Source organism: Sideroxyarcus sp. TK5, assembly GCF_054601595.1.
In genome coordinates this window covers 1-109,741 of record NZ_BAAHSJ010000002.1, presented here as the reverse complement: position 1 = coordinate 109,741, position 109,741 = coordinate 1, and the positions used below count along the sequence as shown (strand labels likewise).

The following is a 109,741-nucleotide window of genomic DNA, read 5'->3' as shown; positions in this document are numbered from 1 at the left end:
TATCCGAGAAGGATGAGATGTAGTTGATGACCTCGCCCTTGGCGTTCTTCACGGCCGCGATGGACAGCCACTCCGGATAGATCTCGCCGTTCTTGCGCCGGTTCCAGATCTCGCCCGACCACTTGCCGGTGATCCCTATCGTCCCCCACATCAGCGCATAGAATTCGTGCGTCTGCTTGCCGGAGCTGAGTATCTTGGGATTCTTGCCGAGCACCTCGGCCTGCGAATACTGGGTGATATGCTCGAACGCCGGGTTGACGGTCAGGATGTTGCGATCCGCGTCGGTGATAAGGATGGCCTCGCCGCTGTTCTCGAACATCTTGGCGAACAGTTGCAAACGATCGGTTGCATCTTCCAGCTTTTCAACCAGCAGGTTGAAGCTCTTTGCCATCTCGCCGATATCTGGATTCTCCGCATCCACCGCTGCCCGGCGCGACAGATCCATGTCGCGCTCTATCCCGGCCATCGCCTGCTGCAGCTTCTTCACCGGCCGCGTGATGTTGCGCACGATCACATGGCGCACGAACAGCGTGATCAGCACCAGCAACAGCAATTGCACTGCAAGATGCCCCACCCACAGCCTGTCCTTGATGTCTTCCAGACGTCGCTCGGCGGCCGACAGGTCGATCACCACGCTGGCTGCACCGTTCACGCCGCCCTGCCTTGTGTGGTGGCAGGAAAGGCAGTTGGTACCACGGAAATTCTCGCTGGCGATGAAAGGCATCACCACGCGCATCAGCGGCCGACCGTCCTCGCCCTGCATGCGCCGGAACAGCAGCTTGCCGGTCGCCAGCACTTGCCGGTCCATCTCGTCACGCGGCTGTTCTTCCGGCAGGCCGGGGCCGTATTGTTCGATCACCGCCTGACCGCGGATCATGCGCACCTCGACGATGCCGCGCGACTTGGACATCTTCTCCACGAACAGGCGCCGGTTATCCGGGTTGGATATCTCCCCGGTCAGCATCATCATGTTCATGCCGTTGATGAGACCGTCCGCCGCCTCTTCGGCGCGGGACTCGGCCGAGCGCTCGATCTGCATCTCGAACTGGTCGACCACCCATTCCATCAGTACGAAGAAAAGGATGAGCAGAGCACCCTGGATGAGGATGTGCAGTTTTTCCTGCACACCGATGGCACGCCAGATCTTTCTTGCAGCCTGCATGGAGTCCCCCTCCCTTGATACGCCTGACTTGATGGAACGCTAAAAGTCCGTTGGCTCCGAATCGCCCAATGGAGCCTCAGTCGGTCGTTCGCTTATAGTTTTATGAAATGCTCGCGGTAGTGCTTCATCTCTTCGATGGATTCGTAGATGTCCGCCAGCGCTTCATGCTTGCCGTGCTTCTTGATACCGTTGGCCACTTCCGGTTTCCAGCGGCGCGCCAGTTCCTTGAGCGTGCTCACATCCAGATTGCGGTAGTGGAAATAATCTTCCAGCTTGGGCATCCAGCGCGCCATGAAACGGCGATCCTGGCAGATGGAATTGCCGCACATCGGCGAGGTGCGCGCCGGCACATACTCTTTCAGGAAATCCAGCATCTGCGCTTCCACCGCCGCCTCGTCCAGCGTCGAGGCTTTGACCTTGTCGATCAGGCCGGATTTGCCGTGCGTGGATTTGTTCCAGTTGTCCATGCCGTCCAGCACCAGATCAGACTGGTGCACCACCAGCACCGGCCCTTCCGCGACCGTGTTCAGCTCGCCGTCGGTGACCACCATGGCGATCTCGATGATGCGGTCTGTGTCGGGAAAAAGCCCCGTCATCTCCATGTCCAGCCAGACGAGGTTGTTTTGGTTTTGTGCCATAATCCACCGCAGATTCGTTATTGAAATTGCGGCGATTGTCGCACAGCCCGGCCTTCCTAACCATGCTCCCCAGTCAATTCTCCGCCATCTTCGTTTCCCTGCTGTTGACCAATGTCGTCGTCAAGGCTTGGCTGGCCTGGCGTCAGCTCTACCATGTCGCTTCGCACCGCGCCGAAGTGCCCCTCGTTTTCCGCGAACAGATCGGCATCGCCGCCCATCACAAGGCCGCCGACTACACCCGCACCCTGGTGCGTTTCGGCCTGCTCGGCGTGCTGTTCGATGCCGCGCTGCTGCTGGTCTTCACGGTAGGCGGCGGCATCCAGACCCTGCACGACCTGATCGCGCCGCTGTTCGACAGCCAACTGCTGCAAGGCGCGTTGCTCATCATCGCGGTGCTGATGCTGCAATCCCTGCTGGAAACGCCGCTCAACCTTTACCGCACCTTCAACATCGAAGCGCGCTTCGGCTTCAACAAGATGACGCTCAAGCTCTACCTCAGCGACATGCTCAAACAATTGCTGCTCGGTGCCGCACTCGGCCTGCCGCTGCTGTTCGCGGTGTTGTGGCTGATGGACGGCATGGGGGAATACTGGTGGCTGTATGTATGGAGCGTGTGGGTGGTGTTCAACCTGTTCCTGCTGTTCATCTACCCCAGCTACATCGCGCCGCTGTTCAACAAGTTCGAACCGCTGACGGACGAAGAGACCAGAACGCGCATCGAAGCGCTGCTGCAGCGTTGCGGCTTCTCGGCCAGCGGCCTGTTCGTGATGGACGGCAGCAAGCGCAGCACGCACGGCAACGCCTACTTCACCGGCTTCGGCAAGACCAAGCGCATCGTATTCTTCGACACCCTGCTGCAGCGCCTCACACCGGGCGAGATGGATGCCGTACTGGCGCACGAACTCGGCCACTTCAAGCGCCGCCATGTGCTGCAGCGCATCGTCGCCACCTTCGCCGTCAGCCTCGCCTTCCTGTGGGGACTGGCGCAACTCATGCAGACCGAATGGTTCTACGCCGGGCTGGGCGTCACCACGCAATCGACCGCCACCGCCCTGCTGCTGTTCTTCATGGCCTTGCCGGTGTTCACCTTCATCCTGCACCCGCTCACCTCGTTCTGGTCGCGCAAGCATGAATACCAAGCCGATACCTACGCCGCCGCGCAGACCGACGCAAAAGACCTCGTGAGCGCACTGGTCAAGCTGTATCAGGACAACGCCAAGACCCTGACGCCCGATCCGGTGTACGCTGCGTTCTACGAATCGCATCCGCCCGCGCCGATGCGCATCGCCCACTTGCAAAGAATAGGAGGCAACAAATGAAGAAGACTCTGTTCCTGCTCACATTCCTCTCGCTGGGCGCGCACGCGACCCCGTTCGCGGCCGGCGATGCCGACCGGGGCGGCAAACTGTTCACGAAGTACGAATGCAGCAACTGCCACGAAGCGCGCGTCGGCGGCGACGGCAGCGCCATCTTCACGCGCGCAGACCGCACCGTGCGCTCGGCAGACGACCTCATCGTGCAGATGGAGCGTTGCTCGGGTGCCATCGGCAAACAGCTCACCGCGCAGGAGAAGCAGGATCTCGCCGCCTGGCTCAACCAGCGTTATTACCGCTTCAAGTGAGTTCGACATGACCGGCGACCTGCGGCTCCGACACTGCCAGGCCTGCAAGACAGGCGACCCCGCGCTGAGCGCGAGCGCCGCAGGCGAACTGCTCAAACAGCTGGACGGCTGGACGCTGGAAGGAAAAAGCATCCGCAGGACTTACGCGTTCAAGGACTATTACCAGACCATCGCCTTCGTCAATGCGATCGCCTGGATGACGCATCGCGAAGACCATCACCCCGACCTGCAGGTCGGCTATAACCGCTGCACGGTGGAATATTCCACGCATTCCGTCGGCGGACTGTCCGAAAACGATTTCATCTGCGCTGCGAAAGTCGACGCGCTGTATCTATCTTGAGCGCAAGTTTGCACGGACGCATCATCGCCGCATACGGCAGACACTATCTGGCCGAGACGCCGGAAGGCGAAGTCGTCGAATGCGTGCCGCGCGGCAAGAAGAGCGAGATCGCCTGCGGCGACATGATCGAATTCCAGCGCACCGGCACCGATCAGGGCGTGGTCGAACGCATCACCCCGCGCAGCAGCCTGCTCTACCGCTCCGACGCCTACAAACAGAAACTCATCGCCGCCAACGTCACGCAACTCATCATCGTCGTCGCCAGCGAACCCTCCTTCAACGACGAACTGCTGGCGCGCTGCCTGCTCGCCGGACACGAACAGCATCTGAACATGCTCATCGTGCTCAACAAGAGCGACCTGCCGCAGGTCAGCGCCGCGCGCGCGCAACTCGCGCCGTATGAAAAGATCGGTTACCGCATGCTGGAACTCTCGGCCAAGCAGAACGTAGAGCCGCTATTGCCCTACCTGCAAGGACACATCAGCGTGCTGGTCGGCCAATCCGGCATGGGCAAATCCACCCTCATCAACGCCCTCATCCCCGAAGCCCAAGCCGCCACCCGTGAGATCTCCACCGTGCTCGACTCCGGCAAGCACACCACCACCCACGCGCGGCTATATCACCTCAACAAAGACAGCGACCTGATCGACTGCCCCGGCGTGCAACTGTTCGGCCTGCACCACTTGGACTTCGCCACACTGGAACGCAACTTCCCCGAATTCCTCCCCTACCTCGGCGAATGCCGCTTCGCCAATTGCAGCCACTCGCACGAACCGGACTGCGCGATACGCAAAGCGATAGCCGAGGGCAAGATAGACGCAAGACGGCTCAGCCTCTTCCACGCCATCGCAGGCAGATAGCTAGCCACGCAACATCGTTCGATTAAGCCCGCCTGTGGCTATAGTTGCGGCAATGCCTTGGCGTCTTATAATGCCCGCAACCACCCAAAGGAGAAATCACATGCAATACGCTGACATCATCGCGAGGGAAGCTGATTCACTCCCCTTGGCGAAGCAGGCAGAGGTGCTCGATTTCATCGAATTCCTAAAGACCAGACAAGGCGGAGCGGAAGACACCGCGACACCCAGAACAGCCGAGGAGATCGAAGCGTTCTTTCGCAGCTTCAACGTAGACACAAACGGCTACAAGTTCGACAGGGAAGAAGCCAATGTCCGCTAAGGCGTTCATTGATACGAACGTCGTCATTTATTCCCTCGGGGCAAGCTCCGACAAAGCTGCGCAGGCCGCGCCGCTGTTTGCGCGTCACCCGATCATTTCCACCCAAGTGCTTTCCGAAACAGCGAATGTGGCGCTGAAGAAACTGGCAATGCCGTTATCTGAAACCAGCAAGCTTCTCGCAATGCTTGAATCAACTTGCAAGATCGAGATCGTCACGCCCGCAACCATGCAACGCGCGCTCGACATTGCAGGGCGCTATAGATTCTCCTGGTTTGACAGCCTGATCGTTGCCACCGCGCTCGACGCAGGGTGCGATACGCTTTACACAGAAGACTTGCAGCACGGCCAGATGATCGAAGGCACGCTCACTGTCACCAATCCTTTCATCAATTAGCCATTCATGGGGATGGTCGATTCAGAATCCCTCCCCTACCTCGGCGAAGGCCGCTTCGCCAATTGCAGCCACTCGCACGAACCGGGCTGCGCGATATGCAAAGCGACCGACGCGGGCATCATCGACAGAAGATGGTTGGAACTGTTCCAGCAGATTGCTGGGCACTGAGCTGTTGCGCAGATTGATGCATGGATGATTGCTTGGGCTAATTATCGGACAGAACTGTCATTCGCCTCCACTGCTTTGACTGACAACTTCCGAGTGGTAAGCTGCCGCAGGAAATCGACAAATTCAAGCGGATCGACCTTCGTGTTCATCCCAAATGCGAGAGATGGATCAAACTCCCTAAATTGATGAAAAGCAAACGTCTAGAGGAATTTTAGTGATGAGCAATGAATACGAGAATCCTTTCCGAGGAATAAAGCCCGGGCTTATTAATACGACTACGAAGAACTGGTGGGAATCAAATGCCAGCGATGGCTTGTTTGGTCGCCCACAAGTAAATGGTTTGTATTATCTTAGGAAAAAGATTTCGCTTGATGGATATACTTTCATCGGCTGTCGATTCGATGGATGCAATCTTGAAGTTTCGTCAACTAACTTTGATTTGATAAATTGCGTTATTGACGCCTCCACTACGATTACTTATGCGCCATCGGTCTTGAAAATCATCAAGCTTTTCAATAGTAGATTTCCTTGGGCAGCACAACATTTCCCGGGATTTGTTCCAACTGCAAATGCAGACGGCACCATTACGATTTCGGATCGATAAAAATGGATAACATTAACGCATCAGCACAAGTAAAAGCAGATGTTCAGGTGCTTCCAACACACAGTCAGGTGTTTCTGGTCGCCGTTACGGTACTTGTTGTGATTATGGTCATTTGTGCAGCAGCCCTTCTTGCGAAGGAGAATCAAAGTGGGTGGGGATTTCTAGTTCTTGCGAGTGTGCTTATGGCTACTGCCTTTTGGGCATGGAATAAATCGCAACCAGATACCGACATGCATCAAGCTCATGCGACTCAAATTGCAATGCAGAACGGCACCAGCATTACGACCGATAGCCGCTTATTGAAGTCTGCGGAAGGATTGCGCGGGCTATCAAATTTAATTCAAGAGATGCTTAGCCGCCAACCTCTCCCAAAGCCCGACGGGCTTGTTGATGCTGAGGCGAAGGTAATTCCTAATAGCGCCAGTCAGGCAGCCATCCTGGCAGACAAAATCAACAGTGAAACACAAGCTGCAACGAATTCCTTGATTGACGCACTAGGTTTGGCTGAAGTAAATCAAAATCTCACTCCAAATCAGAATGTGACGCAAAGTTCTGACGCCTCAAATATCGTCCCTGATGAAGTAGTAACGCAAGAATTGAACAAGGCTATGCCCTTAACCGGAGCATCACCCGCAGCCTAAATTCGATTGCTTGCTGAAAATCTTAGCAATCGGGGACAGATTACAGTTTTTGACTGACCGATTAGCACTCAGTAGCAGAAATACATTACTAGAAGCGCCCTCACACGATCTGCCTCACTTTCACTTGCCTTTCCGTAACTGCACCCGATAGGTGCGACTCACCCCTCGCCAGCCCCTCTCAGCTTGCGATACAAAGTCCGTTCACTTACACCCAGCCTTTGCGCCAGCGTCTTGCGGTCGCCGGGGAATTGCGTCAACGCCCAATTCAGATAGCGTTTCTCCAGACTGGCAAGCGGTGCGATCTCGGTCAGCGGTTCGCCTTGTGGCATGGCGTGAGATGCGCTTTGCAGGCTGTTCAGGTTGAGGTGTTGCGGCAGCAGGGTGTTGCCGTCCAGCATGATCAGCGCGCGCTCCAGGATGTTGCGCAGTTCGCGCACGTTGCCGGGGAAGTCGTGTTGCATCAGCAGTGCCATCGCTTCCGCACTGATGCTGACTTTTTTGTCGGGCGAGAGTTGCGCCAGCAGCGATTCTGCCAACACCGGCAGGTCTTCACTGCGCTCGCGCAGGGGCGGCAGTTTGATGGGGAATACGTTGATGCGGAAGAACAGATCCTGACGGAAGGTGCCTTCGCGCACCATCTGCGCCAGATCGCGGTGGGTCGCGGCGACCAGCCTGAAGTCGGCGCGCAAGGGCTCCACGCCGCCGATGCGGCGATAGGTGCCCGCTTCCATCAGGCGCAACAGCTTGACCTGTAGCGACAGCGGGATGTCGCCCACCTCATCGAGGAACAACGTGCCGCCGCGCACGGCTTCCACCAGTCCGATCTTGCGGCCGACCGCGCCGGTGAACGCGCCTTTCTCGTAGCCGAACATCTCGCTCTCGAACAGCGTCTCGGTCAGCCCCGAACATTCCAGCGCGACGAACGGCGCGGCCGCGCGCGGGCTCATGTCGTGGATGGCGTGTGCGACCAGTTCCTTGCCGGTGCCCGATTCGCCCAGCAGCAGCACCGAACTCTCGTGTGCGGCCACGCGCTTGGCCAGTTCCAGCATGCGGTTGAACGGGCGCGAGTAGCCTACCATCCTGCGTCCGTCTCCCGCTTCGCGTTCCTGACGCAGGAAGTGCATGGTCTCCATGTAATAGCGCGTGCCGCCGCGTGCATTCTTGACCGGCACCATCTCTACTTCGACATGTTCGCGTCCGGCCGAGGTGTGGTGCACATGCAGCACACGGCTGGGTTCGCCGCTGGTCATGGTTTCGCGCAAGGGGCAATTCTCTCCGGCCTGGTCGCAGGGTTTGTCGTAGTGATGGGAGAGCTGGTAGCAGTAGCGCCCCTCGACCTGTTTGCCCGCAGAGAACGCCTGACGATAGGCCGCATTGGCCGCGACGATGCGGTACTGCGCATCGAGCAATATCTTCGGTTCGGGGAAGCTGTCCAGCAGTTGCAAGGTCTCTGCGGAGAGCTTCGCTTTCATGTCAATTGAGGCAGTCATGGCAGGCATGCTATGCCACAAACGACGGTCCAAGCAAGCGAGCGATCCGCCATCGCCCCCGCAAAACACCCGTATCTATATGAAGTGATTGAGGAATACCAGATGCCCCTGCATGTGGCACGGCGATTGCATTGTTGCTGACGCCGGCCTGCAGTATTCCCCTGTGCTGCGGGCACTCCCTGACCGGACGGTCTCGTCCGGCGGCCCTGACCTGTGGCGCGGTGCGCCACAGGATTTTTTTGGCCAAAAACGGGCGGCAATGGATAAGAAATCGAGGAGCAAAAGATGGCACTGATGATCACCGAGGAATGTATCAACTGCGATGTGTGCGAGCCGGAATGTCCGAACGGCGCACTCACCCAGGGCGACGATCTCTACGTCGTCGATCCTGCGCTGTGCACCGAATGCGTGGGCCATTACGCCTCGCCGCAATGCATCGAAGTCTGCCCCGTCGATTGCATCGTGCAGGATCCCGCCCACGTAGAGAGTCGCGATCAATTGCAGACCAAATTCGAGAGCCTTCTGGGTAGCGCAGCATGAACGACCTCAGCGAACAGAAACAGATGGGGGCGGTCACCACCCTCTATCACGATCTCAAGACCTGGGAGTTGAACCCCGGCGACCGAACCACGCATGCCAAGCGCATGCCCGGTTTCTTCCGCACGCTGAAGAACTACACGCAATGGGGGCTGTGGCTGCCCTTCTTCACACTGCCCTATCTGCGCTGGAACGGCCAGCAGGCCATCCTGTTCGACATCCAGAACCGCCAGTTCCGCTGTTACGACATCACGGTGCTGCCACAGGACATCTGGATGCTGTCGCTGGTATTGCTGATCGCGGCCATGACATTGTTCGCGGTTACCTCGGTGGCCTCGCGCGTGTGGTGCGGCTATTTCTGTTTCCAGACCGCCTGGACCGACTGGTTCACCTGGCTGGAAGAGAAGATCGAGGGCAATCCGGCGGCGCGGCGCAAGCTGGATGCAGCGCCGCTGAGTCTGGACAAGCTCAAAAAGAAGGTCGTCAAACATGCGCTGTGGTTGCTGATCGCGCTGCTAACCGGCATCAGCTATTCCATCTGGTTCGTCGATGCTTACGCCTACTGGGATGACCTGCTGCATTTCAACCTGCCCATGGTCGGCTGGGTGGTGCTCGTGCTGTTCATCGCGGGCACTTACATCCTCGCCGGACTGATGCGCGAGCAGACCTGCTTCTGGCTTTGCCCTTATGCCCGCCTGCAGGGTGTGATGACCGATGCGCAAACCATCCTGCCCGCCTACGACGCCGCACGCGGCGAACCGCGCGGCAAACTGCGCCGCAACGGCGAGGTGGTCGCGCCGCAGGGTGATTGCATCGACTGCTTCCAGTGCGTGCAAGTGTGCCCCACCGGCGTGGATATCCGCGAAGGCCAGCAGTTCGGCTGCATCACCTGCGGCCTGTGCATCGACGCCTGCGATGCGGTGATGGACAAGATCGACAAGCCGCGCGGCCTGATCCGCTACGCCTCGCTGGACGAACTATCCGGCAAGCCGGTCAAGCCGCTGTACCAGCATCCGCGCACGCTGGTCTACCTGGCCATCATCCTGCTCGCCATGGGCGGCATCGTGTACGGCCTGACGCATCTGGGTGCCATGACATTGAAAGTGTTGCCGGAGCGGCAACCCTTGTTCGTGCAGATGAGCGACGGATCGATCCAGAACAAATACGCCTTCAAGGTGCTCAACAAGACCGGCCAGGACTTGCATGTGAAAGTCAGCGCCGAGAGCGACATCCCCGGTCTGGTGCTCATCGATGCCGAGCGCCAGCCGCTGACCCACCAGCGTCGCGGCACCACCTTCACTGTCTTCGTCAAAGCCCCCGCCTCCGGCATCACGCAGGAGGTGACACCGATCAGGTTCCGTGTGGAAGGTGTGGAAGATCCCGGCGTCTTCGCAGAGTACACGAGCAAGTTCAACGCGCCACCGCGACGATAGGGCGACCGCAACTCACCAGAGGGATCATTCGGGCATCACCCGCGCAAGCAGGTGATGCCCGAATCACTTTCCGGAGCGCTTCGCCACATCGCGCAGCAAAGGCAGATACTGCTCCCAGTGCGCGACCGGGCCGTGATTGGCGAACACCACGATGCCGTGCTTGTCCAGCACATAGGTGGTAGGGAAGACGGGCGCGATGTAACGGTCATGCACGGTCTTGCCGTCGGCGAGCAGCAAGCTGTCCGTGCTGGCGTCCTGCGCGCCTGAATCATAGAAGGACATGCGCAGTTTCTGCTGTTGCAGCCAGCGTTGCGCGACCGCATGACTTTCCCGCACTTGCAGCATCACCAGCCGGATGTCGGCGGTCTTGTCCAACGAGCGCTGCAATCGTTGCAACTCCGGCATCTCGTGCCGGCAGGGCGGACACCATGAGCCCCAGAGATGCAGCACCACCACCTTGCCGCGCAGTGCGGCAAGATTCAGTTTCTTGCCGGCAGCATCACTGAACGCCAGATCGAAGAAGCGTTGCCCGAGTTCATTACCGATCGGCGCGCGGTCTGCCGCCGCACGATCAAGATACGGCCCCCACATGCGCGACCAAGCCTGCACGTCGAACACCACCTTGTCGTCCAGCGCATACAACAGACAAGCGCGGCCGCTGTCGTTCTCGCAAAGTTGCAGTGCATCTTCGGCCACGGTATCCGCCGCACTACCCTCGCCCATCCAGAACCAGGTGCCGCCCGGTGCGATGGCGAAAGCACGATGCGGTCGCGCCGCCAGGAACGCGCGGTAGCCTTCCTGACCGCCACGGTCCAGATGCGGAACCGCCTCGACATCCCGCACATCCGCCGCATGGCTCGACAATGGGAACGACAGCAGAAGCGCAAGGCAGCTTGCGAATAACGATCCAAAGCGGGGAGGTTTGTGTCTCACGATCCCTGGACGGCTCAACCGAGCAGATTCGCCCCGGTCAGCAGCAGCATCATCAACAGCCAGAACACCAGCGTGCGCCATGCCAGGCCGATGGCGCTCTGCATGTGTTCGGCATCGACTTCTTCACCGTTGCCAAGATCGGGGCGGAACACTGGTTGGTCGTCCAGCACGAGTGTCTTGCCGAGTTTGATGCCGAGTGCGCCGGCCCCGCTGGCCAGCACGATGCCCTCGTCCGGCTCAGGCCATTCTGCGGCCTGCGTGCGCCAGCTGTAGATGGTGTCCTCGAAATTTCCGACGATGGCGAAGCTGCCGGCGGTCAGGCGCAGGGGAAGCCAGTCGAGCATATGGCACATCCGCCGTGCGAAGGTGCCGAAGTCGCTGCCTTCTTCCTGATCCTTATTCCAGCGTGCGCCGATGAATGTCGCCAGGCGATAGAGCATGGCACCGACCGGGCCCATACCCAGCATCATGAAGATGACGAACCAGACGATGACGCCGAACACATGGCGGTACGAGGCAAGCAGCGCCTGCTCGATGGAGAGGCGCGCCACTTCCTGCGGGTCGAGTTCGTTGCAGGATCTTCCCGTCCATTCTCCCAGCAGCGCGCGCGCCTGAAGCAGGTCGTTATCCCGCAGGGCGAGATTGATGTCGGTGAAGTAATGGCTGAACTGGCGGAAGCCCATGGTGAGGTAGAGCACCAGCACACTGAAGGCCCAGGCGAACACCGCATGTTTGGACAGCAGGATGCAGTACAGCGCCCAGATCAGCAACAGCGGCAACATCACGGCGAGCAGCCATGCGATGCGCCCGTGCGAATGCTCGCCAGCATCGAAACGGCTGCGGAAATACTGCGCATAGTCTCCCAGCCAGGCATGCAGGTACTTGCGCGACGAGAGCGGATGGAGCTGTTCCAGCAACAGGGCGGCGATCAGTGACAGCAGGCTCATGGCTCAGAGGGGCATCCGTTTCGAATGTGGGCAAAGATACCACAGCCGTGGAGCAAGTTGGAATGGCCTGAAACACAGGGATACGGCCCGCTCCATTGCATGGACCGGGCCGTATGGGTTGAACAACAGCCGGTCTGATCAGGCGATCATGCCGGCCGCCACCGTGTTGTTGCTGGCCTCGTCGATGACGATGAAACTGCCGGTCGAACGGTCGATGTCGTAGCGGTCGAACACCAGCGGCGACTGCACTTTGATCGCCACGCGCGCGATGTCGTTCATGTTCAGCTTCTCGACGGCATGCTGCTCCAGCGTGTTCACATCCACACGGTAGTCGAGGCGCGAGAACAGGCACTTGGCGCTGCGCGTGGTGTGCTTGACCAGATACTTGCGGTTCCGGTCCAGCGGCGCTTCCGCCAGCCAGCACAGCGTGGCTTCGAATTCCTTCTCCACCTTGGGAGCATGCGCGCTGGTCTTGACGAACATGTCGCCGCGCGAGATGTCGATCTCGTCGTTCAGAGTCAGCGTCACGGATTGCGGCGCGAACGCGGTGGCGAGATTGCCGTCATAAGTGACGATCTCTTTCACGGTCGTGGTGCGGCCGGAGGGCAGGATGGTGACCGCATCGCCCACCGATATCTCTCCGCCTTCGATGCGCCCGGCGAAACCTCTGAAGTCGTGATACTCGTTGGTCTGTGGGCGGCACACCCACTGCACCGGGAAGCGGAAATCGCTGGTGTTCACATCGTGGTCGATCGCCACCTCTTCCAGGAATTCCAGCAAGGCCGGGCCTTTGTACCAGTCCAGATTGCCGCCGCGGTCCACCACCATGTCGCCGTTCAGGGCGGACAGCGGGATGCAGTGCACATCATGCAGATCGAGCTGCGCGGCGAATGCCTTGTACTCGCTCACGATCTCGTCGAAGCGCGCCTGCGAGTAATCGACCATGTCCATCTTGTTCACGGCCAGCACCACATGCGGCACGTTCAGCAGGCTGGCCAGATAGGAATGGCGCTTGGTCTGCGTCAGCACGCCCTTGCGCGCGTCGATCAGGATGATGGCGAGGTTGGCGGTCGAAGCGGCCGTCACCATATTGCGCGTGTACTGCTCATGCCCCGGTGTGTCGCCGATGATGAACTTGCGCTTGGGCGTCGCGAAATAACGGTAGGCCACGTCGATGGTGATGCCCTGCTCGCGCTCGGCCTGCAGGCCGTCGGTCAGCAAGGATAGATCGACCGCGGCCATGCCGCGCTTCTCGCTGGTCTTGGCGATGGCCGAGAACTGGTCTTCGAAGATGGACTTCGAGTCGTGCAGCAGGCGGCCGATCAAGGTGCTCTTTCCGTCGTCGACGGAACCGGCGGTGATGAAACGTAACAGTTGTGTGTTGGTATCCATTATTCAATCCTCAAATTTCCGGCTTCGTCATTCCGGCGCAGGCCGGAATCCAGCGGTTTTATGCAACATGCCTTCAGGCTTTGTCCCGCGTTGCGGGAATTCTCGTTCTGACTGGATCCCGGCCTGCGCCGGGATGACGGCCTAGAAGTAACCTTCCTTCTTGCGCAACTCCATCGACGCTTCCGAAGTCTGGTCGTCCATGCGTGTCGCGCCGCGTTCGGTGATGCGTGTCGAAGCGGTCTCGGCGATGATCTCTTCCACCGTGCGCGCGGTGGATTCCACCGGCGCGGTACAAGTCATATCGCCCACGGTACGGAAACGCACGGTGGCGATCTCCACCTTCTCGCCCGGCTTGGGCTGCACCAGATGCGATACCGGGATCACGTTGCCGCCGCGGCGCATCACTTCGCGTTCATGTGCGAAGTAGATGTCCGGGATGTACAGCTTCTCGCGGCCGATGTATTCCCAGATGTCCATCTCTGTCCAGTTCGAGATCGGGAACACGCGGATGTTCTCGCCGGCATTCACGCGGGTGTTGTAGGTGTCCCACAGCTCCGGGCGCTGGTTCTTCGGGTCCCATTGGCCGAACTCGTCGCGGAAGGAGAAGATGCGTTCCTTGGCGCGCGCCTTCTCTTCGTCGCGGCGTGCACCGCCCAGGCAGGCATCGAATCCGAATTCCGCGATGGTCTCCAGCAGCGTCACCGACTGGTACGGATTGCGCGGCTTGCTCTCATCCTTAATCACGATGCTGCCGCGCTTGATCGAGTCCTCCAGCGAACGCACGATGAGCCGCTCGCCCAAGTCGCTCGCCAGCTTGTCGCGGCACGCGATCACTTCCGGGAAGTTGTGCTCGGTGTCGATGTGCACCAGCGGGAACGGGAACTTCGCCGGACGGAACGCCTTCTCCGCCAGACGCAGCATCACGATGGAATCCTTGCCGCCGGAGAACAGCAGCGCGGGATTCTTACATTCCGCCGCGACCTCGCGCATGATGTGGATGGATTCGCTCTCCAGTGCGTCCAGATGCGTGAAAGTGTGTTTCGTCATATTCTTCTCTACCAGTTTCATGATGATCCCTTGTCGGCGTTCAAGCCGTTTGTTTCTGCGACACGGCGGGACGTGCCGCGATCTCGATGATGCGTTCGCGGCTGGCCTGCAGCGAGGTGCGGCTCACTTTCTCCGGTTCGCGGAGGTTTTGGCTACGGCTAACGTCGTGAGCTTCGCTCCCGACATTACCCTGCGCCGAAACCCTGCTCGCATCCGGGCCTTGCCCGGACCGGAGTGCGGATTGCACGTGCAATCCGCATTCCTTGCTCGCCGGGTTTTCCCACCACCAGCGCCCGGCGCGGATGTCTTCGCCCAGCGAGATGGAGCGTGTGCACGGCGCGCAGCCGATGCTGGGGTAGAACTGGTCGTGCAATGCGTTGTAGGGCACGTCGTGCTCACGGATGTAGCTCCACACGTCGTTGTTGCTCCACTCCAGCAGCGGGTTGATCTTCTGCAGGCCGTTGTCGGCGTCGAAGCTGGAGACCTCCAGCGTGCCGCGCGTCACCGCCTGGTCGCGGCGCAGGCCGGTGATCCATGCGTCGTTGCCTTTCAGTGCACGGCGCAGCGGTTCCACCTTGCGCGCGAAGCAGCAGGCCTTGCGGCTTTCCACGCTGTCATAGAAACCGTTGATACCGTGCTGGCTGACATATCCCTCGGTCAGCTTGCTGTCCGGGAAATACACCTTGAGCGGGATGGCGTAGTGCTTCTCCACCTTGGCGATCAGGTCGTAGGTCTCTTTCGGCAGACGTCCCGTGTCCAGGCTGAACAGTTTGATGCTCGGCGCGTGTTTGGCGATGAGGTCGGTCAGCACCATGTCTTCCGCGCCCAGGCTGTTGGCGAACACCACGGCGGGGTATTGCTTGGCCGTTTGCTGCAATACCGCGATGGTGGCGGCGATCTTTTCTTTCAGGGCACTCATCATGCGACTCCTCTCACTACACGATTGAACAATGGCGCTTCGATATCCACCGACGCCTGATATTTCACAGTGAACGTTTCGAAACCCGACCGCGCCTGCTGCATATCCTGGTCCGCGCGCATGGCAAAACTGTCGAAGCCCACGCGTTTCAGGTAGAACAACTGGTCGTACAACACATCGCCCATCGCGCGCAGTTCGCCGCGGTAGCCGTATTGCTTGCGCAGGCGGTAGGCCAGCGTGTAACCGCGCCCGTCGGTGTACTTGTGGATATCGATAGCGATCACCGGGAAGCGGTTCACGTCGTCGGGGATATCCTCGGCACGCTCCAGCCCGCCCAGCCACAGCCCCAGCTCTTTACGCTCGCGCAAGGCTTCCCATTGGCAGTTCCACACCGGTAACGGCACGATGTATTCACCTTGCGGCACCACGATGCTGTCGGCCGCATCGCCTTCGTGCAGACGCAAGACCTGCCAGCTATCGTTCACCACTTGCTTGTCTTTGATGATGTTCATTCAGAACCTCTTCGAAAAATAGGGCAGCTCATAGGGCACAGCAGCCTGCAATGCTTCGTAGTCCGGCAACAGCAGCTTCTCTTCTTCCGCTATCTGCTCGGCATAGACGAAGGTCTTGAACGGTTCGTGACCGATGCGTTGCAGCGTGTCGATGAAACGCTCGCCGTCGAAACGCTCACTCACATACACGTGCAGCAAGCGGGCGATCACCGTGGGGATCTGCGCGAACGAGAACGAGCGACCGATGATCTTGCCGATAGCGGCGGGCGTGCCTTTGTTGCCACCTATGGTCACCTGGTACCACTCATCGCCCGACTTATCCACGCCGAGGATGCCGATGTGCGCCACATGGTGGTGGCCGCAGGCATTCACACAACCCGAGATGTTCAGGTCGATGTCGCCGACGTCGTGCAGATAGTCGTAATCCTCGAAACGCTCGGTGATGGCTTTGGCCAGCGAGATGGAGCGCGCGTTGGCCAGAGTGCAGAAATCCGCACCGGGGCAGCACACGATGTCGGTCAGCAGGCCGATGTTGGGCGTTGCCAGACCGGCCGCTTTCGCTTCCTGCCACAACGCGTACAGGTCGGACTGTTTCACGTCGGCCAGCACCAGATTCTGCAAGTGCGAGACACGCAGTTCCCCGAAGCTGTAGTGGTCGGCCAGTGCCGCCACCACGTCGAGCTGGTCGGCGCTGATGTCGCCGGGTGCACGGCCGGGATGCTTGAGCGACAGCCACACGGCGGCGTAACCGTTCACCTTGTGTGCGGTCACGTTGCGCTGCACCCAGTTGGCGAATGCCCGGTCGTCGCGCTGCGCGGCTTCGAAGGAAGCGTCGAGCTGTGGCAAGGTCTCGTAAGCGGGTGCGCTGAACGCTACGCTCACGCGCGCCACTTCCGCTTCGGTCAATGTCGAAGGGCCGTCCTTGTGCAACTGCCATTCCGTTTCCACATGACGGCGGAACTCGCCGATGCCGATGGCCTGCACCAGTATCTTGATGCGCGCCTTGTACAGGTTGTCGCGGCGGCCGAACTCGTTATAGACGCGCACGATGGACTCCATGTAGGTCAGCAGGTGCTGCCATGGCAGGAAGGCAATCAGCTCCTGACCGATGATGGGCGTACGGCCCAAGCCGCCGCCGACCAGGATGCGGAAGCCCAGCTCGCCTTGTACGTTCTTCACCAGTTGCACGCCGACGTCGTTGATCTCGGTGGCAGCCCGGTCCTGGCTCGCGCCGCTCACCGACACCTTGAACTTGCGCGGCAGGAAGGCGAACTCCGGATGGAAGGTGCTCCACTGGCGCAATATCTCGGCGAACGGGCGCGGATCGGCAAGCTCGTCGCGTGCCACACCGGCCAGCTCGTCCGAGGTGATGCTGCGGATGCAACTGCCCGACGTCTGGTTGGCATGCATCTCGACCTGGGCCAGTTCGGCCAGGATCTTCGGCGTGTCTTCCAGCTTGAGCCAGTTGAACTGGATGTTCTGGCGCGTGCTCAGATGGCCGTAACCGCGGTCATAGGTGCGCGCGATGTGCGCCAGCGTGTGCATCTGTGCGCTGCTCGCCAAACCATACGGGATGGCGATGCGCATCATGTAACCGTGCACCTGCATGTAGATGCCATTCTGCAAACGCAGCACGCGGAAGTCGTCTTCCTTCAGCTCGCCCGTCAGACGGCGACGCACCTGGTCGCTGTACTGTGCGACGCGCTCGGCGGTCAACTGGTGATCGAAATCATCGTAGCGGTACATCACTGTGCCTCGTCTGAATAATGTTTGGACACCGGCAGTTTCAGCGCGGCTTCCAGCGGGAACTTCGCACCGAAGGCGAGGATGTGCGCGACATCGTCATCTTCGTCGTGGCGCAGGGCCTGACCGATATAGGCATGCTCGCCCTCGTAGCCCACCACCACACCGACGCGTCCGCCGCAGCCGTTGAACCAGCTCACTTGTTTGGGTTTGTTGGGTGCGTTCTTGCTCATGTCTTTTCCTTCACTCGAATCAATTCAAAGCCAGTCGCGTGCCGATGATCAGCAACATCGTCGCCAATATCGGGCGCAACACTTTCTCGGGGACTTTCGCGGACAGGTGGCTGCCGATCCAGATGCCCGGCAAGGAACCCAGCAGCAGGCTGCCCAGCAAAACGAAGTCCACCGTGCCCAGCGTCATGTGACCCAGACCGGCGACTGCGGTGAGCGGCACGGCATGGGCGATGTCGGTGCCCACCACTTTCACGGTGGTCAGGCGCGGGTAGAGGAACAACAAGGCGACCGTGCCCAGCACACCGGCACCGATGGAGGAGATGGTGACCAGCACGCCGACAATGGCACCGGTGACGATGGTGGCGGCCGGCAGATGACGGTGATGAAGTTCAGCCACTGTGCCGTCTTCACGCTGCGCCAGCTTACGGATGCGGTCCTTGAACAACAGCGCGGCGGCTGTCAGCACGAGGGCGACGCTGAGTACGCCGGTCACCAGGCCTGTGAGTGACTTCTCGTCCATATCCAGCAGTTTGAAAGCCAGGATGGTGAGCAGCGCGGCGGGCAGGCTACCCAGACTGAGCAGCCCGACGATGCGCCACTCCACGCTGCCATTGAGGCTGTGCACCCAGCCGCCCAGTGATTTGGTGATGGAGGCATATAACAGGTCGGTGCCGACGGCCGTGGCGGGCGAGACGCCGAAGAACAGCACCAGCAGCGGCGTCATCAGCGAACCGCCGCCGACGCCGGTCACCCCGACGATCAGCCCGACCAGAAAACCCGAGATCGTATACAGCCAGTCCATTGCGTCACACCCTGTTGATTGAATATGGAGCGCATTCTAGGTTCGCCGCTTTATATCGTTAAATACTTTTATGTTAGTATCTTATAACCCAATCACATATAAGAACCTGCCATGAACCTGCAGCAACTGCGTTACCTGAACGAGATCGTGCGTTGCGAACTGAACATCTCGGATGCGGCCAATGCGCTGTACACCTCGCAGCCCGGCGTGAGCAAACAGATCAAACAGCTGGAAGAGGAACTCGGCGTCGACATCTTCGTGCGCAACGGCAAACGCATCGTCGCCATCACCGATCCAGGCAAGGAAGTGCTGGAGATCGCGCGGCGCGTGCTGCACGAGACGGACAACCTGAAACAGGTGGGGCAGGAGTTCAAAAGGCAAGACAGCGGTGCACTCACCATCGCCACCACCCACACGCAGGCGCGCTATGCGCTGCCGCCGGTGGTCAAGGCGTTCACGCAGGCCTACCCGGAAGTCAAACTCGGCTTGCACCAGGGCAGCCCGACGCAGATCGCCGAGCAGGTGTTGAGCGGCGAGGTGGACATCGGCATCGCCACCGAGAGTCTGGCCCTATACGACGAGCTGGTCACCCTGCCCTGCTACGAATGGCACCACTGCGTGGTCGTACCGCCCAAGCACCCGCTGCTGGATGAGAAGCGCCTGACGCTGAAGAAGCTGGCGCAATATCCCATCATCACTTACGACTTCGCTTTCACCGGACGCAACAATATCAATCAGGCATTCAGCGAGGCGGGACTGGAGCCAAACATCGCACTCACCGCCATCGACGCCGACGTGATCAAGACCTATGTGGAATTGGGACTGGGCGTGGGCATCGTGGCGCAGATGGCCTTCATCCCGGATCGCGACCGTCACTTGCGCATGATCGATGCGGGCCACCTGTTCCAGCCCAGCACCACGCGCATCGCCATCCGCCAGAACCAGTACCTGCGCGGCTTCGGCTACCATTTCATCGAACTGTTCGCCCCGCACCTGACGCGCGACGTGGTTGCACAGGCGCTGCATCAGACAAAATAGAGTCAGGCGACGTAAAGCAGGATGGCGCAGTAATGCAGCGCGCTGCCGGCCAGCACGAACAGATGCCAGATGCCGTGACCGTGTTTGAAGCGCTGCTCGTAGAGATAGAACAGGATACCGACGGTGTAGGCGATGCCGCCCGCCAGCAGCCAGGAGAATCCCGCCCATGTCAAAGCGGATACCAGCGGTTTGACGGCGACCAGCGCGACCCATCCCATGAGAATGTAGATCACCATCGACATCCAGCGCGCCTTGCCGGCCCGCCACAACTCCTGGAATATCCCCAACAACGCCAGCCCCCACACCACGCCGAACAGCGACCATCCCCACGGCCCGCGCAGGCTGACCAGGGCGAACGGCGTGTAACTTCCGGCGATCAACAGGTAGATGGAATTGTGATCCAGCTTGCGCAGGATCAGCTTGAACTTCCCCTTGCGCGCGTTGTGGTACAGCGTGGAAGAGCTGTACAACAACACCAGCGTCGCGCCATAGATGGAAAAACTGACGACCTTCCATGCATCGCCGCTGAGCGCACCCAGCACGATGAGCACCACACCGCCGATCAGGGCGAGGATCGTGCCAAGCAGATGACTGATAGTATTGAATCGTTCACCGCGCTCCATCGTGATCGATTCCGTTTCCGCCTAGGCGCTGGCAGGGCCTGCCTGATGACGCTCGATCACGCTGTCGATGAACTTGCGCAGGAAGCCCTCGGTCTGCGAGCTGTGGAAGCGGTCGATCTCGACGCCGTGGCTGTAGGCGACCACGGTGGGGAAGCCGCGCACCTTGTGCTTGCCGGCGATGCGCATGTTCTCGTCGGCATCGACCACGCCGAGGTAGAACTTGCCGTCGTAGTCGAACACCATCTTGTGCAGCAGCGGTGCCAGTACCTTGCATGGCGCGCACCATTCGGCACTGATATCCATCAACACCGGCAGTTGGTGCGAGCGCGCCACCACCAGTTCTTCGAAGCTGTCTTCTTCCACGTTGTATGAATAGTCGCTCATTTCATTCCTTTCCAATTTCCACTCAGTTCGCGCCGCGCTTGTAAAAGTCGCGCGGGCGGAATCCCAATACGAACAGCACTACGAAATACACCGCCGCCCCGCCCACGACCAATGCACCCAGATGCAGGATGCGCGCCCAGCCCTGCGCTTGCAGCCAGTGTGCTTCGCTGCCCATGCCGAACCACAGGCTCGCGCCCAATGCAGTCACGGCCAGCAGCAGCTTGAGCATGAATTTGAGCCAGCCCGGCTCGGGCTGGTAGATGCCGCGCTTGCGCAGGAAGTAGAACAGGATGGCGGAGTTGAGGCAGGCGGCCAGACCGATGGACAGCGCCAGCCCGGTATGCGCCAGATCGAGGCCGAACACGAACCACACGTTCATCGCCTGCGTCGCCAGCAAGGTCACGATGCCGATCTTGACCGGCGTCTTGATGTCCTGTTTGGCATAGAAGCCGGGGGCCAATATCTTCACCAGGATCAGGCCGAGCAGGCCGATGCTGTAGCCGACCAGGGCATCGCGCGACATCAGCACATCGTGCGCGCTGAATTCGCCGTGCTGAAAGAAGGTCGCCAGCAGCGGCGTGGCGATCATGCCCAGCGCCAGCGCGGCGGGTAGCGCCAGCAGCAGGGTCAGGCGCAGGCCCCAGTCCAGCAGTTTGGAATATTCGGCGAGATTACCGTCGGCATGGCAGCGCGACAGCGACGGCAACAGGATGGTGCCCAGCGCCACGCCCAGCAAGCCGGTGGGGAACTCCATCAAACGGTCCGCGTAATACAGCCATGACACGCTGCCCGCCACCAGGAAGGAGGCGAAGATGGTGTTGAGGATGAGGCTGATCTGCGCGATGGAGACGCCGAACACCGCCGGGCCCATCTGCTTGATGACGCGCCACATGCCCGCATCCTTCAGGCTGAAGCGGATGTTGGGCAGCATGCCGATCTTTTTCAGGAACGGCAGTTGGAACGCGAGTTGCACGATGCCCGCCACGAACACCGCCCAGGCCAGCGCGAGGATGGGCGGGTCGAAATACGGGGCCGCCCACAGCGCGCCGCCGATGAAGCACACGTTGAGCAGGATGGGCGCGAAGGCCGGCACCCAGAATTTGTTGTAGGTGTTGAGGATGCCCGCCGCCACGGCGACCAGCGAGATGAAGAAGATGTAGGGTGAGGTGATGCGCAGCAACTGCACGGTCAGGTCGAACTTCTGCGGGTCGCTGGCGAAACCCGGCGCACTTATATATACGAGGATGGGCGCGGCGATGATGCCGACCAGCGTGACCACGAAAAGGATCAGGGCCAGCATGGTGGTCACATGGTCGACCAGCAGCTTGGTCTCCTCCTGCCCGCGCCGGCTCTTGTATTCGCCGAAGATGGGCACGAAGGCCTGCGAGAACGCGCCCTCAGCGAACAGGCGGCGCAGCAGGTTGGGCAGTTTGAAGGCGACGAAGAAGGCATCCGTCGCTGCCCCTGCACCGAACACCCGTGCGATCAACACATCGCGCACGAAGGCGAGGATGCGCGAGACCAGCGTGAGGCTGCTGACTGCGGCGAGTGCCTTCAGCAGGTTCATGCTTTACCAGCCATTCTTCTTGGGATCCCTGCGTTCCATGCCGAGCGTCGGGTAGAGTCCGGTGGCGCCTGCGACATCGCGACTACGCCCCGCCCGCACCTGCAACTGGTTGCTGACCACGAACTGGCGCACCTGCTCGAATCCTTTGGGATCGGCGCTTTCCAGCGAAAAACGCACCACCACGGAAGGCACGCCCTGGATCGTGGCAGGGTGCACATATGAGGAATAGACGGTGCGACCATCCTTGCCGGTCGTCGACAGCATATCGCTCAAGCGCTCATTCCAGTTGGACGGACGGAACGCCGCCCCTTCCTTGTCGACACCCTGGATGACGAACTCGGCCAGATCGGGCGAACGTTTGATGTTTTCCAGCAATTCGGGGCGCTTCCGTGTGAATATGACGGCGCGCATTGTAGCACCGCCCCCGGCACCCCCCACTGCCTGCGGGCTTCCGGGCGGCCGAAACAATATCTTGCAAAAGGCCGGGGCCGTACCTATAATGCGCGCCTTTTTACGCAAGCCGAATCCCTAGGAGTCATTACATGGCCAATACTGCACAAGCGAGAAAACGCGCACGCCAAGCTGAGAAACAGCACGCACACAATTCAACACTGCGCTCCGAGATGCGCACTGCGATCAAGAAAGTGATCAAGGCTGTCGCCGCTGGCGACAAGGCTGCAGCCCAAGCTGTCTATCAGGCTTCAACCAGCGTGGTCGACTCCATCGCCGACAAGAAGATCATCCATAAGAACAAGGCAGCCCGCCATAAGAGCCGCCTGTCCGCTGCCATCAAGGCAATGGCCTGATCTATCGCGGATAAGTTCTGCGACCAATCAAGGCCGACAGCGCTGTCGGCCTTTTTTGTTTATAGTTCCAGCATCAGAGAAGCAACAAGACCGGAGAGCTTGTCATGTCACATTTGATGAACACCTACGCACGGCAACCCGTCGCTTTCACCCACGGTGAAGGCGTATGGCTCTTCGACAGCAGCGGCAAGCGCTATCTGGATGCGCTGTCCGGCATCGCCGTCAATACCCTGGGCCACGCCCATCCCGAATTCACCGCAGCGCTGTCGGCACAGGTCGGCAAGCTGATCCACGTCTCCAACGTCTACCAGATCCCCGAGCAGGAACGCATCGCCGACAAGCTGTGTGCGCTGTCCGGCATGGACGAAGCCTTCCTGTGCAACTCCGGCTGCGAGGCGAACGAGGCCGCCATCAAGCTGGCGCGCATGTACGGCCACAGCAAGGGCATCGACATCCCCCACATCATCGTGATGGAGAAATCCTTCCACGGACGGACACTGGCCACGCTCTCCGCCACCGGCAACCGCAAGGTGCAGGCAGGCTTCGAGCCGCTGGTGAAGGGTTTCGTGCGCGTACCGTACGATGATCTGACCGCTGTCGAGCAGGTCGCCGCCAACAATCCTGATGTCGTCGCCATCCTGGTCGAACCGATCCAGGGCGAAGGCGGCATCCGTATCCCGGACGCGGCTTATCTGCAAGGCCTGCGCAAGCTATGCGACGCCAATGGCTGGCTGTTGATGCTGGACGAGGTGCAGAGCGGCATCGGCCGCACCGGCAAGTGGTTCGCCCACCAGCACACCGGCATCACCCCGGACGTGATGACACTGGCCAAGGGCCTCGGCTCGGGCGTGCCGGTCGGTGCCTGCCTGACTGCGGGCAAGGCGACCGGCACATTCAAGCCGGGCAACCACGGTTCCACCTTCGGCGGCAATCCGCTGGCCTGCACCGCCGCACTGGCCACTTTGAGCATCATGGAAAAGCAGAACCTGCCAGCCCATGCCGCCACACTGGGCGCATGGATCAAGCAGCAGTTGCAAGCACGGCTGGGCGGCGTAAAAGGCGTGGTCGCCGTGCGCGGATCGGGCCTGATGCTCGGCATCGAACTGGACAAGCCCTGCGGCGAACTGGTCGGCAAGGCGCTGGCTAGCGGCCTGCTCATCAACGTCACCGCCGACAGCGTGGTGCGTCTGCTACCGTCGCTGATCTACACTCAGGCCGAAGCCCAACAGCTGGTGGACCGGCTGTGTCCGCTGATCGAATCCTTCCTGATGCAGGAGTGAACATGGGCGAGCTCAAGCACTTCCTGCAATTCAAGGATCTGACCCGCGAAGAGTTCGAATACCTGTTCGAGCGTACCCGCATCATCAAGGAACGCTTCAAGGGCTACCAGAAATACTGGCCGCTGGAAGACCGCACGCTGGTGATGATCTTCGAGAAGGCCAGCACCCGCACCCGCCTGTCGTTCGAGGCCGGCATGCACCAGCTCGGCGGTTCGGCCATCTACCTGAACACGCGCGACTCGCAACTGGGTCGCGGCGAGCCGGTGGAAGACGCCGGCCAGGTAATCTCGCGCATGAGCGACATCGTGATGATCCGCACCTTCGAGCAGGACATCATCGAACGCTTCGCGCGCAACTCTCGCGTGCCGGTGATCAACGGCCTGACCAACGAATACCACCCCTGCCAGATCCTGGCTGACATCTATACCTACATCGAGCATCGCGGCTCGATCAAGGGCAAGACCGTGGCGTGGATCGGCGACTCCAACAACATGTGCAACACCTGGTTGCAGGCGGCCGAGATCCTCGAATTCAACGTGCACGTCTCCACCCCGCCGGGCTACGAAGTCGAACCCGAGCGCGCCGGTTTGTACGGCACCGACCATTTCGAGGAATTCAAGGACCCGATGGAAGCCGCGCGCGGTGCCGATCTGGTCACCACCGACGTGTGGACCTCGATGGGCTGGGAAGCCGAGAACGAAGAACGCATGAAAGACTTCGCCGACTGGCAGGTCGATGAAGACATGATGCGCGTCGCCGCCAAAGATGCGCTGTTCATGCACTGCCTGCCCGCACATCGCGGCGAGGAAGTCAGCGCCGGCGTCATAGATGGTGTTCAGTCCGTAGTATGGGATGAGGCTGAAAATCGTTTGCATGTGCAAAAAGCATTAATGGAATACCTATTGCTGGGTAAAGTGAAATGAAACGCTACTCTCCGGTGCAAACGATTTCGGCGCAGGCTAATGCCTGCGTAGCAGGCGTTAAGCTCGCGACAGCGAGCGGCCGCAGCCAAAACAGACTGCATGTGCAAAAGGCGCTGATGGAATACCTGTTGTTGGGGAAGCTCGACAAATAAGGTGGCACCGTGAAAGACACCCTGAAGCCCGGCATCCGTTACGAACACCGCTTCGTCATTCCGCCGACGAAGACGGTTCCCGCGCTTTACCCCGAATCACCCGAGTTCCAGGCCATGCCGGAAGTGTTCGCCACCGGCTTCATGGTCGGCTTCCTGGAATGGGCCTGCATCATGTGCCTGATGCCACATCTGGACTGGCCGACCGAACAGTCGCTGGGCACCCACATCAACGTCAGCCACGAGGCCGCGACACCGCCCGGAATGGAAGTCACCGCCACCGTCGAACTGACCGCCGTGGAAGGCAGACGTCTGACGTTCGCCGTCTCGGCGCATGACGGCGTGGACCTGATCGCGCGCGGCACCCACGAGCGCTTCGTGATCGACCGGGCGCGCTTCGACAACAAGTTGCAAAGCAAACGCAAAGATACACAAACGAAATAACCAACATCGACAGGAACATCATGAGCGACATCAAAAAAGCAGTACTGGCTTATTCCGGCGGACTCGATACCTCGGTCATCCTCAAGTGGCTGCAGGACACTTACCAGTGCGAAGTGGTCACCTTCACCGCCGACCTCGGTCAGGGCGAAGAACTGGAGCCCGCACGCCAGAAAGCATTGAAGTTCGGCATCAAACCGGAACAGATCTTCATCGACGACCTGCGCGAAGAATTCGTGCGCGACTTCGTGTTCCCGATGTTCCGCGCGAACACCGTGTACGAGGGCGAATACCTGCTGGGCACCTCCATCGCGCGCCCGCTGATCGCCAAACGCCTGATCGAGATCGCCAACATGACCGGCGCACAAGCCATCTCGCACGGCGCAACCGGCAAGGGCAACGACCAGGTGCGCTTCGAACTGGGCGCCTACGCGCTGAACCCGAACATCAAGATCATCGCCCCGTGGCGCGAGTGGGACCTGCTGAGCCGCGAGAAGCTGATGGCCTACGCCGAGAAGCACGGCATCCCGGTCGACATGAAGCACAAGCAGGGCGGCTCGCCCTACTCCATGGACGCGAACCTGCTGCACATCAGCTATGAAGGCCGCCATCTGGAAAACCCGGCAGCCGAGGCGGAAGAGAGCATGTGGCGCTGGACCGTGCCGCCGGAGAAGGCGCCGGATGCTGCCGAATACCTGGACATCGAATTCGAGCGCGGCGACATCGTCGGCCTGAACGGCGCGAAGATGACGCCGGCCGCGGTGCTCGCGAAGCTGAACGAACTGGGCGGCAAACACGGCGTGGGCCGCCTCGACCTGGTGGAGAACCGCTATGTCGGCATGAAGTCGCGCGGCTGCTACGAGACCCCGGGCGGCACCATCATGCTCAAGGCGCACCGCGCCATCGAATCGATCACGCTGGACCGCGAAGTCGCCCACCTGAAGGACGATCTGATGCCGCGCTACGCTTCCATGATCTACAACGGCTACTGGTGGAGCCCGGAGCGCAAGGCGCTGCAAACCCTGATCGACCACACGCAGCAGACCGTCAATGGCTGGGTGCGCGTGAAGCTGTACAAGGGCAATGTTATCGTGGTCGGCCGCGATTCCAAGACCGATTCGCTGTTCGATCCGACCATCGCTACTTTCGAAGATGACAAGGGCGCATACGATCAAAAGGACGCAGCCGGCTTCATCAAGCTGAACGCCTTGCGCATGCGCATCGCTGCAAACCTGCAGAAGAGGAAGTAAAACGACAGCGGGAGGGGATCATGCTGTACGAGCTGACTGGAGACATCTTGCTGAGCGAAGCCAAGGCCATCGTGCACGGCGTCGCGCCCAACGACGATTTCCATCAGGGGCTGGCACTGCAGCTGCGTGAACGCATGCCGGCCTTGTACAAGGATTTCCGCCACTATTGCCAGACGCAACACCCCAAGTCAGGCGAGAAATGGAGCTGGATGAGCGCCGACGGCCGCTATATCGTCAACCTGTTCACGCAGGACGGCGCTTATGCACACGGCAGCAAACCCGGCCATGCCTCCCTCTCCCACGTCAACCATGCTTTGCACGCGCTACGCGGTTTCGTCCAGAAAGAAAAGCTGCCCAGCATGGCGCTGCCGCGTCTCGCATGCGGCGAGGGCGGTCTGGACTGGAACGATGTGAAGCCGCTGATCGAGAATCAGCTTGGCGACCTGAACATCCCCATTTACCTGTATGTGACCTATCAGCAGAGCATCAAAGCCAACGAACCCAAATAAAAAGGAACTGCAATGTCGGACAAGATCGAGAACATCTCCGTAATCACCAAGGCCAACGTGTATTTCGACGGCAAGTGCATCTCGCACACCGTGCAATATCCGGACGGCACAAAAAAATCAGTGGGCGTGATCCTGCCCGCCACCTTGACCTTCAACACCGGCGTCCCGGAGATCATGCAGACGGTGGCCGGCAGCTGCCGCTACAGGATCAAGGGTGAAGACTGGAAGACCTGCCGGTCGGGCGAGTCCTTCAATGTGCCCGGAAATTCCAGCTTCGATATCGAAGTGACGAACGAACCCTATCATTACATCTGTCACTTCAATTAATTCGCGCCCCGGGGAGAGACCATGCCAACCTTCGATATCGTTTCCGAAGTAGAGAAGACCGAAGTCAAGAACGCGGTCGAGCAGACCAACAAGGAAGTCAGCACGCGTTTCGATTTCAAGGGTAGCGACGCGCGTGTGGAACAGGCGGAACTGGTGCTCACCGTACATGCCGACAACGAGTTCCAGCTCAACCAGGTGCAGGACATCCTGAATGGCAAGCTGACCAAGCGCGGCGTGGACATCAAATGCCTGGACATCAGCGACAAGATCGAGAAGGTCAGCGGCAACAAGGTCAAGCGTACCTGCACCGTGAAGGTCGGCGTGGAGATCGAACTGGCGAAGAAGATCGTCAAACTGATCAAGGACAGCAAGATGAAAGTGCAGGCCAGCATCCAGGGCGACACCGTGCGCGTGACCGGCAAGAACCGCGACGATCTGCAGGCTGCCATCGCCTTCATCAAGAAATCCATCACCGACTTCCCGCTGCAATACCAGAACTTCCGCGACTGACACGCATGGCGAATACCATCGACGCCTTCATCGAGTTTTCGTTCAAGGGCGAGGATTTCGAGTTGCATTCCACGCTCGATCTGGACCGGCAGCTGGAGCGACACATGTCGCTCGAATCCATGCACCACGTGCTGGCAGTGGAGCACGGCATCGACACCTACTCCTACCTGTTCGAGGTGATGCAGATGGCGGACATCCGCTATGACAACCCGCAAGGCCGGGCCGCGCACTATCTCCGCGACGGCGAGTTCGATTTCGATGCCTACGCCGAGGAGAACATGACCGACGCCTTGCTCGCGCCGCTACAGGCCATCGCCCTGCGCGAGATGGGCGTGGAGGATCTGGAACTGCAACCGCAGCTCAAACAGGCACTACTGCGCGCCTATCGTCTTGGCCTGGAGCAGAACAGCCACAAACACTGAGTCATGTGCCAGGCTTTCGCGGGGCACACTGACTTGCGGCAACATCTCATCGGAGGACTGGCATGCATTCAGTATTGGTTCTATTCGCCAACGGCAGTGAAGAACTGGAAGCCATCACCATCGTCAACATCCTGCGCCGCGCGGGCGTGAGCGTGACGCTGGCCGGTCTGGAAGCCGGCCCTCTGCGCGGCAGCCGCCAGACCGTGTTGCTACCCGACACCACGCTGGATGCAGCCATGTCACAGTCCTACGACATGCTGGTGCTGCCCGGCGGACAGCCCGGCACCAACCACCTCAAAGCCGATGCACGCGTGCTGAAGTTGGCAAAGGAGATGTATCGCGATGGCCGGTATGTCTGCGCCATCTGCGCCGCGCCCTCGGTGCTCGCCACCGCCGGTTTGCTGGACGGCAAGCATGCCACCAGTTTCCCCGGCGCGCTCGATCCATTCCCGCGAGTGCAGCGCCAGCCGCAGGCTGTCGTCGAGGACGGCAAACTGATCACCTCGCGCGGCCCCGGTACCGCGATGGATTTCGCCCTGACACTGGTCGAACGCCTGTGCGGCCATGCCAAACGGACGGAAGTGGAAACCGGACTGGTGCGCTGATGTCGGAGAACAGCATTCAGCCGCGACGGATGCGCAAGCTGCCGCCGGTCTTCCTGGCCCTGTTGTTGCAACTCGCGGCATTCGTGCTGCTGACGTTCGGTGTGCGCCTGCTCGGACACGCCCTGTCCCCCATCGTCTTTGCCCTGGCCTGCGGTGTGCTCGCCGCAATATTCAGCCATCTGGCGCGGCAGGCGCGCTGGTGGCTGCCCATCCAGCTGCTGTTCGTTCCCGCGCTGGTGATAACGCTTTCCGCAGGCATCCCTTCCTATGTCTTCCTGCTGGCCTTCCTGTTGATGCTCGTGTCGTACTGGAGCACCTTCCGCACGCAGGTACCGCTCTACCTTTCCAGTGACAAAGTGTGGCAAGCGCTGGGAACGCAACTGCCTGCCGACCAGCCTTTCAGTTTCATCGATCTCGGCTCCGGCATCGGCGGCGTGCTGACGCATCTGTCGCGCACCCATCCGCAGGGGACATTCCACGGTGTAGAGACGGCACCACTGCCGTTCGCATGGAGCTGGCTGCGCATCAAGCTCGGCGGCTATCATAACTGCCGCGTGTACTGGCGCAGCCTGTGGGATTGCGACCTGTCGAGATACGACGTGGCCTTCGCCTATCTGTCGCCCGTGCCGATGGCCGCGCTCTGGGAAAAAGTGCAGAAAGAGATGCGCCCGGACAGCCTGTTCATCAGCAACACCTTTGCAGTCGCGGAACATCCGCCGCAACGAATCCTGAAAACTGATGACCTGCATCACTCCGAACTCCATGTCTGGCGCAAATGAACCGCTTTATTTCAGGCGCTTACAAGCCATCCGGCAAAACGCTTCCCAAGCCGGATTTTTTTCGCTAGGATGCCTTCCGTCCCAGTTGCACTTCAAAGCGCTATGGCGCGCCCAGACATAAAAACCCTTCAATAACGACGAGAATGAACATGAGCGAGCACATCCGTTACATCACCGACGACACTTTCACCGCCGAGGTCCTGCAATCTCCGTTGCCCGTATTGGTGGACTACTGGGCAGAATGGTGCGGCCCCTGCCGCATGATCGCCCCCATCCTGGATGAAGTCTCCCAGGAATATGCGGGCCGCCTGAACGTCGCCAAGCTGAATGTGGACGAGAACCAGCAGACACCCCAGAAGTATGGCGTGCGCGGCATCCCCACCCTGATGCTGTTCAAGAACGGCAACATCGAAGCCACCAAGGTCGGCGCACTGTCCAAGTCGCAATTGACCGCTTTCATTGACAGCCATATCTAAACGCTTTAGTCTCCCGCCCGCACTTGCCTGTTTCGTCCTGAAACACTGATACAAAACCAAGAAAAGACAGACACGGCAACTCGGCGCGGGAACATCCGCAACCTGTGATCCACCTCCTGCAAGACTCCTAAAACTTTGCGTTCATTCGCAACATCCTGATCATGCATCTATCCGATATCAAGACCAAACACATCACCGAACTGGTGGAAATGGCCGTTGCCAACCAGATCGACAATGCCAACCGCATGCGCAAGCAGGACCTGATCTTCGCCCTGCTGAAGAACCAGGCAAAGAAGGGCGAGAGCATATACGGCGAAGGTACGCTGGAAGTGCTGCCGGACGGCTTCGGCTTCCTGCGCTCACCCGACACCTCCTACCTCGCCGGCCCGGACGACATCTACGTCAGTCCCAGCCAGGTAAGACGCTTCAACCTGCACACAGGTGATTCCATCGAGGGCGAGATCCGCACCCCCAAGGAAGGTGAGCGCTATGTGGCACTGGTCAAGGTGGACAAGGTCAACGGTGAGCCGCCCGAGAACGCCAAGAACAAGATCCTGTTCGAGAACCTCACCCCCCTGTTCCCTACCCAGCAGATCAATCTGGAACGCGACATCCGCTCCGACGAGAACCTGACCGGCCGCATCATCGACATCGTGGCCCCCATCGGCAAAGGCCAGCGCGGCCTGCTGGTGGCCTCGCCCAAGTCCGGCAAGACCGTGATGCTGCAGCACATCGCACACTCCATAGCCTCCAACAACCCAGAAGCGGTGCTGATCGTGCTGCTGATCGACGAGCGCCCCGAGGAAGTGACCGAGATGAGCCGCACCGTGCGCGGCGAAGTGGTCGCTTCCACCTTCGACGAGCCGGCTACCCGCCACGTGCAGGTCGCCGAGATGGTGCTGGAGAAAGCAAAACGCCTGGTCGAACACAAGAAGGATGTGGTCATCCTGCTCGACTCCATCACCCGCCTGGCGCGCGCCTACAACACCGTGATCCCCTCTTCCGGCAAGGTATTGACCGGCGGTGTGGATGCCAACGCGCTGCAGCGCCCCAAGCGCTTCTTCGGCGCGGCGCGCAACATCGAGGAAGGCGGCTCGCTGACCATCATCGCCACCGCGCTGGTCGACACCGGCAGCCGTATGGACGATGTGATCTACGAGGAATTCAAGGGCACCGGCAACATGGAGATCCACCTGGACCGCCGCATGGCCGAGAAGCGCATCTACCCGGCCATCAACGTCAACCGCTCCGGCACCCGCAAGGAAGAACTGCTGATCAAGCCTGACCTGCTGCAGCGCATCTGGCTGCTGCGCAAGCTGATCTACCCCATGGACGAGCTGGAAGCGATGGAATTCCTGCTGGACAAGGTCAAGGCGACCAAGAACAACGCGGAATTCTTCGATTCCATGAAGCGTTGATCCATTAAAGAAAAGGTTTTGACGCGAAAGACGATTTGGGTATAATGCGCGCCTTTCGGAAAAACTAGGTTTCAGGCGAAGGCCTCCCTTCGGGTTTTCCGTAGCCGAATAACCGCAGCTAGCGAGGTAGTCATGTACGCAGTAATCAAGACCGGTGGCAAGCAGTACCGTGTTGTCCAAGGTGAAACACTCAAGATCGAAACCGTTGCCGGTGATGTCGGCGGAGAAATCGTGCTGGACAAAGTGCTGGCAGTCGGCGACGGCGCAGGCATCAAGATCGGCAAGCCGATGCTGGAGGGCGCCACAGTCAAGGCGACCATCATCTCCAACGGCCGTCACGACAAAGTGACCATCTTCAAGATGCGCCGCCGCAAGCACTACCAGAAGCATCAGGGACATCGTCAAAACTACACCGAGATCCGCATCGACGGCATCTCCGCTTAATAAAGGAGCTATAACATGGCATCGAAAAAAGGCGGCGGCAGTACCAGTAACGGCCGCGACTCGCACTCGAAACGACTCGGCTGCAAAAGCTACGGCGGCGAACTGATCAGCGCAGGCAGCATCATCATCCGTCAGCGCGGCACACAGGTTCACGCGGGCGACAACGTCGGCATGGGCAAGGACCACACACTGTTCGCAAAGATCACCGGTACGGTGCAATTCGCGACCAAGGGCGCTCTGAAGCGCAAGACGGTCAGCATCGTTCCCGCTTGATACCGGCGAACAGCTAGAATGAGCCCTATCGCGAGATAGGGCTTTTTTATTTGCCCTCCGGCATCACAGAACGAATAGCGCAGGACATACATGAAATTCATCGACGAATCGAAGATCGAAGTCATCGCGGGCAACGGCGGCAACGGTGCGGCCAGCTTTCGTCGCGAGAAATACATCACCAAGGGCGGCCCGGATGGTGGCGACGGCGGTCGCGGCGGTAGCGTGATCGCCGTCGCCGATCGCAACATCAATACGCTGGTGGACTACCGTTTCGCGCGCATGCACCGCGCCAGGAACGGCGAATCGGGACGCGGCGCCGACTGTTATGGCAAGGGCGCCGACGACATCATCCTGCGCATGCCGGTCGGCACCGTCATCACCGACATCAACACCGGCCAGGTCATCGCCGATCTGGCGCTGGACGGCGAGCGGACCATCCTCGCCCGCGGCGGCGCGGGCGGCCTCGGCAACCTGCATTTCAAATCCAGCACCAACCGCACACCGCGCCAATGCACGCCCGGCGAAGAAGGCGAACGGCGCGAACTGCAACTGGAGCTGAAGGTGCTGGCCGACGTCGGCCTGCTGGGCATGCCCAATGCCGGAAAATCCACATTCATCCGCGCCGTGTCGGCGGCACGCCCGAAAGTGGCAGACTATCCGTTCACCACGCTGCACCCCAACCTGGGTGTGGTGCGCGTCTCGGAAGAGCGCAGCTTCGTCATCGCCGATATTCCCGGCCTGATCGAAGGCGCGGCGGAAGGTGCCGGACTCGGCCACCAGTTCCTGCGCCATCTGGCGCGCACGCGCTTGTTGCTGCATCTGGTGGATATCGCCCCGCTGCACGAGGGAACTGACCCGGTGCAGGAGGCGCACGCCATCCTCAACGAGTTGCGCAAGTATGACGAGGCGCTGTATGAAAAACCGCGCTGGCTGGTACTGAACAAACTCGATCTGCTGCAGAACAAGGAAGAGGCGGTACAGGCCTTCCTCAAGGAATTCGGCGAGGACACACGCTGGTTCGCCATCTCCGCCATCAATGGCGAAGGCTGCAAGGAACTGACCTACGCCATCATGGAGCATCTGGAGCAGGTGGCGCGCGCCGAGCAGGATGCGGTCACCGAAAGTGCTCAGGAAACCGAGATCGATATCCACGACCCACTGGTATGAGACACACACTCACCCAAGCAAAACGAATCGTCGTCAAAGTCGGCAGCAGTCTGGTCACCAACAGCGGTGCCGGACTGGATCTGACTGCGCTGAACAATTGGGCCAGGCAGATCGCCGCCTTGCGCGCGAGCGGTTGTGAAGTCGTGCTGGTCTCTTCCGGTGCCATTGCCGAGGGCATGCAGCGCCTGGGCTGGAAGCAGCGCCCCAGTGCCGTGCACGAACTGCAGGCCGCCGCCGCCGTCGGCCAGATGGGGCTGGTACAAGCCTACGAGAGCTGTTTCCGCCAGCATGGTTTGCATGCCGCGCAAGTGCTGCTGACCCATGCCGACCTCGCTGATCGCGAGCGTTATCTGAACGCCCGCTCCACCCTGCGCAGCCTGCTCAACCTGCGCGTCATCCCCATCATCAACGAGAACGACACCGTGGTCACCGACGAGATCAAGTTCGGCGACAACGACACGCTGGGCGCACTGGTGGCCAACCTGATCGAAGCCGATGCGCTGATCATCCTCACCGACCAGACCGGCATGTACACCGCCGATCCGCGCAAGGATGCAAGCGCAACGCTGATCAGTGAAGCGACGGCAGGGACCCCCGAGCTGGAAGTGATGGCGGGCGGCGCGGGTAGCCACATTGGACGCGGCGGCATGCTCACCAAGATACTCGCCGCCAAACGCGCGGCGCGCAGCGGCGCACATACCGTCATCGCTTCCGGACACGAGACGGATGTGTTGTCGCGCCTGCTGCAGGGGGAATCCATCGGCACCCTGCTTACCGCCAGTGCGCTTGCGCTCGATGCGCGCAAACAATGGCTGGCGGACCACCTGCAAGTCAGCGGCAAGGTCATGCTGGATCCCGGTGCGGTACGCGCCCTGTGCCAGGACAAGAAGAGCCTGTTGCCCATCGGCGTCACGCAGGTCAGCGGCGATTTCCAGCGCGGTGCCGTCGTCGCCGTGCTGGATGCAGAAGGCAGGGACATCGCCAGAGGCCTGGTCAACTACAGCGCCGATGAAGCACGCCTCATCGCCAGAAAAGCTAGCAGTGAGATCGAAAAGATACTGGGCTACGTGGACGAGCCGGAGTTGATACATCGGGACAACCTGGTTCTGCTTTGAAAAGCAGAACCAGGTTGCGGTGCAGGCAAACATGAACGCAGTGAATGTTTAGCCACGAAGTGGCGGCCGTCACCACAATCCAGTATTGCCGCGACGGCAGCCCGTGGCATCACTCGTGATGCGTCAAAACACAGGACTCGCTGTCAGACTCGATCTGTATCGTGGCATGTTCGATGCCAAAGTCATCATGCAAGGTCTGCATCACGCTGCACAAAAACGCGTCCCCGGCATGCCCCTGTGGCATGACCAGGTGCGCAGTCAGTGCCACCTCTGAAGTACTCATCGCCCACACGTGCAAATCGTGCACCGCCGCGACGCCCGGCAAACCAGACAGGTAGGTCCGCACTTGCTCCAACTCCACCGATATGGGCACACCGTCCAGCGACAGGTGCAACGCCTGCCGCAACAATCCCCAGGTGCCCAGCAGGATCACCAGCGCGATGAGCAGACTGATGAACGGATCCAGCCAGAACCAGCCCGTCCACAGGAACAAGGCGCCCGCAGCCACCACGCCGACCGAGACCAGCGCATCTGCCGCCATATGCAGGAAAGCCCCACGCAGGTTCAGGTCCTGATGGTCGCCAGACATGAACAACCATGCGGTCACGCCGTTGACCAGCACACCCATCGCTGCGACGACGATGACCGTCATGCCCTGTATCGCCACCGGGTGCGCTAACCGGTCGAATGCTTCCCATGCGATAGCGCCGACGGCGACCAGCAGGAGCAGCGCGTTGAACAGCGCCGCCATGATGGTTGCGCGACCGAAACCGTAGGTGTGGCTGTGACTAGGACGCAGACGGGCCAGATAGTAGCCCCCCCAGGCCAGCAGCAGCCCCAGCACATCGCTCAAGTTGTGACCGGCATCGGACAGTAGCGCCAGCGAATCCACCATCCAGCCGTAGAACGCCTCGACCAGCACGAACAACACATTGAGTGCGATGCCTATTGCAAAGGCACGGTCGTAATTCGCGGCATGGGCGTGCGAGTGGCTCATGTCTGCTTTCATTGGTGCCGCACGGCCCTCTATTCCAGCCAGCCTTCTATCTTGCGGCGATCCGGCACCCCGCCTGCATGCACCACCTTGCCATCAATGACCACGCCCGGCGTGGACATGACGCCATAGCCCATGATGGCCGCGATGTCTTCCACTTTTTCCAGCGCCACCTCCAGCCCTTTCGCCTTGGCGACCTCGTCGATCAGTTTCAGTGTGGTCTTGCAATTGGCGCAGCCTGTGCCGAGTACCTTGATGTTTTTCATGTCACGCTCCTCCTGTAGTACCGACAACTAACAGCATGACTGGCCGGATGCGGTCGGGCTGCAACATGCAGCTTGCTCCGGCTGCGCCTTGGCGGGCCTTGTATCGCCCAGACGCTCGGCCAGTGCCAGATCGAAACTGGCATCGAGCTTCTGCGCTGCCTCGTCGCGGATATGTCGTGCGATCTCGATCACTGTCTCGATATGTTGGTGCGGCACACCATATTGCTTGAGCCGGTCTATCTTGCACAGCCCCTGTTTGGGGTGATTGGATGCAATATCCGCCGCCAGCGACACCAGCGCGACGATGGATGGATGCAACTCCGCTTCATTCATAATAATCCTCCAGTTTGAAACTACTGTTCACAGCAAGCCGTCAAGATTATTGAACAGCATGCCGGTCACCACAAAAGCCGTCGCAAGGTAGGCCGCAAACAGCGCCAGCAGCGGCCACTTCACCACTTTGCGCAGTATCAGCATCTCCGGCAACGAGAGCGCGACCACGGCCATCATGAACGCCAGCACTGTGCCCAGCGGCACGCCCTTCTGCAGCAACACCTCGGCGACAGGGATGATGCCGACCGCATCCGAATACAGCGGCACGCCCACCAGCACCGCGACGATGACCGAAAGCAGACCGCCATCACCCGCTATGCCCACGATGAACTCCTTCGGCACATAACCGTGCATCAGCGCACCGACACCCACGCCGATTAGCACATATTTCCAGATACGGCCGACGATCTCCTTGACCTGTGCCCAGGCATACTCATGACGCAGCTTGAGCGTCATCACTTCCGTTTCAAGTTGTGCATCGCCCATCTTGATCTGCCACACATACTCCTCCACCCAGCGCTCCGGTTTGAAACGCTCCAGCACGAAGCCGCCGATCAACGCCACGCTCAATCCGCTGACCACATAGATCAGCGTCATCTTCCAGCCGATGACGGTGGCCAGCACGACGATCGCCACTTCATTCACCATCGGACTGGCGATCAGGAAAGACAGCGTGACACCCAGCGGGATGCCCGCCTCGACGAAGCCGATGAACAACGGCACCGAAGAACAGGAGCAGAACGGCGTGACCGCGCCCAGCCCGACTGCCATGAAACGCGAGCTGATATTGCCGCGCTTGCGGATGAATTCGCGCACCCGTTCCGGCTTGAGCAGCGCGCGCAGCAGCCCCATCACGTAGATGACCAGCGTGAGCAGCACCATGATCTTGCTCACATCCATCACGAAGAAATGCGCGGCATCGCCAAGCTGGCTACCGCGCATGCCTGCCATATCGTGGATCAGCCAGTCGGCCATCATCTCGAACATATCAATGTTTTCCTGAAGCTTCGTACCAACCCTGACTACGATTCACGATATACACCACGCTCAGCATCACCGGCACCTCGATCAGCACACCGACCACCGTCGCCAGCGCAGCACCAGACTGGAAACCGAACAGGCTGATGGCGGCCGCGACAGCCAACTCGAAAAAGTTGCTGGCGCCGATCAGTGCCGAGGGACCGGCCACACAATGCGCCTCACCCGCCCGCTTGTTCAACCAGTAAGCCAACGCGGAGTTGAAATACACCTGGATGGTGATCGGCACCGCCAGCATGGCGATGATCAGCGGCTGCTCGACGATGGCCTCGCCCTGGAAAGCGAACAGCAACACCAGCGTCAGCAACAAGGCAGAGATGGAGAGCGGCCCGAGTGCCTCCAGCGTGCGCTGCAACGCGGCTTCACCGCGCGCCAGCAGCCAGCGACGCCACAGCTGCGCCAGCACCACCGGGATCACGATGTACAGCAGCACCGAGGTCAGCAAGGTGTCCCACGGCACGATGATGGACGATATCCCCAGCAACAGAGCCACCAACGGCGCGAAAGCGAAGATCATGATGGTGTCGTTGAGTGCGACTTGCGACAGCGTGAACAGCGGCTCGCCGTTCACCAACCGACTCCACACGAACACCATCGCGGTGCAGGGTGCGGCGGCCAGCAGGATCAGTCCGGCGATATAGCTATCCAGCTGTTCCGCTGGCAGGTACGGCGCGAACAGCTGGCGGATGAACAGCCAGCCAAGCAAGGCCATCGAGAACGGCTTGACCGCCCAGTTAACGAACAGGGTCACGCCGATACCGCGCCAGTGCTTCTTCACCTCGTGCAGCGCGCCAAAGTCGATGCGTAGCAACATGGGGATGATCATCACCCATATCAGCAGGCCGACCGGGATGTTGACCTTGGCGATCTCCAGCCCGCCCAGCCACTGGAAAGGCGCGGGCATGAACTGCCCCAGCAGCACACCGACCACGATGCACAGGAACACCCATACGGTCAGATAACGCTCGAAGATGCTCATGACATCAGTCCTTGGTTCGCCCGATCTCGTTCATCTTCTCTTTCAGGGTCAGCTTGTCCAGCTTGTCGATGGGCAGGCTCAGGAACAACTGGATGCGGCGCGTCAGCTGGTCGGCCGCTTTGTTGAAGGCTGCGCGGCGCGCTTCGTCTCCTTCGACATGCGCCGGGTCAGGGATGCCCCAGTGCGCGGTCATCGGCGAGCCGTACCAGACCGGGCAAACTTCGCCCGCCGCGTTGTCGCACACGGTGAACACAAAATCGAATTCCGGCGCGCCGGGCGCGGCGAACTCGTCCCAGCTCTTGCTGCGCAAGCCTTCGGTACTGAAGTCATTGGCGCGCATCCATTCCAGCGCGCAGGGATTGACCTGACCGGCAGGTTTGCTGCCCGCGCTCCAGGCCTTGAAGCGGCCTTTGCCCAGTTTGTTGAACAACACCTCACCCAGGATGCTGCGTGCGGAATTGCCGGTGCACAGCACCAGTACGTTGTATGTCTTTTCGCTCATTTTCATTTCCTTTGTGTTTAACATGTTTTGTCACCGATGCCGCAATCCGCGCCACCGCAACAATTCTCGGTCAGGTAATCCACCATGCCGTTCATCACCGTGAAGTTCGCCGCGTAATACACGAACCTTCCGTCCTGCCTGCTTTCCACCAACCCGGCATGGCTCAGCGTCTTGAAATGGAATGACAGCGTCGCCGGTGACACCTTTAATTTTTTCGATATCTGCCCGGCGGCCATCCCTCCAGGTCCCGCACTCACCAGCAATCGAAAGATCGCCAGCCGCGTGGTCTGCGCCAACGCAGCCAGCGCCTTAACAACTTGTGCCGGTTTCATCATTATTCATTTCCATTGTTAAATGATTATTAAAATAATAGCGCGATTTAAACAGAGGCGGCCGGATATATCAAGCCCGCGACCGCTCAGTAGAAACGGAAGGAATAGAACAGATCGATCGCATCTTCGGTACCGGTGCGGGTAACCAGCGTGATGCGTGGGGTGAGGGTATAACTGAACTTGGTCAGCCCGCCGACATCGGACAAGCCCTGTTCGTAACTCAGGTAGGCGCGCGACGACAGCCGTTTGCCGACAGTGAAAACCTGGTTCTCCAGCGCATCGCCGGTCTCGCGCTGCCGCAAGGACAGTTCATCCACGCCGATACTGCGCCCCAGCTGGCCGACCGATTGTCCGCCCAGCAGATTGCCTGCTGCCGCGAGCAGCAGGGAGGAATCGATGCTTCCGCTCTCCGGGACGCGACCCAGCACGATCCACGAGAGCTTCTCCGCATCCGGCACAGCAGGTGTGGAAACCAGCCTCGTCACAGGGTGCCTTGCCGTACCCGTGACTTCGATACCAGCCTCGACCGATAGATCCTTGCGCAGCGCGAGGATGTTCAAACCCGGGTCTTCCGGCGGCCCCTGGAAGTTCACCATGCCCCGCTCGACCGTCAGTCGCTGGCCGTAGGCGTTGAACACACCATCCTGGGTGGCGATGATGCCGGTGGCCTGCAAGGGCGAGCCCGCCTCGCCCTGCAGGTGCAACTGCCCCGTCAGGCGCGATTCCAGGCCGGCCGTGCGCAGGTAGAAATGCTCGCCCAGATCGAAGCCGGCATCGATATCGTAGGCCAGCGCGTCTTTCTCGATTTCCGATCGACCGCCGATCCTGACATCATCCGACCAACGCGGCTTTCCCGTTTCGATCTGTGCCAGCAATCCCGCATCGGCACGGATATCGCCGCGCAGATTCAGGGTGCGGCTGGCATAGCCGACATGGCCCTCGCCGGAGACGATCAGCCAGCGATCCCCTCGCTGCACCAACGGCAGCGACTGCGCGCGGATCCGCAGGTCGCTGTCACCCCCTTCCAGATCGATGCGTCCGCTGGCGCTCAAACGACCGGCAGTCCCCGGAAAATGATATCCATCCAGCAATTTGTCGTCGGGCTTGGGCTGATAAGGCGCGACGAAGGCCAGCTCCTCGATATGCACTTGGTCCGTCTCGAAACGGGCTCGCAGACTGCCTTGTTCCAGGTTCACGCCCTGGTCCAGCAATGCCATGCGCAGCCCCTCACCATGGAGGCTACCCTGCAGGCGCGGCACGCCGAAGGTCCCGCGCAGATCCGCGTCCAGCGCCAGACTGCCACCGCTTTGCAGGTTCTCATGCAACACCGGGCCGATCCAGGCGAGGTCCTCGCCATGCAACGCCACATGACCGGCCAGTGGTGCGTCATTGGACACGGCCCAGCGCCCATCCTGCAAGGACAACGGCAACTCGACCCGTGCCGCCACTTCGCCCAGCCGAGTTCCGCTCGCGTCCAGCTGCAGCGACAGTACGTCCTGCACGACACCTATCGCTAGGCGCAGTTCGCTCAAGCCCAACTGCAGACCGGTCTGCGCATCGACCATCAGATCGCCGCTCTCGCGCCGGATATCGGCATGCCCCCGCCAGTGCGCATCGGATGTGATGTCCCAATCGCCGCCGAAGCGCAGCATGTCGAACGAAGATATTGGCATGAACTGCTGCAAACCCACGGCCTGCGCACCCAGCCCGCTGAAGCGCCCCGTACTGCGCCACCCCTGCTGCGCCCAGTATGTGTCCTGCAAGGTCACTTCAGCACCGCCGAGCGCGAAGCGTGCTGCACCCAATCGCACCTTGCCCGGCGCGATGGACAATTGTGCCGGTGCCTGCAAACGCAGCGGCACCACCCCCTCCGCTTCCAGCGCACCCAGCTCACCCAGCCATTGCCACGCCGCATCCGCCTCGCCGAATCCGCCACTGGATTCAAAATGCCACCGCCCCAGCGGCTGCTCGTTGTGCACCAGATTCGCGCTGCCATTCAGCGTGTGCTGCGCGCGACTCCCGGCCGCTTCCATGCGCAGCTCCGTTATCCCCAACCCGCTTCGGCTACGCACCCCGGATGCGCTCAGTTGCATTGCCAGCATGCGCTCGTCGTATCGACCACCGGCATCTATCTGCTCGATGCTATCCCCATTTGGCAGCACAAGGTTGATGCCGCCGAGCGTGAAGGTGACGGCGGGTTCCGCCAGACTGCCGATCAACTCGGCCTGACCGGATAAGCGCCCACGCATCGCCCCGCCCAGTTGCTCCAGTCTGGGCGCATCCAGCATGAACCTGAAATAGTCCGCCGCCGTGCCATAGGCCAGCTCGGCGTTGAGGGTGTTGTCCCCGATGCGGAGCTCTACTTCGCCATCCGCCTGTTGCTTGCCGCTGAAATGCAGCTGTCCGTTGCCCTCGATGCCATAGCGTGAGAATCGACTCGGCTCCAGTTCGAAATCGAGCGCCACCTCGGGCTTCGGCATCAGGCTGCCCGAGGCGTGGAGCGCGGCATTCAGGTCGGTCGGCGCACTGTCGACGAAGTCGCGCAGGTCCAGCCGGCGCAGATGACTGTCGAAACGGAACGAACGCATGCTGTCCAGTTTCAATTCGCCTTCCCCGGCCAGTTCGGTACTTCCCCTTGCGAAACGCAGGGCATGCAAGGTGACCGTATCGCCGCGACGGTGCAGACTGCCGTCGATGATGAGTCCGGCATCGGCCAAGCCCAGACTCATCTGCTGTTCACTGCCGGTACTACCCAGCGCGATCTCGCCGTGCAGGTCCATCTGCGGCGCGCGGCTGTCGATGGCGCTCGGATCGAAATCGCTCACCTGCAGACGCATGGCACCCTGCCCGGACTGCGGGCGCCAATCCAGCTCTCCGCTCGCATGCCCCTTCCTGCCGATACGCGCCTGCACCTCATAAAGTTGCCAGTAACGTTCCGACCAGCGCAAACGCGCCTGCAGGCTGCGCAAAGGCAAGCCCGCTTGATCCAGAGGGGCGTAATGCCGATTCTCGATGGATAGAGAACCTTCGAGTCTATCCTGCCCGGCCCCACGCAATTCGAGTTCACCATCGAGTCGCGCTGGCGGCGCTTCCGTATCCAGCCATTTTGTCGCCAGCCCCTTGAACCCGATCTGCGCATGCGCCAGCGGCACGCCGGCCAGCGGCAGCAACTGCGCACTCCCTTGCAGAGTCAACCCTTCGCCGCTGCCGTTCAACTGCACGTCCAGGTGCTGCAGATCGCCCTTAACCTCGATCTGGTAACTGGCGTTCATCGGCACGGTTGTCTGCAGTGCAGCGGTCGCCTGCGCCGCATACGGCGCTTGCGGCGCAACCTTGGCGGTAGCGACCAGATCACCGTATGCGGTGCGGGCACTCACCACCTGCAAACGATGGCCGTCGCCGTCGGCACTGAAACGTGCCTGCACAGCATCCACCTGAATGTCCGGCGGCCCATCCTCGCTGCTCGACACGTGCAAGCTGGCCACTTCAAGCTGCTCCAACTTGATGTCCAGCGGCAAGGACAGGCTTGCGGGCAATGAAGCCGCCTGCTCCGATGGCAGACTCAGCACATCCACGTTCTTTGCCTGCAGCTGCAGCAAATGGAGCTCACCACGCAGCAAGGCGGCGGGACGCCAATGCACCTCCACATCGCTCAGCGAGACGCGCCACCCTTCGCCGCGCAACAGCAGATGGCGCATGCCGAAATCCTTCAGCAGCGTACCGTGCTCGCCGTCGATCTCCAGCATATCTCCACTGAACTGTTGCACTGCACTGCTGACCCAAATCAATCCGGAGTGCGTCCCCAGCATCCAGCCACCCGCGACGGTGACCATTGCCGGCGGCGTGAGTGCGGCCAGCCACAACAATTGGCGCAACGAGGGAATGACGCGCCGGATGACCATCAGAACGCCACCGCGATCGCGAAGTGCACGCGTGTATCCGGCTCACCCTGGCCGCGTGCCGCATCCAGCGCCAGCGGCCCGACCGGACTGCGCCAGCGCGCGCCGAAGCCGTGGCCGCGATACCACTGCAGGGTCGGTGCCGTATCCGCCGCCGCCCCGGCATCGACGAACATGGCTGCCCCCCAGTTGCCGAACCAGCGCGTGTATTCGGCGCTCAGCGTGCTCATCGCCCGCCCGCCCACCACCGCACCGCCTTCCTGGAAACCGATGCTCTGATAGGCGAAGCCGCGCACGGTCTGCGTACCGCCGACGCGGTACAGGTATTCCTGCGGGATACCCAGACGCGTGGTAGAAGCGGTATAGCCCGCTTCGGCCCGCAGACTCAGCACATCGCGCGGGCTGAACGCTATCCATGACTGGTGGCGTGCATAGCTGCGCACGAAATCCTGGTCGGAGGCGAACGACTTGCTGGCACCGCCAATCTTGATCTCGGTCAGCGTTCCGTCCGTCGGTGCCAAAGGATCATCCACCACACGCCGGTACCAGTGCCAGTCCAGCACCAGCGCCTGGTCGGTCTCGCGGATGCCGCCCGTCGGCAGGCGCCGCTCCTGCTGCCAGTTGAGACTGATGCCGGTCTCGATACCGAACAGGTTGCGCGTGCGCGTGACACCGAACTTGTCGCGTCGCGTGACCAGCTCCTGGATGTCGGTGCGCTCGCCGCTGGCGCGCCACAACAGCCGGTATCCCAGCGGGTTGGGCGGCGTGTCCAGTGCCAGCGCGATGTTCTGCCGGTTCTGTTCCACCACGGCGGCACTGTTCAGCGTCCACGCCTGATCGAGGAAGTTGTAGCTCTGGTAGTTCAGCTCGTTGCGTATACCGTTGTTGGTGCTGTAACCGATACCGAACGAGAGCTTGCGCGACTTCGCCTCCACCACCTGGACCTGCACCGGTGCGCTGCGCACCACCTGCACGTCTCTGCCGCTCGTCCTGGCGGTATCCAGACTCACGATGATGGAGCTGAATTGCGGCAGCTTCTGCAACTGTGTCTGGAATTCCAGCAGCAGGCTGCGCCGGTATGGCTGGCCGGGTTTGAAAGTGCTGTGACGCTCGATCAGCAAAGGCTCGTAGCGCTCAAGTCCACGCACTTGCAGCGCCCCGAACTGATAACGCGGCCCGGAATCGATCACCACACGCAGCCTCGCGACACCCTGCTCGACATCGACCTCGGCCGCACTGCTGACCATGCGCGCGGCGGCATAATCCTCTTTGGCTACATCCGCCAGCAACTCCGCCTTGGCGCGTTCCCATGCCTCGGAACGGAAGGGCGACCCGACCGGCAGCGACCAGGCTTTGCGGATCTGTTGTGCGCGCTGGGCGGCGCTCTGCTGCAGATCCCCGCGCAGCTCGATGTCCAGTGCCCCGACCGTGGTACGCATCCCCGGCAGCACCTGCAATGCCACTACGCCGGCATTGCTCACCTCCTCCAAACGTACCCGGGCAGAAAAGTAGCCTTCGGTCGCCAGCAGCTCCGGTATCTCACGCTGCGCGCGGCGCACGAACACGCCACGCTCGGATTCGGTTGCCAGCAGTTTCTCGGGTAACTTGAAATGCTGTTTCAGCAGCGGACGCAGCACATCGGGAATATCGATGGTGACTGCCGGGTTATTGCCGGCCGCAAAGGATGGAGCCCCCCATGCGACGACGAGGAGCACCAGCAGCCATCGCCGCCAAACCGGCTGGTGCCGGCATGCGGAAGACTCACACTCCATCAGAACAAGGCGTGATTGAAAGCCAGGTGGGTGGCGATGCTGCACGCATAACCCAGTGCGATCACCGGCGTCCATTTAAGGTGCGCGAAGAAGGTATACACCCCCCGTGCCTGCCCCATCAGGGCCACGCCGGCCGCAGAACCGATGGACAGCAGCGAACCTCCCACACCGGCGGTCAGTGTGACCAGCAGCCACTGGCCGATGGACATGTCCGGCTGCATGGTGAGCACAGCGAACATGACCGGGATGTTGTCCACCACTGAGGAGATCAGCCCCACTGCGATGTTGGCATTGGTTGCCCCCCATGAGCCGTACATCACTTCCGAGATCATGGCCAGATAGCCGATGAAACCGAGTCCGCCCACGCACATCACCACGCCGTAAAAGAAGAACAGCGTATCCCATTCACTGCGCGCCACTTCGCGATAGATGTCGAACGCGGCCGGGCTACCGATCTCGCTGACCTGCTTCTGCGCGCGGCCGCTGGTGGTCTGGCGCAAGTAATAGGCGTAGAACTTGAGCACGCCCATACCGGTCAGCATGCCGATCACCGGCGGCAGACTGAGCAGGCTGTGGAAGCTCACGGCCAGCGCGATGGTTCCCAGGAACAGTCCGGCAATGACCAGCGCGCCGCGCTTCATCTCGATCATCTTGCCGCCGCCCGCCGGCTTGCCACTGGCGAGGAACAGGTGCATTACGATGGCCGGGATCAGCCAGTTGATCAGCGACGGCAGGAACAGGTTGAAGAAGGTCCAGAAACCGATCTGGCCGTTGCTGGCCATGATGTTCTTCTGCCACACCATCAGCGTGGTGATGTCTCCGAACGGAGAGAACGCGCCGCCCGCATTGGCCGCAACCACCACATTGATCAGTGCCAGCACCACGAACTTCGGATTATCCTTACCCACCGCCGTCACCACCGCCCCCATCAACAAGGCGGTCGTGAGATTGTCCGCCACTGCCGAAATGAAGAAGGCCAGCACGCCGGTCACCCAGAACAGCATGCGGTAGCTGAAACCCTTGCGGATCAGCCAGGAACGCAGCGCCTCGAACGCGTTGCGCTCATCCAGCGCGTTGATGTAGGTCATCGCCACGATCAGGAACAGCATCAGCTCGGCATACTCTTCCAGATTGTGACGCAGCGCGGCTTCCACCACATGCGGGATGTCGTGCCCCTGGTAATACCAGGCGATCAGTCCCCAGATGATGCCCGCCGCCAGCATCACCGGCTTGGACTTGCGCAGATGGGTGAACTCTTCCGCCATCACCGCCAGATAGGCGACGAAGAACAGCAGCAGGGCGGTTATCCCCACCCAGTGTCCGGTCAGATCAAGGCGTACTCCCTCAGCGGCAGCAAAGGCAGACAAAGGGGCGAGTGCGAATGCGAACAGGGCAAGCAGGCGATTCATGCGATTCCTCCGGCGATAAGCGGGCAACAAGATTTTCGACGCGGGATTGTACCTTACGCACGCGTTCATATCGCAGTGTGGGCGCGTAGAATGATGCCCGTATCCTGCCCAAAGACACGACATGTTCATCGAGCTATTCATACTCGCGATAGTGGTTGCCGTGGTAGTTCTGGCGCTACGTCCGCCGCGCAAATGAAAAGGGCCGCGACTGCGGCCCCTGCCCCCTGCACGGCCTGCCAGTGGCTAGCGCATCCTGCTTTGTCGCGAGCCGCTGGAAGGACGCTCCATCCAGCTCTTGATGCGGTTGGCGTCGCCGACCCGGGTGTTCTTGCCCCACGAATCCAGCAGCACGATCACCGTGGGGCGCTCGGAAAACTTGGCCTGCATCACCAGGCAACGTCCCGCTTCGCTGATATAGCCGGTCTTGGACAGGCCAACATCCCAATTACGATTGCGCACCAGCGGATTTGTGTTGACGAAATGCAGGGACTGGCGGGCATTCACCTTCACTACATGGCGGCTCTGAGTGGACGCACGCTGGATAGGCTCATAGTTCTGCGCTGCCAGCACCATCTTCACCAGATCCTGCGCAGTGGACACGTTCTCGCTGGTCAGGCCGGTCGGGTCCTGGAAACTGCTATCTTCCATCCCCAACTCGCGCGCCTTGGCATTCATCATCGCCACCAGCACCGGCATACCGCCGGGATAAGTGCGGGCCAGCGCGGACGCCGCGCGGTTCTCGGAAGCCATCAGCGCCAGCGTCAACAGATCGCCCCGGGAGAGCGTCATGCCCTGCTTCAGGCGTGACTTCGTGCCTTTCAGGCGATCCCGGTCTTCGCGGGTGATGGTGATGGGTTCGTCCAGCGGCAGTTTCGCGTCCAGGATAACCATGGCCGTCATGAGCTTGGTGATGGATGCGATGGGAACCACCGAATTGACGTTCTTGCTATAGACGGGCTGGCCGGTCTGCTCGTCATAGATCATGGCGATGGCCGAGCCCAACTTGGGCAGCTTGCCATAGTTCGCACGCTCGATACCCGCAGCCTGTGCGGAAAGCACAAATGACGCAAACAACGCAAAGACCAGTAAATAACGCATACACATCCTCTTGATACCTTACAAGACGGGGCGCAGGATAACCTATATGCCCCTGAGGGCAAGCCGGTCTGTTGCATATCCACCAAATATGGATAGCTCTACCGGGGCTGCATCCACAGATATTTTAAATATTGGCAGCAATTGAACGGTGAAAGCCGGCAATTGACATGTCTATCCGCTCATCGGCAAATGCCGGCCGCTGGTCGCGCGCTATGCCTGGCGCGCTTCCTGTTGCTGCAAAGCCCACATCTGGCTGTATACCCCCTGCCGCGCCAGCAGTTCCCGGTGCGTACCGCGCTCGACGATGACGCCCTTGTCCATCACCAGGATCTGCTCGGCGTCCACCACGGTGGACAGGCGATGAGCGATGATCAGCGTGGTGCGTTCGCGGGCGATGTGGCGCAATTCGTCCTGGATAGCCTTTTCCGACTTGGAATCCAGGGCAGAGGTCGCCTCGTCGAAGATCAGAATGGCCGGATCCTTCAGCATGGCGCGCGCGATGGCGACGCGCTGCTTCTCGCCACCGGACAGTTTCAGGCCGCGCTCACCCACCATGGTGTCGTAACCCAGCGGCAGGGATTCGATGAAATGATGGATATGTGCCGATTGCGCGGCGCGCAGCACTTCGTCGCGCGTCGCGTCGGGACGGCCGTAGGCGATGTTGTAGTAGATGGTGTCGTTGAACAGCACCGTATCCTGCGGCACGATGCCGATGGCAGCACGCAGGCTGGCCTGCGTCACGCTGCGAATGTCCTGCCCGTCGATCACCACCGCGCCGCTGTCCACATCGTAGAAACGGAACAGCAGCCGGGAAAGTGTGGACTTGCCGGCCCCGCTCGCCCCAACCACCGCCACGGTATGACCGGCAGGGACGTCGAAACTGACGCCGTGCAATATCTGCCGGGTCGGATCGTATGAGAACTCGACCTGCTCGAATCGCACGGCAGCATGCTCTAGACGCAGGGGCTGTGCATCCGGAGCATCCTCCACTTCACGGTGCACATCCAGCAGGCGGAACATCTTCTCCATGTCGGCCAGCGCGTTCTTGATCTCGCGGTAGACGAAGCCGAGGAAGTGCAGCGGCATGTACAGCTGCAGCATGAACACGTTGACCAGCACCAGATCGCCGACTGTCATCTTGCCGGCCACCACCTGCTGTGCCGCCAGCAACATCAACAGTGTGACGCCGATGGCGATGATGATGCTCTGCCCCGCGTTCAGTGTCGCCAGCGAGGTCTGGTTGCGCACCGCCGACACTTCCCAGCTCTTCATCTGTTCGTCGTAACGCGCCACCTCGTATTTCTCATTGCCGAAATACTTCACCGTCTCGTAGTTGATCAGGCTGTCGATGGCGCGCGTGTTGGCCTTGGAATCCATGTCGTTCATGGTGCGGCGGAACACCATGCGCCACTCCGTGACCACCAGCGTGAACACGATGTAGGCGGCCAGCGTGACGAAGGTGATGATGGCGAACATCGGGTCGTATTTCACGAACAGGATGGCCGCCACCAGTCCGATCTCCAGCAGCGTGGGCAGGATGTTGAACAGCAGGAAGGTGAGCAGGAAGCTGATACCGCGCGTGCCGCGTTCGATGTCGCGGGAGACGCCGCCGGTCTGGCGCTCCAGATGGAAGCGCAGACTCAGGCTGTGCAGGTGCTCGAACACCTGCAGCGCCACACGGCGGATGGCGCGCTGCGTGACCTTGGCGAACAGTGCGTCGCGCAGCTCGCCGAACAGCGTCGACAGCAGGCGCAGCAGGCCATAGCCCAAAATCAGCATCACCGGTACGGCCAGCATGGCCTGCGGTTTGCCCATCTCGTCCACGATCTCCTTCAGCGCCAGCGGCACGACCACGTTGGCCAGCTTGGAAGCGACCAGCAGCATGACGACGAAAGCGACCCGCCATTTGAATTCGAGCAGGTAAGGAACAAGACTCTTGATCACCGTCCAGTCGGTGCGGGTGGGCATGCCGGAGGAAGGTGAGTGGTGCGAACTGGCGTGGCGCATCGGGCGAACCAAGGATGAGAACGGGCTGCATTATAGCCGCAGCCCCCGCCGCGATGCTCAGTCCGGGACGCCCGGTCGCCCGAAGTGATAGCCCTGCGCGCTGTCCACGCCGATCTCCGCCAGCATGCGCGCGGTCGCCTCGTCCTCGACGAACTCGGCGATGGTCTTCAGGCCGAATTCGTGTGCCATGCGGTTGATGTGCTCGACCATGATGCGGTCGCGCGGGTCGTTGACGATCTGTTGCACGAAGCTGCCCTCGATCTTCACGTAATCCACCGGCAGGTATTTGAGATACATGAAGGACGAGAAGCCGCTGCCGAAATCGTCCAGCGCGATCTTGATGCCGGTCCCCTTCAACTCCTCGATCACCGCCCGCACTTGCGACAGGTTGGGCAGGGCCTCGCGCTCGGTCAGCTCCAGCACGATCAACTCGCACGGCATGCCCGCCTCGCGCGCGATCGCCGGAATGGCGCGCACCCATTCGATGTCATTGAAGCTGCGCGGGAACAGATTGAAGAATAGCTTCACACCCTGGTTCTTGCGGCTGACTGCGGCATAGTGGGCCAGCCCCTTGCGGAACACGGTGCTGTCCATCTCCTGCGCCATGCCCAGCTTCTCCGCCACCTCGACGAACTCGCCGGCCGGCACGACCACCTCGCCGTCGCGGATGCGCGCCAGCACCTCGTATGCCTTGATGGAGCCGTCGCGCAGGTTGATGATGGGTTGCAGGTGTGCCTCGACCCGGCCTTCGCGCAGCGCTGCGCGAAGGAACTCGCCCTGGCGGAACACATTCATCATGCTGCGGTCTTCTTCGCTCTCGGCCGTCATCACCTGGTTCTTGCCGCGCGACTTGGCCTTGTACAGCACCACATCCATGGCCGAATAAATCTCACCCTCGGTCAGGCCGTCCTCCGGATAGCTGACCAGACTGAAACTGGCGGTACAGCGTACCTTTCCGACGGGCAATTCGAACTCCTTGTCCTGCAGCGATTGCAACAGTTTGTTCGCCACCTGCAAGCCCTTCGCCAGCTCGGTCTCGGGCAGCAGGATGGCGAACTCGTCGCCGCCCAGACGCGCCAGCACATCGCCTTTGCGCAGGCATCCCGAGAGCAGCATGGACAGCTCCTTGAGCACCAGGTCGCCGACCGGATGGCCGAAGGTGTCGTTGATGTACTTGAAGTTATCCAGATCGACCATGATCAGCGAGAAACTGCGCTGGTGGCGCGCGGAACGGATGATCTCGTAATGCAGGAAATCCTCGAACTTGCGCCGGTTGTACAGGTCAGTCAGCGGATCATGGGTGGACAACTCCTCCAGCCTGACGTTGTATTCGTGCACCGTCTTCAGTAGTCCGTTGAAATACTCGGCCAGACTCTGCAGCTCCAGCAGCGGGATGTCGTATTTCACGCGCCGCGTCAGATCCATGTCGACCGATATCTCGCGCATCACGCTGACCAGTTTGGCGATGGGCAACACGAACAGGTAGCGCAGTTTGAAATACAGTACGAGAAAAACGAAGCCGATGATGGCAAGGGTATAGACCAGCATGGAATTGAGCACGCTGCTGAACGATACCTTGAGGTTCTTCACCGGATAGCCGATGTCAATCACGCCATGCACCGCGCCGACGTGCGACTGCGTGTGGCAGCCCAGACATTCTTCCGTGGCGTGCAGGGGATAGAGATAGCGGATCTCGTCCACATTCGGGAACAGCAAGGCCTCCTGTCCGTCGGCCAGCGCCTTGCGCAGCGGCGCATCGGCGGCCACCGCCGCCGCCTCCTGCGGCATCGCGCCGAACTGGCCGGCGACCGCCTCGCCGCGATAGACACGGATCCTGAGATCGGGGAACTGGCGGTTCAGACGCTCGATGGCCTCATTGATGTCCTGCTTGCTCCAGCCCTTGCGCATGGCGGAATACAGGCTCTGGAACACCAGCTGCGACGTCTGCCGCGCATCCTCGCGCGCCAAGTCGTGCACCGCGCGGTCGCGGATCGCCCCGGACAACCCGAAGATGAGCACGAACGCCATGACCATGGCGACAACCGACAGAATGACGAGCAAACGACCCAGCGACATGTGCCGGATAAGACCTAACAGATACGCCATGCACCCTCCCCTTTTTTTGATGCCCTTATTTTTTGCGGGCTGAATACTAACCCGAGTCGGAAGATGGATGTCGCGAATGTTGCCCCCGAGGGCGATCAATGCCTTTGCCGCACCAGCAAACCGACCAGCAGGCGGATCACACCATAGCTCAGACGCGACAAGAAGATGGACACGAGATGGCTGGGCGGCCTGAGCACCTTTTCCGACTGATGCTGCACGGCATACATCACGTTATCGCGCAGACTGCCGGCGAACGCGCTGTCGCGCACAGCCAGGTTCGCCTCGCGCGCCATCCACAGGCTGAGCGGATCGAGATTGGATGAACCCAGCGTTGCCCACGTGCCGTCTACGACGCAGGCTTTGGCATGCATGAAACTGGCACGGTACTCATGGATCTCCACCCCATCCGCCAGCATCCGCCCATACAGATACTGGGTCGCGTAATACTGGAAGCGGTATTCCACCCTGCCCTGGACCAGCAACACCACCCGCACGCCGCGCCGGGCGGCCCGCTTGAGTGCTCTGCGCATCCTGCGCCCCGGCAGGAAATAAGCATGCGCCAGCACGATCTCATGACGGGCAAGGTTGATCGCATGCAGATAGGCCGCCTCGATCTCGTGCCTGTGCCGCACGTTGTCGCGCAAGAGCAAAGTCGCCGCCGCATCGCCATCAGGGGCCTTGCGGCGGCGCAGCTGCCCGCGCAACCGTCCGATGCGCTTGCGCATACTGGCCCAGCGCACACCGGACCAGAGGTGGCGCATCGCCTCCCGCACATCATGGACCAGCGGTCCCTGCACGCGCACCGCATAGTCCAGGCGCGGCGCATCGAAACCTTCATCTTCCGGTATGTCGTCGATGATGTTTATCCCGCCCACATAGGCAGTCTCGCCATCGATCACCGCCAGTTTGCGATGCATGCGCCGCCAGCGGTAGCGGCGCATGGGAAAGAAGCCGCGCTCGCGGCGGAACCACAACACCTCCACGCCCGCATTGCGCAGCTCCTCCACCCACGTTTCAGGCAGATCGGCGGAGCCGAAGCCATCGATCAACAGCCTTACCGCGACCTGTCGTTGCGCCGCCTGCTGCAAGGCCAGCGACACATGTCTACCGGTCGTGTCGGCCGCGAAGATGTACGTCTCGAGATGCACGGTATGTTGTGCCGCATCGATGTCCGCACACAGTGCGGGGAAGAATTCCATGCCGTTCTGCAACAGCGTGAGGCTATCGGGACCGACCTGGAAATGACGGCTCATCTTCTTTTCAGGTCTGCAGAAAGTGCCGCATGGTCGGACTTGCGCCGTCCATCATGCACATCACACCCCACCACATCGAAACCGCGCGCGTAGATGCGGTCCAGCTTGAGCAAGGGGAATGCGGCCGGAAAACTGCGCGCGGGGACCCCGCAGCTGAGATGGAACACATCCTGCACGCCGAGGCTTTCGCTCAAACCGCGCGTCAGTTCATTGCGCCAGTCGTTGAAATCCCCCGCGATGAGCAACGGGGCCTCGGCGGGCACCTCCCGCTGCGCATGCTCGATCAGCGACTGCATCTGCTGCCGTCGGCCGCGCGCAAACAACCCGAAATGGGTGCAGAAGCAATGCACGGACTGCCCCTTCACATCGATCTCGCAATGCAGCAGGCCGCGTTGCTCGAAACGGTGTGCCGAGACATCGCGGTTGCGCGTCTGCACGATAGGGAAACGGCTCAGGATGGCATTGCCATGATGGCCATGCTCATACACCGCATTCATGCCGTAGGCCTGATGCGCCCAGAATTCATCGGCGAGGAACTCATGCTGCGGTTCGACCGGGTAAGTATGGTGACGCCGCGCATGATGTGCATGCTCGCCCTGCACTTCCTGCAGGAACACGATGTCCGCGTTCAACGCGCGCAACTGTTCGCGCAGGTCATGCAACACCACCCGCCGGTTGAACGGCGAGAAACCCTTGTGGATGTTGTAGGTGGCGATCTTGAGATGGGGCATGGCAGGCATTCTACCCAATCGGCCGGTCCGTTAGCAGGCACGACAGTTTGCGCCGCCGTATCAAGCGTTGCCCAACCCCTTCGTCGGCAGATCGATCTGCTGCGCGAAATCCAGCATGCGTTTGATGGGCTGCACGGCGCGCGGGATGATGGCGGGATCGACATGGATCTCGTTGTGGCCTTTTTCCAGCACTTCGGCGAGGTTCTGCAAACCGTTCATCGCCATCCACGGACAGTGGCTGCAGCTGGTGCAGGTGGCACCGTGACCGGCGGTGGGGGCTTCGAGGAATATCTTGTCGGGACACAGCGTGCGCATCTTGTGCAGGATGCCGTTATCGGTGGCGACGATGAATTCCTTCGCTGTTGAATTCTGCGCGGCTTTGATGAGTTGCGTGGTGGAACCGACCACATCGGCCTGCTGCACCACGGCGCGCGGCGACTCGGGATGCACCAGCACCAGCGCGCCGGGATGCTGCGCCTTCAGCTCCTGCAGTTCGCGGGCCTTGTATTCGTCGTGCACGATGCATGAGCCTTGCCACAGCAGCATGTCGGCGCCAGTCTGCTCCTGCACGTAACCGCCGAGATGACGATCCGGTGCCCACAGGACCTTCTTGCCCTGCTCGTGCAGATGCTTCACCACCGGCAATGCGATGGAGCTGGTCACCATCCAGTCGGCGCGCGCTTTAACGGCGGCGCTGGTGTTGGCGTACACCACCACCACACGGCCTGGATGCGCGTCGCAGAAGGCGGCGAATTCGTCCGCCGGACAGCCGAGGTCGAGCGAACACTCGGCTTCGAGGTCGGGCATCAGCACGCGCTTCTCGGGGTTGAGTATCTTGGCCGTCTCGCCCATGAAGCGCACGCCTGCCACGACTATCGTTTTGGCCGGATGTCGGTGACCGAAGTTGGCCATATCGAGCGAATCAGACACGATGCCGCCGGTTGCCTCCGCCAAATCTTGCAAATCCGGATGCACGTAGTAGTGCGCGACCAGCACGGCGTCCTGCTCTTTCAGCAGACGCTTGATGCGTGTGATCAGTTCGGCCTTCTCTGCCGCATCAGGCTCGCGCGGCTTTCTCGCCCAGGCATGCGCCGTACTGCAGCTGGCCTGCGCCATGTCGGGGTGTTCGTAAGCGATGGATATCTCCTGTTCAGCCATGCTGCACTTTCTCCGGTAATTGCATGATCGCCGCGCGGTTGCTCGGCGAGAAGACCTTGTCCGCCGCCTCCTGCCATGGCAACCAGAGACTGTTCAAATGCTCACGCGGCGAGAGTCTGACAGGAACGGGAAGAGGAAGTTGCAGACCGAATACATGTTCAGTGTTGCGCGTGACACCGGGCGGGTAGCGGTGACGCCAGTGCGGGTAGATCTCATATTCGTTCTGATGTTGCCAGTCGGTCAGCTGGAACGCTGCTGCATCGATGCCGGTCTCTTCCGCCACCTCGCGCAACGCGGTGTCGCACAGCGTTTCATCACCGTCGCGACTGCCGGTGACCGATTGCCAATAGCCCGGGTGGTCGGCGCGTTCCAGCAACAGGACCTCGAGGGCTGCAGTGTAGATGACGACCAGAACGGAGACAGGCTGCTTGGTTCGCTGCATCACGCAAGGAACACCCAGAATGGTTTGCCCGCCTGTTTCCAGCAGCTCACCGTATCGTTGAATATTTCCATGACGATCCCATGATCCGCTGCGGTCAGCCCCAGCGTGTCGCCGCTGTTAAGCAGCAGCAACACGTATCCCTCGTCAAACTCGTCCAGCCATGACAGGTCGCACAAGGCATCTGCCAGCGCATCGAAGTTATGGCCGAACCAGTCCGGTGCCTGGATGGCATGTGCGATAGCCGCAAGGAATTCGCCCTTGCTGTGCACATTCGCCATATCGATCTCGAAACTACGAAACTCGGCCAACGCGATATTGCCGCGCAACACTTCGACCGGACAGCCCAAGCGGTAGACACCAGCCTCACCCATATCCTGCAAGCGGTCACACAAGTCGCTCATATTCACTCCTTGATGCGTTTGAAACTGCGGTAGTGGTCGTCTGTGTAGTAACACTCCGGTATGACGCCGCACACGATGCGGCGCGCACCGCGATGGCCGACACCCGGTGTCCTGACCGTGTATTCGCGGTAATAGTTGCGCGGCTGCTGGGGCAGGATGCGTTCGCGGTTCTTGAACTCGATGCCGTCACGCTGGTAGGGGAACGGGCCGCCCTCATTGATAAGCTGCAAGGTGTCGCGTGCCTCCGGAGGCAGTTGCGCAACGGAGACGACCGCGAGCGTGGCGACTTGCTGGTCGCGTGCCTGTGCGAACGGCAGGCACAGCAGCAGGGCGATCAGCAGCCCCCAGCCAGCCTGTGCCGCGCGGCGCATGGTTTATTCCTTGCTGACTTCCACGGTTGTCTGCACTTGCTGACGCAGACGGATGTGCAATTCGCGCAATTGCTTCTCGTCGACGGCGGACGGTGCCTGTGTCAGCAGACACTGGGCACGCTGCGTCTTGGGGAAGGCGATCACGTCGCGGATGGATTCGGCGCCGGTCATCATGGTGACGATACGGTCCAGACCGAAGGCCAAGCCGCCATGCGGCGGTGCGCCGTATTGCAGTGCGTCGAGCAGGAAACCGAACTTGAGCTGAGCTTCTTCCGCGCCGATGTTGAGCGCGCGGAACACCTGGCTCTGCACGGCTTCCTTGTGGATACGCACCGAACCGCCACCGATCTCCCAACCGTTCAGCGCCAGGTCGTAGGCCTTGGCCAGACAACGCCCGGGGTCGGTTTCGAGGAACTGCAGGTGCTCGTCCTTGGGCGCGGTGAACGGATGGTGGCAGGCATTCCAACGCTTGGCTTCATCGTCGTATTCGAACATAGGGAAGTCCACCACCCAGATCGGCTCCCACGCCTTGCCGTTGGTGTAGCCTTTCTCGTGGCCGATCTTGCTGCGCAACGCGCCCAGTGCGTCGTTGACGACCTTGGTCTTGTCCGCGCCGAAGAAGATGATGTCGCCGTTCTGCGCGCCGGTGCGCTCGACGATGGTCTTCAGCGCCGCTTCATTCAGGTTCTTGACGATGGGCGACTGCAGGCCGGTCTCGTTCAATTGTGTCACGTCGTTGACCTTGATGTAGGCCAGCCCCTTGGCACCGTAGATACCCACGAACTTGGTGTACTCATCGATCTCACCGCGTGTGAATGCGCCGCCGTTCGGCACGCGCAGGGCCGCCACGCGACCGCCGGAATTCGCCACGCCGCTGAACACCTTGAACGCCACGTCCTTCACCGCGTCGGTGACTTCGGTGATCTCCAGCGTGACGCGCATGTCCGGCTTGTCGGAACCGAAACGGGCCATCGCTTCGCCGTAACCGATGCGAGGGAACGGGTTGGGCAGATTGACGTTGAGTACTTCCTTGAACACGACGCGGATCATCTCTTCGGTCAGGTTCATGATCTGCTCTTCGCTCATGAACGAGGTCTCGATATCGACCTGGGTGAACTCGGGCTGACGGTCGGCGCGCAGGTCTTCGTCGCGGAAGCATTTGGTGATCTGATAGTAACGGTCGAAGCCGGCCACCATCAGCATCTGCTTGAACAGCTGCGGCGACTGCGGCAGCGCAAAGAAGTCACCGGCATGCACGCGCGACGGCACCAGATAGTCGCGTGCGCCTTCCGGCGTGGACTTGGTCAGCATCGGCGTCTCGATGTCGATGAAGCCGTGGTCGTCGAGGAAGCGGCGGAACGCGCGGGCGGTCCTGTAGCGCAGCATCATGTTCTTCTGCATCTGCGGACGGCGCAGGTCGACGACGCGGTGGGTCAGGCGCACGTTCTCAGACAGGTTATCTTCATCGAGCTGGAACGGCGGAGTGACAGAAACGTTCAGTACTTCGATCTCCTGGCAGAGGATCTCGATCTCACCGCTGGTCATATTCTTGTTTTCGGTGCCTTCCGGACGGCGGCGCACGCGGCCGGTGATCTTCAGCACGAACTCGTTGCGCACGGATTCAGCGATGGCGAACATGTCGGCACGGTCCGGATCGCACACCACCTGCGCGATGCCTTCGCGGTCGCGCAGATCTATGAAGATCACCCCGCCGTGGTCGCGGCGGCGATGCGCCCAGCCGCACAGGGTGACGGTCTGGCCGAGATGGTTAACGTTGAGTTGCCCGGAGTAATGAGTTCGCATGATAGGGATACAAATAGAAAAGGTACTGGAAGGACTTAATTGGAAGCGGCAAGCTGGGCTGCGTTCTCAGGGGTGGTGACCACGCCCATGGAAACGATGGCTTTGAAAGCCGCATCCACGCTGATGTCAAGTTCGATGGTCTCGGACTTCTTGACATAGAAATAAAAACCGTTGACCGGGCTGGGTGTGGTCGGCACGAACACGCCCACATATTCTTCGCCGTGCATTTTGCGCGTTACCTCTGCGGGCACACTGGTCTGGAAGGCCAGCGACCACGCTTGGGCATGCGGGTAGCGCACCAGCAACACCTTGCGGAAAGAATTGCCGCTGCCGGAAAGCAAGGTGTCGCTGACCTGCTTGACGCTGTTGTAGATCGCGTTCACGAACGGGATGCGGCGCAACAGCCCTTCCCACCAGTCCAGCAACTGTTGGCCGAACACGTTGCGCACCAGCAGCCCGGTGAGCAAGATGATGCCCACTGTCAGTATCACCCCCCAGCCGGGAATATGGATACCGAGCAGATTGTCCGGATGCCAGGCTTCTGGCAGCAACAGCAGCGACTGGTCGAGGATGCCGATGATGAAGCTGAGCACCCACAGGGTGATCACCAGTGGCACCAGCACCAGCAGGCCGGTCAGCAGATAATTTTTCACTTAGTGCGTACCTGCAGCCGGACAGGATGCGCAGCCCGAAGGCTCGCAGGCTGGCGCCGGCTTGTTCTTGAAGTCGGTGACGTAATAGCCGTTACCCTTGAGCTGGAAGCCGGCAGCGGTCAGTTGCTTGGAAAAAGTCTCCTGGCCGCAATCCGGACAAGTCGTCAGCACCGGATCGCTGACCTTCTGCATCACGTCCTTCTGCACTCCGCAGCTACTGCAACGATAGTCGTAGATAGGCATGGTTTTCTCCTGCAAATCGAAAGGCGCGCATTATACATTAGCCGCCTGCTGCTCGCGCCACTGGCCGCAGCCCAGCCCGTCCAGCGCCCAGTCGCCGATGCGGTAGCGGATCAGGCGCAAGGTCGGGAAGCCCACTGCCGCCGTCATGCGCCGCACCTGACGGTTGCGGCCCTCGTGTATGGTGAGTGCCAGCCAACTGGTCGGGATGGCCTGGCGGAAACGCACCGGCGGGTCACGCAGCCACAGCCCGACCGGCTCCGCCATCGCCACCGCCTCGGCCGGCAGGGTCATGCCGTCCTTGAGCCTGACACCCTGGCGCAACTGCGCCAGCGCCGCCTCGTCCGGGATGCCTTCGACCTGCACCCAGTAGGTCTTGGGCAATTTGTGTTTCGGATCGGTGATGCGATGCTGCAGCTTGCCGTCATCGGTGAGCAGCAACAGGCCTTCGCTGTCGGTATCCAGCCGGCCGGCGGGATAAACGTCGGGAACGGCGATATAATCCGCCAGCGTCGGATGCAGGCCGTCCTTGCTGAATTGACAGATCACACCGTAGGGTTTGTTGAACAACAGGATACGACTCATCGCTATCTTTCCAATATTCCGGACACCAACATGACAACCGCAAAGATCATCTATACCCTGACCGATGAAGCGCCGCGTCTGGCGACCTACTCGTTGCTTCCCATCATACAGGCCTTCACCAAGGCGGCCGGCGTCACCGTTGAAACGCGCGACATCTCGCTGGCCGGGCGCATCCTTGCGAATTTTGCCGACCAGCTGACCGACTCGCAAAAGATATCGGATCAACTGACCGAACTGGGCGAGCTGACGCTAAAGCCGGAAGCCAACATCATCAAGCTACCGAACATCAGTGCATCCATCCCGCAACTGAAGGCGGCGATCAAGGAATTGCAATCCAAAGGCTACATGGTCCCCGACTTTCCGGACGAACCGAAGAACGATGCCGAGAAGGAGATCAAGGCACGTTACGGCAAGGTGCTGGGCAGCGCGGTGAACCCGGTATTGCGCGAAGGCAACTCCGACCGGCGCGCCGCACCTTCGGTCAAGCAATACGCCCGCAAGCATCCGCACCGCATGGGCAAGTGGGAGAAGACTTCCAGAACGCGCGTGGCGCACATGACGAGCGGCGATTTCTACGGCAGCGAAAAATCGGTGACCGTGCCGGAGGCTGTAGGCACCCGCATCGAGTTCGTGGGCAAGGATGGCAAGGTGAGTGTGCTCAAGGATAAGCTCAACCTCAAAGCCGGCGAGATCGTCGATGCCGCGGTGATGTCGCGCCGCGCACTGCGCAAGTTCTACGCCGAGCAGATCGAAGCAGCGAAGAAAGAAGATGTACTGCTATCGCTGCACCTCAAAGCTACCATGATGAAAGTGTCCGACCCCATCATGTTCGGCCATGCCGTGTCCGTGTTCTTCCAGAAGGTGTTCGACAAGCACGGTGCCCAGCTCAAACAGATGGGCGTCAACGTCAACAACGGTTTCGGTGATCTGGAAGCCAAGGTGCTGGCGCTGCCCGAGAAAGAGCGTGCCGCACTGGTGGCGGACATCGCCGACTGCTTCCGCAACGGCCCGGCGCTGGCGATGGTGAATTCCGACAAGGGCATCACCAACCTGCATGTGCCTTCCGACGTCATCATCGACGCTTCCATGCCGCCCATGATCCGCGACGGCGGCAAGATGTGGGGCGCCGACGGCAAGCCTTACGACACGCTGGCGATGATCCCAGACCGCTGCTATGCCAGCATCTACGTCGCCACCGTTGAGGACTGCAAGAAGCACGGCGCGCTCGACCCCGCCACCATGGGTTCGGTACCGAACGTCGGGCTGATGGCTCAAAAAGCCGAGGAATACGGCTCGCACGACAAGACTTTCGAGATGACCGGCGACGGTGTGGTGCGCATCGTCGATGCATCCGGCGAAGTATTGCTGGAGCAAAAGGTCGAGCAGGGCGACATCTTCCGCGCCTGCCAGACGAAAGATGCACCAATACAGGACTGGGTGAAACTCGCCGTCACGCGTGCGCGCCTGAGCAAGACACCGGCCATCTTCTGGCTGGACAAGGACCGTGGTCACGATGCACAGATCATCGCCAAGGTGGCGAAGTACCTGAAGGAGCACGACACCAGCGGACTCGACATCAGCATCATGGAACCGGCGGCTGCCTGCCGCGCCACCTTGGCACGTGCGCGCAAGGGGCTGGATACCATCTCGGTCACCGGCAACGTGCTGCGCGACTATCTCACCGACCTGTTCCCCATCCTCGAACTCAACACCAGTGCCAAGATGCTCTCCATCGTTCCGCTGATGAACGGCGGCGGCCTGTTCGAGACCGGCGCCGGCGGTTCCGCCCCCAAGCATGTGCAACAGTTCCAGCAGGAGAACTGCCTGCGCTGGGACAGCCTGGGAGAGTTCCTGGCGCTGGGCGTGTCGCTCGAACATCTGGCGCAGACTTTCAATAACCCGAAGGCGCAGGTGCTGGCCGACACGCTGGATCAGGCCATCGGCAATATCCTCGACAACGACAAGTCACCCGCGCGCAAGGTCGGTCAGATCGACAACCGCGGCAGCCACTTCTATCTCGCGCTGTACTGGGCTCAGGCGCTGGCCGCGCAGGACAAGGATGCGGCACTGAAGGCGAAGTTCGTTCCACTGGCAAAGCAACTGGGCGACCACGCGGCGAAGATCGATGCAGAACTGATCGCCGCACAAGGCAAGCCGGTGGACATGGGCGGCTACTACCTGCCCGATTTCGACAAGACCTCGAACGCGATGCGCCCAAGCAAAACGTTCAATGCGGCGTTGAAAACGATCTGATCCGCGCGTTCCGCGCAAACAAAAAGCCCGACGTGAGAACGTCGGGCTTTTTTACGGCAACAAAAAAACCGCTAATTAGGCGGCTTGGATGTTGGAGGCTTGCTTGCCCTTCGGGCCTTGCACGACTTCGAAAGACACCTTCTGACCTTCTTTGAGAGACTTGAAGCCGCTCATGTTGATCGCGGAGAAGTGCGCGAACAGGTCTTCGCTGCCGTCATCGGGAGTGATGAAACCGAAACCCTTTGCATCGTTGAACCATTTAACAGTACCGTTTGCCATGTCTTGCTTCCTTACAAAAAACGCGGGTGGATTCCCGCCAACTGTTTAAATCCAAGACCGCACATGGCAAAACCAGTACTGCAGATACTTTGATTCAAACACCTGCGCGCTTTTTAACCCAGCTTTCGCCACACCGTCAAGAGCTTATTGTATTTATTTGCGCAACAGACTTGAAAAAGCCCCGCTAATCGTCAAATATGCAGACAAACGCAATGCGACAATGATTTCGATGGCAACCAGGCAAGAGAACGTCCAATTACTGGAGCGCGGCAAGACCAAACCGCCGAAGATGTACAAGGTGGTCTTGCTGAACGATGACTTCACCACCATGGAGTTCGTCATCGAGGTGTTGCAGATGTTTTTTTCGATGAGCCTGGAACAGGCGACACAGATCATGCTCAAAGTGCACAACGAGGGTTCTGCCGTATGCGGACTGTATCCCAGGGACATCGCGGAAACCAAGGTTCAACAAGTCGTCGGATATGCAATACAGCGTGGGCATCCCCTGAAATGCCGCATGGAGGAAAATTGAATGATCGCCCAAGAACTTGAAGTCAGCCTGCACCTCGCCTTCGTCGAGGCCCGCCAGAAACGCCACGAATTCATCACCGTGGAACATCTGCTGCTGGCGATGCTGGACAACCCTTCCGCCGCGCATGTGTTGCGCGCCTGCGGGGCCGACCTGGATGAACTGCGCAGCGTGCTGACGCAGCATATCGAGTCGCACACGCCCGTCGTACCCGGCACCGGGGAAGTGGATACGCAACCGACCGTGGGTTTCCAGCGCGTGATCCAGCGCGCGATCCTGCACGTGCAATCCACCAACAAGAAAGAAGTGACCGGTGCCAACATCCTGGTCGCCCTGTTCGGCGAGAAGGAATCGCATGCAGTGTATTTCCTCAACCAGCGCGCCATCACCCGCCTCGATGTGGTGAACTACATCGCTCATGGCATCAACAAGACCGCCGAGGCCCAGCCCGCCACGCAAAGGACGGAAGGCGATGCCGAGAATGAATCCGCACAGCAGGGCGACAGCGCGCTGGCGAACTATACACAGGACCTGAATGCTTCCGCGCTGGACGGCAAGATCGACCCGCTGATCGGCCGTGCACTGGAGCTGGAACGCGTGATACAGACCCTGTGTCGCCGCCGCAAGAACAACCCGCTGCTGGTAGGCGAAGCGGGCGTCGGCAAGACCGCCATCGCGGAAGGGCTGGCGCGACGCATCGTGGAAGGCGAAGTGCCGGACATCCTCAAGGACGCACAGGTGTATGCGCTGGACATGGGTTCCTTGCTGGCCGGGACGAAATATCGCGGCGATTTCGAGCAGCGCCTGAAAGCCGTTCTGAAGGAGCTGAAGGAAGCGCCGAATGCCGTACTGTTCATCGACGAGATACATACCCTGATCGGTGCTGGCGCAGCCTCGGGCGGCACAATGGACGCCTCCAACCTGCTCAAGCCCGCCCTGTCGAGCGGGCAGTTGAAGTGCATCGGCGCGACCACCTATCAGGAATACCGCGGCATCTTCGACAAGGATTCCGCCCTGTCGCGCCGCTTCCAGAAGATCGATGTGCCGGAGCCATCGGTGGAACAGACCATCGAGATCCTGAAAGGGCTGAAATCACGCTTCGAGGACCACCACAGCATCAAGTTCAGCGCCGCAGCCATCACCAGTGCGGCCGAACTGTCGGCACGCTTCATCAATGACCGCCACCTGCCTGACAAGGCCATCGACGTGCTGGACGAAGCAGGTGCCGCCCAGCGCATCCTGCCGAAATCCAAGCAGAAGAAGACCATCGGCAAGCACGAGATCGAGGAGATCATCGCCAAGATCGCGCGCATCCCGACCCGCACCGTGTCACACGACGACCGCAACGCACTGAAGAACCTGGACCGCGATCTGAAAGCGACAGTGTTCGGCCAGGACAAAGCCATCGATGCGCTTGCGCGCGCCATCAAGATGTCGCGCAGCGGTCTGGGCAATCCGCAGAAACCGATCGGCAGTTTCCTGTTCTCCGGTCCCACCGGTGTCGGCAAGACCGAGGTGGCACGCCAGCTCGCCTACAGCATGGGCATGCCCATCCACCGTTTCGATATGTCCGAATACATGGAACGCCATGCCGTGTCGCGTCTGATCGGCGCACCGCCGGGCTATGTGGGCTTCGAGCAGGGCGGCCTGCTCACCGAAGCGATCAGCAAGCAGCCGCATTGCGTGTTGCTGCTGGACGAGATCGAGAAGGCGCACCCGGACATCTTCAACATCCTGCTGCAGGTGATGGACCACGGCACGCTCACCGACAACAACGGTCGCAAGTCCGACTTCCGCAACGTGGTCATCATCATGACCACCAACGCGGGCGCGGAAGCCTTGAACAAGGTGCAGATCGGCTTCACCAAGAGCGAATCAGCAGGCGACGAGATGGGCGACATCAAGCGCCTGTTCACGCCCGAGTTCCGCAACCGTCTGGATGCCATCGTGTCCTTCGCACCTCTCTCCAAAGAGATCATCTTGCGCGTGGTGGACAAATTCCTCATGCAACTGGACGAGCAACTGCACGAGAAGAAAGTGGATGCGATCTTCACCGACGCGCTCAAGGACTATCTCGCCGACAACGGTTTCGATCCGCTGATGGGTGCCCGCCCGATGGCGCGCCTGATCCAGGACACCATCCGCTCCGCGCTGGCGGACGAACTGCTGTTTGGAAAACTCGCCAACGGCGGCAAGGTCACGGTCGACATGAAGGACGGCAAAGTGGCGCTGGAGTTCGAGGAAGAAGAAGCTGTCCCTGCATAAGTTGCAATACCGGGGGCGCTTCGCCCCCTCTCCCACCGGCCCGCTGCACTTCGGTTCGCTCGTTGCGGCGGTCGGCAGTTTTCTGGAAGCAAAAAAACACAACGGCGTCTGGCTGGTACGCATAGAGGATCTGGACACCCCGCGCTGCATGCCGGGTGTTGCCGATGACATCCTGCGCACGCTGGATGCATTCGGGATGCACAGTGACGAGCCGGTCATCTACCAAAGTATGCGAACGGCAGCGTACGAAGAAGCACTGCAACAGTTGACAGCGTCCGGCGCAGCCTATCCATGTTGCTGTACGCGCAAAGAGGTCGCCGATTCGGCGTTGCATGGTATCGAGGGGTTCGTGTATCCGGGTACCTGCCGCGACGGCATGGCACACCCGCGCGCGACCCCGGCCTGGCGGGTGCGCACCGGCCTTCCCGTTTCCCCTTCACCGATCGAATTCGAGGATGCGCTGCAAGGCCGCGTCGCGCAGGATCTGGCGCGCGACATCGGCGACTTCGTAGTGAAGCGCGCCGACGGGCTGTTCGCCTATCAACTGGCGGTGGTGGCGGACGATGCGGCGCAATCCATAACGCATGTCGTACGCGGTGCCGACCTGCTGAACTCCACGCCGCGCCAGATCCATCTGCAACGACTGCTGGGCGTTCCCGTCCCGTGCTACATGCATCTGCCCGTTGCGGTGAACGCGGCTGGCGAGAAACTGAGCAAGCAGACCCTGGCACAAGCCGTGGATGTCTCGCAGCCGGTCGATGGGCTATGGCGCGCACTCGTATTCCTGCGACAAAATCCGCCGCGAGAACTGCGGACGGCCGATCTGGATAAGGTGTGGGACTGGGCGCGCGCGAACTGGCGCCCGGAAAAGTTAGTCGGCCTGCGCGCGCTGCCTGCGATGACGGATGAACTCGAACATCGCGGGGACGAATGAGATGAAGACGATGGCGAGGATCATCAGGGTGAGATTGTCCTTGATGACCGGGATGTTGCCGAAGAAGTAGCCGGCCAGCGTCAGGCTGCCGATCCAGGTCACGCCGCCGATGATGCTGTACATCACATACTGGCGATAGTCCATGGTGCCGATACCCGCCACGAAGGGCGCGAAAGTGCGGATGATGGGCAGGAAGCGCGCGAAGATCACCGTCTTGCCGCCGTGTTTCTCGTAGAACGCATGGGTCTTTTCCAGATGCTCGTGCTTGATGAGGCGAGAGCCGGCACGCTCCAGCAGTCGCAATCCCAACAAACGCCCTATCCAGTAGTTGGTGTTGTCGCCCATGAAGGCGGCCAGGATCAGCAGCGGCATCGCCACTTCCAGTTGCAGCGAGCCCATGCCGCACAGGGCACCGATCACGAACAGCAAAGAATCTCCCGGCAGGAAAGGCGCAACCACCAGTCCGGTCTCGGCGAAGATGATCGCGAACAGGATGGCGTAGACCCACACGCCGTAATCCTGCACCAACGCGAGAAGATGCGTATCCAGGTGCAGGACGATATCGAGAAATGCAGCGAGGAACTCCATCGTTTAGGGCAACACTTCTTCGGATTCGGGTTTTTCCGGCTTGATGAAGTCTTCGCGACAAACACCGAACATGAGCAGCAAGGGGCTGGCGACCAGAACGGAAGAATAGATGCTGAACATGATTCCGATGGTCAGCGCCAGTGCGAAGTAATGCAGCGTCTCTCCACCCAGCAGCAGCATGGCCAGCACCATCAACTGCGTGGAACCGTGGGTGATGATGGTACGCGACATGGTGCGCGTGATGGCGTTGTCGATGATCTCGGCGACTTCGGCCTTGCGCATCTTGCGGAAGTTCTCGCGGATACGGTCGAACACCACCACCGACTCGTTCACCGAGTAACCCAGCACGGCCAGCACGGCCGCCAGCACCGACAGCGAGAATTCCCACTGGAAGAAGGCGAAGAACCCAAGGATGATGACCACATCGTGCAGGTTGGCGATGATGGCTGCGAGACCGAACTTCCACTCGAAACGCAGCCACAGGTAACCAACGATACCCAGCGAGACCAGCAGCAGTGCCATCGCACCGTTCTCGACCAGATCCTTGCCCACCTGCGGGCCGACGAACTCGACTCGGCGCAACTCGACTTCCGCATCCGCACGCAGGGCGGCCAACACCTGCTCCGACAGGTTCGCACCCATCTTGTTGTGCTTGAGCGGCACCTGGATCAGCACATCGTGCGTGGTGCCGAAGTGTTGCACCAGCGCATCCCCCAGTCCGATCGCAGCCAACTCCTCGCGCACCTTGTTGGTGTCGCTGGGTTGTGCGTAGTGGACTTCGATCACCGTACCGCCGGTGAAGTCCACGCCGAAGTTCAGGCCCTTAGTGGCCAGGAAGAACACGGAGAGCAGGAAGGTCACCAGCGAGATGGTCGTGGTGAGCTTGCCATAGCTCATGAAGGGGATGTCTTTATTGATGCGGAAGAATTCCATGTCTGTTTCCCCTTAACCGATAGCGACTTTGTTCAGACGCGCCTTGCGGCCGTAGATCAGGTTGACAAATGCGCGCGACACCATCACGCCGCTGAACATCGAGGTCAGGATGCCCAGACACAACACCACCGCGAAGCCCTTGACCGGACCAGAACCGAACATGAACAACGCCACACCCGCGATCAGCGTGGTGATGTTGGAGTCAAGGATGGTGGCAAAGGCATTCTCGTAGCCGGTGTGAATCGCCATCTGCGGCGGCACCCCGTTGCGCAGTTCCTCGCGGATACGCTCGTTGATCAACACGTTGGCATCGATCGCCATACCCAGCGTCAGCGCGATACCCGCCATGCCAGGCAGGGTCAATGTCGCTTGCAGCATGGACAGCAGCGCGATCAGCAGCAGCAGGTTGGCCCCCAGCGCCAGCACCGAGATGGTGCCGAACATCAGGTAGTAGGCGATCATGAACACCGCCACCATGATGAAACCAATCTTGGTGGAATCGAAACCGCGCTGGATGTTGTCCGCCCCCAGGCTGGGACCGACCGTGCGTTCCTCGATGATCTCCATCGGCGCAGCCAGCGCACCGGCGCGCAGCAGCAGGGCGATGTTCTGCGCTTCGGTGGTATCCATCTGGCCGCTGATCTGCACGCGACCGCCGCCGATCTCCTCGCGGATCACCGGCGCGGTCACCACTTCACCGCGTCCCTTCTCGAACAGGATGATCGCCATGCGCTTGCCCACGTTCTCGCGCGTCGCTTCCTTGAACTTGCGCGCACCGACCGCATCCAGATTGATATGAACGGCCGGTTCGTTGTTGCGGCTGTCGAAACCGGGCTGGGCATCGTTGATGCGCTCTCCGGTCAGGATCACGCTCTTCTTCACCACCAATGCCGTACCGTCGCGCTCCTGGAATATCTCGGTGCCGAATGGCGCCGCACCGTTCACGCCGATCTGGCGGTCATCGTCCACCAGACGCACTTCCAGCGTGGCGGTGCGGCCGAGGATGTCCTTGGCTCGCGCCGTGTCCTGCACACCCGGCAACTGCACCACCACGCGGTCCGCACCCTGCTGCTGGATGACCGGCTCGGCCACACCCAGTTCGTTCACGCGGTTGCGCAGCGTGACCAGGTTCTGCTGCAAGGCAGAATCCTGGATGCGCAGCTTCTCCTGCTGTTTCAACGTCGCCTGCAGCAGATAGTCACGCCCCGCATCCTTGCCGTCGAACTGCAGGCCGGCGAAGCGCTGCTTGAGCTCGGCTTCACCCTTGCTGCGCGCCTCCGCATCGCGGAACTTGACGAGGATGGCTTCGCCATCCAGGCTCACGCCGGAATAGGGGATGCGCGCTTCACGCAGCGTACTGCGGATATCGCCGGAAAAGGATTCCAGCGCCTTGTCCAGCGCGGCCTTCATGTCCACCTGCATCAGGAAGTGCACACCGCCGCGCAAATCCAGCCCCAGATACATGGGCAGCGCGTTCATCCCGGTGAGCCAGGCGGGCGAACGCGACAACAGGTTCAGCGCCACCACATAGTCCTCGCCCAGTTTTGCGTGCAGCACATCCTTGGCCTTGAGCTGACTGTCAGTGTCGGAGAAACGCGCCTTCACGCTGTTCGCGTCCAGCGAGATCACCTCGGGAGACAATTGTGCATCGCGCAGCGCCTGTTCGACTGTCGCCAGCAGTTGGGTATCCGCCTTCAGATGACTACGCAGCGGCATCACCTGCACCGCCGGGGATTCGCCATAGAAATTCGGCAAGGTATAGATGAATCCGGCCACCAGCACGACCAGGATCAACAGGTTCTTCCACAACGGATAACGGTTCATCGCGATACCTTGCCAATAGGGGGATTACAGGGACTTGATGGTGCCTTTGGGCAGCACGGTCTGGACAGCGGGCTTTTGCACTTGCATTTCCACACCGTCAGCGATCTCCACCATCACGTTCTCTTCGCCGACCTTGGTGATCTTGCCCAGCACCCCGCCGATTGTCACCACCTCATCACCTTTTTGCAGCGCGGCGACCAGCGCGGCATGTTCCTTGGCGCGCTTCTGCTGCGGACGCAGGATGAGGAAGTAGAACACCGCCAGCAATGCGATCAGCGGCAGGAACTCCATGAAACCGCCGCCCGCCGGTGCGGCAGCACCTTCCGCGTATGCATTACTGATGAACAGTTCGCTGATCGAAGTCATTTATTACTCTCCAGTTGTTGGTTGGGTGACTAAAAAGAAGGCGCGCATTCTAGCATGGAAGACATGACACTTCAGTGACCGGACGGCACCCCGCCTCGTGCGCGCGCCGCATGGAACTCGGCCTGGAACGCATCGTAGCGTCCCGCCTCGATGGCGGTGCGGATGTCACGCATCAGGTCCTGGTAGTAATGCAGGTTGTGGATGGTATTGAGCCGCGCACCGAGGATCTCGCCCAGACGATGCAGGTGATGCAGGTAGGCGCGACTGAAGTTCTTGCAGGCATAACAGCCGCACTCAGGATCGAGCGGACCTGTATCGAGCCGGTGTACCGCGTTCTTGATACGCACATCGCCGTGGCGTGTGAACAGATGGCCGTTGCGCGCGTTGCGCGTGGGCATCACGCAGTCGAACATGTCCACGCCGTTGGCCACCGCTTCCACCAGATCCTCCGGCGTGCCCACGCCCATCAGGTAGCGCGGCTTGTCTGTCGGCAACTGCGGCGCGGTGTGGCGCAGGATGCGCAACATGTCTTCCTTGGGCTCGCCCACCGACAGGCCGCCGATGGCAAAACCGTCGAAGCCGATATCCATCAGGCCGCGCAGCGACTCGTCGCGCAGATGCTCGTGCATGCCGCCCTGCACGATGCCGAACAGGGCGTTGGGATTGCCTTCATGCGCCTTTTTGCTGCGCTCGGCCCAGCCCAGGCTGAGGCGCATCGACACGCCCGCCACCTGCTCGTCCGCCGGATAGGGCGTGCATTCGTCGAAGATCATAACAATGTCGGAATTGAGCACCTTCTGGATGCGCATGGATTCTTCCGGCGAGAGGAAGCATTTGTCGCCGTTGACCGGGGAACGGAACTCCACGCCGCCGCCGGTGATCTTGCGCAGCTCGCCCAGACTGAACACCTGGAAGCCGCCAGAATCGGTAAGGATGGGGCCATCCCATCCCATAAAGTTGTGTAGCCCGCCATGCGCTTCGATCACCTCCAGCCCTGGACGCAACCACAGGTGGAAGGTGTTGCCGAGCACGATGTGCGCGTCGATGTCGCGCAACTCCTGCGGCGACATCGCCTTGACCGTACCATAGGTGCCGACCGGCATGAACGCGGGTGTCTCGACCTTGCCGTGTGCCAGTTCGACGGTGCCGCGACGCGCGGCACCCGATGTGTTGTGTAGTGTGAATTTCATGGGGGCGAATCTGGAATGGAGACATCGGAAAGGGGCGATTCTACCCGATAGCCCCGCCCCGCCCAATGTCATGGCCCGCGCCGCAACCGGCCGCTGACCCGCGATGCCGCGCTACTTCTGCGCCTTTACGATACTCATCGCCGCCGCCACCATGCTGCCCATGTCAGCCATGTTGCCGGGCAGGATGAGGGTGTTGCCTTGTTTGGCGACGCCGCCGAAGGCTTCGACGTATTGCTCGGCGACCTTGAGGTTGACTGCGTCCATGCCGCCGGGGGACTGGATGGCTTGCGCAACCTTCTGGATGGCTTCGGCATTGGCGGTGGCCACGGCGAGGATGGCGGCAGCTTCGCCCTGCGCGGTGTTGATGGCGGCCTGCTTCTCGCCTTCGGAGCGCTGTATGAAAGCTTCGCGCTCGCCGGTGGCGATGTTGATCTGTTCCTGTTTGCGTCCTTCGGAGGCGGCGATCAGGGCGCGTTTCTCTCGCTCGGCGGTGATCTGCGCCTGCATGGCGTGCAGGATCTCTTTCGGCGGGGTGAGGTCCTTGATCTCGTAGCGCAGCACTTTCACACCCCAGCTGGTGGCAGCCTCATCCAGCGCGGCGACCACAGCGCGGTTGATGTCGTCGCGCTCCTCGAAGGTCTTGTCCAGCTCCATCTTGCCGATCACCGAGCGCAAGGTGGTCTGCGCCAGTTGCGTGATGGCCATGATGTAGTCGCTGGTGCCGTAGGAGGCCAGGCGCGGGTCGGTCACCTGGAAATACAGGATGCCGTCCACCTGCAGCTGGGTGTTGTCCTTGGTGATGCATATCTGGCTGGGCACATCCAGCGGGATCTCCTTGAGCACGTGCTTGTAGGCGACGCGATCGATGAAAGGGATGACGATGTTCAGGCCGGGCGACAGGGATGAATGAAAACGCCCCAGCCGTTCGACCACCCAGGCGTGTTGCTGCGGCACGACCTTGAGTGCCTTGACGGCGAAGATGATGGCTGCGATCAGGATGAAGGTTGCGATTTCCATGATGTCTCCTCAGGATTTTTGCTGCGTCAGGATGAGCTTCGAACCTTGGACGGATCTGATATAGAGCGGCGCATCGCGCGGGACGTCCGCCTGCTCCGTCTCCGCGCTCCATTCCGCGCCCCGGTATTGCACGCGCACCGAGCCGTCGTTTTCCCACGCGATGACGCGCACCGGCTGACCGATGTCGAAGCTGTCGTTGTTGGCGTCAGGAGTGCGGATGGCTCTGCTACGGCGCAGGAGGAGAATGCCGATGACGGCAGCCGCACCGGCCAGCGATATCTGCCAGACCAGGTCCAAGCCGGCCAGCGCCGCCACACCACCAAGCGCCAGCGCGACAGACAGTACCAGCATGTAGAACGTGCCTGTAATCATCTCCAGTCCCAGCAGGATCAGGGCCAGGATGAACCAGTATGTGTACGCTGCCATGTGACTCCTTTCGACGATGCGGAGGATGCCATGCTAGCAGATTCAGTCCGGCTTTCTTTGGATCAGCATGGCGTCGCCGTAACTGAAGAAGCGATAGTTTTGTTCCACCGCGTGACGATAGGCTTGCAGCAGATCATCCATGCCGCCGAAAGCGCACACCAGCATCAGCAACGTGGAGCGCGGCAGGTGGAAATTGGTGAGCAGCACATCGACTACCTTGAAGCGATAGCCTGGGGTGATGAAGATGTTCGTCTCGCCCGAACCGGCTTTCAGTTCACCGCCGGCGGCGGCGCTCTCCAGCGCGCGCAGACTGGTGGTACCCACCGACACCACGCGCCCGCCGTTGGCCTTGGCAAGGGCGATGGCATCCACGGTCGCCTGCGGCACGGTGTAGCGTTCGCTGTGCATGACATGGTCGGCGACGCGGTCTGCACGTACCGGCTTGAAGGTGCCCGCGCCGACGTGCAGCGTGACAGTGGCGACTTCGACGCCCTGCTCGCGCAGGTTGTCCAGCATCGCCTCGTCGAAATGCAGGCCGGCTGTCGGCGCGGCGACCGCGCCCTGCTCGCGCGCGAACACGGTCTGGTAGCGCTCCTCGTCTTCCTCGCCTGCTGCATGCGTGATGTAGGGCGGCAGCGGCAGCTTGCCGTATCGCTCCAGCACAGCCTCGACCGGCGCATCACCTTCGAAACGCAGGTGGAAGAACTCATCCCTGCGCCCCAGCACGCTGACCTCGACCGCATCCGCCACCTTGAAAGTGCTGCCTGTCTTGGGCGACTTGCTGGCGCGCACCTGGGCCAGCACTTCATGTTCGTCCAGCACGCGCTCGACCATCACCTCGACCTGTCCGCCGCTGGCCTTCTGCCCGAACAGGCGCGCCTTGAGCACGCGCGTGTCGTTCAGCACCAGCAGGTCTCCTGCCCGCAGCAATTGCGGCAGATCGGAGAACATCCGGTCCGACATGCCTGCCGGGCCGACATGCAGCAAACGGCTGCCGCCGCGCTGTGCGGGCGGGTGCTGGGCAATCAAATGCTCGGGGAGCTCGAAGTCGAAATCGTCGGTACGCATACCTGGAATGTGGGCTGAAAAACCGGGCTGCGCATTGTAGTTGATGACGCAGGGCGTTTCATGGATAATTCGCGCCCTTCCGCGTGGTGATGGCTGCGCGCAAGATACCCTTGCCGGGGTGATGGAACTGGTAGACGTGCCGGACTCAAAATCCGGTGCCGCAAGGCGTGCGGGTTCGAGTCCCGCCCCCGGCACCAACACCACAAGGCAGACTTGGTCTGCCTTGTTCTTTTTCTGAGGTCACGATCATGATCTGGAAACCCAACGCCACTGTCGCCGCTGTCCTGGAACAGGATGGAAAATTCCTGCTGGTCGAAGAAGAGACCGCGCAGGGTGTGCGCTTCAACCAGCCCGCAGGCCACTGGGAACCGGACGAGACGCTGGCCGCCGGTGCGGCGCGCGAGGTACTGGAGGAGTCGGCCTACGATTTCGAACCGGAGTACCTGATCGGCATTTATCGCTGGCACTCGACTGCCTCTGACGTCACCTACCTGCGTTTCGCTTTTGGCGGCAAGATCCTCGGCCACCATCCGGAACGCAAACTGGACGAAGGCATCCTGCGTGCGGTGTGGATGACACCGGACGAGATCCGCGCCACGCAGGAACGCCACCGCAGCCCGTTGATATTGCGCTGCGTGGAAGACTATCTCGCGGGCAAACGTTACCCGCTCGATCTCATCACGCACTATGAGTAAAGGCTGCGTCGTCGTCGGTATGTCCGGCGGCGTCGATTCTTCCGTCACCGCACTCCTGTTGAAACAGCAGGGCTACGAGGTCATCGGCCTGTTCATGAAGAACTGGGAAGACGATGACGACAGCGAATACTGCTCCTCGCGCCAGGACCTGATCGACGCGGTGTCGGTGGCCGACACCATCGGCATCCCCATCGAGGCGGTGAATTTCGCCAAAGAGTACAAGGATCGTGTGTTCAGCTATTTCCTGCGCGAATACGAAGCGGGCCGTACGCCGAATCCAGACATCCTGTGCAATTCCGAGATCAAGTTCAAAGCCTTCCTCGACCATGCGCTGCGACTCGGCGCAGACAAGATCGCCACTGGCCATTACGCCGGCGTGCGCGAACAGGACGGCCTGTTCCAGTTGCTTAAGGCCGTTGATGCCAGCAAGGACCAGAGTTACTTCCTGCATCGCCTGAATCAGCAGCAGTTGTCCAAGGCCATGTTCCCGCTGAACAACATCCCCAAGAGCAAGGTGCGCGAGATCGCCCACCAGCACGGACTGTCCAACGCGGCGAAGAAGGACAGCACCGGCATCTGCTTCATCGGCGAGCGACCGTTCCGCGAGTTCCTCAACCGTTACCTGCCGACCAAACCGGGCGAGATGGTCACCCCGGAAGGCAAGGTGATGGGCCGGCACATGGGCCTGTCGTTCTACACCTACGGCCAGCGCCAAGGGCTGGGCATAGGCGGCGGCAAGGACGGCAGCGGCGAGCCATGGTTCGTCGCCGGCAAGGACATGGCGCACAACCGCCTGATCGTGGTGCAGGGGCATGACCACCCGCTGTTGCTGAACACCGAGCTGGACGCGCTGGACATGCAGTGGGTCAGTGGCAGCGCACCGGATTTGACGCGCGCCTACGCTGCCAAGACGCGCTACCGACAACAGGATGCCACCTGCCGCATCGCATTGTCAGGCGAGCACGGCGTACACTTCACGTTCGACGAAGCACAGTGGGCGGTCACCCCAGGACAATCGGTCGTGATTTACGAGGGCGACATCTGTCTGGGTGGAGGTATCATCGACACCTCCACGAAAAATCCCGTCCATACGCGTTAAAATATCGCGGTCATCATTGAAAGCAGAACCCATGTCACTCACAGCCCTCACCGCCCTTTCCCCGCTCGACGGCCGCTATGCCGGCAAGGTCGACGCCCTGCGCAACCACTTCAGCGAATACGGCCTGATCCGTTACCGTGTGCTGATCGAGATCGAATGGCTGAAGGCACTGAGCGCAGAGGAGCATATCCACGAACTGCCGCCTTTTTCGGTCGCCACCATCGCGCGCCTGGACCAACTGGCGGCACAGTTCAGCGAAGCGGATGCGGAGGCGATCAAGGCCATCGAGCGCACTACCAACCATGATGTGAAGGCGATCGAATACTGGCTGCGCGAGAAGCTGGCCGGCGATGCAGAGACCAAGGACGCACTGGAGTTCATCCATTTCGCCTGTACCTCGGAAGACATCAACAACCTGTCGCATGCACTGATGCTGAACCACGCACGCAAGGAAGTGATGCTGCCGGCACTGCAGTCCGTCATCGACAAACTGACCGCGCTCGCCCATCAGCATGCCGACCTGCCCATGCTGTGCCGCACCCACGGCCAGACCGCCACCCCCAGCACGCTGGGCAAAGAGATGGCAAACGTGGTGTGCCGTTTGCGCCGCGCCTATCAGCGCATCGCCGGTGTCGAGATACTGGGCAAGATCAACGGCGCGGTGGGCAACTACAACGCTCACCTGTCGGCCTATCCGGATATCGACTGGGAGCACTTCGCCCAGCGCTTCGTCCAAGCCCGCGGCCTCACCTTCAACCCTTACACAATCCAGATCGAGCCGCACGATTGCATGGCCGAACTGTATGACGCGTTCGCGCGCGCCAACACCATCCTGATCGACCTCAACCGCGACATCTGGGGTTATATCTCTCTGGGTTTCTTCAAGCAGAAAGTGGTGGCTGGCGAAGTCGGCTCCTCCACCATGCCGCACAAGGTCAACCCCATCGACTTCGAGAACTCGGAAGGCAACCTCGGCCTCGCCAATGCGCTGCTCAAGCACCTGTCCGAGAAACTGCCCATCTCGCGCTGGCAGCGTGACCTGACTGACTCTACGGTGCTGCGCAACATGGGCGTGGCGATGGGCTACACCCTGCTCGCCTACGAATCCTGCCTGAAGGGTTTGAACAAGCTGGAAGCCAACCCGCAGCGACTGGCGGAAGATCTCAACAACAGCTGGGAAGTGCTGGCCGAGCCGATCCAGACCGTGATGCGCCGCTACAACATCGAGAACGCCTACGACAAGCTGAAGGAACTCACGCGTGGCAAGGGCGGCATCAACCGCGAAAGTCTGGCCGCGTTCATCCTGACGCTGGACATCCCGGAATCAGAGAAGCAACGCCTGCAGGCACTGAGTCCGGAGACTTACATCGGCAAGGCGGCCGAACTGGCGAAACGCATCTAAGCCGGTCTTCCTCTGCTGCACAAACTACAAGCCCCGCAGAAGCGGGGCTTGTAGTTTCAGGCTGATGAAGTTCAGGCAGCTGCCTGGATCGGAATGTTCTCGCGCTGACCGATGATATTGTTGTGCTCGTCGAAATAGACCAGCGCCGGATGGTATTTCTGCAGCTCCAGTTCCGAATAGCTGGCGAAGGTCGCGATGATGACGATATCGCCGACATCGGCCTTATGCGCTGCCGCGCCGTTCACGGAAATGGTGCGCGAGCCGCGCTCGGCACGAATGGCATAGGTAGTGAAACGTTCGCCGTTGGTGACGTTCCAGATTTCAATCTGCTGATATTCTCGGATACCGCTGACATCCAGGAAGTTCTCGTCGATGGCGCACGAACCCTCGTAATGCAGCTCGGCCTGCGTCACGCGCGCACGATGCAATTTGGCTTGAAGCATGGTTCGTTGCATGGTTACCTCCTATCAGCTCCCGTCTGTCGCAGGGTCGCGCATTATAAACGCCTGAGCCTCAAAGACAAACCTCAAGGTTATCGATCAGGCGAGTGACTCCCAACCGAGCGGCGGCCAACACGACCAGTTTGCGCTCGCTCACTTGCGGCTTTCCCAGCCCGTGCTGACTGCGGATGGAGACATACTCCACCCCCCAGCCGCGCTTGGCAAGCGCCGCCTCGGCCACCTTCTCCAAGACATCGAAATCCCGCGCGCCATTCGCGAGCGACTCCGACACCTTGCTCAGCGTTAGATGCAGTTGCGCGGCTTCGGTTCGCTCGGCTGGCGTCAGATACTGATTGCGCGAACTTAATGCCAAGCCATCCTCGGCGCGTACCGTTTCACCTCCGACGATGGTGACCGGCAGATTGAACTGCGTCACCATCTGACGAATGATCGCCAGCTGCTGGTAATCCTTCTTGCCGAACAGGGCGACCTGCGGCTGCACCAGGTTGAGCAGCTTGAGCACGACGGTCGCCATGCCACGAAAATGCCCCGGACGGTGCGCGCCGCACAACTCGCTGGCGATGGGCGGCAATTCAACGTAGAAACTCTGTGGCTCCGGATACATCTCGTCCACGGCTGGTGCAAACACGACATCGGCCAGCCCCAGCAACTTGGCACAGTCCGCTTCCAGCGTGCGCGGATACTTGTCGAAATCCTCGTTCGGACCGAATTGCAATGGGTTGACGAAGATGCTCACCACGACGCATGTGCCCTGCTGTCGCGCCTGTTCCACCAACGCAACATGGCCTGCATGCAGATTGCCCATGGTGGGCACGAAAGCGATGTTGCTTTCGCGCGCCAATCTTGCGCGCAGTTCCACAACGGAATGGATGACTTGCATCAGAAGCAGTGTTCCTTGGCTGGGAAGGTGCCAGCCTTCACTTCGGCGACATAGCGCGCAACGGCATCGGCGATGGAAGCCGCGCCGGGCATGAAGTCCTTCACAAAACGCGCCTTACGACCGGGATACACGCCCAGCATGTCGTGCAGCACCAGCACTTGGCCGGAACAATCCGCACCCGCGCCGATGCCGATAGTCGGAATGGAAAGTTGTTTGGTGACAGCTGCACCCAGCACTGCTGGGATCGCTTCCAGCACCAGCATGGCGGCACCCGCCTTCTGCAGCACCAGTGCATCCTTCTTCAGTTTCAGAGCCGTAGCATCTTCCCTGCCCTGCACCTTGTAGCCGCCGAGCTGGTGCACCGACTGCGGCGTCAGGCCGATATGTCCGCACACCGGGATGCCGCGCGAGGTGAGGAAAGCGACCGTGTCGGCCATCTCGGCACCGCCTTCCAGCTTGACCATCTCGGCACCGGCCTGCATCAGTTGCACGGCATAACCGAAGGTCTCACGCGCGGAGAACTGCGAGGTGCCGAACGGCATGTCGGCGATGACGAAGGCCTGCTGCGCGCCACTGACCACGCATGCCGTGTGGTAAGCCATCTGTTCGATGGTGACCGGCAGCGTGCTCTCGCGCCCCTGTATCACCATGCCGAGCGAATCACCGACCAGCAGCACGTCGACGCCGTTGCTTTCCAGCAGGGTCGCAAAGCTGGCGTCGTAACAGGTCAGCACGGCGATCTTCTCACCGCGCCCATGCATCGCCTGCAATTTCGTCAAAGTCGTTCGCATCATTCCGCCACGTTGAAATACTCGCGTTGTCCGCGCATCCTGTCGATGCGGTCCAGCAGCAATCTGAAGTCGGCATCATTATCCGCGAAATTGAGTTTTTCGCTATTCACCACCAGCACCGGTGCTTCCTCGTAGTGATGGAAGAATTCGCCGTAGCTGTCGGCCAGCCTGGTCAGATATTCATCCTGGATGGTGCGCTCATGGCGATGGCCGCGCCTGCGCACGCGCGAGATCAGCGTATCGGTCGAAGCCTGCAGATAGATCACCAGGTCCGGCGTCGGCGCTTGCGGCGCGAGGCGCTGATAGATGGCCTGGTAAAGCTGGAACTCGTCCTCGCTCAGGTTGAGTCGCGCGAACAACGCGTCCTTCTCGAACAGGTAATCGGATACCGTGCGGCTCTGGAACATATCCATCTGGTTCAGGTCACGCACTTCGTTTATGCGCTGGAACAGGAAGAACAGCTGCGTCTGTAGCGCGTAGCGTTCGGCGTCTTCATAGAAGCGCGCGAGGAACGGGTTGTCCTGCGGTTTTTCCAGCAGTGTGCGCGCGACGTTATGTTCGGCCAGCCGCTTGGCCAGGCTGGTCTTGCCCACGCCGATGGGGCCCTCGACCACGATGTAGCGGTATTTACTCAGCGACATGTTCCAGTCGTTCCAGTTGTTGTCCCGCGCAGCCTGCCATCGCCACCGCCGCAGCCCCCACGCCGGGGATGATGCAATCCGGCGCGATCTCCAGCAAGGGCAGCAGCACGAACGCCCTCAGGTGCATCTGCGGATGCGGCACGGTCAGGCCGTGTTCGTGGTGCACCAGATCGTCATACATCAGCACGTCCAGATCCAGTGTGCGCGGCGCATCCTTGAATTCGCGCGTGCGCCCGCATTCCAGTTCCAGCGCCAGCAGCGCATCCAGCAGGGCGCGCGGGGCCAGTCCGGTTTCCACCTGTGCCACGGCATTGATGAAATCGGGCTGGTCGAGATAACCGACCGGCGCGCTGCGATAGAGCGACGACACCTTCAACAGTCGCGTCTGCGGCAGCTCACCGAGCGCCCGGAGTGCGTGATTCACCTGTGCGGCGGGTTCTGCAAGATTGCTGCCCAATCCTATGAATGCGGTATGGCTCATCAATCGATCGGCAGTTCGCCCTGCCCGGAAGACCTGGGCTTTCTGCTGCGCCGCCGTCGCTTCTTCGGTCCATCGCTCTCCGGCTGCAGCATCTCGGCGCGACGATCTTCATTGGTATGCTGGAACTCCTCCCACCACGCACCGAGTGCCTTGTCGGCTTCGCCGCTCTCGCAGCGCAGCAACAGGAAATCGTATGCCGCGCGGAAACGTGGCAAGGCCAGCAGGCGGAAGGGGCGCTGTCCCGCGCGCTGCTCGAAGCGCGGTTGTAACAGCCATATCTCCTTCATCACGGTGTCATAGCGGCGCGGGATCGCGAGCTTGGCGCGCTGCCGCTCCAGCACTTCGTCCATCGCCGCATGCAGCGCACCGACGGGTTTTTCGCCCGCTGCCTGCTTGGCGTTCCAGACTGTCAGCACCTCGTGCCACAGCAGCGCAGCGAACAGGAAGGCGGGAGACGTGGGCTTCTCCTCGGCGATGCGCTGGTCGGTATTTTGCAGGGCGGCCATCACGAACTTTTCGCCCATGGGTTGCTCAAGGATCACGTCCAGCATCGGTAGCATGCCGTGGTGCAGATGCATGCTCCGCAACTTCTTGATGCAGGCCAGCGCGTGGCCGGACAACAGCAACTTGAGCATCTCGTCGAACAGGCGCGCCTCGGGCACGTTGCTCAGCAGCTCTTTCATCTTCGCGATGGGGGCGGCGGTGGCCGGGTCCAGCTTCATGCCCAGCTTGGCCGACAGGCGCACCGCCCGCAGCATGCGCACCGGATCTTCGCGGTAACGCACTTCCGGATCGCCGATCATGCGCAGCGTGTTGGCGCGGATGTCGGCATAGCCGTTGTGGTAATCGAAGATCTCTTGCGAACTCGGATCGTAGAACAACCCGTTTGCGGTGAAGTCGCGCCGAGCAGCATCCTGTTCCTGGTCGCCGAATTCGTTGTCGCGCAGGATGCGTCCGTGCGCGTCGGTCTCGGCATCTTCCGCCTCGATGGCGCGGCGAAAGGTGGACACTTCCACCGTCTCTTCACCGAACATCACATGCACCAGCCGGAAGCGGCGGCCGATGATGCGCGCGCGACGGAACACGCGCTTCACCTCTTCGGGCGTGGCATCGGTGGCGACGTCGAAATCCTTTGGATGGCGGTCCAGCAACAGGTCGCGCACCGCGCCGCCCACCACATAGGCTTGGAAACCAGCCGCCTGCAAGCCGTCGGTGACACGCCGCGCCGCGTAGCTGATGCCCTCGCGCGTGACCTTGTGTTGCTCGAACGGGATCACATGCGCCCTGCTCTCTTTCGCGGCCGGGCGGGATCTGCCGAAAACCTTCTTGAATAGTCTTTTGATCATGGAGTCGTCTGATTACGCTGTCGCTACCAGCGGCGCGACATGGGCGCGGATTATAGCACCCGCACCTGTGCCCTCTCAGCGCAGGGAGATGACCGGCCAGCCCTGACGCTCGGCATGCGCACGCAAGGTCGCATCGGGATCGACCGCGACCGGCCGCTTCACTTTGGACAGCAGGGGCAGGTCGTTCAGCGAATCGCTGTAGAAACAACTCTGCCCGAAACTGCCCCAATCCCAGCCCCGCTCGCCCAACCACTGTTCCATACGCGTGACCTTGCCCTCGCGAAAACTGGGCACACCCGCTACAGCGCCGGTGAACTCACCATCCTTCTGCTCGGGATCGGTGGCGATCAGATGTTCGATACCGAACTCACGCACGATGGGTGCGGTGACGAAGCTGTTGGTGGCGGTGATCACCACGCACACATCGCCGGCATCGAGATGCTTGCGCACCAGCGCACGTGCCTTGTCGCCCATCATGGGGCGCACCTTGATGCGCATGAACTCGTCATGCCATTGATCCAGCACCTTGCGCGCATGACGCGACAAGGGCTTCAACTGGAAATCCAGGAACTCGTGGATGTCCAGCGTGCCCGCCTTGTACTGCTCGTAGAACGCCAGGTTCTTCGCCTCGAACAGTTCGCGGTCTAGTACGCCCTGCTCGATCAAAAACTGCGACCACTCGAAATCGCTGTCACCGCTCAGCAGGGTATTGTCCAGATCGAATAAAGCCAGATTCACATACACTCCTTGATGAAAAAGGCCTGCATCGCTGCAGGCCCTGTGCGTCCAGTTTCAGCGGCGCATTAGAACGTATAACCGATACCGACCGAGATAACCGGATAGTATTTGAAACTGCTCAGATCAGAGTTCAACTGCTTCTGCGCATCTGCATCCAGTGCAGCAGTGGTAGTCGATACCCCACCCGCTGTCCATGTGCCTTGCGAATTCACCGTTGCACTGGGGGAACCCTGGAACAGGATCCCGATATCAGTGCTGAACGAGAAGCCTTGCTTCTTGGGCTGACCGCTCCAGCCTATCCCGAGATAGGGCGAGACCTTGTTGAAACCCACCGATGTGTTGACCCCGCAGCCCCCAGTGGCAGCGCAAGTAAATGTTGTGCCGGATGCATCGTAAGTCGAACCGTTCGCAACCGTACCGGACAATTCAAGTTTGTTGCTGTTGAAGATCACCCCTGCTGTCAGGTGCGTCACGCCGCTCCATGGGCGCCAATCAACCAAAGTAGTCACGCTGGACAGCTTCAGATCACCCGAGAACGTCACACCACCGGAGTTCTCGCTGGCGCTGAATTTGAACTGATTGAACCCCAGACGGGCTGTGTAACGCTCAGTCATGGGCATGGCCAACTCCAACCCTCCGCCCAGCGTAGAAACATGGGCATCCAGTTTGACCATGCCGTCTGCTGCGTAAGCCTGCATCGGAAGTGCCGCCAGAACCAGTGTTGCCAGTGTCGCTCTCTTCAACATCTTGAAACCCCCTTGTCGTTTGAAAGTAAGAATTGTCACGCATAGAGACCGCCGCCCCGCGCCAGCCGAGACTCATTGTGCCAAATTCAGCCCTTCCCCGCCATGACTTCCTTCAGAAGTGGCACCGAAGCCGCACGCTTCAAGCGCAGGCAGTGCTCATCCAGCGCATCCAGCACCCGCAACAGCGAGGGCAAGTCGCGCCTGCCATGGCGCAACAGGTATTGGGAGACTTCCTGCGGTAGCCCGAAACCCCTTGCGCCGGCATGCTGGCGCAAGGCTTCCGCCTTTTCCTCGTCGCTGAGCGCATGCAGCTGGTACACCAAGCCCCAGCCGAGACGGGTGCGCAGATCGTCGCGCAAGGCAAGGTGAGCGGGTGCCCGCGAGCCGCTCACCAGCAACAGGCCGCCCTGCTCGCGCATACGGTTGTAGAGCTCGAACAAGGCGACCTGCGCCGTATCGTCCAGCGCCTCGACGTCATCCACCGCCACCACGCTTGCCGACTCTGGCACCGCACGCTCGGCGTACCGCGCATCTGCCGCCTGCGCCGCCATCGCCTGCATCAGATGGCTCTTGCCACTCCCCTGCTCGCCCCACAGATACACGGCACGCACCGCCGGGTCTCCCGCAGCCGCCTGCCGCAGGGCGGCGAGCAATTCGGCATTGCGCCCGGCGACGAAGTTATCCAGCGTCGGCACCCATTCCGGGGCGATGCCCAGCAACATCTGGCTCATGGTTTCAGGTACATGCTGCTGGAAAGATATTGCTCGCGCAGATGGCGCAGCAACACCAGCGATACGGCCGCCATCGGCAAGGCCAGCAACAGGCCGAAGAAACCGAATAACTGGCCGAAGGCCAGCAGGGCGAAGATCACCGCCAGCGGATGCAGGCCGATGCGCTCGCCCACCAGCCACGGGGTGATGACCATGCCTTCCAGCAACTGGCCCGCACCGAACACCACCCACACCAGCAGCAGGTCGCCGGTCAGACCGAACTGCATCAAAGCCGACAACGTGGCCAGCAGCAAGCCCAGCACCATTCCCAGATAGGGCACGAACACCAGCATGCCGGCCACGATGCCGATAGGCAACGCGAACTCCAGACCGACCAGCCACAGCACCACCACGTAGAACACGCTCATCAGCAGCATCACCGCGACCTGCCCGCGCAGGAATTCAGCCAGCACCTGATCCACCTCTACGGCGAGCTGGCGGATCTGCGTATGCCAATGGCGCGGGAGCAAACCATCGACACGGGCAAGCAACTCATCCCAGTCGCGCAACAGGTAGAACATCACCACCGGGATCAGCAACAGATTGGCGAACAAAGCGAACAGGGCACTGCCGCTGTCGCCCAGCCAGGGCAGTAGCACACCCGATACCAGCCCGCCCGCCCGTTGCCAGTGGTCGGCCAGCAACTGCTTCAGCGCGGCATCGTCCCATTCCAGCTCCGCCCCGAACCATTGCTGCAATGCCGGCAGCAGATGCCCCTTTGCCGCGTCCAGCCATTGCGGCAGCCGTTGCGCCAGCAGGGACAACTCCTGCTGCAACAACGGCAGCATGATCAGCAGCAACAACAGCCCCAGCAGCAGCGCGCCCAGCATCACCCCCATCACCCCCAGCGCGCGCGGCAGTTTCCATGCGCACAGCCGGTCCACCAGCGGGTCGAACACATAGGCCAGGATAGCCGCAGCCACGAACGGTGCAAGGATGGGTGCCAACAGATAGAGCAGCGCCAATGCGACGGCGGTCAGTGCCAGCCACTGCACGGCAACAGAGCGGGAGACGGTCATTTCGGGTAAAATCCGCGGCGAAAAACGTGCTGCACTTTACCTGCCAGAAAGCGAGAACTCAACTTGAGCCAGAATTCTTCCCTCTCCTACCGCGATGCCGGTGTCGATATCGACGCGGGCGACCAACTGGTCGAGAACATCAAACCCTTTGCCAAGCGCACCATGCGCCCCGAAGTGCTGTCCGGTATCGGCGGCTTCGGCGGACTGGTCGAGATCTCGAAGAAATACAAGGAGCCGGTGCTGGTCTCCGGTACCGACGGCGTCGGCACCAAACTCAAACTGGCGTTCGAGCTTAACCGCCATGACTCCGTCGGCATCGACCTGGTCGCGATGAGCGTGAACGACATCCTGGTGCAGGGTGCCGAGCCGCTGTTCTTCCTCGACTACTTCGCTTGCGGCAAGCTGGATGTGCCGAATGCGACCGACGTCATCAAGGGCATCGCCAAAGGTTGCGAAGATTCCGGCTGCGCGTTGATCGGCGGCGAGACCGCCGAGATGCCCGGCATGTACCCGGAAGGTGAATACGACCTGGCCGGTTTCGCGGTCGGCGTGGTGGAGAAGAGCAAGATCATCACCGGCGAACACATCAAGCCTGGTGACGTAGTGCTGGGCCTGGCCTCCAACGGCGCGCACTCCAACGGCTATTCGCTGGTGCGCAAGATCATCGAACGGAGCAAACCTGATCTGAACGCCAAATTCGACGGCGAGCGCACACTGGCCGACTGCATCATGGCCCCCACCCGCCTGTACGTGAAACCGATGCTGGGCCTGATGCAGAGCATCACGGTCAAAGGCATGGCGCACATCACCGGCGGCGGCATCACCGAGAACGTCCCGCGCGTGCTGCCCGCGAATGTCGTCGCCGACATCGACAGCAAGACCTGGCAGATGCCCAAACTGTTCGATTGGCTGCGCGAAGGCGGAAACGTCGCGGCGCAAGAGATGTTCCGCACCTTCAACTGCGGCATCGGCATGGTGGTGATCGTTGGGGCCGCCGACGCAGACAATGCGATCAAACAGTTGCAAGAGGCCGGTGAGACCGTGTCGCGCATCGGCACCATCCGCGCCCGCAACGGCGACGAGCACCAGACACAAGTCAAGTAAATGCCAGCACAGAAGAATATCGTCATCCTCATCTCCGGTCGCGGCAGCAACATGGAAGCTTTGTTGCGCGCCAAGCTGCCTTGCCGTATCGCCGCCGTGATCAGCAACAAGGCGGATGCGCAGGGGCTGGAGACGGCGCGCGCGCACGGCATCGAGACCGCCGTGGTGTCGCATCGCGACTACGCCGACCGCGAGGCGTTCGATAGCGCACTGGCAAAAGTTATCGATCACTATCAGCCCGACGTGGTCGTGCTGGCAGGTTTCATGCGCATCCTCACCGACGGCTTCGTGCATCGCTACACCGGGCGCTTGATCAACATCCATCCTTCGCTGCTGCCTGCCTACACCGGCGTCGACACGCATGCGCGTGCCCTGCAGGACGGTGTGAGGATCCACGGCTGTTCGGTGCATTTCGTCACACCCGCGCTGGATGGCGGCCCCATCATCATCCAGGCCGCCGTACCGGTGCTGAGTGACGACACGCCGCAAACACTTGCGGCGCGCGTGCTACACGAAGAACACCGCATCTTCCCTCAGGCAGTGCGCTGGCTGTGCCTCGATCAGGCCAGGCTCGAAGCAGGCGGTCGCGTCACCATCGACCGCATGGAGCAGCTCGGCACCACCCTGATCTCGCCCGGACTGGATTGAGATGCGCGCCCTGTTCGCCCTGTTCCTCGCCAGCCTTGCCTTCAGCCTGTCGGCAGAACCTTTGCCGCTGCGCATCGAGGCGAGTTATGACATCCTCAAGCAGGACATCAAACTGGCCGAAGTCAGCGAACTGTTCGAACGCAATGAGGATCGTTACCGCATCGTCAGTGTCACCAAACCGGTCGGTCTGCTGGCGCTGTTCCAGCCCGAGACCATCGTGATCACCAGCGAGGGCGAGATCGGCGAGACGGGCCTGCTGCCGCAACATTTCACCCATCGGCGCACGCGGAACACAGAGAAGAACAGCAGCGCGGATTTCGACTGGAGTCGCAATGAGCTTGCCCTGGGCAGTCACGACGGCCTCAAGTTGCTCACGCTGCCGCCGCACACCCAGGACCGCTTAAGCATGATGTACCAGTTCGTCATGCAGCCGCCGCGCAGCCGTCTGGAAATCCAGTTCAGCATGACCAATGGCCACAAGCTGGAAGAATATCGCTATCAATTGAATCCGGCGCAGACGGCAAGCGTACCGTTCGGCAACCTGCGCAGCTACTACCTCTACACCCAGCCGCAAAAGACCAAGTGGAAATCGGAGATCTGGCTTGCCGTCGATCACGGTTTCATCCCCTGCAAAGTGGTGGTGACAGAGGACGATGGTGCCCAGCTGGTGCAAGTCCTGCGCACCCTGAACATGGTGCCGTGAGCTTCGCTGCCTTGTCGTCCGCCAGGCATCGACTCGCTATCGCACTGGCCATCTCCCTTGCGATCCATGCAATGTTGATGTGGTTGCCGCCCATCCAGCTGCCCGAGGCAGAACCCGACCTGCCGCCCCTGATCGCAAAACTGATCCCCCTGCCGCAGGTGCGCACCCCCACCGCGCGCGCCGCCACGTCCCGTCCTAAACCCGCAGCACCTCCGGTCGATGAACTAGCCGCTGCCGCCAGCGCCGCCGCCTTCAGTACCACTGCCTCGACCGAGCAGGCGTTGGCAGCCAGCCAGGTTGCAGTGACCGCCCCCGCTTCCGCCGTGGCGGCAAGCGATATGCCTGATCCAGCCAGTCAGGTCGCGGTGACCGCTCCCGAGATCGCCGTCTCCGCTGTGGTCGCCGCTTCCGCACCGACCGCTACAACGCCGGTCGCCGACGCCACTCCGCCCCCGCGCCCCGCTCTGCCCAAACATGCCTTCCTGAAATTCCAGGTGCGCATCGGCAAGAACGGTATGGCAATAGGTGAAGCACGGCATGAATTGCGCATCACGGACGGCCGTTACGAGCTCACCGCGACCACACGCACAGTCGGGCTGGCGCGACTGGTGAAATCCTACAAATTGGTGCAGACCAGTAGCGGAGAGACCGACGGCACCGTATTGCATCCGCGGCAGTACAGCGAAGACAAGGAGGACGGCGGCGAACAGCGCAGGGACAGCGCCGAACTCGACTACACGGCGCGGAAGATCTCTTTCTCCTCCGGCCACAAGATGCCGCTCGGCGAATCCACCCAGGACATCCTGAGCATCCTCTACCAGTTCCCGCCTCTGCCCGCACCGGGCGACGTGCTGCCCATCGCCATCACCAATGGACGCGACTGGGAACGATACCGGTTCGAGATAGCCACCAATGAAGAATTGGTCACGCCGCTGGGCAAGTTGCACACGGTACACTTCCGCAAACTGCATCCGCCCGGCAAGGAAGGACTGGAGATCTGGTTCGCGCAGGAATACCGCCTGTTGCCCGTTAAACTCCGCCACATAGATCGCGACGGCAGCATCTCCGGCGAAGCCATCATCACCGACATCCGCATCGCGGAGGAATAGGGAACACCATGCTACTCACAGAATACCGTCTCGACCTCACCATCCAGGCCGTGCGCGCCGCACTGAAAATGGAACATCCGGCGGACGCCGTGCTGCGCAACTTCTTCCAGACTGAGCGCATCGGCTCCAACGAACGCAAGTTGGTGGCGGAGACGCTGTTCGGCGTGTTGCGCCACCGCCTGCTGCTCGAATATGCCTGCACCATGGAAGAGAAAGGTATCGCTTCCGCGCGCCGCATGGCGCTGGCCTACTGGGTGCGCTTCGGCGGTTACAACCTGCGCGAGCTGAAACCCTTGCTCAAGGTGAAGGAAGAGGAATGGCTGATCAAGGTCAAAAGCATCGACGCTTCGACCTTGCCGCTCTCCATCCAGGCCGAACTGCCGGAATGGATCGTGGAGAAACTGCGCGCTTATCGCAGCGACGAAGATATCCTCGCGCTCGGCCTGTCCATGCAGCAGTCCGCCCCGCTCGACCTGCGCGTCAATTCGCTGTTATCCAACCGCAACGAAGTGCTGCAATCGCTGCAGGCGGAAGGCTATGAAGCCACGGCCACGCCGTTCTCGCCCTATGGCATCCGCCTCAGATACAAACCCGCGCTGAACAAACACGCGCTGTTCCTCAGCGGGAAGTTCGAAGTGCAGGACGAAGGCAGCCAGTTGCTCGGTCTGATGCTGGCGCCGAAGCGCAACGACATGGTGGTGGATTTCTGCGCCGGCGCGGGCGGCAAGACGCTGATGCTGGGTGCATTGATGAATTCGCAGGGCCGCTTGTACGCGTGGGACGTTTCGGAGAAACGCCTGACCAACCTCAAGCCGCGCTTGAAACGCTCTGGCCTTTCCAACGTGCAAGCGCAACTGATCGCTCACGAGAACGACCAGAAGATCAAACGCCTCGCAGGCAAGATAGACCGCGTACTGGTGGATGCACCCTGCAGCGGACTGGGTACTCTGCGCCGCAACCCGGACCTGAAGTTCCGCCAGTCAGCGCAGAGCGTGGAAGAACTGAAAGCGAAGCAGCGCGCCATCCTGGATTCGGCCGCGCGGCTGCTGAAAAAAGGGGGGCGACTGGTCTATGCGACCTGCAGCGTGTTGCAGGAAGAGAACCAGGATATCGTCCGCGCATTCCTTGCCGCGCACCCCGAGTTCGCATTGCTTCCCGCTGGTGCAGTGTTGACGCAACATCACATCGACCTGCCCATGGGCGACTATCTGCAACTCACCCCGCAGCAGCACGACACCGACGGCTTCTTCGCCGCCGTGCTGGAGCGCACCGGTCGGCCTGCAGGTATCGCCACCGAAGAAAAAGAAGAAGCGGTCTCGTAACGGCAAAAGGGGCCGCGACCGCCATCACGGCCCCTGGACATACTCTGCTTTACATCAATCCCATCGTCACCAGTGCGATGAATGCCGCGAACAGCGCAAAGTGACTGATTCCTTCGATGGCATTGGTCTCGCCGTCGTGCAGATTGTTCATCACCGTCAGGAAGGTCAGCAACAGCATGCCGCCCTGCACCGGCGTCAGCGCCATCACGATGCGCTCCCCCGTGAACAGGGCGATCGCCTCGATCACCGGCAGCGTCAGCAGCACGGTCGCAAGCGATGCGCCCAGCGCGATGTTGACTGTGGTCTGCATGCGGTTGTTCTGCGCCGCGCGCAGGGCGGTGAGGATCTCCGGACTGGCCGAGATCAGCGCCACCAGCACTGCCGGGATAGCCTTGGGCAGACTGCTGCCGGACAGACCCGCATCAAGCAACACCGACAACACTTCGGACAGCAGACCGACCAGCACGATGGCCCCCAGCATTATGCCCACATGCAGGGCATTCGGGCTGTGCACCGTGTCGTGCGCCTCTTCTTCGGTCACCGACGAGTATTCGAAGAAGGTGCGGTGCTCCACCGTCTGCAGGCGCAGGAAAGCCGCATACATCACCGACATGGTGAGCACCGAGAAGATGGAATAGACCTGCCATTGCGCATCCGGAACGAAATCCGGGATGAACATGCCGATGCCGATGGCGACCAGCAGCATGGCGACGAAGGAATTGGCCGAGGAGATGTTGTACTTGGTCTGCCCGTGCTTCAGACCGCCGACGATGGCGGCCAGACCGAGGATGCCGTTGATGTCGAACATCACCGCCGCGAACACCGTGTCGCGCGCCAGCGTGGGATTCGGCGCGCCCTGCAACAGCACGACCAATATCACCACTTCCACCGACACCGCCGCCAGCGTGAGGATGAGTGTGCCGTACGGCTCACCAAAGCGCACTGCCAACACCTCGGCATGGTGCGCGATGCGGAAGGCGACACCGATGATGGCTGCCAGTATCACCCCCAGCAGCCCCCACAGCATGATCCCACCATGTTCAACCGCGCCATGCTCCAGCGCAAAACCCAAACCCAGCACCAACAATGCGACGAAGACGGGAACTTCATTCATCAGATATTTCATGTTCTCACCTCACTCAAAATCAATCTCACGGTATTCCACTTTCACCACTACCAGCTCTTCCACACCGTCCGGCAAAGGCAGCATCAACACATCATCCTCGCGCGCCTTCAACAGCACGCGCGCCAGCGGCGAAACCCAGCTGATATGCCCCTTGCTCGCGTTCGCCTCGTCGATGCCGACGATGCTGTAGATGCGCTCGCTGCCATCTTCGTGGCAGACCGTCACGGAAGCACCGAAGAACACCTGCTCACAACCCTGTCGCTGTGCCGGATCGACGACCTCCGAGTTCTCCATGCGCTTGGCGAGGAAGCGCAGGCGGCGGTCGATCTCGCGCAAGCGCCGCTTGCCGTAGATGTAGTCGCCGTTCTCTGAGCGGTCGCCGTTGCCCGCCGCCCACGACACGGTCTGCACCACGGACGGGCGTTCCACGTCCAGCAGATGCATGTACTCATCCTTGAGGCGGCGGTAACCCGCCGGGGTCATATAGTTCTTGGTTCCTGCCGGGAGCGCGGGCAACGACACCGAGTCGTCGTCATCTTCGGTGTCGTTCTCGCGGGTGAAAGCTTTGCTCACGGGTACTGCTTGGAAAGGATCGGATACGAGTTAAAAGGGAATATCGTCGTCGAAGTTGTCGAAGTTGCCCTTCGACGCGGGGGCTGCGGCCGGACGTGCTGCCGGCGCACTGCGTGCCGGCGCGGAAGAACCGCCCTCGTCCATCACTTCGAAGCTGCCTCCGCCACCTGCCTTTCCGCCCAGCATCTTCATCTCGTTCACCACGATCTCGGTGGTGTAACGATCCTTGCCTTCCTTGTCCTGCCACTTGCGGGTCTGGATGCGGCCTTCGACATAGATCTGCGAACCCTTCTTCAGATATTCTCCGGCGATCTCGGCCAGACGGCGGTAGAACACCAGGTTGTGCCACTCGGTGCGTTCCTGCTTCTCGCCGCTCTTGTCCTTATAGTTCTCGGAAGTCGCCAGGGTGACGTTGGTCACCGCCTCGCCGCTGGTCATGTAACGGGTCTCCGGGTCTTTTCCCAGACGCCCCACCAGAATTGCCTTGTTCACTGACATCTCATACTCCCTTCACTAATTGTTCTACCGCGTCTTCGTCGAAGCCGCCCATCTCCACCTTGAGGCAAGCGATCTGCTCGTTACCGACCACCAGCACCTCGCGCACGCCGCGCAATTGTGCCAGAGACAGACGCAATGTGCTCGCCGCCGCATCATCCATCTCGGGCAGGTGATACATCCGGGTCATCAAGGGTTCGGGCGCTCGCATTCCGGATGCTACCGCCAGCCACACCAGCAACATCGCCACCGCGAACATCAGTACCGCATCGCCGCCATACAACTGCATCAGCAGACCGCCCATGGCCGAACCGAAGAACGCCCCCAGGAACTGCACGCTGCTGAACACGCCCATCGCCGTGCCCTTGGACGCAAGCGGCGCGATCTTGCTGACGATGGAAGGCTGTGTCGCCTCCAGCACGTTGAACGCAGTGAAGAACAACAACAGCGTGAGCGCCATGCCCCACAGACTATCCTGCAAAAACAGGATGCCCAGTTGTGCCAGTGCGGCCAGACCGATGGCCCACATGAACACCTGTTTCAGTTTGGCCTTCTTCTCCGCGATGATGATCGGCGGCACCATCAGCACGAAAGCGATCAGCATCACCGGCAAGTACACCTGCCACTGGTGCGCCGCATCCAGACCGTTGGCGCGCAGGATGAACGGCACCTGCATGAACACCGACATCAGGATCGCATGCAGCGTGAACACGCCGAAATCCATGCGCAGCAAGTCGGCATTGTGCAGCACCTCTTTCAGCTTGCCGGTGTTGGCTTCGGTATCCGAGTGGAAACGCGTGATGTGCGGCTGCGGGATGTACCACAGCACCATCGCGATGGACACGAAGGCCAGCACACCGGTCAGCTCGAACATACCCGACATGCCGATGGTCTTGTACAGCAACGGTGACAGCACCATGGACAGCGAGAACGTCACGCCTATGGTCATACCGATCATCGCCATCGCCTTGGTGCGGTGCTCCTCGCGCGTCAGGTCGGCGGTCAGTGCCATCACCGCCGCGTTGATCGCGCCCGCGCCCTGGATCACGCGCCCTGCGATGATCCAGTAGATATCGTCCGCCGCCGCCGCGATGAAACTCCCTGCCGCGAACAGCAACAGACCGGCGATGATGACCGGCTTGCGTCCGTAACGGTCGGATAACCAACCGGCCGGGATCTGCAAGATGGCTTGCGTCAGCCCGTAGGCACCCAACGCCACCCCGATCAGAAAATGGCTCTCGCCACCCGGCAGTTGCTCGGCATACAGGGCGAAGATGGGCAGGATGATGAACAGGCCCAGCATGCGCAGGCCATAGATGCTTGCGAGGCCAATGCTGGCGCGGCGCTCGAACGGGGTCATTGCGGGATCTGAAGCGGACATGACGCTGGGGGCGGGGTTTCGGAAGGCGCGTATCTTAACAGTTCTGGCTATCCGTCTGATAGCCACGCCCTTCTCCGCCATAGCGCACCCACAATTTTTCTTGCGGTCGGGGCTGTTGGGTAAGCATCCGTTTTCGCGTATATTGGCGGGTCGTTTTCAATGGCCCGTTCGCTTCACATGGAATACATCAAGATACGCGGTGCTCGCACCCATAATCTCAGGAACATCAGCCTCGACCTGCCGCGCAATCAGCTGGTGGTGATCACCGGCCTTTCCGGTTCGGGCAAGTCCTCACTTGCGTTCGATACGCTGTATGCCGAGGGGCAGCGGCGTTATGTGGAATCGCTTTCAGCGTATGCGCGCCAGTTCCTGCAGTTGATGGAGAAGCCGGATGTCGATCTGATCGAGGGGCTCTCACCCGCCATCGCCATCGAGCAGAAGGCGACCTCGCACAATCCGCGTTCAACGGTGGGCACGGTGACCGAGATCCACGATTACCTGCGCCTGCTGTTCGCACGCGCGGGCGATCCGCATTGCCCGGAACATGACATCGTGTTGCAGGCGCAGTCTGTGGGGCAGATGGTGGATGCTGTGCTGGCCTTGCCGGAAGGTACGAAGGTGATGGTCTTGTCGCCTGTGGTGGTGGAGCGCAAGGGTGAGCAGCAGGATCTGTTCGACGAGTTGCGCGCGCAGGGTTTCGTGCGCCTGCGTGTGAACGGCAAGGTGTGCGAGATGGACAACTTGCCAAAATTGGTGAAGAACTCCAAGCACACCATCGAGATCGTGGTGGACAGGCTGAAAGTGACCGCCGACATCAAGCAACGGCTGGCGGAGTCGTTCGAGACCGCACTGCGCCATGCCGATGGCCGTGCGCTGGCGGTAGAGATGGATTCCGGCAAGGAGCATCTGTTCTCGGCCAAGTTCGCCTGCCCGATCTGCAACTATTCTTTGCAGGAGCTGGAGCCGCGCCTGTTCTCGTTCAACAGCCCGATGGGCGCTTGCCCGAAGTGCGACGGCTTGGGCGTGATCTCATTCTTCGATCCGGCGCGCATCGTTGCCTTCCCCAACCTGTCCCTTTCGGGCGGCGCGATCAAGGGCTGGGACCGGCGCAATCAGTTCTATTTCCAGATGCTGGACAGCCTGGCCAGACATTACGACTTCGATCTGGAACAGTCTTTCGAGAGCCTGCCTGAAAAGATACAGACGGTGGTGTTGTACGGCAGCGGCAACGACGAAATCGCTTTCACCTACCTGAACGAGCGCGGCAAGAAGATGCTGCGCGAGCACCCCTTCGAGGGCATCGTCAACAATCTGGAGCGACGCTACAAGGAAACGGAATCGCCCACGGTACGCGAGGAGCTGTCGAAATACCTGAACAACTGTTCTTGCCCGGAATGCAAGGGCACGCGCCTGCGCGAAGAAGCGCGTCATGTGCGTGTCGCGGACAAGACCATCTATGAATTAAGTGCGCTACCGCTGAAGCAGGCACTGACTTTCTTCAGCAGCGTGAAGCTGCCGGGCAACAAACAGGCAATCGCTGAGAAGATCGTGCAGGAGATCGCCAGCCGGCTTACCTTCCTCAACAACGTGGGGCTGGAATATCTTTCCCTGGAGCGCTCTGCCGAAACGCTCTCCGGCGGCGAAGCGCAACGTATCCGCCTGGCCTCGCAGATCGGCTCCGGTCTGACCGGCGTGATGTATGTGCTGGACGAGCCTTCCATCGGCCTGCACCAGCGCGACAACGACCGCTTGCTGGCGACTCTCAAACGCTTACGTGACATGGGCAACAGCGTGATTGTGGTGGAGCATGACGAGGACGCGATCCGCACCGCTGACTATGTGGTGGATATGGGACCGGGTGCGGGCGAACACGGCGGGACGGTGGTGGCGCAGGGCACGGCAGCGGAAGTGATCGCAAACCTTGATTCGCTGACCGGAGATTATCTGGCTGGCCGCAAGACCATAAAGCCACCTAAGACCTATCGCAAGCCCGATCCGGAACGCCGGCTGAAGATCATCGGAGCCTGTGGCAACAACCTGAAGGATGTGACGCTTGATCTGCCAGTAGGATTGTTGACCTGCGTGGCCGGCGTGTCCGGCTCGGGCAAGTCCACACTCATCAACGACACCTTGTACAACGCGGTTGCGCAGCATCTGTATGGCAGCAATGCCGAGCCTGCGCCGCATCGCGAGATCGAAGGGTTGGAATTCTTCGACAAGGTGATCAGCGTAGACCAATCACCCATCGGGCGCACGCCGCGCTCCAACCCGGCGACTTACACCGGGCTATTCACACCGATACGCGACCTGTTCGCCAGCGTGCCGACCTCGCGCGAGCGCGGCTATGGACCGGGACGGTTCTCCTTCAACGTGAAGGGCGGACGCTGCGAGTCGTGCCAGGGCGATGGCGTGATCAAGGTGGAGATGCACTTCCTGCCGGACGTGTATGTACCGTGCGACGTTTGCCACGGCCAGCGCTACAACCGCGAGACGCTGGAAGTACTGTACAAGGGACAGAACATCCATCAGGTGTTGGAGATGACAGTGGAACACGCGCATGCGTTTTTCAACGCGGTGCCTGTCATCAAGCGCAAGCTGCAGACGCTGCTAGATGTGGGACTGGGTTACATCACGCTCGGCCAGAGCGCGACCACGCTCTCGGGCGGTGAAGCGCAGCGCGTGAAACTATCACTGGAACTCTCCAAACGCGACACTGGCCGCACGCTGTATATCCTCGACGAACCGACCACCGGCCTGCATTTCCACGACATCGACATGCTGCTCAAGGTGATCCACACCCTGCGCGACCAGGGCAACACACTGGTGGTCATCGAACACAATCTGGACGTGATCAAGACAGCGGACTGGGTGATAGACATGGGACCGGAAGGCGGCGAGGGCGGCGGACGCATCGTTGCGCAGGGGTCGCCCAAGGATATCGCCGCGAACAAGGGAAGTGTTACTGGCCCCTACTTGAAACAGCTGCTTGCGAAATAGCAGTGCCGCACCACGGCTCCCAAAGTCGCCAAAATGAAAAAGGCCGGGTGACCCGGCCTTTTCTTCATGCCCAGCGGCTGTCTTTATTCAGCCACTTCCACTGCTTCGGCGTCCATCGGACGATCGACCAGCTCGATCAGCGCCATCGGCGCGTTATCACCCTTACGGAATCCGAACTTCAGGATGCGGGAATAACCACCGTTGCGCGCCGCATAACGCGGGCCGAGTTCGTCGAACAGCTTGGTGACCATCTCGCGGTCACGCAGGCGGGCGAATGCCAGGCGCTTGTTGGCCAGGCTGGGATTCTTGCCCAGGGTCAGGATAGGTTCTGCCACACGGCGCAGTTCCTTTGCCTTGGGCAAGGTGGTCTTGATCGCTTCGTGGCGCAGCAGCGAAACGGTCATATTGCGCAACATCGCCAGACGGTGGCTGCTGGTGCGGTTGAGTTTTCTAAGTCCTAAACGGTGACGCATGATTTTCCTCTCTTGCTTTCTGACCCGGTGTCTACCGGGCGAGCTTTATTTCTCGGACACTGCCGTCCAGTTTTCCAGCTTGATACCCAGCGACAAGTCGTGCTCGGCCAGCACCTGCTTGATCTCGTTCAGAGATTTGCGGCCCAGATTCGGGGTGCGCAACAGGTCGGCTTCAGTGTACTGGATCAGGTCGCCGATGTAATGGATACTCTGGGCCTTCAAGCAGTTCGAAGAGCGCGGAGTCAGTTCCAGATCATCGACCGGGCGCAGCAGCATTGGATCGACCTTCGGCGCGGCGGGCTTCTCGACCGGTGCCGGCGTGCCTTCCAGTGCGGCGAACACGGAGAACTGTTCGACCAGGATGCGCGCTGCATAGCGGATGGCCTCTTCCGGATCGATTGCGCTGTTGGTCTCGATGTCGATGATCAGCTTGTCCAGATCGGTGCGCTGTTCTACACGCGCGCTCTCGACTGCATAGCTCACGCGGGAGATCGGGCTGAACGAAGCATCCAGCGCGATATGGCCAACAGCGCGGCTCGAGCCCGGTTGTTGACGCGAGATGGCGGAAACATAACCACATCCCTTCTCGACCTTGATCTCCATGTCCAGTTTGCCGCCTGCTGTCAGATGTGCGATGACATGGTTGGGATTGATCACTTCGGTATCGGCATCGACTTCGATGTCTGCGGCAGTGACCACGCCAGCGCCGGACTTCTTCAATTGCAGTGTAGCCTCAGGCGCGCCGTGCAGCTTCAGGACCAGCCCCTTCAGGTTCAAGAGGATCTCGACCACGTCTTCCTGCACGCCGTCGATCGGGGAGTATTCATGCAGCACCCCGGCGATCTTCACTTCAGTCACGGCATAGCCGGGCATGGAAGACAGCAGGATGCGACGCAGGGCATTGCCCAGCGTATGGCCGTAGCCGCGCTCGAACGGCTCCATCACAACGCGCGCCTGAGTGGCGGAGATGTTCTGGACGTCGATGATGCGTGGCTTCAACAGGTTATTTGTAGGCATATGCGACTCCGCGTTGATTACTTGGAATACAACTCGACAATGAGGTGCTCATTGATGGTTGCAGGCAGTTCGGTACGCTGAGGAACCGCCTTGAAGGTGCCTTTGAATGCCTTGGCATCCACATCCAGCCACTCCGGGAAACCGCGCTGCGCTGCGGCATCCAGAGATGCTTTGAGTCGCAGTTGCGCGCGAGCTTTCTCATTGACTTCGACCACATCACCGGGCTTGACGATGTAGGAAGGGATGTTCACACGTTTGCCGTTGACCAGGATGCTGTTGTGACGCACGGTCTGACGTGCTTCCGCACGCGAGCCGCCGAAGCCCATACGATAGGCGACGTTGTCCAGACGGGATTCCAGCAACTGCAGCAGGTTCTCACCGGTGATGCCCTTGGCAGTCGTTGCGCGCTTGTATGTCAGGCGGAACTGACCTTCCAGGATGCCATAGATACGACGGACCTTCTGCTTTTCACGCAGCTGGCCACCGTACTCGGACAAACGCTGGTTGCGGCGCTGACCGTGCTGTCCGGGAGGATATGCACGACGCTCTACCGCGCACTTGTCGGTAAAGCACTTCTCTGCCTTCAGGAACAGCTTCTCGCCTTCGCGGCGGCACTTACGGCATTTTGCATCAAGATTTCTAGCCAAGATCGATACTCCTTAAATACGACGCTTCTTCGGAGGACGGCAGCCGTTGTGCGGCACCGGCGTGATATCCGAAATGCTGGTGATTTTGAAACCGGCGGCGTTCAACGCGCGCACAGCGGATTCGCGACCCGGACCAGGCCCCTTGATGCGCACTTCCAGATTCTTCACACCGCACTCGGCAGCAGACTTGCCAACGACTTCGGCAGCGATCTGTGCAGCGAAAGGTGTACTCTTGCGAGAACCCTTGAAGCCTTGCGCGCCACTGGTAGACCAAGCCAGAGTGTTGCCCTGACGGTCTGTGATGGTCACGATGGTGTTGTTGAAGGAAGAGTGAACGTGCGCGATACCCTCGGCAACGTTCTTCTTTACTTTCTTACGCACTTTCGTGCTGGTCTTTGCCATGTCTGCAGTCCTCTACTTGATTACTTTTTCGCGCCGGCGATGGATTTACGCGGGCCTTTGCGGGTGCGCGCATTGGTGCGGGTACGCTGACCACGGCTCGGCAAGCCGCGACGATGACGCAAACCACGGTAGCAGCCCATATCCATCAGGCGCTTGATGTTCATCGTGACTTCACGGCGCAGGTCACCTTCAACGGTGAACTTTGCGACTTCGTCACGCAGCTTTTCCATTTCGGAATCGCTGATGTCCTTGATCTTGGAAGATGTCGACACGCCGGCTGCAGCACAGATCTGCTGCGCACGTGTGCGCCCGATGCCATAGATGGCGGTCAACGCAATCACAGCGTGTTGATGGTTTGGAATGTTTACACCGGCAATACGAGCCATGCAGCTACCCTATCGTTCAAAAGTTGCGAATTCTAACATCCAGCGGCGATTGTACTCAATCAACCCTGGCGCTGTTTGTGGCGAGGATCACTGCTGCAGATCACACGAACCACACGGTTGCGACGCACGATCTTGCAGTTGCGGCACATTTTCTTTACGGATGCTTGGACTTTCATTTGCTTCTCCTTGCTTCTTCAATTCTGGGCCGTGTACTCGGCAAAGTGCCAAAGTATTCGGCGACGCCTCTGCCGTTTAACCGGCTTTAAAATTAGCCTTCTTCAACAGGCTTTCATATTGGTGGGTCATCAAGTATGACTGCACTTGCGCCATGAAATCCATAGTCACCACAACCAGGATCAGGAGCGAGGTGCCGCCAAAATAGAACGGCACATTCCACTTGACCACCAAAAACTCGGGCAGCAGGCAGACCAGCGTGATGTACACGGCACCCACCATGGTCAGCCGCAGCATGATCTTTTCGATGTAGCGCGCAGTCTGGTCTCCAGGACGTATCCCCGGAAGGAATGCGCCGCTCTTCTTCAGATTGTCTGCGGTCTCCTTCGGACTGAACACCAGCGCGGTGTAAAAGAAGCAGAAGAAGATGATTGCAGCTGCATACAACATCACATAGATCGGCTGACCCGGTGCCAGCTTGTCGCTCACATCCTTCAGCCAGGTCATGCTGCTGCCACTACCGAACCAGCCCGCCAGCGTCGCAGGGAACAGGATGATGCTGGAGGCGAAGATCGGCGGAATCACGCCCGCCATGTTCAGCTTCAGCGGCAGATGCGAACTTTGCCCACCCATGATCTTGTTGCCCACTTGGCGCTTGGCGTAATTGACCAACACCTTGCGCTGACCGCGCTCAACGAAAACCACCAGTGCCGTGACGGCGATGGCACCGAAGAACAATGCCAGCACCAGCGGCACGGAGAATGCTCCGGTACGCGCCATTTCCAGTGTATTGCCGATCGCACTTGGCAGGCCCGCAGCGATACCGGCAAAAATGATCAGCGAGATACCGTTGCCCAATCCACGCTCCGTGATCTGCTCGCCCAGCCACATCAGGAACATGGTCCCTGTGACCAAGGTCACCACGGTCGTCATCTGGAACATCAGTCCCGGATTTAGAACCAGATCCTTCTGCGACTGCAGCATCACCGCGATACCGAAGGACTGGAACAAAGCCAGCACCAACGTACCGTAACGCGTGTACTGCGTGATCTTGCGACGGCCGGCCTCGCCTTCCTTCTTCAACTGCTCCAGATGTGGAACCGCGATCGCTGCCAACTGCATGATGATCGATGCAGAGATATACGGCATGATGCCCAGTGCCAGAATCGTGAAGCGTTCGAGCGCGCCACCCGAGAACATGTTGAACATGCCCAGGATGCCACCTTGCTGCTGCTTGAACAGGTCGGCCAGAACATTCGGGTCGATGCCCGGCACCGGGATGTGCGCACCGATGCGGTACACCACCAGCGCCCCGAGCAAGAACCAGAGGCGCTTGCTCAGATCACCGTATTTATTCTTGGCTACAGCACTCACAGACAGTCCTTATTCTGCGATGCTGCCACCGGCAGCCTCGACAGCGGCGCGCGCGCCCTTCGTCAACAGCAAGCCCTGCAACTTGACCGCACGTGTCAACTCGCCAGCCAGAATCACTTTTGCGCCCAGCGCCGTTGCAGCAACGACACCAGCTTGTTTCAGCGCCAGCAGATCGATGGTGTCGACCGGCAACTTTTCCAAATCCGACAAGCGAACCTGTGCAGTATCGTTACGCGTCAAGGAGACGAAACCGCGCTTCGGCAAGCGGCGCTGCAAAGGCATCTGACCGCCCTCAAACCCGACTTTATGAAAACCACCCGAGCGTGATTTCTGACCTTTGTGACCGCGACCGGCTGTTTTACCCAAGCCCGAGCCGATACCGCGACCTACACGACGCTTGTAGTGCTTTGCACCATCTGCCGGTTTAATTTGATTGAGTTCCATTTATGCCTCGCACTTGACCAGGTAGAACACCTTGTTAATCATGCCGCGTACTGCCGGAGTATCTTCCAGAACGACCGTATGGTTGATCCGGCGCAGACCTAGACCGCGAATGGTATCGCGATGCGACTGCTTGGTTCCGATCAGACCTTTGACCTGCGTAACCTTCAATGTTTTTTCTTTAGCCATGATTACCCCGCGATCTCTTCAACGCTCTTGCCGCGCTTTGCAGCAATCTCCGCAGGGGAGTTCAGTGCTTGCAGACCATTCAATGTTGCTCGAACGACGTTGTACGGATTATTGGATCCGAGACACTTGGCCAGTACATTACGGACACCGACAGCCTCGAACACCGCACGCATCGCGCCGCCGGCGATAATGCCAGTACCTTCGGAGGCAGGCAGCATAACGACTTTGGCGGCACCATGACGCCCGACAACCGCGTGATGCAGCGTGCCATCTTTCAGATTGACTTTGACCAGCTTGCGGCGACACTCTTCCATTGCCTTTTGCACGGCCACCGGCACTTCCTTGGATTTGCCCTTACCCATGCCGACGCGCCCATCGCCGTCACCCACCACGGTGAGTGCTGCGAAACCCATGATACGACCACCCTTCACCACCTTGGTGACGCGGTTCACATGGATCATCTTCTCGATGAGGCCGTCACCTTTGTCTTCGGGCTGCTGATTCTTACCTTGTGCTTTAGCCATGATTCACCTCGATCTTAGAACTGCAAGCCATTTTCGCGCGCAGCTTCTGCCAGCGCCTTGACGCGACCATGGTACTTGTGGCCGGAACGGTCGAACGCAACGGCTGTCACGCCCGCACTCTTGGCCTTCTCGGCGATACGTTTACCAACCACCGCTGCGGCGGCGGCATTGCCACCATTTGCAACACTCTTGCGCACTTCGGCTTCAAGTGTGGAAGCGCTCGCAAGAATCTTGCCGCCATCGGCGGAGATCACTTGCGCATATATGTGCAGGTTGGTGCGATGGATAGCCAAGCGCACTGCTTTTTGCTCAGCAATGCGGGCACGGGTTTTACGTGCTCTGCGCTGACGCGATTCGTTCTTATTAAACATATCAACCTCGATTATTTCTTCTTGGTTTCTTTCAGGATCACCACTTCATCCGCGTAACGAACGCCCTTGCCCTTGTAAGGCTCAGGAGCACGATAAGCGCGAATCTCGGCGGCAACTTGTCCAACCTGCTGCTTGTCTGCGCCAGTCAGCACGATTTCGGTCTGACTGGGCGTTGCAACCTTGACGCCTTGCGGCATCTTGTGTGCAACGGGGTGTGAGAAGCCGAGCGTCAAGTTCAGCGTGTCTCCGGCAGCTTGCGCGCGATAACCCACGCCAACCAGTGTCAGTTTGCGCTCGAAACCCTTGCTCACGCCGCTCACCATGTTCGCCAACAGTGCGCGCATGGTGCCGGACATGGCATTCGCCTGGGCGGACTCGCCGACAGCCTTACACAGCAACTTGTCGCCTTCGCGAACGACGGTGACATCGCCCTTGAGTGCCTGCGTCAGGGTCCCGAGTGGACCTTTGACGGAAATCTTCTCTGCCGCAAGCGTAACTTCCACACCCGCCGGCACTACAACTGGATTTTTACCAACTCTAGACATGTTCCCCCCTTATGCCACGATGCAGAGCACTTCGCCGCCGATACCGCTGGCGCGTGCCTTGTGATCTGTCATCAAGCCCTTGGATGTGGAGACGATGGCAATACCCAGACCGTTCATCACGCGAGGGATGTCTTCGCAGCACTTGTACACACGCAGACCGGGACGGCTCACGCGCTGGATCTTCTCGATCACAGGACGATCCGCATAATATTTGAGACCGATCTCAAGAGTCGGCTTGCCGTCGTTTTCGATGACTTTGAAGCCCTCGACATAACCCTCGTCCTGCAGGACCTTGGCGATTGCAGCTTTGATCTTGGAGGATGGCATTGCCACGATTGTTTTTTCCGACATTTGCGCATTACGAATACGCGTCAACATATCGGCGATAGGATCACTCATGCTCATAAATTCACCCTTACCAGCTTGCCTTGACTACACCAGGGATCTCGCCGCGCATCGCGTATTCACGCAACTTGATGCGACCCAGACCGAACTTGCTGAACGTGCCACGTGGACGACCCGTCAGCGCACAGCGATTACGCAGACGCACCGGGCTGGAGTCACGAGGCAGCGCCTGCAGTTTTTGACGCGCTGCAAAGCGCTCTTCTTCGCTCAGCGACATGTTTGACACGATTGCCAACAATTCCGCGCGTTTGGCAGTGAACTTCTTCACTGTGTCGCGGCGCTTCTGTTCGCGGTTAATCAAAGCTGTTTTAGCCATATCACCCTCAGTTCTTCAATGGGAATTTGAATGCCAGCAGAAGCGCACGCGCCTCTTCGTCGGTCTTCGCGGTCGTCGTGATCGTGATGTTCATGCCGCGCAAAGCATCGATCTTGTCGTATTCGATCTCCGGGAAGATGATCTGCTCTTTGACGCCCATGTTGTAGTTGCCACGACCATCGAAAGACTTGCCGGAGATACCACGGAAGTCGCGGATACGGGGAATGGCAACCGTCACCAGTCGATCCATGAATTCATACATGCGCTCACGGCGCAGCGTCACTTTGCAACCGACCGGATAGTTCTCGCGGATCTTGAAACCGGCGATGGACTTCTTCGACTTGGTAACGACAGGCTTCTGTCCGGCGATCTTGGTCATGTCGCTCACCGCATGATCCATCACCTTCTTGTCTGCAACCGCCTCGCCTACACCCATATTCAGTGTGATCTTCTCGATACGCGGCACTTCCATCACAGACTTGTAGCCGAACTGCTTCATCAGTTGCGGCGCTACGGTCTCTTTATAAAACTGATTCAAACGAGCCATGCTCATACCCCTTATGCAATCACTTCGCCGCTGGACTTGAAGATGCGCACTTTGCGACCATCTTCCAGCTGCTTGATGCCGACACGATCCGCCTTCTTGGTAGCCGCGTTGTAGATGGCCACATTGGAGATGTGCAACGGCTTCTCGATCTCGACGATACCGCCCGAAGTGCCCTTCATGGGATTCGGCTTCTGGTGTTTCTTGACCTTGTTGATGCCAGAGACCACCACATAATCATCAGACACCGTCATAACGCTGCCGCGATTGCCCTTATCCTTGCCGGCGATCACGATCACATCATCATCTTTTCTAATCTTGCGCATGATTTATCCTTATCCTTCCCTTACAGCACTTCAGGCGCCAGGGAAACGATCTTCATGAACTTCTCGTTACGCAGTTCACGCGTCACCGGCCCGAAGATACGGGTACCGATCGGCTCCAGCTTGTTGTTCAGCAGAACGGCTGCATTGCCGTCGAACTTGATCAAGGAACCGTCGGAGCGGCGCACACCCTTTGCCGTACGAACGACAACTGCGCTGTACACCTCGCCTTTTTTCACGCGAGAGCGCGGAGCAGCATCCTTGACGCTGACCTTGATCACATCACCCACGCTGGCATAGCGGCGCTTGGAACCACCCAGCACCTTGATGCACATAACAGAACGTGCGCCGGTGTTGTCAGCCACATTCAAAACAGACTGCATTTGTATCATTTTTTATCTCCAACTTTTTCCGCCTGCGGCGGCTAGTTTTGGAACCCGTTCGGGTTAGGCCGCCGCAAGCGGCGGTGAAACGAAGCCGCGCATTCTATTCAGACTCACACCTTAGTGCAAGCTTTTTTTCAAATACGCGGCCTCGAGCTATCAATCGGCCGTCGTTACACGCCAAGTCTTGGTCTTCGACAGAGGACGTGTCTCCTCGATCGTAACCACATCACCTTCGTTGCACGAGTTGTTCTCGTCGTGAGCGTGGTACTTCTTGGAGACGCGAACCACCTTGCCCAGCACTGGGTGCTTGACCTTGCGTTCGACCAGGACCGTAACGGTCTTGTCCATCTTGTTGCTGACAACAGTGCCAGTCAGCGCGCGTTTCAGATTAGCTGCACTCATTGCTGCACACCTTTCTCTGTCAATACTGTTTTTACACGCGCGATATCACGGCGCACCTTTTTCAGCTGGCTGTTGTTGTTCAGCTGCTGTGTCGCCAGCTGCATGCGCAGACCGAACTGCGCCTTGCTCAACGACAACAGCTCTTCATGCAACTCAGCCACGGATTTGCTCTTCAGCTCGTTCGCTTTCATGATCACGCTCCTACCTGTCTGACAACGAAGGTCGTCTCAAGCGGCAGCTTCGCAGATGCCAGTTTGAACGCCTCGCGCGCCAATGTTTCAGCCACGCCGTCCATCTCATACAGCATCTTGCCCGGCTGAATCTCGGCGACGTAGTACTCCGGATTACCCTTACCGTTACCCATACGCACTTCGGCGGGCTTCTTGGAGATCGGCTTGTCCGGGAACACGCGGATCCAGATACGACCACCGCGCTTGATGTGACGCGTCATCGCACGGCGTGCCGCTTCGATCTGACGCGCCGTCAGGCGGCCGCGACCAACGGCCTTCAGGCCGAACTCACCGAAACTGACCTTGTTGCCGCGTGTTGCAACGCCGGTGTTACGGCCCTTCTGCTCCTTGCGGTACTTTCTTCTAGCTGGCTGTAGCATGTTTCGCTCCCGACTTTCTTACTTTCTTTTCTGGCTCGGCAACAACGGGAGCAGCGACTTCCTGCTGACCAGTCTGGTCACCCTTGTAAACCCACACCTTCACACCGATGATGCCGTAGGTGGTCTTCGCTTCGGCAAAGCCGTAGTCAATGTCGGCACGCAGAGTGTGCAACGGCACGCGACCTTCGCGATACCATTCGGTACGCGCGATCTCAATGCCATTCAGGCGGCCGCCGCTCATGATCTTGATGCCCTGGGCACCGAGACGCATGGCGTTCTGCATCGCGCGTTTCATCGCCCGGCGGAACATAATGCGCTTTTCCAGCTGCTGCGTAATGGACTCGGCGATCAGCTGCGCATCGATTTCAGGCTTGCGCACTTCCTCGATGTTCAGACCGACATCCGGCAAGCCCATGCGCTCGCGCAATTCGGCGCGCAGCTTTTCGATGTCTTCGCCCTTCTTGCCGATCACCACTCCCGGACGCGCCGTGTAGATGGTGATCTTGGCATTCTTCGCGGGGCGCTCGATCACGATCTTGGAAACACCGGCGCCAGCCAGCTTGCTCTTCAGGTAATCGCGCACTTCGATGTCCTTGTGCAGCAGATCAGCGAAGTTCTTGCTGTTGGAATACCACTTGGACGACCAGTTCTTAGTGACGCTCAAACGGAAACCAATCGGATGAATTTTCTGACCCATGCTTAGCTCCCGACTGTGATCGTAATGTGGCAAGTCTGCTTCTCGATGCTGGTTCCACGGCCCTTGGCGCGGGGAATCATGCGCTTCAGGGAAGCACCCTTGTCCACGTAGATGGTAGAAACCTTCAGTTCGTCGATGTCAGCGCCGTCGTTATGCTCGGCATTGGCGATCGCAGAGTCCAGCGCCTTCTTGATGATGGCGCCGCCCTTCTTCGGGCTGAAAGTCAAAATGTTCAAGGCTTGCGCGACAGGCAGGCCGCGGATCTGGTCAGCGACCAGACGCGCTTTCTGCGCCGACAAACGTACACCCCGGATGACTGCTGTTGTACTCATCATCTCTCCTTATTTCTTCGCTTTTTTGTCAGCGACGTGGCCCTTGAAGGTACGCGTCAGCGAAAACTCGCCCAGTTTGTGACCCACCATGTTCTCCGAGATATAGACCGGAACATGCGCCTTGCCGTTGTGAACTGCGATCGTGAGACCGACGAACTCAGGCAGAACCGTAGAGCGACGCGACCAGGTTTTGACTGGACGCTTGTCGTTGGTTGCGCGGACCGCTTCGACCTTCTTGAGCAGATGCAGATCGACGAAAGGACCTTTTTTGATTGAACGTGCCATTCTGATTTACCCCTTAAGCCTTGAAGCGACGACGCACGATCATGTTCGAGGTGCGTTTGTTGCTGCGTGTACGGTAGCCCTTGGCCGGCGTACCCCATGGGCTGACCGGATGACGACCCGCAGCCGTCTTGCCTTCGCCACCACCGTGCGGGTGGTCGACCGGGTTCATCACCACGCCACGCACCGTCGGGCGGATGCCGCGCCAGCGGTTTGCACCAGCCTTGCCGATGGAACGCAGGCTGTGCTCGGAATTGCCGACTTCGCCAAGCGTCGCCTTGCAGTCGATGTGGACCTTGCGGATCTCACCCGAGCGCAGGCGCAACTGCGCGTAGCTGCCTTCGCGAGCCAGCAACTGGACCGCCGCGCCAGCGGAGCGCGCCAATTGGGCACCCTTGCCTGGCAGCATCTCGATCGCATGGATCGTGGAACCCACCGGAATGTTGCGCAACGGCAATGCATTGCCCGGCTTGATTGGGGCTTCGGATCCGCTGATAAGCTCGGCACCTGCAGCGATGCCCTTGGGGGCGATGATGTAACGACGCTCACCGTCCGCATACAACAACAGCGCAAGGTGCGCAGTACGGTTCGGATCATATTCCAGGCGCTCGACCTTGGCCGGGATCCCGTCCTTGTTGCGCTTGAAGTCGACCAGACGATAGTGCTTCTTGTGCCCGCCACCCATATGCCGGGTTGTGATATGGCCATTGTTGTTGCGGCCGGCAGTACGGGTCTTCTTTTCCAGCAAGGATGCTACGGGTTTACCCTTGTGCAATTCCTTGTTGACTACACGCACAACCGTACGTGTACCTGGCGATGTTGGTTTGAGTTTAATCAGTGCCATGTTTTACCCCTGCTCACTAGCGGCAAAGTTGATCTCTTGACCGGCAGCCAGACAGACATAGGCTTTCTTCCAGTCCTTGCGGCTGCCCATGTAACGGCCAAAGCGCTTCTGCTTGCCCTTCACATTGCTGATCTGCACGCTATCAACGATCACATTGAACAGCTTCTCGACCGCCGCTTTGACTTCAGGCTTGGTAGCATCCGAAGCAACGTGGAAGATGACCTGTTCGTTCTTCTCAGCAACGAAGGTGGCTTTCTCAGAGATCTGCGGCGCCAGCAGAATGTGCATCAGGCGCGCTTCGATGTTCTTGGTCGTCATGCCAGCATCTCCTCAATTTTGGCGATCGCACCCTTGGTCATCAGCACGTTCGGGAAGCGAACCAGACTGACAGGATCAGCCTGATGCGCTTCAACCACCAGCACGTTAGGCAGGTTGCGGGAAGCCAGATACATGTTCTCATCGATGCTGTCAGTGACGATCATGACGCGGGCATCTTTCAAACCCATGTCGTTGATCTTGGCTGCCAGCAACTTGGTCTTGGGCGCATCGATAGACAACGCTTCCAACACGCTCAGGCGACCATCGCTGACCAGCTTCGACAAGATCGAAGCCAGACCGGCGCGATACATCTTGCGGTTGATCTTGTGCGAGTAGTTCTGATCCGGCTGGTTCGGGAATATCTTGCCGCCCCCGCGCCACAACGGGCTGGATGCACGACCGGCACGCGCACGGCCGGTACCTTTTTGTGCAAACGGTTTGTGCGTGGTCTTGTTGATCTCACTGCGGCCCTTTTGCTTGCTGTTGGCAGAGCGGGCATTCGCCTGATATGCAACCACCAGCTGGTGAACCAGCGCCTCGTTATATTCACGACCAAACAGATCGTCGGAAGCGACCATGCTCTTGCCGGCCTTGCCGTTCTCGTTGATAACTTTGAGTTCCATTATGCCCCCGCCTTCACTGCCGGACGGACGATCACATCGCCGCCTGGCGCGCCCGGAACCGCACCGCGCACCAGCAACAGCTGACGCTCAGCATCGATACGAACGATCTGGAGATTTTGAACAGTGCGCTGAACGTCACCGAGATGACCAGTCATGCGCTTACCCGGGAACACTCGACCGGGATCCTGCGCCATGCCGATGGAGCCGGGCACATTGTGCGACTTGGAGTTGCCGTGTGTCGCACGACCCGATTTGAAGTGGTAGCGCTTGATGGTACCGGCATAGCCCTTACCAATCGTCACACCTGTCACGTCAACTTTCTGGCCGACCTGGAACAGGTCCACACCCACGTTTGCGCCGACCGTAAGATTGGCCAACTGCTCGGGGGTGGCTGTGAATTCTTTGAGTACGCTACCCGCCTCGACCCCCGCCTTGGCAAAGTGCCCGGCAGCAGCCTTGGTCACGCGACTGGCGCGGCGCGTACCGAACGCGACTTGCACAGCACTGTAACCATCAGTGGGAGCGGTTTTGATCTGGGTGACACGATTGTTGGACACGTCCAGCACAGTCACCGGCAACGATGCACCATCGTCGGTGAAAATGCGGGTCATGCCAATCTTGCGACCGACAAGTCCTAAGCTCATTTCTTTTCCTTTTATTAAGGGGCTGACTTCAATTGGTCAGCCGATTCAACTACCAATACTTCTACTGCAAAACTTCAAATTACTGCAACTTGATCTCGACATCGACACCAGCGGGCAGATCCAGCTTCATCAACGCATCCACAGTCTTGTCCGTTGGATCGATGATGTCCATCAGGCGCAGATGAGTGCGAATCTCGAATTGATCGCGAGAAGTCTTGTTCACATGCGGCGAACGCAATACATCGAAGCGCTCGATCTTGGTCGGCAGCGGGACCGGGCCTTTAACAACAGCGCCCGTGCGCTTGGCTGTATCCACGATCTGCAGGGCCGACTGGTCGATCAGTCGATAGTCGAATGCCTTCAGGCGAATGCGGATTTTTTGACTTTGCATAATCTTCTCTTGCATCTATGCGGCAGAGCCGCTGGTTTAAAGAACGAAAAACGCGTGGGCGTACCACGCGAGGGCGCGCATTGTATGCTTACTCGCCAACCTTTGCAACAGGGTAATGAGCGCGAGTCGCCGCGCACTACATCACCCCGCTTCCCGAGTATTACTCGATGATCTTCGCGACCACGCCGGCGCCGACGGTACGGCCACCTTCGCGGATCGCAAAACGCAGACCTTCTTCCATCGCGATCGGGTTGATCAGGTTGACCGTG

The 109,741-nt window shown here is 60.2% G+C and carries 133 protein-coding genes and 1 tRNA gene (1 of these 134 cut by a window edge); 43 read left to right on the top strand and 91 right to left on the bottom strand.

From position 1 onward, the window contains the following. A protein-coding gene (locus ACYPYQ_RS03580; RefSeq protein WP_459719790.1) for a diguanylate cyclase domain-containing protein crosses the window boundary here: on the bottom strand, positions 1–1,162 show its 5' portion. 545 nt of this gene lie to the left of the window's left edge; the window shows 1,162 of its 1,707 coding nt (coding positions 1–1,162); its start codon is at positions 1,160–1,162; its stop codon lies off the left edge, out of view. A gap of 92 nt (positions 1,163–1,254) precedes the next feature. Next, entirely contained in the window at positions 1,255–1,800 is a 546-nt protein-coding gene (gene orn, locus ACYPYQ_RS03575; RefSeq protein WP_459719787.1) for an oligoribonuclease, read from the bottom strand. Between the two features lie 62 nt (positions 1,801–1,862). Here orn and ACYPYQ_RS03570 point away from each other — a divergent pair, with 62 nt between their 5' ends. The 8 genes from ACYPYQ_RS03570 (at position 1,863) to ACYPYQ_RS03535 (ending at position 6,747) form a co-directional block, all read left to right on the top strand. Then, on the top strand, positions 1,863–3,119 hold the full coding sequence (locus ACYPYQ_RS03570) for a M48 family metallopeptidase (protein WP_459719783.1): 1,257 nt from the start codon (positions 1,863–1,865) through the stop codon (positions 3,117–3,119). After that, positions 3,116–3,421 (top strand): c-type cytochrome, encoded by a 306-nt coding sequence (locus tag ACYPYQ_RS03565; RefSeq protein WP_459719781.1) that lies wholly within the window; start codon positions 3,116–3,118, stop codon positions 3,419–3,421. Before ACYPYQ_RS03570 ends, ACYPYQ_RS03565 begins: the two co-directional genes overlap by 4 nt. Positions 3,422–3,428: 7 nt before the next feature. Next, entirely contained in the window at positions 3,429–3,761 is a 333-nt protein-coding gene (locus ACYPYQ_RS03560) for a 4a-hydroxytetrahydrobiopterin dehydratase (protein ID WP_459719778.1), read from the top strand. Further along, positions 3,758–4,621 (top strand): ribosome small subunit-dependent GTPase A, encoded by an 864-nt coding sequence (rsgA, locus tag ACYPYQ_RS03555; protein WP_459719775.1) that lies wholly within the window; start codon positions 3,758–3,760, stop codon positions 4,619–4,621. Before ACYPYQ_RS03560 ends, rsgA begins: the two co-directional genes overlap by 4 nt. A 100-nt stretch (positions 4,622–4,721) precedes the next feature. After that, complete coding sequence (locus ACYPYQ_RS03550) at positions 4,722–4,940, top strand: hypothetical protein (RefSeq protein ID WP_459719772.1); 219 nt, start codon at positions 4,722–4,724, stop codon at positions 4,938–4,940. Next, on the top strand, positions 4,930–5,334 hold the full coding sequence (locus tag ACYPYQ_RS03545) for a PIN domain-containing protein (RefSeq protein WP_459719770.1): 405 nt from the start codon (positions 4,930–4,932) through the stop codon (positions 5,332–5,334). Before ACYPYQ_RS03550 ends, ACYPYQ_RS03545 begins: the two co-directional genes overlap by 11 nt. Positions 5,335–5,719: 385 nt before the next feature. Beyond that, positions 5,720–6,106, top strand: coding sequence for a hypothetical protein (locus ACYPYQ_RS03540; protein WP_459719767.1), 387 nt, complete (start codon positions 5,720–5,722; stop codon positions 6,104–6,106). Positions 6,107–6,108: 2 nt separating this feature from the next. Next, positions 6,109–6,747, top strand: coding sequence for a hypothetical protein (locus tag ACYPYQ_RS03535; RefSeq protein ID WP_459719764.1), 639 nt, complete (start codon positions 6,109–6,111; stop codon positions 6,745–6,747). A 158-nt stretch (positions 6,748–6,905) separates the two neighbouring features. Here the strand turns inward: ACYPYQ_RS03535 and ACYPYQ_RS03530 are convergent, their stop codons facing one another. Next, entirely contained in the window at positions 6,906–8,237 is a 1,332-nt protein-coding gene (locus tag ACYPYQ_RS03530) for a sigma-54 interaction domain-containing protein (RefSeq protein WP_459719760.1), read from the bottom strand. A gap of 285 nt (positions 8,238–8,522) precedes the next feature. Between ACYPYQ_RS03530 and ACYPYQ_RS03525 the strand changes: the two genes are divergently transcribed. Both ACYPYQ_RS03525 and ccoG read left to right on the top strand, forming a co-directional pair. Beyond that, a complete protein-coding gene (locus ACYPYQ_RS03525) occupies positions 8,523–8,777 on the top strand; it encodes a YfhL family 4Fe-4S dicluster ferredoxin (protein ID WP_459719758.1) in 255 nt (84 codons plus the stop codon). Beyond that, positions 8,774–10,207, top strand: a complete 1,434-nt coding sequence (ccoG, locus tag ACYPYQ_RS03520) for a cytochrome c oxidase accessory protein CcoG (RefSeq protein WP_459719755.1) — start codon at positions 8,774–8,776, stop codon at positions 10,205–10,207. Before ACYPYQ_RS03525 ends, ccoG begins: the two co-directional genes overlap by 4 nt. 63 nt (positions 10,208–10,270) lie before the next feature. Here the strand turns inward: ccoG and ACYPYQ_RS03515 are convergent, their stop codons facing one another. The 9 genes from ACYPYQ_RS03515 to ACYPYQ_RS03475 form a co-directional block, all read right to left on the bottom strand. Further along, positions 10,271–11,071 (bottom strand): TlpA family protein disulfide reductase, encoded by an 801-nt coding sequence (locus ACYPYQ_RS03515; protein WP_459719752.1) that lies wholly within the window; start codon positions 11,069–11,071, stop codon positions 10,271–10,273. An 83-nt stretch (positions 11,072–11,154) separates the two neighbouring features. Continuing rightward, positions 11,155–12,087, bottom strand: a complete 933-nt coding sequence (locus ACYPYQ_RS03510; RefSeq protein WP_459719748.1) for a CobD/CbiB family protein — start codon at positions 12,085–12,087, stop codon at positions 11,155–11,157. A 138-nt stretch (positions 12,088–12,225) separates the two neighbouring features. Beyond that, on the bottom strand, positions 12,226–13,479 hold the full coding sequence (gene cysN / locus ACYPYQ_RS03505; protein ID WP_459719745.1) for a sulfate adenylyltransferase subunit CysN: 1,254 nt from the start codon (positions 13,477–13,479) through the stop codon (positions 12,226–12,228). 141 nt (positions 13,480–13,620) lie between these two features. After that, entirely contained in the window at positions 13,621–14,526 is a 906-nt protein-coding gene (gene cysD, locus ACYPYQ_RS03500) for a sulfate adenylyltransferase subunit CysD (RefSeq protein WP_459719741.1), read from the bottom strand. A gap of 40 nt (positions 14,527–14,566) precedes the next feature. Beyond that, entirely contained in the window at positions 14,567–15,445 is an 879-nt protein-coding gene (locus ACYPYQ_RS03495) for a phosphoadenylyl-sulfate reductase (protein WP_459719739.1), read from the bottom strand. Continuing rightward, complete coding sequence (locus ACYPYQ_RS03490; protein WP_459719736.1) at positions 15,445–15,957, bottom strand: DUF934 domain-containing protein; 513 nt, start codon at positions 15,955–15,957, stop codon at positions 15,445–15,447. The genes ACYPYQ_RS03495 and ACYPYQ_RS03490 overlap by 1 nt, the downstream gene beginning before the upstream one ends. Then, the gene (locus tag ACYPYQ_RS03485) at positions 15,958–17,703 is read right to left on the bottom strand and encodes a nitrite/sulfite reductase (protein WP_459719734.1); all 1,746 of its coding nucleotides are present in this window, start codon (positions 17,701–17,703) and stop codon (positions 15,958–15,960) included. After that, the gene (locus ACYPYQ_RS03480) at positions 17,703–17,933 is read right to left on the bottom strand and encodes a hypothetical protein (RefSeq protein WP_459719731.1); all 231 of its coding nucleotides are present in this window, start codon (positions 17,931–17,933) and stop codon (positions 17,703–17,705) included. Before ACYPYQ_RS03480 ends, ACYPYQ_RS03485 begins: the two co-directional genes overlap by 1 nt. A 19-nt stretch (positions 17,934–17,952) precedes the next feature. Further along, the gene (locus tag ACYPYQ_RS03475) at positions 17,953–18,735 is read right to left on the bottom strand and encodes a sulfite exporter TauE/SafE family protein (protein WP_459719728.1); all 783 of its coding nucleotides are present in this window, start codon (positions 18,733–18,735) and stop codon (positions 17,953–17,955) included. Positions 18,736–18,846: 111 nt separating this feature from the next. Between ACYPYQ_RS03475 and cysB the strand changes: the two genes are divergently transcribed. Further along, positions 18,847–19,773, top strand: coding sequence for an HTH-type transcriptional regulator CysB (gene cysB, locus ACYPYQ_RS03470; RefSeq protein WP_459719726.1), 927 nt, complete (start codon positions 18,847–18,849; stop codon positions 19,771–19,773). 2 nt (positions 19,774–19,775) lie between these two features. On the opposite strand, the gene trhA is transcribed toward cysB, so the two are convergent. The 4 genes from trhA to ACYPYQ_RS03450 are packed head-to-tail and all read right to left on the bottom strand — an operon-like array spanning position 19,776 to position 22,758. After that, the gene (gene trhA / locus ACYPYQ_RS03465; protein WP_459719723.1) at positions 19,776–20,396 is read right to left on the bottom strand and encodes a PAQR family membrane homeostasis protein TrhA; all 621 of its coding nucleotides are present in this window, start codon (positions 20,394–20,396) and stop codon (positions 19,776–19,778) included. Between the two features lie 21 nt (positions 20,397–20,417). After that, positions 20,418–20,780, bottom strand: coding sequence for a thioredoxin family protein (locus ACYPYQ_RS03460; RefSeq protein WP_459719720.1), 363 nt, complete (start codon positions 20,778–20,780; stop codon positions 20,418–20,420). A 22-nt stretch (positions 20,781–20,802) separates the two neighbouring features. Next, complete coding sequence (gene murJ / locus ACYPYQ_RS03455; RefSeq protein WP_459719716.1) at positions 20,803–22,347, bottom strand: murein biosynthesis integral membrane protein MurJ; 1,545 nt, start codon at positions 22,345–22,347, stop codon at positions 20,803–20,805. Positions 22,348–22,350: 3 nt separating this feature from the next. Then, positions 22,351–22,758, bottom strand: a complete 408-nt coding sequence (locus ACYPYQ_RS03450) for a DUF3579 domain-containing protein (protein ID WP_459719713.1) — start codon at positions 22,756–22,758, stop codon at positions 22,351–22,353. A 131-nt stretch (positions 22,759–22,889) separates the two neighbouring features. Here ACYPYQ_RS03450 and rpsT point away from each other — a divergent pair, with 131 nt between their 5' ends. The 18 genes from rpsT to proB all read left to right on the top strand — a co-directional run bounded on the left by rpsT (position 22,890) and on the right by proB (position 35,241). Further along, entirely contained in the window at positions 22,890–23,153 is a 264-nt protein-coding gene (gene rpsT / locus ACYPYQ_RS03445; protein ID WP_459719707.1) for a 30S ribosomal protein S20, read from the top strand. 104 nt (positions 23,154–23,257) lie between these two features. Next, complete coding sequence (locus ACYPYQ_RS03440) at positions 23,258–24,433, top strand: acetylornithine/succinylornithine family transaminase (protein WP_459719704.1); 1,176 nt, start codon at positions 23,258–23,260, stop codon at positions 24,431–24,433. Positions 24,434–24,435: 2 nt separating this feature from the next. Continuing rightward, positions 24,436–25,356, top strand: coding sequence for an ornithine carbamoyltransferase (gene argF / locus ACYPYQ_RS03435; protein ID WP_459719702.1), 921 nt, complete (start codon positions 24,436–24,438; stop codon positions 25,354–25,356). Further along, entirely contained in the window at positions 25,353–25,508 is a 156-nt protein-coding gene (locus ACYPYQ_RS03430) for a hypothetical protein (protein WP_459719700.1), read from the top strand. The genes argF and ACYPYQ_RS03430 overlap by 4 nt, the downstream gene beginning before the upstream one ends. 9 nt (positions 25,509–25,517) lie before the next feature. Continuing rightward, complete coding sequence (locus ACYPYQ_RS03425; RefSeq protein ID WP_459719697.1) at positions 25,518–25,949, top strand: thioesterase family protein; 432 nt, start codon at positions 25,518–25,520, stop codon at positions 25,947–25,949. Between the two features lie 20 nt (positions 25,950–25,969). Then, entirely contained in the window at positions 25,970–27,196 is a 1,227-nt protein-coding gene (locus ACYPYQ_RS03420; RefSeq protein WP_459719694.1) for an argininosuccinate synthase, read from the top strand. A 20-nt stretch (positions 27,197–27,216) separates the two neighbouring features. Then, complete coding sequence (locus ACYPYQ_RS03415) at positions 27,217–27,705, top strand: macro domain-containing protein (protein WP_459719691.1); 489 nt, start codon at positions 27,217–27,219, stop codon at positions 27,703–27,705. A gap of 12 nt (positions 27,706–27,717) precedes the next feature. Next, complete coding sequence (ppnP, locus tag ACYPYQ_RS03410; protein ID WP_459719688.1) at positions 27,718–28,032, top strand: pyrimidine/purine nucleoside phosphorylase; 315 nt, start codon at positions 27,718–27,720, stop codon at positions 28,030–28,032. Between the two features lie 21 nt (positions 28,033–28,053). Beyond that, on the top strand, positions 28,054–28,542 hold the full coding sequence (locus ACYPYQ_RS03405) for a YajQ family cyclic di-GMP-binding protein (protein ID WP_459719686.1): 489 nt from the start codon (positions 28,054–28,056) through the stop codon (positions 28,540–28,542). A gap of 5 nt (positions 28,543–28,547) precedes the next feature. Then, positions 28,548–28,964 (top strand): hypothetical protein, encoded by a 417-nt coding sequence (locus tag ACYPYQ_RS03400; RefSeq protein WP_459719683.1) that lies wholly within the window; start codon positions 28,548–28,550, stop codon positions 28,962–28,964. A 62-nt stretch (positions 28,965–29,026) separates the two neighbouring features. Beyond that, a complete protein-coding gene (locus tag ACYPYQ_RS03395) occupies positions 29,027–29,569 on the top strand; it encodes a DJ-1 family glyoxalase III (RefSeq protein ID WP_459719679.1) in 543 nt (180 codons plus the stop codon). Next, a complete protein-coding gene (locus ACYPYQ_RS03390; RefSeq protein ID WP_459719676.1) occupies positions 29,569–30,348 on the top strand; it encodes a class I SAM-dependent methyltransferase in 780 nt (259 codons plus the stop codon). Before ACYPYQ_RS03395 ends, ACYPYQ_RS03390 begins: the two co-directional genes overlap by 1 nt. A 149-nt stretch (positions 30,349–30,497) precedes the next feature. Continuing rightward, a complete protein-coding gene (gene trxA / locus ACYPYQ_RS03385; protein WP_459719672.1) occupies positions 30,498–30,824 on the top strand; it encodes a thioredoxin TrxA in 327 nt (108 codons plus the stop codon). Between the two features lie 161 nt (positions 30,825–30,985). Continuing rightward, the gene (gene rho / locus ACYPYQ_RS03380) at positions 30,986–32,242 is read left to right on the top strand and encodes a transcription termination factor Rho (protein ID WP_459719669.1); all 1,257 of its coding nucleotides are present in this window, start codon (positions 30,986–30,988) and stop codon (positions 32,240–32,242) included. Between the two features lie 132 nt (positions 32,243–32,374). Further along, entirely contained in the window at positions 32,375–32,686 is a 312-nt protein-coding gene (rplU, locus tag ACYPYQ_RS03375) for a 50S ribosomal protein L21 (protein ID WP_459719666.1), read from the top strand. 15 nt (positions 32,687–32,701) lie between these two features. Next, on the top strand, positions 32,702–32,959 hold the full coding sequence (rpmA, locus tag ACYPYQ_RS03370) for a 50S ribosomal protein L27 (RefSeq protein WP_459719663.1): 258 nt from the start codon (positions 32,702–32,704) through the stop codon (positions 32,957–32,959). Between the two features lie 90 nt (positions 32,960–33,049). Further along, a complete protein-coding gene (gene obgE / locus ACYPYQ_RS03365) occupies positions 33,050–34,126 on the top strand; it encodes a GTPase ObgE (RefSeq protein WP_459719659.1) in 1,077 nt (358 codons plus the stop codon). Then, positions 34,123–35,241 (top strand): glutamate 5-kinase, encoded by a 1,119-nt coding sequence (gene proB / locus ACYPYQ_RS03360; protein ID WP_459719656.1) that lies wholly within the window; start codon positions 34,123–34,125, stop codon positions 35,239–35,241. The genes obgE and proB overlap by 4 nt, the downstream gene beginning before the upstream one ends. Positions 35,242–35,350: 109 nt before the next feature. Here proB and ACYPYQ_RS03355 read toward each other — a convergent pair whose 3' ends face one another. The 23 genes from ACYPYQ_RS03355 to ACYPYQ_RS03245 all read right to left on the bottom strand — a co-directional run bounded on the left by ACYPYQ_RS03355 (position 35,351) and on the right by ACYPYQ_RS03245 (position 59,613). Then, entirely contained in the window at positions 35,351–36,238 is an 888-nt protein-coding gene (locus ACYPYQ_RS03355; RefSeq protein ID WP_459719653.1) for a cation diffusion facilitator family transporter, read from the bottom strand. A 29-nt stretch (positions 36,239–36,267) separates the two neighbouring features. Beyond that, a complete protein-coding gene (locus tag ACYPYQ_RS03350; protein WP_459719651.1) occupies positions 36,268–36,501 on the bottom strand; it encodes a thioredoxin family protein in 234 nt (77 codons plus the stop codon). 27 nt (positions 36,502–36,528) lie between these two features. Then, on the bottom strand, positions 36,529–36,834 hold the full coding sequence (locus ACYPYQ_RS03345; protein ID WP_459719647.1) for a hypothetical protein: 306 nt from the start codon (positions 36,832–36,834) through the stop codon (positions 36,529–36,531). 27 nt (positions 36,835–36,861) lie between these two features. Continuing rightward, a complete protein-coding gene (locus ACYPYQ_RS03340; RefSeq protein ID WP_459719644.1) occupies positions 36,862–37,821 on the bottom strand; it encodes a permease in 960 nt (319 codons plus the stop codon). Between the two features lies 1 nt (position 37,822). Next, a complete protein-coding gene (gene arsB / locus ACYPYQ_RS03335) occupies positions 37,823–38,851 on the bottom strand; it encodes an ACR3 family arsenite efflux transporter (protein WP_459719641.1) in 1,029 nt (342 codons plus the stop codon). Between the two features lie 4 nt (positions 38,852–38,855). After that, the gene (locus tag ACYPYQ_RS03330) at positions 38,856–39,353 is read right to left on the bottom strand and encodes an arsenate reductase ArsC (protein WP_459719638.1); all 498 of its coding nucleotides are present in this window, start codon (positions 39,351–39,353) and stop codon (positions 38,856–38,858) included. Between the two features lie 17 nt (positions 39,354–39,370). Further along, positions 39,371–39,685: an ArsR/SmtB family transcription factor gene (locus ACYPYQ_RS03325; RefSeq protein ID WP_459719635.1), complete on the bottom strand. Its 315-nt coding sequence runs from the start codon at positions 39,683–39,685 to the stop codon at positions 39,371–39,373. Between the two features lie 86 nt (positions 39,686–39,771). Continuing rightward, complete coding sequence (locus tag ACYPYQ_RS03320) at positions 39,772–43,587, bottom strand: translocation/assembly module TamB domain-containing protein (protein ID WP_459719631.1); 3,816 nt, start codon at positions 43,585–43,587, stop codon at positions 39,772–39,774. Continuing rightward, entirely contained in the window at positions 43,587–45,299 is a 1,713-nt protein-coding gene (locus ACYPYQ_RS03315; RefSeq protein ID WP_459719628.1) for an autotransporter assembly complex protein TamA, read from the bottom strand. Before ACYPYQ_RS03315 ends, ACYPYQ_RS03320 begins: the two co-directional genes overlap by 1 nt. Positions 45,300–45,355: 56 nt before the next feature. Then, positions 45,356–46,765, bottom strand: coding sequence for a sodium:proton antiporter NhaD (gene nhaD, locus ACYPYQ_RS03310; protein ID WP_459719625.1), 1,410 nt, complete (start codon positions 46,763–46,765; stop codon positions 45,356–45,358). A gap of 243 nt (positions 46,766–47,008) precedes the next feature. After that, positions 47,009–47,863 (bottom strand): D-alanyl-D-alanine endopeptidase, encoded by an 855-nt coding sequence (gene pbpG, locus ACYPYQ_RS03305; protein ID WP_459719621.1) that lies wholly within the window; start codon positions 47,861–47,863, stop codon positions 47,009–47,011. 210 nt (positions 47,864–48,073) lie between these two features. Next, positions 48,074–49,870: an ABCB family ABC transporter ATP-binding protein/permease gene (locus ACYPYQ_RS03300; RefSeq protein ID WP_459719619.1), complete on the bottom strand. Its 1,797-nt coding sequence runs from the start codon at positions 49,868–49,870 to the stop codon at positions 48,074–48,076. A gap of 57 nt (positions 49,871–49,927) precedes the next feature. Next, a complete protein-coding gene (locus ACYPYQ_RS03295) occupies positions 49,928–51,976 on the bottom strand; it encodes a putative bifunctional diguanylate cyclase/phosphodiesterase (RefSeq protein ID WP_459719616.1) in 2,049 nt (682 codons plus the stop codon). 95 nt (positions 51,977–52,071) lie between these two features. After that, positions 52,072–53,229 (bottom strand): cardiolipin synthase ClsB, encoded by a 1,158-nt coding sequence (gene clsB, locus ACYPYQ_RS03290; RefSeq protein WP_459719614.1) that lies wholly within the window; start codon positions 53,227–53,229, stop codon positions 52,072–52,074. Next, positions 53,226–53,960 carry an endonuclease/exonuclease/phosphatase family protein gene (locus ACYPYQ_RS03285; RefSeq protein WP_459719611.1) on the bottom strand — a complete coding sequence of 245 codons (735 nt, stop codon included), beginning with the start codon at positions 53,958–53,960 and terminating at the stop codon, positions 53,226–53,228. Before ACYPYQ_RS03285 ends, clsB begins: the two co-directional genes overlap by 4 nt. A gap of 60 nt (positions 53,961–54,020) precedes the next feature. After that, positions 54,021–55,118, bottom strand: a complete 1,098-nt coding sequence (gene nadA, locus ACYPYQ_RS03280) for a quinolinate synthase NadA (protein ID WP_459719609.1) — start codon at positions 55,116–55,118, stop codon at positions 54,021–54,023. Beyond that, positions 55,111–55,560: a dihydroneopterin triphosphate diphosphatase gene (nudB, locus tag ACYPYQ_RS03275; protein ID WP_459721196.1), complete on the bottom strand. Its 450-nt coding sequence runs from the start codon at positions 55,558–55,560 to the stop codon at positions 55,111–55,113. Before nudB ends, nadA begins: the two co-directional genes overlap by 8 nt. After that, positions 55,560–55,961 (bottom strand): barstar family protein, encoded by a 402-nt coding sequence (locus ACYPYQ_RS03270; RefSeq protein WP_459719605.1) that lies wholly within the window; start codon positions 55,959–55,961, stop codon positions 55,560–55,562. Before ACYPYQ_RS03270 ends, nudB begins: the two co-directional genes overlap by 1 nt. 2 nt (positions 55,962–55,963) lie before the next feature. Then, positions 55,964–56,332, bottom strand: a complete 369-nt coding sequence (locus tag ACYPYQ_RS03265; RefSeq protein ID WP_459719603.1) for a guanyl-specific ribonuclease — start codon at positions 56,330–56,332, stop codon at positions 55,964–55,966. A gap of 3 nt (positions 56,333–56,335) precedes the next feature. Beyond that, the gene (gene aspS / locus ACYPYQ_RS03260; RefSeq protein ID WP_459719599.1) at positions 56,336–58,135 is read right to left on the bottom strand and encodes an aspartate--tRNA ligase; all 1,800 of its coding nucleotides are present in this window, start codon (positions 58,133–58,135) and stop codon (positions 56,336–56,338) included. A 35-nt stretch (positions 58,136–58,170) separates the two neighbouring features. Beyond that, positions 58,171–58,788 carry a DUF502 domain-containing protein gene (locus tag ACYPYQ_RS03255; protein ID WP_459719597.1) on the bottom strand — a complete coding sequence of 206 codons (618 nt, stop codon included), beginning with the start codon at positions 58,786–58,788 and terminating at the stop codon, positions 58,171–58,173. Beyond that, on the bottom strand, positions 58,789–59,031 hold the full coding sequence (locus tag ACYPYQ_RS03250; RefSeq protein WP_459719595.1) for an FmdB family zinc ribbon protein: 243 nt from the start codon (positions 59,029–59,031) through the stop codon (positions 58,789–58,791). 30 nt (positions 59,032–59,061) lie between these two features. Next, entirely contained in the window at positions 59,062–59,613 is a 552-nt protein-coding gene (locus tag ACYPYQ_RS03245; protein ID WP_459719592.1) for an rRNA large subunit pseudouridine synthase E, read from the bottom strand. A gap of 30 nt (positions 59,614–59,643) precedes the next feature. Between ACYPYQ_RS03245 and ACYPYQ_RS03240 the strand changes: the two genes are divergently transcribed. Beyond that, positions 59,644–61,866, top strand: coding sequence for an NADP-dependent isocitrate dehydrogenase (locus ACYPYQ_RS03240; RefSeq protein ID WP_459719589.1), 2,223 nt, complete (start codon positions 59,644–59,646; stop codon positions 61,864–61,866). Positions 61,867–61,941: 75 nt separating this feature from the next. Here ACYPYQ_RS03240 and ACYPYQ_RS03235 read toward each other — a convergent pair whose 3' ends face one another. Further along, positions 61,942–62,145 carry a cold-shock protein gene (locus tag ACYPYQ_RS03235; RefSeq protein ID WP_237248268.1) on the bottom strand — a complete coding sequence of 68 codons (204 nt, stop codon included), beginning with the start codon at positions 62,143–62,145 and terminating at the stop codon, positions 61,942–61,944. Positions 62,146–62,374: 229 nt separating this feature from the next. Between ACYPYQ_RS03235 and clpS the strand changes: the two genes are divergently transcribed. Genes clpS through gluQRS form a run of 3 tightly spaced genes read left to right on the top strand, consistent with a single transcriptional unit; the run spans position 62,375 to position 65,873 of the window. Next, entirely contained in the window at positions 62,375–62,677 is a 303-nt protein-coding gene (gene clpS / locus ACYPYQ_RS03230; protein WP_459719586.1) for an ATP-dependent Clp protease adapter ClpS, read from the top strand. Continuing rightward, positions 62,678–64,939 (top strand): ATP-dependent Clp protease ATP-binding subunit ClpA, encoded by a 2,262-nt coding sequence (gene clpA / locus ACYPYQ_RS03225; RefSeq protein WP_459719583.1) that lies wholly within the window; start codon positions 62,678–62,680, stop codon positions 64,937–64,939. Between the two features lies 1 nt (position 64,940). Then, positions 64,941–65,873: a tRNA glutamyl-Q(34) synthetase GluQRS gene (gluQRS, locus tag ACYPYQ_RS03220; RefSeq protein WP_459719580.1), complete on the top strand. Its 933-nt coding sequence runs from the start codon at positions 64,941–64,943 to the stop codon at positions 65,871–65,873. On the opposite strand, the gene ACYPYQ_RS03215 is transcribed toward gluQRS, so the two are convergent. From ACYPYQ_RS03215 to queA, 8 genes are all read right to left on the bottom strand, one after another. Further along, complete coding sequence (locus ACYPYQ_RS03215; RefSeq protein ID WP_459719576.1) at positions 65,811–66,461, bottom strand: DedA family protein; 651 nt, start codon at positions 66,459–66,461, stop codon at positions 65,811–65,813. The two genes, gluQRS and ACYPYQ_RS03215, sit on opposite strands and share 63 nt — an antisense overlap. A 3-nt stretch (positions 66,462–66,464) precedes the next feature. Beyond that, the gene (gene secF, locus ACYPYQ_RS03210; RefSeq protein WP_459719573.1) at positions 66,465–67,394 is read right to left on the bottom strand and encodes a protein translocase subunit SecF; all 930 of its coding nucleotides are present in this window, start codon (positions 67,392–67,394) and stop codon (positions 66,465–66,467) included. A 12-nt stretch (positions 67,395–67,406) separates the two neighbouring features. Further along, on the bottom strand, positions 67,407–69,218 hold the full coding sequence (gene secD / locus ACYPYQ_RS03205) for a protein translocase subunit SecD (protein WP_459719570.1): 1,812 nt from the start codon (positions 69,216–69,218) through the stop codon (positions 67,407–67,409). Positions 69,219–69,242: 24 nt separating this feature from the next. Continuing rightward, complete coding sequence (yajC, locus tag ACYPYQ_RS03200) at positions 69,243–69,566, bottom strand: preprotein translocase subunit YajC (protein WP_459721193.1); 324 nt, start codon at positions 69,564–69,566, stop codon at positions 69,243–69,245. Positions 69,567–69,655: 89 nt separating this feature from the next. Next, entirely contained in the window at positions 69,656–70,774 is a 1,119-nt protein-coding gene (tgt, locus tag ACYPYQ_RS03195; RefSeq protein ID WP_459719567.1) for a tRNA guanosine(34) transglycosylase Tgt, read from the bottom strand. A 111-nt stretch (positions 70,775–70,885) separates the two neighbouring features. After that, positions 70,886–71,791, bottom strand: coding sequence for an SPFH domain-containing protein (locus tag ACYPYQ_RS03190; protein WP_459719563.1), 906 nt, complete (start codon positions 71,789–71,791; stop codon positions 70,886–70,888). Positions 71,792–71,800: 9 nt separating this feature from the next. Continuing rightward, positions 71,801–72,217: an NfeD family protein gene (locus tag ACYPYQ_RS03185; RefSeq protein WP_459719560.1), complete on the bottom strand. Its 417-nt coding sequence runs from the start codon at positions 72,215–72,217 to the stop codon at positions 71,801–71,803. Positions 72,218–72,259: 42 nt separating this feature from the next. Next, positions 72,260–73,285, bottom strand: a complete 1,026-nt coding sequence (queA, locus tag ACYPYQ_RS03180) for a tRNA preQ1(34) S-adenosylmethionine ribosyltransferase-isomerase QueA (RefSeq protein WP_459719557.1) — start codon at positions 73,283–73,285, stop codon at positions 72,260–72,262. Between the two features lie 112 nt (positions 73,286–73,397). On the opposite strand from queA, the gene ACYPYQ_RS03175 reads away from it, so the two are divergent. The 4 genes from ACYPYQ_RS03175 (at position 73,398) to purB (ending at position 76,481) form a co-directional block, all read left to right on the top strand. Then, positions 73,398–73,482 (top strand) — tRNA-Leu (locus ACYPYQ_RS03175). A 51-nt stretch (positions 73,483–73,533) separates the two neighbouring features. Then, positions 73,534–73,980, top strand: coding sequence for an NUDIX hydrolase (locus ACYPYQ_RS03170; protein ID WP_459719553.1), 447 nt, complete (start codon positions 73,534–73,536; stop codon positions 73,978–73,980). Beyond that, a complete protein-coding gene (gene mnmA / locus ACYPYQ_RS03165) occupies positions 73,973–75,079 on the top strand; it encodes a tRNA 2-thiouridine(34) synthase MnmA (RefSeq protein WP_459719550.1) in 1,107 nt (368 codons plus the stop codon). Before ACYPYQ_RS03170 ends, mnmA begins: the two co-directional genes overlap by 8 nt. A 31-nt stretch (positions 75,080–75,110) precedes the next feature. Then, complete coding sequence (gene purB / locus ACYPYQ_RS03160; protein WP_459719546.1) at positions 75,111–76,481, top strand: adenylosuccinate lyase; 1,371 nt, start codon at positions 75,111–75,113, stop codon at positions 76,479–76,481. 71 nt (positions 76,482–76,552) lie between these two features. On the opposite strand, the gene panD is transcribed toward purB, so the two are convergent. The 10 genes from panD to ACYPYQ_RS03110 all read right to left on the bottom strand — a co-directional run bounded on the left by panD (position 76,553) and on the right by ACYPYQ_RS03110 (position 84,354). Further along, complete coding sequence (gene panD, locus ACYPYQ_RS03155) at positions 76,553–76,936, bottom strand: aspartate 1-decarboxylase (protein WP_459719544.1); 384 nt, start codon at positions 76,934–76,936, stop codon at positions 76,553–76,555. 58 nt (positions 76,937–76,994) lie between these two features. After that, positions 76,995–77,822 carry a pantoate--beta-alanine ligase gene (gene panC, locus ACYPYQ_RS03150; RefSeq protein WP_459719540.1) on the bottom strand — a complete coding sequence of 276 codons (828 nt, stop codon included), beginning with the start codon at positions 77,820–77,822 and terminating at the stop codon, positions 76,995–76,997. Continuing rightward, entirely contained in the window at positions 77,822–78,613 is a 792-nt protein-coding gene (panB, locus tag ACYPYQ_RS03145; protein WP_459719537.1) for a 3-methyl-2-oxobutanoate hydroxymethyltransferase, read from the bottom strand. The genes panC and panB overlap by 1 nt, the downstream gene beginning before the upstream one ends. Further along, on the bottom strand, positions 78,613–79,254 hold the full coding sequence (locus tag ACYPYQ_RS03140) for a deoxynucleoside kinase (protein WP_459719534.1): 642 nt from the start codon (positions 79,252–79,254) through the stop codon (positions 78,613–78,615). The genes panB and ACYPYQ_RS03140 overlap by 1 nt, the downstream gene beginning before the upstream one ends. Further along, entirely contained in the window at positions 79,241–79,735 is a 495-nt protein-coding gene (gene folK, locus ACYPYQ_RS03135) for a 2-amino-4-hydroxy-6-hydroxymethyldihydropteridine diphosphokinase (RefSeq protein WP_459719531.1), read from the bottom strand. Before folK ends, ACYPYQ_RS03140 begins: the two co-directional genes overlap by 14 nt. Further along, positions 79,735–81,081 (bottom strand): polynucleotide adenylyltransferase PcnB, encoded by a 1,347-nt coding sequence (pcnB, locus tag ACYPYQ_RS03130; protein ID WP_459719527.1) that lies wholly within the window; start codon positions 81,079–81,081, stop codon positions 79,735–79,737. The genes folK and pcnB overlap by 1 nt, the downstream gene beginning before the upstream one ends. Before the next feature lie 75 nt (positions 81,082–81,156). Beyond that, positions 81,157–81,819, bottom strand: a complete 663-nt coding sequence (locus tag ACYPYQ_RS03125; protein ID WP_459719524.1) for a histidinol-phosphatase — start codon at positions 81,817–81,819, stop codon at positions 81,157–81,159. A gap of 65 nt (positions 81,820–81,884) precedes the next feature. After that, positions 81,885–82,565 carry a hypothetical protein gene (locus tag ACYPYQ_RS03120; RefSeq protein ID WP_459719521.1) on the bottom strand — a complete coding sequence of 227 codons (681 nt, stop codon included), beginning with the start codon at positions 82,563–82,565 and terminating at the stop codon, positions 81,885–81,887. A gap of 86 nt (positions 82,566–82,651) precedes the next feature. After that, complete coding sequence (gene hda / locus ACYPYQ_RS03115; protein ID WP_459719518.1) at positions 82,652–83,296, bottom strand: DnaA regulatory inactivator Hda; 645 nt, start codon at positions 83,294–83,296, stop codon at positions 82,652–82,654. Continuing rightward, a complete protein-coding gene (locus ACYPYQ_RS03110; protein WP_459719514.1) occupies positions 83,293–84,354 on the bottom strand; it encodes an AI-2E family transporter in 1,062 nt (353 codons plus the stop codon). The genes hda and ACYPYQ_RS03110 overlap by 4 nt, the downstream gene beginning before the upstream one ends. 63 nt (positions 84,355–84,417) lie before the next feature. Between ACYPYQ_RS03110 and purM the strand changes: the two genes are divergently transcribed. From purM to ACYPYQ_RS03085, 5 genes are read left to right on the top strand one after another with little or no spacing between them, the layout of a single operon-like run. Continuing rightward, on the top strand, positions 84,418–85,458 hold the full coding sequence (gene purM, locus ACYPYQ_RS03105; RefSeq protein ID WP_459719511.1) for a phosphoribosylformylglycinamidine cyclo-ligase: 1,041 nt from the start codon (positions 84,418–84,420) through the stop codon (positions 85,456–85,458). Continuing rightward, positions 85,459–86,106 carry a phosphoribosylglycinamide formyltransferase gene (purN, locus tag ACYPYQ_RS03100; protein WP_459719508.1) on the top strand — a complete coding sequence of 216 codons (648 nt, stop codon included), beginning with the start codon at positions 85,459–85,461 and terminating at the stop codon, positions 86,104–86,106. 1 nt (position 86,107) lies between these two features. Next, complete coding sequence (locus tag ACYPYQ_RS03095; RefSeq protein WP_459719505.1) at positions 86,108–86,809, top strand: DUF3108 domain-containing protein; 702 nt, start codon at positions 86,108–86,110, stop codon at positions 86,807–86,809. Beyond that, on the top strand, positions 86,806–87,918 hold the full coding sequence (locus tag ACYPYQ_RS03090) for a DUF3108 domain-containing protein (protein ID WP_459719501.1): 1,113 nt from the start codon (positions 86,806–86,808) through the stop codon (positions 87,916–87,918). The genes ACYPYQ_RS03095 and ACYPYQ_RS03090 overlap by 4 nt, the downstream gene beginning before the upstream one ends. Positions 87,919–87,926: 8 nt before the next feature. Beyond that, entirely contained in the window at positions 87,927–89,240 is a 1,314-nt protein-coding gene (locus ACYPYQ_RS03085) for an RsmB/NOP family class I SAM-dependent RNA methyltransferase (protein WP_459719498.1), read from the top strand. 49 nt (positions 89,241–89,289) lie between these two features. Here ACYPYQ_RS03085 and ACYPYQ_RS03080 read toward each other — a convergent pair whose 3' ends face one another. Genes ACYPYQ_RS03080 through ACYPYQ_RS03065 form a run of 4 tightly spaced genes read right to left on the bottom strand, consistent with a single transcriptional unit; the run spans position 89,290 to position 92,794 of the window. Next, positions 89,290–90,366, bottom strand: a complete 1,077-nt coding sequence (locus tag ACYPYQ_RS03080; protein ID WP_459719495.1) for a calcium:cation antiporter — start codon at positions 90,364–90,366, stop codon at positions 89,290–89,292. A 9-nt stretch (positions 90,367–90,375) separates the two neighbouring features. Next, positions 90,376–90,939, bottom strand: coding sequence for a transcription elongation factor GreB (greB, locus tag ACYPYQ_RS03075; RefSeq protein ID WP_459719492.1), 564 nt, complete (start codon positions 90,937–90,939; stop codon positions 90,376–90,378). 30 nt (positions 90,940–90,969) lie between these two features. Beyond that, positions 90,970–91,437 (bottom strand): single-stranded DNA-binding protein, encoded by a 468-nt coding sequence (locus ACYPYQ_RS03070; protein ID WP_459719489.1) that lies wholly within the window; start codon positions 91,435–91,437, stop codon positions 90,970–90,972. A 1-nt stretch (position 91,438) separates the two neighbouring features. Further along, complete coding sequence (locus ACYPYQ_RS03065; RefSeq protein ID WP_459719485.1) at positions 91,439–92,794, bottom strand: MFS transporter; 1,356 nt, start codon at positions 92,792–92,794, stop codon at positions 91,439–91,441. A gap of 198 nt (positions 92,795–92,992) precedes the next feature. Here ACYPYQ_RS03065 and uvrA point away from each other — a divergent pair, with 198 nt between their 5' ends. Continuing rightward, positions 92,993–95,812, top strand: coding sequence for an excinuclease ABC subunit UvrA (uvrA, locus tag ACYPYQ_RS03060; RefSeq protein ID WP_459721190.1), 2,820 nt, complete (start codon positions 92,993–92,995; stop codon positions 95,810–95,812). An 83-nt stretch (positions 95,813–95,895) separates the two neighbouring features. Here the strand turns inward: uvrA and rplQ are convergent, their stop codons facing one another. The 29 genes from rplQ to ACYPYQ_RS02915 form a co-directional block, all read right to left on the bottom strand. Beyond that, a complete protein-coding gene (gene rplQ, locus ACYPYQ_RS03055) occupies positions 95,896–96,285 on the bottom strand; it encodes a 50S ribosomal protein L17 (protein ID WP_459719482.1) in 390 nt (129 codons plus the stop codon). Between the two features lie 45 nt (positions 96,286–96,330). Next, positions 96,331–97,302 (bottom strand): DNA-directed RNA polymerase subunit alpha, encoded by a 972-nt coding sequence (locus tag ACYPYQ_RS03050; protein WP_459719479.1) that lies wholly within the window; start codon positions 97,300–97,302, stop codon positions 96,331–96,333. Between the two features lie 17 nt (positions 97,303–97,319). Beyond that, a complete protein-coding gene (gene rpsD / locus ACYPYQ_RS03045; RefSeq protein WP_459719476.1) occupies positions 97,320–97,949 on the bottom strand; it encodes a 30S ribosomal protein S4 in 630 nt (209 codons plus the stop codon). 12 nt (positions 97,950–97,961) lie between these two features. Beyond that, positions 97,962–98,351: a 30S ribosomal protein S11 gene (gene rpsK / locus ACYPYQ_RS03040; RefSeq protein WP_459719471.1), complete on the bottom strand. Its 390-nt coding sequence runs from the start codon at positions 98,349–98,351 to the stop codon at positions 97,962–97,964. Between the two features lie 20 nt (positions 98,352–98,371). Beyond that, positions 98,372–98,737 (bottom strand): 30S ribosomal protein S13, encoded by a 366-nt coding sequence (rpsM, locus tag ACYPYQ_RS03035; RefSeq protein WP_459719467.1) that lies wholly within the window; start codon positions 98,735–98,737, stop codon positions 98,372–98,374. A gap of 59 nt (positions 98,738–98,796) precedes the next feature. Further along, the gene (gene rpmJ, locus ACYPYQ_RS03030; RefSeq protein ID WP_459719462.1) at positions 98,797–98,913 is read right to left on the bottom strand and encodes a 50S ribosomal protein L36; all 117 of its coding nucleotides are present in this window, start codon (positions 98,911–98,913) and stop codon (positions 98,797–98,799) included. 76 nt (positions 98,914–98,989) lie between these two features. Beyond that, positions 98,990–100,285 carry a preprotein translocase subunit SecY gene (gene secY, locus ACYPYQ_RS03025; protein ID WP_459719459.1) on the bottom strand — a complete coding sequence of 432 codons (1,296 nt, stop codon included), beginning with the start codon at positions 100,283–100,285 and terminating at the stop codon, positions 98,990–98,992. 9 nt (positions 100,286–100,294) lie between these two features. Beyond that, positions 100,295–100,729, bottom strand: coding sequence for a 50S ribosomal protein L15 (rplO, locus tag ACYPYQ_RS03020; RefSeq protein ID WP_459719457.1), 435 nt, complete (start codon positions 100,727–100,729; stop codon positions 100,295–100,297). Beyond that, a complete protein-coding gene (gene rpmD, locus ACYPYQ_RS03015) occupies positions 100,730–100,915 on the bottom strand; it encodes a 50S ribosomal protein L30 (RefSeq protein WP_459719454.1) in 186 nt (61 codons plus the stop codon). Between the two features lie 2 nt (positions 100,916–100,917). After that, complete coding sequence (gene rpsE / locus ACYPYQ_RS03010) at positions 100,918–101,439, bottom strand: 30S ribosomal protein S5 (protein WP_459719451.1); 522 nt, start codon at positions 101,437–101,439, stop codon at positions 100,918–100,920. 14 nt (positions 101,440–101,453) lie between these two features. Beyond that, a complete protein-coding gene (rplR, locus tag ACYPYQ_RS03005) occupies positions 101,454–101,810 on the bottom strand; it encodes a 50S ribosomal protein L18 (protein WP_459719448.1) in 357 nt (118 codons plus the stop codon). An 11-nt stretch (positions 101,811–101,821) separates the two neighbouring features. Next, positions 101,822–102,355: a 50S ribosomal protein L6 gene (rplF, locus tag ACYPYQ_RS03000; protein ID WP_459719445.1), complete on the bottom strand. Its 534-nt coding sequence runs from the start codon at positions 102,353–102,355 to the stop codon at positions 101,822–101,824. 9 nt (positions 102,356–102,364) lie between these two features. Beyond that, on the bottom strand, positions 102,365–102,760 hold the full coding sequence (gene rpsH, locus ACYPYQ_RS02995) for a 30S ribosomal protein S8 (protein WP_459719441.1): 396 nt from the start codon (positions 102,758–102,760) through the stop codon (positions 102,365–102,367). A 10-nt stretch (positions 102,761–102,770) separates the two neighbouring features. Continuing rightward, a complete protein-coding gene (gene rpsN / locus ACYPYQ_RS02990) occupies positions 102,771–103,076 on the bottom strand; it encodes a 30S ribosomal protein S14 (protein WP_459719438.1) in 306 nt (101 codons plus the stop codon). A gap of 7 nt (positions 103,077–103,083) precedes the next feature. Continuing rightward, a complete protein-coding gene (gene rplE, locus ACYPYQ_RS02985) occupies positions 103,084–103,623 on the bottom strand; it encodes a 50S ribosomal protein L5 (protein WP_459719434.1) in 540 nt (179 codons plus the stop codon). 11 nt (positions 103,624–103,634) lie between these two features. Further along, a complete protein-coding gene (gene rplX, locus ACYPYQ_RS02980; RefSeq protein WP_459719431.1) occupies positions 103,635–103,946 on the bottom strand; it encodes a 50S ribosomal protein L24 in 312 nt (103 codons plus the stop codon). 20 nt (positions 103,947–103,966) lie between these two features. Continuing rightward, positions 103,967–104,335 carry a 50S ribosomal protein L14 gene (gene rplN / locus ACYPYQ_RS02975; protein ID WP_459719427.1) on the bottom strand — a complete coding sequence of 123 codons (369 nt, stop codon included), beginning with the start codon at positions 104,333–104,335 and terminating at the stop codon, positions 103,967–103,969. A 150-nt stretch (positions 104,336–104,485) separates the two neighbouring features. Further along, a complete protein-coding gene (gene rpsQ / locus ACYPYQ_RS02970; protein WP_459719424.1) occupies positions 104,486–104,731 on the bottom strand; it encodes a 30S ribosomal protein S17 in 246 nt (81 codons plus the stop codon). After that, entirely contained in the window at positions 104,728–104,922 is a 195-nt protein-coding gene (gene rpmC / locus ACYPYQ_RS02965) for a 50S ribosomal protein L29 (RefSeq protein ID WP_459719420.1), read from the bottom strand. The genes rpsQ and rpmC overlap by 4 nt, the downstream gene beginning before the upstream one ends. A gap of 2 nt (positions 104,923–104,924) precedes the next feature. Continuing rightward, on the bottom strand, positions 104,925–105,341 hold the full coding sequence (gene rplP / locus ACYPYQ_RS02960) for a 50S ribosomal protein L16 (RefSeq protein ID WP_459719417.1): 417 nt from the start codon (positions 105,339–105,341) through the stop codon (positions 104,925–104,927). Continuing rightward, entirely contained in the window at positions 105,325–106,038 is a 714-nt protein-coding gene (gene rpsC / locus ACYPYQ_RS02955; protein WP_459719414.1) for a 30S ribosomal protein S3, read from the bottom strand. The genes rplP and rpsC overlap by 17 nt, the downstream gene beginning before the upstream one ends. A gap of 2 nt (positions 106,039–106,040) precedes the next feature. Continuing rightward, positions 106,041–106,370: a 50S ribosomal protein L22 gene (gene rplV / locus ACYPYQ_RS02950; RefSeq protein WP_459719411.1), complete on the bottom strand. Its 330-nt coding sequence runs from the start codon at positions 106,368–106,370 to the stop codon at positions 106,041–106,043. A 9-nt stretch (positions 106,371–106,379) separates the two neighbouring features. Continuing rightward, the gene (rpsS, locus tag ACYPYQ_RS02945; protein ID WP_459719408.1) at positions 106,380–106,655 is read right to left on the bottom strand and encodes a 30S ribosomal protein S19; all 276 of its coding nucleotides are present in this window, start codon (positions 106,653–106,655) and stop codon (positions 106,380–106,382) included. A gap of 13 nt (positions 106,656–106,668) precedes the next feature. Continuing rightward, positions 106,669–107,496: a 50S ribosomal protein L2 gene (rplB, locus tag ACYPYQ_RS02940; protein ID WP_459719404.1), complete on the bottom strand. Its 828-nt coding sequence runs from the start codon at positions 107,494–107,496 to the stop codon at positions 106,669–106,671. A gap of 3 nt (positions 107,497–107,499) precedes the next feature. Then, positions 107,500–107,814, bottom strand: a complete 315-nt coding sequence (rplW, locus tag ACYPYQ_RS02935) for a 50S ribosomal protein L23 (RefSeq protein WP_459719400.1) — start codon at positions 107,812–107,814, stop codon at positions 107,500–107,502. After that, positions 107,811–108,437: a 50S ribosomal protein L4 gene (gene rplD / locus ACYPYQ_RS02930; protein ID WP_459719397.1), complete on the bottom strand. Its 627-nt coding sequence runs from the start codon at positions 108,435–108,437 to the stop codon at positions 107,811–107,813. The genes rplW and rplD overlap by 4 nt, the downstream gene beginning before the upstream one ends. Continuing rightward, the gene (rplC, locus tag ACYPYQ_RS02925; RefSeq protein ID WP_459719394.1) at positions 108,437–109,081 is read right to left on the bottom strand and encodes a 50S ribosomal protein L3; all 645 of its coding nucleotides are present in this window, start codon (positions 109,079–109,081) and stop codon (positions 108,437–108,439) included. The genes rplD and rplC overlap by 1 nt, the downstream gene beginning before the upstream one ends. Before the next feature lie 79 nt (positions 109,082–109,160). After that, on the bottom strand, positions 109,161–109,472 hold the full coding sequence (gene rpsJ / locus ACYPYQ_RS02920) for a 30S ribosomal protein S10 (protein ID WP_407899302.1): 312 nt from the start codon (positions 109,470–109,472) through the stop codon (positions 109,161–109,163). 160 nt (positions 109,473–109,632) lie between these two features. Next, on the bottom strand, positions 109,633–109,741 hold a 109-nt coding region (locus ACYPYQ_RS02915), incomplete at its 5' end, for an EF-Tu C-terminal domain-related protein (RefSeq protein ID WP_459721186.1).

Coding starts and splice junctions, on each gene's coding strand:
- orn (WP_459719787.1), bottom strand. CDS start 1,800: ATGGCACAAAACCAAAACAACCTCGTCTGGCTGGACATGGAGATGACG.
- ACYPYQ_RS03570 (WP_459719783.1), top strand. CDS start 1,863: ATGCTCCCCAGTCAATTCTCCGCCATCTTCGTTTCCCTGCTGTTGACC.
- ACYPYQ_RS03565 (WP_459719781.1), top strand. CDS start 3,116: ATGAAGAAGACTCTGTTCCTGCTCACATTCCTCTCGCTGGGCGCGCAC.
- ACYPYQ_RS03560 (WP_459719778.1), top strand. CDS start 3,429: ATGACCGGCGACCTGCGGCTCCGACACTGCCAGGCCTGCAAGACAGGC.
- ACYPYQ_RS03550 (WP_459719772.1), top strand. CDS start 4,722: ATGCAATACGCTGACATCATCGCGAGGGAAGCTGATTCACTCCCCTTG.
- ACYPYQ_RS03545 (WP_459719770.1), top strand. CDS start 4,930: ATGTCCGCTAAGGCGTTCATTGATACGAACGTCGTCATTTATTCCCTC.
- ACYPYQ_RS03540 (WP_459719767.1), top strand. CDS start 5,720: ATGAGCAATGAATACGAGAATCCTTTCCGAGGAATAAAGCCCGGGCTT.
- ACYPYQ_RS03535 (WP_459719764.1), top strand. CDS start 6,109: ATGGATAACATTAACGCATCAGCACAAGTAAAAGCAGATGTTCAGGTG.
- ACYPYQ_RS03530 (WP_459719760.1), bottom strand. CDS start 8,237: ATGACTGCCTCAATTGACATGAAAGCGAAGCTCTCCGCAGAGACCTTG.
- ACYPYQ_RS03525 (WP_459719758.1), top strand. CDS start 8,523: ATGGCACTGATGATCACCGAGGAATGTATCAACTGCGATGTGTGCGAG.
- ccoG (WP_459719755.1), top strand. CDS start 8,774: ATGAACGACCTCAGCGAACAGAAACAGATGGGGGCGGTCACCACCCTC.
- ACYPYQ_RS03510 (WP_459719748.1), bottom strand. CDS start 12,087: ATGAGCCTGCTGTCACTGATCGCCGCCCTGTTGCTGGAACAGCTCCAT.
- cysN (WP_459719745.1), bottom strand. CDS start 13,479: ATGGATACCAACACACAACTGTTACGTTTCATCACCGCCGGTTCCGTC.
- cysD (WP_459719741.1), bottom strand. CDS start 14,526: ATGACGAAACACACTTTCACGCATCTGGACGCACTGGAGAGCGAATCC.
- ACYPYQ_RS03495 (WP_459719739.1), bottom strand. CDS start 15,445: ATGAGTGCCCTGAAAGAAAAGATCGCCGCCACCATCGCGGTATTGCAG.
- ACYPYQ_RS03490 (WP_459719736.1), bottom strand. CDS start 15,957: ATGAACATCATCAAAGACAAGCAAGTGGTGAACGATAGCTGGCAGGTC.
- ACYPYQ_RS03485 (WP_459719734.1), bottom strand. CDS start 17,703: ATGTACCGCTACGATGATTTCGATCACCAGTTGACCGCCGAGCGCGTC.
- ACYPYQ_RS03480 (WP_459719731.1), bottom strand. CDS start 17,933: ATGAGCAAGAACGCACCCAACAAACCCAAACAAGTGAGCTGGTTCAAC.
- ACYPYQ_RS03475 (WP_459719728.1), bottom strand. CDS start 18,735: ATGGACTGGCTGTATACGATCTCGGGTTTTCTGGTCGGGCTGATCGTC.
- cysB (WP_459719726.1), top strand. CDS start 18,847: ATGAACCTGCAGCAACTGCGTTACCTGAACGAGATCGTGCGTTGCGAA.
- trhA (WP_459719723.1), bottom strand. CDS start 20,396: ATGGAGCGCGGTGAACGATTCAATACTATCAGTCATCTGCTTGGCACG.
- ACYPYQ_RS03460 (WP_459719720.1), bottom strand. CDS start 20,780: ATGAGCGACTATTCATACAACGTGGAAGAAGACAGCTTCGAAGAACTG.
- murJ (WP_459719716.1), bottom strand. CDS start 22,347: ATGAACCTGCTGAAGGCACTCGCCGCAGTCAGCAGCCTCACGCTGGTC.
- ACYPYQ_RS03450 (WP_459719713.1), bottom strand. CDS start 22,758: ATGCGCGCCGTCATATTCACACGGAAGCGCCCCGAATTGCTGGAAAAC.
- rpsT (WP_459719707.1), top strand. CDS start 22,890: ATGGCCAATACTGCACAAGCGAGAAAACGCGCACGCCAAGCTGAGAAA.
- ACYPYQ_RS03440 (WP_459719704.1), top strand. CDS start 23,258: ATGTCACATTTGATGAACACCTACGCACGGCAACCCGTCGCTTTCACC.
- argF (WP_459719702.1), top strand. CDS start 24,436: ATGGGCGAGCTCAAGCACTTCCTGCAATTCAAGGATCTGACCCGCGAA.
- ACYPYQ_RS03430 (WP_459719700.1), top strand. CDS start 25,353: ATGAAACGCTACTCTCCGGTGCAAACGATTTCGGCGCAGGCTAATGCC.
- ACYPYQ_RS03420 (WP_459719694.1), top strand. CDS start 25,970: ATGAGCGACATCAAAAAAGCAGTACTGGCTTATTCCGGCGGACTCGAT.
- ACYPYQ_RS03415 (WP_459719691.1), top strand. CDS start 27,217: ATGCTGTACGAGCTGACTGGAGACATCTTGCTGAGCGAAGCCAAGGCC.
- ppnP (WP_459719688.1), top strand. CDS start 27,718: ATGTCGGACAAGATCGAGAACATCTCCGTAATCACCAAGGCCAACGTG.
- ACYPYQ_RS03405 (WP_459719686.1), top strand. CDS start 28,054: ATGCCAACCTTCGATATCGTTTCCGAAGTAGAGAAGACCGAAGTCAAG.
- ACYPYQ_RS03400 (WP_459719683.1), top strand. CDS start 28,548: ATGGCGAATACCATCGACGCCTTCATCGAGTTTTCGTTCAAGGGCGAG.
- ACYPYQ_RS03395 (WP_459719679.1), top strand. CDS start 29,027: ATGCATTCAGTATTGGTTCTATTCGCCAACGGCAGTGAAGAACTGGAA.
- ACYPYQ_RS03390 (WP_459719676.1), top strand. CDS start 29,569: ATGTCGGAGAACAGCATTCAGCCGCGACGGATGCGCAAGCTGCCGCCG.
- trxA (WP_459719672.1), top strand. CDS start 30,498: ATGAGCGAGCACATCCGTTACATCACCGACGACACTTTCACCGCCGAG.
- rho (WP_459719669.1), top strand. CDS start 30,986: ATGCATCTATCCGATATCAAGACCAAACACATCACCGAACTGGTGGAA.
- rplU (WP_459719666.1), top strand. CDS start 32,375: ATGTACGCAGTAATCAAGACCGGTGGCAAGCAGTACCGTGTTGTCCAA.
- rpmA (WP_459719663.1), top strand. CDS start 32,702: ATGGCATCGAAAAAAGGCGGCGGCAGTACCAGTAACGGCCGCGACTCG.
- obgE (WP_459719659.1), top strand. CDS start 33,050: ATGAAATTCATCGACGAATCGAAGATCGAAGTCATCGCGGGCAACGGC.
- proB (WP_459719656.1), top strand. CDS start 34,123: ATGAGACACACACTCACCCAAGCAAAACGAATCGTCGTCAAAGTCGGC.
- ACYPYQ_RS03355 (WP_459719653.1), bottom strand. CDS start 36,238: ATGAGCCACTCGCACGCCCATGCCGCGAATTACGACCGTGCCTTTGCA.
- ACYPYQ_RS03350 (WP_459719651.1), bottom strand. CDS start 36,501: ATGAAAAACATCAAGGTACTCGGCACAGGCTGCGCCAATTGCAAGACC.
- ACYPYQ_RS03345 (WP_459719647.1), bottom strand. CDS start 36,834: ATGAATGAAGCGGAGTTGCATCCATCCATCGTCGCGCTGGTGTCGCTG.
- ACYPYQ_RS03340 (WP_459719644.1), bottom strand. CDS start 37,821: ATGTTCGAGATGATGGCCGACTGGCTGATCCACGATATGGCAGGCATG.
- arsB (WP_459719641.1), bottom strand. CDS start 38,851: ATGAGCATCTTCGAGCGTTATCTGACCGTATGGGTGTTCCTGTGCATC.
- ACYPYQ_RS03330 (WP_459719638.1), bottom strand. CDS start 39,353: ATGAGCGAAAAGACATACAACGTACTGGTGCTGTGCACCGGCAATTCC.
- ACYPYQ_RS03325 (WP_459719635.1), bottom strand. CDS start 39,685: ATGAAACCGGCACAAGTTGTTAAGGCGCTGGCTGCGTTGGCGCAGACC.
- ACYPYQ_RS03320 (WP_459719631.1), bottom strand. CDS start 43,587: ATGGTCATCCGGCGCGTCATTCCCTCGTTGCGCCAATTGTTGTGGCTG.
- nhaD (WP_459719625.1), bottom strand. CDS start 46,765: ATGAATCGCCTGCTTGCCCTGTTCGCATTCGCACTCGCCCCTTTGTCT.
- pbpG (WP_459719621.1), bottom strand. CDS start 47,863: ATGCGTTATTTACTGGTCTTTGCGTTGTTTGCGTCATTTGTGCTTTCC.
- ACYPYQ_RS03300 (WP_459719619.1), bottom strand. CDS start 49,870: ATGCGCCACGCCAGTTCGCACCACTCACCTTCCTCCGGCATGCCCACC.
- ACYPYQ_RS03295 (WP_459719616.1), bottom strand. CDS start 51,976: ATGGCGTATCTGTTAGGTCTTATCCGGCACATGTCGCTGGGTCGTTTG.
- clsB (WP_459719614.1), bottom strand. CDS start 53,229: ATGAGCCGTCATTTCCAGGTCGGTCCCGATAGCCTCACGCTGTTGCAG.
- ACYPYQ_RS03285 (WP_459719611.1), bottom strand. CDS start 53,960: ATGCCCCATCTCAAGATCGCCACCTACAACATCCACAAGGGTTTCTCG.
- nadA (WP_459719609.1), bottom strand. CDS start 55,118: ATGGCTGAACAGGAGATATCCATCGCTTACGAACACCCCGACATGGCG.
- nudB (WP_459721196.1), bottom strand. CDS start 55,560: ATGCAGCGAACCAAGCAGCCTGTCTCCGTTCTGGTCGTCATCTACACT.
- ACYPYQ_RS03270 (WP_459719605.1), bottom strand. CDS start 55,961: ATGAGCGACTTGTGTGACCGCTTGCAGGATATGGGTGAGGCTGGTGTC.
- ACYPYQ_RS03265 (WP_459719603.1), bottom strand. CDS start 56,332: ATGCGCCGCGCGGCACAGGCTGGCTGGGGGCTGCTGATCGCCCTGCTG.
- aspS (WP_459719599.1), bottom strand. CDS start 58,135: ATGCGAACTCATTACTCCGGGCAACTCAACGTTAACCATCTCGGCCAG.
- ACYPYQ_RS03250 (WP_459719595.1), bottom strand. CDS start 59,031: ATGCCTATCTACGACTATCGTTGCAGTAGCTGCGGAGTGCAGAAGGAC.
- ACYPYQ_RS03245 (WP_459719592.1), bottom strand. CDS start 59,613: ATGAGTCGTATCCTGTTGTTCAACAAACCCTACGGTGTGATCTGTCAA.
- ACYPYQ_RS03240 (WP_459719589.1), top strand. CDS start 59,644: ATGACAACCGCAAAGATCATCTATACCCTGACCGATGAAGCGCCGCGT.
- ACYPYQ_RS03235 (WP_237248268.1), bottom strand. CDS start 62,145: ATGGCAAACGGTACTGTTAAATGGTTCAACGATGCAAAGGGTTTCGGT.
- clpS (WP_459719586.1), top strand. CDS start 62,375: ATGGCAACCAGGCAAGAGAACGTCCAATTACTGGAGCGCGGCAAGACC.
- clpA (WP_459719583.1), top strand. CDS start 62,678: ATGATCGCCCAAGAACTTGAAGTCAGCCTGCACCTCGCCTTCGTCGAG.
- ACYPYQ_RS03215 (WP_459719576.1), bottom strand. CDS start 66,461: ATGGAGTTCCTCGCTGCATTTCTCGATATCGTCCTGCACCTGGATACG.
- secF (WP_459719573.1), bottom strand. CDS start 67,394: ATGGAATTCTTCCGCATCAATAAAGACATCCCCTTCATGAGCTATGGC.
- secD (WP_459719570.1), bottom strand. CDS start 69,218: ATGAACCGTTATCCGTTGTGGAAGAACCTGTTGATCCTGGTCGTGCTG.
- tgt (WP_459719567.1), bottom strand. CDS start 70,774: ATGAAATTCACACTACACAACACATCGGGTGCCGCGCGTCGCGGCACC.
- ACYPYQ_RS03190 (WP_459719563.1), bottom strand. CDS start 71,791: ATGGAAATCGCAACCTTCATCCTGATCGCAGCCATCATCTTCGCCGTC.
- ACYPYQ_RS03185 (WP_459719560.1), bottom strand. CDS start 72,217: ATGGCAGCGTACACATACTGGTTCATCCTGGCCCTGATCCTGCTGGGA.
- queA (WP_459719557.1), bottom strand. CDS start 73,285: ATGCGTACCGACGATTTCGACTTCGAGCTCCCCGAGCATTTGATTGCC.
- ACYPYQ_RS03170 (WP_459719553.1), top strand. CDS start 73,534: ATGATCTGGAAACCCAACGCCACTGTCGCCGCTGTCCTGGAACAGGAT.
- mnmA (WP_459719550.1), top strand. CDS start 73,973: ATGAGTAAAGGCTGCGTCGTCGTCGGTATGTCCGGCGGCGTCGATTCT.
- purB (WP_459719546.1), top strand. CDS start 75,111: ATGTCACTCACAGCCCTCACCGCCCTTTCCCCGCTCGACGGCCGCTAT.
- panD (WP_459719544.1), bottom strand. CDS start 76,936: ATGCAACGAACCATGCTTCAAGCCAAATTGCATCGTGCGCGCGTGACG.
- panC (WP_459719540.1), bottom strand. CDS start 77,822: ATGCAAGTCATCCATTCCGTTGTGGAACTGCGCGCAAGATTGGCGCGC.
- panB (WP_459719537.1), bottom strand. CDS start 78,613: ATGCGAACGACTTTGACGAAATTGCAGGCGATGCATGGGCGCGGTGAG.
- ACYPYQ_RS03140 (WP_459719534.1), bottom strand. CDS start 79,254: ATGTCGCTGAGTAAATACCGCTACATCGTGGTCGAGGGCCCCATCGGC.
- folK (WP_459719531.1), bottom strand. CDS start 79,735: ATGAGCCATACCGCATTCATAGGATTGGGCAGCAATCTTGCAGAACCC.
- pcnB (WP_459719527.1), bottom strand. CDS start 81,081: ATGATCAAAAGACTATTCAAGAAGGTTTTCGGCAGATCCCGCCCGGCC.
- ACYPYQ_RS03120 (WP_459719521.1), bottom strand. CDS start 82,565: ATGTTGAAGAGAGCGACACTGGCAACACTGGTTCTGGCGGCACTTCCG.
- hda (WP_459719518.1), bottom strand. CDS start 83,296: ATGAGCCAGATGTTGCTGGGCATCGCCCCGGAATGGGTGCCGACGCTG.
- ACYPYQ_RS03110 (WP_459719514.1), bottom strand. CDS start 84,354: ATGACCGTCTCCCGCTCTGTTGCCGTGCAGTGGCTGGCACTGACCGCC.
- purN (WP_459719508.1), top strand. CDS start 85,459: ATGCCAGCACAGAAGAATATCGTCATCCTCATCTCCGGTCGCGGCAGC.
- ACYPYQ_RS03095 (WP_459719505.1), top strand. CDS start 86,108: ATGCGCGCCCTGTTCGCCCTGTTCCTCGCCAGCCTTGCCTTCAGCCTG.
- ACYPYQ_RS03085 (WP_459719498.1), top strand. CDS start 87,927: ATGCTACTCACAGAATACCGTCTCGACCTCACCATCCAGGCCGTGCGC.
- ACYPYQ_RS03080 (WP_459719495.1), bottom strand. CDS start 90,366: ATGAAATATCTGATGAATGAAGTTCCCGTCTTCGTCGCATTGTTGGTG.
- ACYPYQ_RS03070 (WP_459719489.1), bottom strand. CDS start 91,437: ATGTCAGTGAACAAGGCAATTCTGGTGGGGCGTCTGGGAAAAGACCCG.
- ACYPYQ_RS03065 (WP_459719485.1), bottom strand. CDS start 92,794: ATGACCCCGTTCGAGCGCCGCGCCAGCATTGGCCTCGCAAGCATCTAT.
- uvrA (WP_459721190.1), top strand. CDS start 92,993: ATGGAATACATCAAGATACGCGGTGCTCGCACCCATAATCTCAGGAAC.
- rplQ (WP_459719482.1), bottom strand. CDS start 96,285: ATGCGTCACCGTTTAGGACTTAGAAAACTCAACCGCACCAGCAGCCAC.
- ACYPYQ_RS03050 (WP_459719479.1), bottom strand. CDS start 97,302: ATGCCTACAAATAACCTGTTGAAGCCACGCATCATCGACGTCCAGAAC.
- rpsK (WP_459719471.1), bottom strand. CDS start 98,351: ATGGCAAAGACCAGCACGAAAGTGCGTAAGAAAGTAAAGAAGAACGTT.
- rpsM (WP_459719467.1), bottom strand. CDS start 98,737: ATGGCTCGTATTGCCGGTGTAAACATTCCAAACCATCAACACGCTGTG.
- rpmJ (WP_459719462.1), bottom strand. CDS start 98,913: ATGAAAGTCCAAGCATCCGTAAAGAAAATGTGCCGCAACTGCAAGATC.
- rplO (WP_459719457.1), bottom strand. CDS start 100,729: ATGGAACTCAATCAAATTAAACCGGCAGATGGTGCAAAGCACTACAAG.
- rpmD (WP_459719454.1), bottom strand. CDS start 100,915: ATGGCTAAAGAAAAAACATTGAAGGTTACGCAGGTCAAAGGTCTGATC.
- rpsE (WP_459719451.1), bottom strand. CDS start 101,439: ATGGCTAAAGCACAAGGTAAGAATCAGCAGCCCGAAGACAAAGGTGAC.
- rplR (WP_459719448.1), bottom strand. CDS start 101,810: ATGTTTAATAAGAACGAATCGCGTCAGCGCAGAGCACGTAAAACCCGT.
- rplF (WP_459719445.1), bottom strand. CDS start 102,355: ATGTCTAGAGTTGGTAAAAATCCAGTTGTAGTGCCGGCGGGTGTGGAA.
- rpsH (WP_459719441.1), bottom strand. CDS start 102,760: ATGAGCATGAGTGATCCTATCGCCGATATGTTGACGCGTATTCGTAAT.
- rpsN (WP_459719438.1), bottom strand. CDS start 103,076: ATGGCTAAAACAGCTTTGATTAACCGCGAACAGAAGCGCCGCGACACA.
- rplE (WP_459719434.1), bottom strand. CDS start 103,623: ATGGCTCGTTTGAATCAGTTTTATAAAGAGACCGTAGCGCCGCAACTG.
- rplX (WP_459719431.1), bottom strand. CDS start 103,946: ATGCGCAAGATTAGAAAAGATGATGATGTGATCGTGATCGCCGGCAAG.
- rplN (WP_459719427.1), bottom strand. CDS start 104,335: ATGATACAAATGCAGTCTGTTTTGAATGTGGCTGACAACACCGGCGCA.
- rpsQ (WP_459719424.1), bottom strand. CDS start 104,731: ATGAGTGCAGCTAATCTGAAACGCGCGCTGACTGGCACTGTTGTCAGC.
- rpmC (WP_459719420.1), bottom strand. CDS start 104,922: ATGAAAGCGAACGAGCTGAAGAGCAAATCCGTGGCTGAGTTGCATGAA.
- rplP (WP_459719417.1), bottom strand. CDS start 105,341: ATGCTACAGCCAGCTAGAAGAAAGTACCGCAAGGAGCAGAAGGGCCGT.
- rpsC (WP_459719414.1), bottom strand. CDS start 106,038: ATGGGTCAGAAAATTCATCCGATTGGTTTCCGTTTGAGCGTCACTAAG.
- rplV (WP_459719411.1), bottom strand. CDS start 106,370: ATGAGTACAACAGCAGTCATCCGGGGTGTACGTTTGTCGGCGCAGAAA.
- rpsS (WP_459719408.1), bottom strand. CDS start 106,655: ATGGCACGTTCAATCAAAAAAGGTCCTTTCGTCGATCTGCATCTGCTC.
- rplB (WP_459719404.1), bottom strand. CDS start 107,496: ATGGCACTGATTAAACTCAAACCAACATCGCCAGGTACACGTACGGTT.
- rplW (WP_459719400.1), bottom strand. CDS start 107,814: ATGACGACCAAGAACATCGAAGCGCGCCTGATGCACATTCTGCTGGCG.
- rplD (WP_459719397.1), bottom strand. CDS start 108,437: ATGGAACTCAAAGTTATCAACGAGAACGGCAAGGCCGGCAAGAGCATG.
- rplC (WP_459719394.1), bottom strand. CDS start 109,081: ATGAGCTTAGGACTTGTCGGTCGCAAGATTGGCATGACCCGCATTTTC.
- rpsJ (WP_407899302.1), bottom strand. CDS start 109,472: ATGCAAAGTCAAAAAATCCGCATTCGCCTGAAGGCATTCGACTATCGA.